The following is a 109,834-nucleotide window of genomic DNA, read 5'->3' as shown; positions in this document are numbered from 1 at the left end:
GCCATCGGCGGCGGCCGCCGCCTCGCGCCCGACCTGATCGGCATGGGCGAGTCGGGCAAGCCCGCCGTGGACTACACCTTCGCCGACCACGCCCGCTACCTGGACGCCTGGTTCGACGCCCTCGGCCTCGACGACGTGGTGCTCGTCGGCCACGACTGGGGCGGCGCGCTGGCCTTCGACTGGGCCGCCCGCCATCCGGAGCGGGTACGCGGGATCGCCTTCACCGAGGCCATCGTCAAGCCGATGACCTGGGAGGAGTTCCCCGAGGGCGGCCGGGACCTGTTCCGCGCGATCAAGACCGAGGGCGTGGGCGAGTCCATGATCCTCGACGACAACGCCTTCCTGCGGCAGACCTTCCCCGCCACCGTCGCCGCCCCGGTCTCCGACGAGGACCTGGCGGCGTACCTGCGGCCGTACCCGACCAGGGAGAGCCGGCTGCCGCTGCTGCGCTGGCCGCGCTCGATACCGCTGGGCGGGGAGCCCGCCGACGTCGTGGCCAGGATCGAGGCCTTCGGCCGGTGGGCGGCGGCCAGCGTGGAGGTGCCGAAGCTGCTGATCGGCTTCCGGCCCGGCCCGGGCACGATGTGGGTGCCCGAGACCGTCGCCTGGTGCGCCGACACGATGGCGGCCCTCGAGATCTCCGAGCACGAGGAGATCGCCGGCCACCACACCCCGGAGGACCAGCCCCTGGCCATCGCGTCCGCCGTGGAGGAGTGGCTGGCCAAGCATCACCCGGCCGGCTGACGGGTCAGCGGGAAGTGCCAGATGACCAGCGCCGGCGTCCCGCCGAAGGCCGCCCTCGCCGCCTCGGGCGCCAGGTCGCTCAAGCACCACGGCCACACATCCCACGGCCCCAGCGTTCCGGTCGAGGCGGGCGCGGGTCCTTCGGCGGCCGGGACGAGGGGCTCCTCGCGGCGGCGTACCTGGAGCCCGGCCGCCAGGGCGGAGCGGAGGTAGGTCCCGATGGGGTGGTGGCTGGCCACCCGCGCCGGTCGCCCGTCGTGCAGGCGTACGGTCGGGATTATGCCCCGCGCCACCCCTTCGGGATGCATGTCCGAGATGACCAGGTGCCCGCCGGGCCGAACACCACCCGGTGCCCGCGCCCGGCCAGGTACGCCGACAGCCGGCCGGTGCCGCAGGCGGCGTTGGGGCCGTCGTAGGTCGTGGACCAGATCCGGTAGCCCTCGACCGGGTCCACGCGCGTCACCTCCACGGCGGCGTTCGCGAGCGAGTCGTCGTCGAGGAGCGTGCGGATCTCGGCCAGGCGCGCGTGGACGAACTCCCGGTCGTACGCGCCGGTGAACGACCGCAGCAACGCCATGCCTCCCAGGCGCAGGACGTAGGCCAGAGGATGCTCGTAGATCACGGCGTCACGCCAACGGCAGGCGCCACGCCGGCGCGAGCCGATTAACCGGCCCGCCCGGGCGGGGATGACCTGCCGCAGGTGGCCGCGCTCAGGTGAAGCGGACCGGCATGTGCTTGATGCCGTTGATGAAGTCCGAGCGCATCCGCCTGACCGGCCCGGCGTGCTCGGCCGACGGGAAGCGCCGCAGCAGCTCCCTGATCATGCAGCGGATCTGCATCCTGGCCAGCCCGGCGCCCAGGCAGAAGTGCGGCCCGCCGCCGCCGAACGTCACGTGGTCGTTGGGGGTGCGCCGGATGTCGAGGGTGCGTGGGTCGGCGAAGACCTCCTCGTCGTGGTTGGCCGAGGCGTAGAAGGTGACCACCTTCTCCCCGGCCGCGATCGGCTGGCCGCGCAGCTCGGTGTCCATGGTCGCGGTGCGCCGGAAGTTGTGGATCGAGGAGCCCCAGCGCAGGAACTCCTCGGTGGCGGTCCGCCACAGGTCCTCGTCGTCGATGTTCGCGGCCAGCTCACGGTAGCTGCCGGGATGCGTGATCAGGGCGTTCATGGCGTGCGCGATGAGGTTGCGGGTGGTCTCGTTCCCGGCGACGAACAGGATCACGAAGAACAGCCCGATCTCGTCCCTGGTCAGCCGGTCGCCGTCGACCTCGGCCTGCACCAGCGCGGTGAGGATGTCGTCGCGCGGGTGCACCCGCCGCTCCTCGGCCAGCTCGTCGCAGTACGCGAGTGCCTCCGCCGAGGCGATCTCGCCGTCCTCCGGCGTGGTGCGGAAGTCCGGATCCTGGAAGCCGACCATGCGGTTGGACCAGTCGAAGATCCGGGCGTGGTCCTGCTCGGGCACGCCGACCAGATCGCAGATCATCTGCAGCGGCAGGTACTGGGCGACGTCCTCCACGAACTCGACCTCGCCGCCCTTGTCCGCCACGCCGTCGGCGATCTTCTCGGCCCGCCGCTGGATCTTCCCTTTGAGCTGAGCGATCATCCTGGGCGTGAATCCGGCGCTGACCAGCTTCCGGTAGCGGGTCTGCTTCGGCGGATCCATGTTCAGGAGGGTCAGGCTGGCGAGGGCGATGAACTCGGGCGTCTGGGTACGGATGAACGCGGTCCCGAGCTCCGTCGACCAGGTGTGCGCGTCCCGGCTGATGGCCTTCACGTCCTGATATTTCGTGATGGCCCAGAACCCGGTGTCGCCCGGCACGTCGTGCCAGTGGACGGGTGCGTTCTTGCGCAAGTAGGCGAACTGTTCGTGCGGAACCTCGCGTTCCCAGGTGTCTTCAAGCAGGTTGATCTGCATCAGCGCCTCCTTCGATGCGGGCTACGGCAGTCCCAGCAGGTCGCGTAGGTTCTCCACCACGGCCCGGGCCTCGACCGCCGGCGGGTCGAGCCGGTGCTGCACAGCGCAGCCGATGAGCAGGGCGAGCACTCCGGCGGCCGTCTGCTCGGGCGAGCGGCGCAGCGGCACCCCGGCCTCCCCGGCCCAGTCGGCCAGCCCTTCGGCGAGCCGGGCGCGGACGTCGGCGTACCGCCTGGCCAGGGGCTCGCCGATGACGGGGTCGCGGGCGCCGTGCAGCCACAACTCCATCTCCAGCAGGAGCCACGACGCGCTGCTGTCGCGGGTGAGCGCGCCGAACATGGCGGCCAGCCGCTCGTCCAGCCCGCTGACCTCCTCGAACCCGGCGAGCAGCTCGGCCGCGGCCTCTTCCTTCCACACCTCGAGCAGGGCCAGCAACAGCCCTTCCTTGCCGCCGAAGTGGTTGTAGAGCGCGCCCGTGGTGCGGTCGGCGGCGTCGGCCACCGCTTCGGCGGACACGGCGTGGAAACCCTTGCGGGCGAACAGGTCCGCCGCCGCGTCGATCAGCCGCGCCCGCGTCTCGGCTCGCCGCTGGTCCTGTGTACGCCCCATCCGGGCCTCCGCGGATATCGGCACGTCAACATATATCTGCTTCCCTATATATCCCTTGAACGAGCGCTTGGTCAATAACTTGAATATCGGAAACCTCCCGGAAACCTCCCCTTGACAAGCCACCATGCCCGCACGCACAGTGAGGGAAGTCTGACTACGTAGTCAGCACAAGGAGCTGGGATGTCGAAGCGCAGGCCGCCCGGCGGCACGGACGTGGCCCGGCTGGCGGGCGTGTCGCAGAAGACGGTCTCCCGCGTGATGAACGGGGAGCCGTACGTCAGCGAAGAGGTCCGCGAGCGGGTGCTCTCGGCGGCGCGCAAGCTCGGCTACCGGCGCAACACCGCGGCCCGGGCGCTCAACCTCGGCCGCTTCCACCGCATCGGGGTGGTCTCCCTCGGCAGCTCGCTCTTCGGCCCGTCTACTTCACTCGTCGCGCTGGAGCGGCGGGCCAGGGAGATCGGGTACGCGCTGAGCGTCGTCAACACCTTCGAAGGCGAGGAGGGCGGCATCATGAAGGCCGTCGAATCCCTGCTGGAACAGGGCGTGGACGGCATCGTGCTGTCCGAGCCGATCGACGAGGGCCAGGTGTTCAGGATCGACCCGGACGTCCCGGTGCTGAGCCTGGGCGAGCTGCCCGGTCTCGACGGGCCGCGGGTGGTGATCACCGGCGCGGCCGGCGTCGGTTCGGGCCTGCTGGCGACCGAGCACCTGCTCGGCCTCGGCCACGCCACCGTCTGGCACGTCGCCGGGCCGAGCCCGTGGTTCGCGGCCCGCGATCGCACGCGTGGCTGGCGGCAGGCGCTGGCCGCCGCGGGCGCCCCCGAGCCGCCGCCGCTGGAGGGCGACTGGACCCCGGCCTCCGGATACCGGGCGGGGCGGATCCTTGCGGCGAACCCGGAGGTCACGGCGGTGTTCGTGGCCAATGACGACATGGCGATCGGCGTGCTGCGCGCGCTGGCCGAGGCCGGCCGCGCGGTGCCCGAGCAGGTGAGCGTGGTCGGGATGGACGACATCCCGGCCGCAGGCTACCTGTCCCCGCCCTTGACCACCATCCGCCAGGACTTCGAGGCCATCGCGGCGCACGGGCTCGCCTTGCTCGTCGAGCAGATCGAGAGCGGCGCGGGCACGGCGATCCACGACGACCTGCCCCCGCACCTCGTGGTGCGCCGCTCAACCGCACCCCCCAAGGAGAGCACATGATCACGCCACGAACCCGCCGGCTGGCCACCGCGGCCGCCGCCGCACTCTTCCTCTCCGGCTGCGCCGGAGGGGGCGACGGAGGAACGCAGCAGCCGGCCGCCGGCAAGCCGCCGGGCGCCGTCAGCCAGGCCGAGATCGACAAGGCCATGCAGACGCCCACCGAGCTCACGTTCTGGACCTGGGTCCCGGACATCCAGAAGGAGGTGGCGCTGTTCGAGAAGAAGTACCCGGCCATCAAGGTCAAGGTCGTCAACGCCGGGCAGGGCGAGCCGCAGTACACCAAGCTGCGCACCGCGCTCAAGGCCGGCAGCGGGGCGCCGGACGTCGTGCAGATCGAGTTCCAGTACATCCCCACCTTCACGATCACCAACAACCTGCTCGACCTGCGGCCCTATGGCGCCGAGGCGTTGAAGGACAAGTTCGTCGACTGGACCTGGGGCCAGGTGACCGGCAAGAACGGCGAAGTGTGGGCGATCCCGCAGGACACCGGGCCGATGGGCATGCTCTACCGCAAGGACATCTTCGACGAGCACGGCATCCAGCCGCCGAAAACGTGGGACGAGTTCGCGGCCGCGGCCCGCAAGCTGCACGCCGCCGACCCGGGCGTCTACATCACCAACCTCGCCGGCAACCAGGCCGGCGCGTGGATGGGGCTGCTGTGGCAGGCCGGCGCCAAGCCGTTCCAGATGACGGCGCCCGATCAGATCACTGTTAACGCTAACGACGAGGTGTCCAAGAAGGTCGCGGGCTACTGGGGCGGCCTGGTCAAGGAAGGCGTCGTCTCGACCGACACCGACTTCACCGACCAGTGGTTCCAGGCGCTCAACAAGGGCAAGTACGCCACCTGGCTGACCGCCGCGTGGGGTCCGGTGTTCCTGGCCGGCAGCGCCAAGGACACCAGCGGCAAGTGGCGGGCCGCGCCGCTGCCGCAATGGGCGGCCGGCGAGAACAAGGCCGGCAACTGGGGCGGCTCCACCAGCGCCGTCATCAAGGGCACCAAGAACCCCATCGCCGCCGCCGAGTTCGCCGAGTTCCTCAACACCGACCCCGAGTCGACCAGGATGTTCGCCTCCGAGCAGTTCCTGTTCCCGCCGACGAAGGCGCTGCTGGAGGACAAGGCGTTCGTCGACGAGAAGCCGGAGTTCTACGGCGGGCAGGAGGTCAACAAGCTCTTCGCCGGCATCAGCGACACCGTCTCCAAGGACTTCACCTGGCCGCCGTTCCTGGACCAGACGGTCAGCGACTGGGACGAGACCGTGGGCAAGGCCCTCGCCGACAAGACCGACCCGGTCGCCGCGCTCGACCAGTGGCAGCAACGCATCACTTCCTACGCCGAGCAGCAGGGCTTCAAGGTCTCGAAGTGAATCGGCGGCAAAGGGCGACCGAGCCCGCCTCACGGAGTGAGGCCATGAGCACGCGAGGGAGTGCCGTCGCCCGGAGGAGCGGAGTGAGGCCATGAACAGGCGCAGGGCCAGGACCGGTTACCTGTTCGTGGCGCCGTTCCTGATCGTCTTCGTCGCCATGCTGGTGGTGCCGCTGGCGTACGCCGGCTACCTGAGCCTGTTCAGGGAGCAGCTGGTCGGCGGCACCACGTTCGTGGGCCTGGAGAACTACGGGCGGGCGCTGACCGACGAGCGGCTGCTCGGCGGCGTCTTGCGGGTGGCCGAGTTCTTCCTGATCCAGGTGCCGATCATGCTGCTGCTCGGGCTGTTCTTCGCGCTCGCGCTGGACAGCGGGGTGCTGTGGCTGTCGCGGTTCATCCGGCTGGGCGTCTTCGTCCCGTACGCGGTGCCCAGCGTGGTCGCGGCCCTGATGTGGGGCTACCTGTACGGTCCCGAGTTCGGCCTCATCGCCCAGCTCGCCGAGGGGCTCGGCCTGCCCGCGCCGAACCTGCTCGGCGAGGACCTCATGCTCGGCTCGCTGGCGAACATCGTCACGTGGGAGTTCACCGGCTACAACATGATCATCCTGTACGCCGCGCTCCGCGCCATCCCGTCCGAGCTGTACGAGGCCGCGGCCGTCGACGGCGCCGGCACCTGGCGGACGGCCTGGAGCGTGAAGATCCCCGCGCTCCGGCCGGCCCTGCTGCTGGCGCTGATCTTCTCGGTCATCGGCAGCTTCCAGCTGTTCAACGAGCCGCAGCTGATCCAGCGCCTGGCCCCGAACGTCATCGACAGCGCCTACACCCCCAACCTGTACGCGTACTCGCTGGCCTTCACCAGCCAGGACGTCAACTACGCCGCGGCTGTGTCGTTCCTTCTCGGCCTGGTCATCGTCGTGGTGTCGTACACCGTCCAGCTCGCCGCCAACCGCAGGAGGACGCCATGACGGCCGGCCGGATCAGGCGCCGCTCCCCCGTGCTGACGCTGGCGATGCTCGCGTTCCTCATCTACTTCCTGCTGCCGCTGTTCTGGCTGGCCGTGGCCTCGACGAAGACCACGGGCGACCTGTTCAACAGCTTCGGGCTGTGGTTCGGCCGCGAGTTCTCGCTGCCGGACAACCTGGGGCGGCTGTTCACCGCGCAGGACGGGGTGTACGGGCGGTGGCTGCTCAACACCGCGATCTACGCGGTGGTGAGCGCGGGCGGCGCGGCGCTGCTGGCCGCGCTCGGCGGCTACGGGTTCGCCAAGTTCCCCTTCCGCGGCAACAAGGCGCTGTTCGGGATAGTGCTGGGGGCCATCATGGTGCCGAGCACGGCGCTGGCCATCCCCACCTATCTGATCTTCGCCAAGGTCGGCCTGGTCAACACGCCCTGGGCGATCATCCTGCCGTCGCTGGTCAACCCGTTCGGCCTCTACCTCATGCGGGTCTACGCCGAGGACGCGGTGCCGGACAGCCTCCTGGAGGCGGCCCGCATCGACGGCGCGGGCGAGTTCCGGATCTTCCGGCAGGTGGTGATGCGCCTGCTCGCGCCCGGATTCGTCACGGTGCTGCTGTTCACGCTGGTCGCCACCTGGAACAACTACTTCCTGCCACTGATCATGCTCAACAACCCGTCGCTCTACCCGGTGACCGTCGGCCTGGCCAACTGGGCCGCGCAGGCGTCGGCCGGCGGCGGGGCGGCCGGTGACGTGCTCCCGCTGGTCGTCACCGGCTCACTGCTGTCGATCATCCCGCTGATCGCGGCGTTCCTGATGCTGCAGCGTTACTGGCAGAGCGGGCTCACCGCGGGCGGAGTCAAACAATGAAAGGATCACCTGTGCCGCGAGTGCTCTTCGGCGCCGCCTACTATCCCGAATACCATCCCGGTGACCTGCTGAAGACCGACCTGGAGTTGATGGCCGAGGCCCGGTTCTCGGTGATCAGGGTCGGCGAGTCGGTGTGGTCCACCTGGGAGCCGGAGAACGGACGGTTCGACCTGGACTGGCTGGAGCCGGCCCTGGACGGCGCGCACGAGCGTGGCATCGCCGTCATCCTGGGCACCCCGACGTACGCGGTGCCGCCCTGGCTCGCCCGGCAATATCCGGAAATAGCGGGTGAGCGGGGTACCGGGCAGCGCATCCCGTGGGGCGCCCGCCAGGAGATGGACTTCACCCATCCGGCGTTCCTCTTCCACGCCGAGCGGATCACCCGGCGCGTCGTCGAGCGGTACGCCGATCACCCGTCGGTCATCGGCTTCCAGGTCGACAACGAGCCCGGCCTGCACCTGCTCCACAACCACGGCGTCTTCCAGCGGTTCGTCGACCACCTGCGGGACAGGTACGGCGACGTGGAGACGCTCAACCGGGAGTGGGGCCTGGTGTACTGGTCGCACCGGCTGTCCACCTGGGCCGACCTGTGGACGCCCGACGGCAACGCCCAGCCGCAGTACACGCAGGCGTGGCGACGCTTCCAGGCGGATCTGGTCACCGAGTTCATCGCCTGGCAGGCCGGCATCGTGCGCGAGTACGCCCGGCCCGAGCAGTTCGTCACCACCTGCATCTCCTACGAGCGGCCCGGGATCGCCGACGACGACCTGACCCGCCGGCTCGACGTCACGGCCGGGAACCCGTACTACGCGATGCAGGACGGGCTCGTGCTGCCCGCCCCGGCGGACTCACCGCAGCACTGGACGACGCACGACACCTGGGCGCTCTACCTCAGCGCTGACCGGATGTTCTCCTCCCGGCAGGAGCCGTTCCTCGTCACCGAGACCAACGCGCAGGCCATCGGCGGGCCGTGGGCGAACCAACCCGCCTATGACGGGCAGTGGCGGCAGGCCGCGTGGGCGCTCGTCTCCCGGGGCGCCTCGATGATCGAGTACTGGCAGTGGCGGACGCTGGTCTTCGGGACCGAGACGTACTGGGGCGGCGTGCTGCCGCACAGCGGGCGACCCGGCCGCACGTACCGGGAGATCGCCCGGATCGGGACCGAGCTGGAGACGGCCGGAGAGCTGGTCGCCGGCCTCACGCCCGACGCCGACGTCGCGATGTTGTACTCCACGCCGAGCAAGTGGGCGCTGACCGCCCAGCCCGCGCTGGCGAAGCCGGACGGCGGTCCGGACGAGCGCTCCTACCGGGGCATCTTCGACCCGTTCTATCGCGGCGCGTTCGACGCGGGCTGCCAGGTGCGGGTGCTGCACGCCGGGCAGGCCGTGGCCGAGGAGCCGGGCACGCTGGCGGCGCGGCACCCCGTGCTCGTGGCCGCCGGGCTGTACGTGGCCGACGACGCCACGCTGGAGTGGCTGGAGGCGTACGCGGCGGCCGGCGGGCACCTGGTGCTCGGCCCGCGCACCGCGTACGCGGACCACGAGGCCCGGGCCCGCCGCCAGGTCCAGCCCGCCGGGCTCGCCGACGCCGCGGGCGCCTGGTACGACGAGTTCAGCAACCTGTCCGCCGGCCTGCCCGTCCGGGCGCCGTCGGGGTCGCCGCTGGCGCTGCCGGCGGACGCGGCGGGCACCCGGTGGGCGGACGGCCTGCAGGCGGAGGACGCCCAGGTGCTCGCCGGGTACGAGCACCCGCACTTCGGCCGGTGGGCGGCGATCACCACCCGGGCGCACGGGCAGGGCCGGGTCACCTACGTGGGCACCCTCCCCAACCCGGCGCTGGGCGAAGCCCTGTTCCGATGGCTCGTGCCGGACGCCGGGCCGTGGCGCTCGATGCCGGCAGGCGTCACCTCGTCCGGCGCCACGGCGACGGACGGGCGGCGGCTGCGCTTCCTGCACAACTGGACGTGGGAGCCGGCGACCGTGCAGGTCCCGGTCGCGGTGCGCGACGTGCTCGACGGCGCCGGCCACGAACCCGGCGCCGAGCTGCGGCTCGGGCCGTGGGACGTGCGGGTGCTGGTGGAGACGTAGCGGGGACCGCCGCGCCGCGCGGGCCGGCACCTCGGCGGGGACCGCGGCGCCACGTGGGCCGGCACCTCGGCGGGGGCTGATGCGACCCCGCGGGGCCCACGCCTCAGTGGGCGATGACGCGGTCGACACGGGCGACGAGCGCGTTGCCGCGATGCGGCTGCCAGGCGGCACGCAGGCGGCGCAGCTCGTCGCCGACCCGGGCCGACGCCACCAGCCTCACGTCGTCGCCGAGGTCCAGGACCGTGGCGGCGGCCCGCTCGACCTCGCCGGCGCGCAGGAACGCGTGCGCCGCCCGCAGGCCGATCAGGGTCCGGGTACGGCGCTCGACAGGCCGGCGTGCGGCCATGGACGCGGCGAAGTGCCGGGCGGCGGTGGCGTGGTCGCCCAGCTGGGTGAGGGTCAGCCCGATCTGATGCTCCAGTGATTCGCGCCGGTAGTTGCCGGTCCACTCCGACTCGGGCCGGGAGTCGGCGCGTTCCAGCTGGGTCTCGGTGCGGTGCAGCAGGCTCAACGCGTCCCAGCGGGTGCCGGCCGCCGCGTGCGCCTCGGCCCGCATGCCGGTGATCCAGGCCTGCGTACGCGGCGGCCCGTGCCCGCCGAGCGCGGAGGCGGCGGCCTCGGCCAGCGCCAGAGCCTCGCCGTCGTGGCCCAGCTCGGCCGCCTGGACCGCCATGCTGCGTAACGCCGTCGCGCGTAACACCAGGTCGCCGGCCTCGTCGGCCAGCCGCACCGTGCTGATGTAGTACCGCTGGGCCAGCGCGTTCGCCCCGGCGTCCATGGCCATGTACGCGGCAAGGTAGCTCAGCTCGGCCGCGGCGCCGAACAGGTCGGGCCGGCGCCGGCCGGTGGTGCCGTGCAGCAGGGGCGTGACCTCGCGGGCCAGGTACGCAGCGACCGCGGCGCGGGCGTGGCCGCCGCCGTACTGGTCGTCCAGGTCCGCGAAGCTGGAGGTCGCGGCGCGGATGCGGGCGACGTCGGCGGCGCCCGCCCGGGCGGCGGCCCCCCGCTCGCCGCTCATGCCCCCGCGCGCCGACAGGGCCGACAGGGCGGCCAGCGTGAACGTGCCGGCGGTCAGCACGGTCCGGCGGTTCAGCATGTCGTCCTCCCCCAGCGTGGCCAGCCGGGCCACCGGGTCGCCGCGCCAGGGGTCGTCGACCGGCGGCGCGCCGCCCGGATCCGGCCACCCGAGGTGCGCCGGCGCGAGCTCCGGCCGGTCGAGCCGGCGGCGGAACGCCTCCACCACCGCCGGGATCGCCTCCGGCCGAGGAACGGTCCCGGTCAGCCAGTGCCCGACGGCCGAGCGGTCGTAGTGCATGCGCTGCCCGTTCTCCGCGGCCACGGCGTTGACGTGGTGCGCGGTGGCGGCGTGCGTCCAGCCCGCCTGCTCGATCAACGCGGCCAGGGCACGGTTCGCGACGGGGTGGGTACGGCGAGGCGGCATCGCATTTTCACATCGCTTCACATCGCGGTGCTCTCGACGATGCGCCCTGCACAGAGCACCGTCAATAGTGCGGACCGTGACCCGTGGACGGGTACGAAGGAGGACGAATGATACGCATCCCGGCCACGCGTGAAGTGCCATGAACTCCGGCATGGACGCGCGCCACGCTGCGGCGGCCAACGCCGAGTTGCTGGCCGCGCTGGCAGGCCGCCCGCTGGTCTGCGTCGACCGGTTCAGCACCGTGCTGCGCACCGGCTACACCGGCCCGGCCCCCATCGAGGCGTTGCGTCCCGGCCTGGCCATCGGCTGCTACTCGGCGTGGGATCCCGCCCTGGCGGACATGGTCGTCGCCGCCGAGGACCGCACCCGCGTGCGCTCGGTGGCCGAGCGGCACGGCTGGCTGCGCCGGGTACGCCACGACGCCGCCCGGCACCTGGTCAAGCTGGACCGCCCGCCCGTCGTCTTCACCCGCCACGGGGGCGCCCAGCTTCGCGAGCTGGCCGGCCCCGGCGGCACCGTCGCGGCCATCGACGACGGCGTGCGGGCCACGATCGAGGCCGGGCACCTGTTCGACGACCTGCTGCGCGCGGCCGGCGTGCCCGCCGTGGCACGGATCCGCTGCGTGCACGTCGACCGGCTTCCGGGTCTCGCCGAGCTGCGCCGTGCGGTCGGCACCGAGCGGGTGGTGGTGCAGGCGGGCGGAGGCGGCACGGTGATCGTGTCGGGCGAGGGCGACATGGGCCGGGCGGCGCGGCTGCTCGGCCCGTACCGGGTGGCCGCGTACGTGGACGGCTGGCCGGCCGCCGTCACCGTGCTCAGCGTCCCGGACGGCGGGGACGGCGTGCGCGTGTACGCCGACCGCCCCTCGCACACCACGACCGGCGCCGCCGAGCCGGCCATCGGGCCGCTGAGCGCCGCCGGCACGGACTGGTCGCGGCCCTGGCCGGCGCCGGCGGCCGCGCTGCTCATCGAATGCGCCGAGCGCGTCGCGGTCTGGGCTTGGCGCAGATACGGGATCGCCGGGCTGTTCGGCATGGAGGCGATCCTGACGGCGAGTGAACGCGTCCACCTCAGCGCGATCAAGTGGCGGCACCAGGAGGGCGCCGAGGTGTCGGCGGTCAACCAGCAGGCCGTCGGCCTGCCCCCGTTCGTGCTGGCCCATCTGGCGGTGATGCTCGGCCACCCGGTGACGTGGCTGGGAGATCCCCAGGAGTTCAACCACGTCACGCTCCTGCGCGCCACCCAGCGGGGCGGGCCGTTCTCCGTCAGGATCCGCCTGTCAGAAGGGCAGCCGGTGCGCGTCGCGGCCGGTCAGGGCTCCGGTGTCTACCGGCTCGACAACGCCGACCGGCTGCGGTGGGTGCGCCGCGGTGCACACCCCTTCGACGCCGACACCGACCAGGGGGAGATCCTGCTGGCCGACCTGCCGGGCCCGGAGGTCGTCTGCCATCCGGGCGCCGACATCGCCACCTTCGAAGGCTTCACCGGGGGCGGCATGCAGCCCTTCCATGGACCAGGGAGCGTGTCGCCGTTCACGCGGCGCGTCCTCGCGGCCGTGCGGGACCTCTTCCTGCCCCATGAGCGACGATGATGGGGTCGCAGGGAGAGAAGGAGCGGAGACCATGCCACGTACCTGGCTGACCGACCGGTTCGGGCTCGACGTGCCGCTGGTCGGCGCGCCCATGGCGGGGGTGAGCGACGGGCGGCTGGCCGCGGCCGTGTCCGCGGCGGGCGGGCTCGGCATGTTCGGCGTGCCGCCCGCCGTCCCGGCCTCGTGGATCACCGAGCAGGCCGCCGTCGCCGCCGCGAGCGGCCGGCCGTACGGGATCGGGCTGATGGCCTGGGCGCTGCCGGACAGCTCCGGTCACCTGGACGCGGTGCTGGCCGCCCGCCCCGGACTGGTCTCCGTCAGCTTCGGCGACTACGCCCCGTACGTCGAGCCGCTGCGGCAGGCCGGGATCACGGTCGCGACCCAGGCGGGCACCACGGAGGAGGCGGTGGCGGCCGAACGGGCCGGCGTGGACGTGGTCGTGGCCCGGGGTGGCGAGGGTGGCGGTCACGGCCGCGATGACGTGGCCACGCTCCCGCTGCTGCAGGGCGTGCTGGACGCGGTCGGCGTGCCGGTGCTGGCGGCGGGCGGCATCGCGACCGCCCGCGGCCTGGCCGCCGTGCTGGCCGCGGGCGCCGAGGGCGCGTGGGCGGGCACGGCGTTCCTCGCCTGCGTCGAGACGACCGCTTCGGAGGCGGCCCGGCGGCGCGTTCTGGACGCCGGGGAGACCGGCACCGCCTACGGCCGCGTCTTCGACGTCGCCCAGCGGCTCCCCTGGCCACCCGAGTACGGCGGGCGCGCCCTCCGCAACGCCTTCTTCGACCGCTGGCAGGGCAGGGAGCCGGAGCTGGCCGTGGACGAGGCGGCAAGGGAGGAGCTGGACGCGGCCCGCCGCGCGGGCGACTTCGACACCGCCTACGTCTACGCCGGCCAGGCCGTCGGCCTGATCCGCCGGCAGCGCACGGCCGCGGACGTGGTCCGCGACTTCGCCGCCGCCGGCAAGCTGCTGCGCCGTTTCACCACGTGAAGCCGCTGACGATCACGTTCGTGAGCGACGACCTTCACGTCCTTCCCCCTCCGCAGGGTGAGGCCTCCGGCGGCGTCGTAGCGTGCGGGCAGGCGTGGGCGGCGAAGGACGCGGCGCAGGTCCAGACCCCGTGGTACGGCAGCTTGTGACTTACCACGGCCTGTAGGAGGCGAGCACTTGATCCACGAGGCCGTCGAGACCGGGCCAGGGGAACCCGGGCTTGCCGGTCCGCAGCACGACGTTGCCGTGCAGGAAGGTCCACACGGCCACGGCGCAGGCGTGCGGGTCCTCGCCTGGTGACAGACACGGCTCAAGCGCGCCCCGCATCCCCTCGAAGACGGCGGCACCCGGAGATCCCGCGTAGCCCGTCCCCATCTGGCCGGTTGCGGGGCTGTCGAAGAGCAGCCGGTAGTGGCCGGGGTTGGCCAGTCCCCAGGCGCAGTAGGCAAGACAGCGAGCCCGCAAGCGGTCGAACGGCGTTCCCGCTCCGCCGTCCGCCGCGTCGAGGACCCGGTCGAGTCGCTCGAAAAGGCGCTCGACCACCGCGTACACGAGCTCCTGCTTGTCGGCGAAGTGCAGGTAGACCGATTGGGGCGTGACGCCGACCGCGCGGGCCACCGCTCGCAGGGACAGCACCTCCTCCGGCGGTGAGGCCAACAGTCCGGTCGCCGCCTCGATCATCTCCGCGCGCAGCCGGGCGCCCTCACCGCGGCGGTTGCGTACCCGTGTCATGGTCTCGCTCCTTATGTTGACACACGTAACCTTACATGCGTCTACTTAGCGATATGTCGCTGACACTCATCCGGGTCGCGCATTCCTGCGTGCTGCTCGACTTCGCGGGCACGCGCGTGCTCACCGATCCGTGGTTCTCCGAGAGGCCGGGGTATTTCCCGGGCGAATCACTCGCCTTCACGCCCGCCACGCTGCCCCGCCTGTCCGCGGTGGTGGCCAGCCATGGGCACTACGACCACTACGACGTCGACGCGTTCTCCGCCTATCCCGACCGTGCGGTGCCGATGATCGTCAAGCGCGGCATCGGCGACCGCGCCATGCGGGCGGGCTTCACCGACGTCACCGAAGTCGACGCCTGGGAGCAGGTCTCGATCGGCGGACTGCGCATCACGGCCACGCCCGCCAAGCACGCGGTGCCTGAGGTCACCTTCGTCATCGAGGCCGCCGGGCTGACCGTGTTCTTCGGCGGCGACACCCTGCGCATCCAGGAACTGGACGAGGTCGGACGCCGCTTCCCTCGCATCGATCTGGCGTTGCTGCCCGTCAACGGGTTGATGGTCCGCCCCGCGTTCAACCGGCGTGTGGTGATGAACGCCGAGCAGGCGGCCGAGCTCGCCGCCGTGTTGCGGCCACGGGTCGCGGTGCCGATCCATTACGCCTACACCGCAGGTCACGTACGCGATCGGCTGCTGCTCAAGTACGACGGCACGCCGCAGCGCTTCGCGGCCGCCATGGCCGCCGTCGCGCCGGACACCGACGTCCACATCCTGGCCACCGGCCGGCCTCTGGAGGTGCGGCCCACCTAGTGACTCAAGAGCGGCAGACGCCAGGCCCGCGACCTGCGCGGCCTATACGCCGGCGCCGGGGTCGCGGGCGGGGTTCACCCCGGTGATCCCCTCGACCGCCTCGGCCGGCATGCCGTGACCCTCGCCCACGAACCCCACGTGCCGGTCGCAGGCCGCGTGACGCAATCTGACTCCTGGCCGGGACTGGACAGCGCGCCGTCCGGCATGATCACAATGAGGGCTGTTTTGCTCCATCTCCATGCGGAGGCGGTCCGTGAACGTCCGTGATCCCCTCACCGGGCAGGTCGAGCGGCCTGTGGCCCCCGTTCCGCCCGACCGGCTCGCCGCGATCGCGGCCATGCTGCGCGCGACGGCTCCCGCCTGGGCGGACGCCGATCGCGGCGCGGTGCTGTCGCGGTTCGGGGCCGCGCTCGCCGCCGACGACGAGCTGCTGGCCGCGCTGGTGGCCGACACCGGCCGGGTCGCGGAGTCGGTGCTGGAACGGCAGATCACCGCCGGCCTCGTCGAGCGATGGGTACGCCAGGCGCCCGCGCTGCTCGCGCCCCCGGCCGAGTTCCCCGCCGCGCTGCCGGGCATCGTCGTGGCCGGCGACGCGGTGCCGTACGAGCTGGTCGGGGCCATCACCCCGTGGAACTTCCCGCTCCTGCTCGGCCTCATCGACGCCGTGCCCGCGCTGGCCGCCGGCTGCACGGTGCTGGTCAAGCCGAGCGAGGTGACGCCCCGCTTCATCGAGCCGCTGATGCGGCTGGTCCCCGACGAGCTGCCGCTGCGGGTCGTGGAGGGCGACGGCACGACGGGCGCGGCGCTCGTGGACCTGGTGGACGCCGTGGTGTTCACCGGCAGCGTGCCAACGGGGCGGCTGGTCGCGCAGGCGGCGGCGCGCGCGTTCGTGCCCGCGTTCCTCGAGCTCGGCGGCAAGGACCCGGCGATCGTGCTGGCCGGCGCCGACCTCGACCGGACGGCCTCGGCGATCCTGTGGGGCGGCACCGCCAACGCCGGGCAGTCCTGCCAGTCCATCGAGCGCGTGTACGTGGCCCGCGAGGTCCACGACGAGTTCCTGGCGCTGCTGGCCGGCAAGGCCGCCCAGGTGGGGCTGACCTGCGAGGGCGGCCCGATCGGTCCGATCGTCGCGCCCGACCAAGCGGACGTGATCGCCGCGCACCTCGCCGACGCCGTGGCCAAGGGCGCCGTCGTGCACACCGGCGGGGCGATCGAGCGGCACGGCGGCGGTCACTGGTGCCGTCCCACCGTGCTGTCGGAAGTGGACCACTCGATGCTGGTGATGACCGAGGAGACGTTCGGGCCGCTGCTGCCCGTCATGGCCGTGGACGATGCGGACCAGGCGGTCGTGCTGGCCAACGACTCGGCGTACGGGCTGTCGGCCGCCGTCTTCGCCGCCACCGAGGATCAGGCGCGCGCCGTGGCGGCCCGGCTGCACGCCGGCGCGGTCAGCGTCAACGACGCCGCGCTGACCGCGCTCGTCCACGAGGGCGAGAAGCACTCCTTCCGCCTGTCCGGGCTCGGCGGCTCCCGCATGGGTCCCGCCTCCATCGCCCGCTTCCTGCGCCGCCGGGCCTTCCTGGTCAACCGATCCGCCGCCGCCGACCCCTGGTGGCACGCGACGAAGGAGTAGCGGGATGGGACTGCGTGCGGAGATGCCGTTGCTGGCCCGGCACGAGGGCGAGTGGGAGGGCGAGTACCGCCACCTCGACCGCGACGGCAAACTGCTCGACCGGCACCGCGTCGAGATGACCTGCCGCATCGTCGGCGACGCCGCCTACCACCAGACCAACCGCTACACCTGGGACGACGGGCGCACCGAGGTGCACGAGTTCCCCGGCACGTATCTCGGCGGCGGGCGGTGCGGCTTCGACACCGACCGGCTCGAGGGCCAGTTCTGGGAGGTGGACGACAGCACGATCTACCTCACGTGGCGGTTCAAGGGGCGGCCGCTGCGGCTGTACGAGATGATCGTGCTCAGTGCCGACGGCAGGTCGCGCAGCCGGGTCTGGCAGTGGCTGGAGGACGGCGTGTGCGTGCGGCGCACCCTGATCGACGAGCGGAGGACTGCCTGACATGCTCGCCTTCACCGCCCTGGCGCTGCAGGTGCGCACCACGGCCGTCAACGCGGCCGCCGACCCGCGGGCCGAGATGGCTGCGGCCATCGGGCGCATCGGCGCGCAGCTCGCCGGGTCCAAGGCGTGGCTCGGGCCCGACCTGCGGCTGGTGGTGCTGCCGGAGTACGTGCTGACCGGGTTCCCGATGCGCGAGAGCTTCGCCGAGTGGCGGGAGCGGGCCGCGCTCGACCCCACCGGCCCCGAGTACAAGGCGCTGGGCGAGGTCGCCGCCCGGAACGAGGTGTTCCTCTGCGTGAACGCCTACGAACGCGACGAGCACTTCCCCGAGCTGTACTTCCAGGCGTCGGTGATCCTCTCCCCGGCCGGGGAGACGGTGCTGCGGTATCGCCGGCTGCACTCGATGTTCACGCCGACTCCCTACGACGTGTGGGAGCGCTACCTGGAGCTCTACGGCCTGGACGGCGTGCTGCCGGTGGCCCGCACCGAGATCGGCAACCTGGCGGTGCTCGCCTCGGAGGAGATCCTGATGCCCGAGCTGGCCCGCGCGCTGGCGTTGCGCGGCGCCGAGGTGTTCTGCCACCCCACCTCCGAGGCGTCGTCCCCGGAGCTGACGCCGAAGGCGATCGCCCGCCGCGCCCGGGCGGTGGAGAACCTGGCGTACGTGGTCTCGGCCAACACCGGCGGCCTGGCCGGCATCGCCATCCCCGGCGACTCGACCAACGGCGGCTCGGAGCTGATCGATCACGAGGGGCGGGTGCTGGCGCGGGCGGGCGCGGGCGAGTCGCTGGTGGCCGCGGCGGAGCTGGACGTGGCGGCGGTGCGCCGGGCGCGGCGGCGGCCGGGCATGGGCAACCTGCTCAGCCGGGTCAAGACCGGGCTGTGGGCGGAGGAGTACGCCCGTCACGACGGTGAACGCCCCGGCGGGCTCGCGGCTGGCGCCCGCGACCGGGCCTGGTTCCGCGCCCGCCAGGCGGAGATCATCGAGCGCCTGCACGGCTTCGGCCAGTGACGCCCGGGAGCCCCGTCATATGACAGGCGGCGGCCGGGTGCGGTGTCTGTGACGCACATCACTCCCCCGTTTCCGGCTCCGGCGACGGTTTTTCCTCCTGCGGCTGGTCTTGATGCGGACGAACCCGACCACCACTTCGGAGTGTCCGATGTCAGATCTCTTCCAGACCGCCGTCGTCACCGGTGCCGGCCGCGGCTTCGGGCGCGCGATCGCCGCCGCGCGTGGGCGACGGCCGGTACGAGGCGCACGGCGTCCAGGTCCTGACCGTGATCGGGGCCCGGATCTCCCGCATCACGGCGTTCAACGATCCGAGCCTGGTGCCGACGTTCGGTCTCGCGCCCGCGCCCGCGCTCGCCCTCTGAACCGAGCGGTTACCGCCCTCCCGCCTACGGATGCCGCAGTCGGCTTGAGCCCTCCTACCTCGAACTGAGGCGGCCGCAGTGCGTCGTACACGTCCGTCGGGAGCGGGCCCTTCTGGGCGGCTGCGACATTGGCCTGCACATGCGCGAGCTGGGTTGAGCCGACGATCAGCGAGTGCAGATCTTGGTGACTGAGAATGAAGCGGAGCAGAAGCTCCATCGTCGAGGCGCCCTCTGCCAGATCGTCTAGGCCACAGCGGCGGCGAGCCGCGCGTGGCTGTCGGCGAGCGGCCGGCGCATCGGCTCCGGCATGGCCTCGGGCGGAGCCATGAGCGGGCGGGCGACTGAGCCACGAGCGATCGTCCCCGCGCCGGCTGCCGCGGCGGCGCTGATGAGTTCCTCATGGGAACGGTCGAGCGCCGAGTAGGGGAGGAGGAAAACGTCGAACGCCCCGATCGCGATGTGCTCCGGGAGGTGGGGCAGATTTCCTGACATGCCGGTGAAGCGGATCGCGCCTTCGTCCTGAAGGGCCAGCATCTCGGCGACGGTGTCCTCGGCCTGCATCACGGCGACGCTCGGGCTCATCAGAAATCTCCGTGGATACTCCGGCCTTCAGGTCAGAGAGGAAACGGACCCCTTCGGAGCAGGGCAGGAACAGGCGATACGCCGCCGGGCGAAACGCCGTCGAAACGGTCACAGTGGCGCATCGCCCCTGCTTTCTCCCTGATGGTGGTAGGCGTAGCCGTCGCCGCGTTGCAGCAGGCGGACGTGCCGATGGCTGACGCCCTGGACGGTGCCGCGGGCGGTGGTGATGTTGAAGCTGCCGGTGGCGCGGACCGCGACCCGGCCGGTGTGAACCCCGGCCCTTTTGCCGGCGGGCACGCTCGCGCGGACCAGGTCACCGGTAGCGAACCCGCGGACCTGTTTGACTCTGGGCAGCCGTAGCCGGGGGAAGCCATACCGGTCGGTGCGGGTGCGGGCGTAGCCGCCGCGCCCGGCGCAGGCGGCCACCAATACCGTGTCAGGCCAGCCGGTCACGACGGCGAGTTCGCCGACGTGCAGCGCGTCGAGTGTGTGGGACTTGGGAGCGCCGGTTCGCGACCGGTTCCACTTGGTCCGCCCGCCGGAGGCGGCGTGCACGGGCAGGCCGGTCGCGGTCAAGGCCCGCCACAGCGCCTGCCGGGTCGCGTTGACCGCTGCTGCGTCCCTGAGCGGCAGCTTGGCCTGAGCCAGCACGCGCGCCAAGACTTGGGGGCGTCCGGCCAGGAACTCTTCCACCGGGTGCGCGTTCTTGGCCTGGTTGCAGCCGATGCAGGCCACGGCCAGGTTCGAGATCCGGTCCGAGCCGCCGCGCGAGCGGGGATGAATGTGGTCGATGTTCAGCGGCACCTCCTGTTTGCCGCAGTAGGCGCAGGCGCGGCCCCACTTGTGCAGCAGGTATTCGCGCGCCTCGTACCCGCACAAGGTGCCCTGCTGGTACTCGGCCCCCTCCAGCGGGCGGCCCGCGGACATGGCGTGGGTGTCGAACGCCACCCGCTCCACGTGCAGGGCCCGCACCGGCGCCCACCGGGCCAGCCGGTCCACCCAGCTCATGGTGGTCTCCACCCGGTGCCGCAGCGACGGGGCCAGCCATCCCCGCGGCCGGGCTCGATTGGCGAAACGCGGCGCCCGGTAGCGCAGATTCTTGCTGCGGCGGCGCCGCCGGAAGGCGGCCCGCGCCGCCAGCCGGTCGCGGATGCGCCCGCCCCGGTGGTCGAGCTGCACCGCGAACAGCCCGGTTCGGGCGCCGTCGCCGTTGTCGTGGAAGAGGGCCAGGCCGGTGTGCTTGCTGCCGGGGTCTATGCCAGCCTCGACACCAGGCACCGCGCAGGAACCGGCGTCGCGGTCTTTCAGCCGGATGACCAGGGGGGTGTGCCGGTGGATGACCGCCCGGCCTGAGGCCAGCAGCTTGCGCGCCATCGCCGGGCGGGTGGGTTGAAGCGGCGTGCCGTGCTTGTCCAGCACGAACACGCGCGGTTGGTGTGGCTGGGGTGCGGCGGGAATGCCGCGGCCTCCCTCAGCGTCGCGTGACGCCTCGGGGTGACGCCCGCCGCGTGGTGCGGTGCGGCGGGTCTCCCCTCGCCCATGTCCCACGCCGGGTGCGCGGCCTGCCGCGCGCCTGTCCCCCGTTTCGTCCCTGCTCCCGGGGTTGTCTGCTGAGACAGGTTCCAGAGCGTGCCGCTGAGGAAGCACGGCACGGTGGGTCTTCTGTCCTGCGTGAGACGTAGCCATCTGGATGCACCTCCTTGTCGGTGATGGCTCGGGCTGGTCAAACAAGGCCCACCCGCCTGTGGCGCACAGCCGTTCACGGCGGGCAAGCCCCGGCCTTCAGGCCGGGGAGCGTTTGACCAGCTCGTCTTGGGTAAGGCCGTTGGTGAACGGCGAATACCAGACCTCCAGGCCCGCGTGGGCGGCGTGGTGTGCGGCGGTCTCGAGGCGGTCCGGGTCTCCTCCGGTGATGCGGACCGCGTCGCAGCGAAGTTCGTCCCGGATGATCTGCATTTCGCGGCGCACCGTGTCCGGGTTGAAGGGCTCGTGGGTGGTGGTTCCGGCAGACAGGAAACCGGTGTCGTAGGTGACACCGAAGGCACGCATCAGGGGCCTCCGTATGTGTTTGTGCGGGATGTGTTTGTGCGGGATGTGTTCGTGCGGGTTGACATGCGCCGCCAACCCGCGTCCGCAACGCACAGGACTAGAAGGGACTAGAAGTCCATGTCGCCGCCACCCGGCATGGCGGGCGCGGCGGGGGTCTTCTCGGGCTTCTCCGCGATGACGGCCTCGGTGGTGAGGAAGAGCGCCGCGATGGAGGCGGCGTTCCGCAGCGCGGAGCGCGTCACCTTGGCCGGGTCGATGATGCCCGACTCGAACATGTTGACGTACTCGCCCGTAGCGGCGTTCAGGCCCTCACCGGGGGTGAGGTTGCGCACGCGCTCCACCACGACGCCGCCCTCGAGACCGGCGTTGACCGCGATCTGCTTCAGCGGCTCCTCGAGCGCCTTCTTGACGATCGCGGCCCCCGTGGCCTCGTCGCCGCCCAGCTCGAGCTTGTCGAAGGCCTTGGCGCCGGCCTGCAGCAGCGCCACGCCACCGCCGGGGACGATGCCCTCCTCGACGGCCGCCTTGGCGTTGCGGACGGCGTCCTCGATGCGGTGCTTGCGCTCCTTGAGCTCGACCTCGGTGGCCGCGCCGGCCTTGATGACGGCCACGCCGCCGGCCAGCTTGGCGAGGCGCTCCTGGAGCTTCTCACGGTCGTAGTCGGAGTCGGTGCGCTCGATCTCGGCGCGGATCTCGTTGACCCGGCCGGAGATCTGCTCGGCGTCACCGGCGCCGTCGACGATCGTGGTCTCGTCCTTGGTGACGACGACCTTGCGGGCCCGGCCCAGCAGGTCGAGGGTGGCGCTCTCGAGCTTGAGACCGACCTCCTCGGCGATGACGGCGCCACCGGTCAGGATGGCGATGTCGTTGAGCATGGCCTTGCGGCGGTCGCCGAAGCCCGGGGCCTTGACGGCGACCGACCTGAAGACTCCCTTCATCTTGTTCACGATCAGGGTGGCCAGGGCCTCGCCCTCGACGTCCTCAGCGATGACCAGCAGCGGCCTGCCGGACTGCACGACCTTGTCGAGCAGGGGGAGCACGTCCCGGTTGGCGGACACCTTGCCGCTCACGATCAGGACGTGCGGGTCGTCCAGGACCGCTTCGAGCCGGTCGGAGTCGGTGATGAAGAGCGGGGCGATGTAGCCCTTGTCGAAGCGCATGCCCTCGGTGAGTTCCAGCTCCAGGCCGAAGGTGTTGCTCTCCTCGACGGTGATGACGCCTTCCTTGCCGACCTTGTCCATCGCCTCGGCGATGAGCGAGCCGATCTCGGGGTCGGCGGCGGAGATGGAGGCGGTGGAGGCGATCTGCTCCTTGGTCTCCACATCCTTGGCCAGCTTGGAGAGCTCCTCGCTGACGCGCTCGACGGCGGCCTCGATGCCCTTCTTCAGGGCCATCGGGTTGGCGCCGGCGGCTACGTTGCGCAGGCCCTCGCGTACCAGCGCCTGGGCGAGCACGGTGGCGGTGGTGGTGCCGTCACCCGCGACGTCGTCCGTCTTCTTGGCGACTTCCTTGACCAGCTCAGCGCCGATCTTCTCCCACGGGTCCTCGAGCTCGATCTCCTTGGCGATGGAGACGCCGTCGTTGGTGATCGTGGGAGCGCCCCACTTCTTCTCCAGCACGACGTTGCGGCCCTTGGGGCCCAGGGTCACCTTGACGGCGTCGGCGAGTTGGTTCATACCGCGCTCGAGACCGCGCCGGGCGTCCTCGTCGAACGCGATCATTTTCGAAGTCATGTCTGCTCCTAGTCTCGATGGGGGTGTCCGGGACGGCGCCCGCGACGGACGGTCCGCCGGCAGGTGAACGACCTGTCGGCAGACCTCGCCGCCCCGGCGCACGCCAGATGGTTGGCACTCTCCAAGGGCCAGTGCCAGGCGTCTCGTCGCACTCTACCCACAACTTGCGTGGCACGCACATAGTACGCGGCACGCAACATCGGGTAGAGTCGGCCCATGAACGACGACGCCATGGATCTCCGGGCGCGCAACAAGCAGGCCACCCGCGAGGCGATCAGCCACGCCGCACTGCGCCTGGCCATCGAGCAGGGCCCCAACGGGCTGGCCCTGGTGCGCGTCCATGACATCGCCACGGCCGCGGGAGTATCACCGCGCACCTACAACAACTACTTCTCCAGCAGGGAGGAGGCGATCTGTTCCTTCCAGGCCGACCAGTCCAGGCGCGCGGGGCAGGCGCTGCGCTCCCGGCCCGCCGGGGAGCCGCTGGCCCAGGCCGTCATCGCGGCCGTGATCGAGCTCTACACCAATCCCGAGCCCGACAGGGCCGGCCTGCGCATGATCATGTCGACGCCCGAGCTGGAGGGCGAGGCCCTGAAGGCGTTCTCCATGGCGGAGGGCCCGCTCGCCGAGGCGATCGCGGCGCGCACCGGCACCGACCCGGTACGCGACCTGTTCCCCACCGTCACGGCCGCCGCGGTCGCCGGCGCCATCCGCGTGGCAGGACGACACTGGCTCGAACGCGGCAACACCGCATCCTTCGCCACCATCCTGCGCCGCGCCCTGTCCTGCGTCCTTCCTGCCGCGCCGTCCGAAGGACCGCAGGACCAGTGACCAGCCCGCGCAGGCCCGGCGTCCGAGATATCGGCCTCCGGGTGCTTGACGGGATCCCGTCCCACGATGTCGCCCCACGGGGGCCGCCGCGCCATGCAGGCCGAGCCCGCGTCATGACGGATCGCGGTCACCGGCTGTCGTGTCCCACGCGGACTGCTTCGATGTCGTCGGCATGCTCCAGATCCAGTTCATCAACGGCCGCGTCGCCTCCAGCAGGGCCTGCACGGGCGCGGCACGGTTGTCCTGGTCCGCGAGCCGATCGGCTTTTGAGACGGCCGCCGCGCTCGTGTCCGGAGGATCCGACGATGACGCGGACCCAGACCATGCCGTGCACATCAGGCGGGACGGCTTCGAGTTTCCTAGCCACCGTTCCTGGCGCCGCGGTGCCAGGACAGCACCTGCCGCTCGACGCCCAGGAACGCCGCGTTGAGCGCGATGCCGAGCAGTCCGAGCAGCACGATCCCGGCCCACATGGCGGGGATGTCGAACTGGCTCTGCGCCTCCAGCATGCGGTGGCCGATGCCCTCGCTGCTGCCGACCAGCTCCGAGATCACCATCATGATCAGCGCCAGCGACACGCTCAGCCGCAGCCCGGCGAAGATCTTCGGGGACGCGGCGGGCAGCACGATCCTGGTCAGCCGCTGCCAGGCGCCGAGCCGGTAAACGGCGCCGGTCTCGATGTACTGGCGGTCCACGTGGCGGGCGCCGTCCATGGAGTTGATCAGCACCGGCCAGATGACGCCGTACACGATCGACGCCAGCTCCATCGGCGTGCCGATCTTGAACAGCACCAGGAAAACCGGCAGCAGCGTCGACGGCGGCACCGAGCGGCCGAAGTGCAGGAGCGGCTCGGCCAGCGCCGACAGCCGGCCCGAGCGGCCCAGCGCGACGCCGATCACCACACCGGCCGCGCACGCCATCGCCCAGCCCGCGAACAGCCTGGCCAGGCTCGGCAGCAGGTCGGCGACCGCCTCGTCGGTCAGGAACGCCCGCGACAGCGGGCCGGAGAACCACATCTCGTGCAGCCTGGCCACGATCCGCGACGGCGGCGGGAAGTACGCGGCCTGCGCCGAGCGTGTGGCCAGTTCCCAGGCGACGAACGCGACCGGCAGCAGCCAATACCAGACCAGCCGCCTCATACCGCGTCTCCTGTGCGCGCGTGGTGCCAGCGGAACACGCGCCGCTCGGCGGCCGTGAACAGCACGTTGGCCGCCAGCCCGATCAGCCCGGCCCACACGGTGGCCGCCAGCATACGATCGACCCGGTTCGCGCTGCCCGCCAGCGACAGGAACGCGCCGATCCCGCCCCCGCCCTGCGCCAGCAGCTCCACGCTCACCGCCACGATCAGCGTGACGGCGATGGCGATGCGCACGCCGGTCGCGATGAACGGCGCCGCGCTCGGCAGGCTCACCCGCAGCACCACGGCCAGCGGGCCGAAGCCGAAGCTCCGCAGCGTGTCCTTGGCCAGCGGGTCGACGTCGCTCAGGCCGTACATCGTGTTGATCAGCAGCGGCCACGAGCACGTGTAGACGATCAGCGCGGTCTTGGCGTCGTGGCTGACCGGGAACAGGAACATGGCCAGCGGGATCAGCGACACCGACGGGATCGGCCGCAGGAACTCCACCAGCGGCCGCGCCGACCGCTCGATGAACGGCACCGTCCCGAACAGCAGCCCCGCGGGCACGGCCACCGCGATCGCGATCGCCAGCCCGCTCAGGCAGGCCGCCAGCGTGGCCAGCACGTCGGCCCGGAACTGCGCCTCCAGCGGCAGCCGCGCCGCCGTGACCAGCACGTCCGAGACGTACGGCAGCACGTCCGTGACCAGGCCGAGCCGCCCCGCCAGCTCGGCCACGACGAGGAACCCCGCGACTCCGGCGACCCCCAGGAGCACCCGCTCCAGGCGCCGCCCGGTCATCCGCTCATCGGTGCGAACAGCTGCGCCGCGTCCACCTTCGCCTTGATGTAGCCGTAGCCGTGCAGCAGGTCGGCCAGCTTCTGCACGCCGGCCTTGTCGGCCTGCACGGAGAACGTGCCGAGCGTCATCGCCGCGGCCGCCTCGGCCGGGATCTGCGTGTACGTCGGCACGACCTCGTCGATCGCCTTGCGGTCGGTACTGGCGATCTGCTGCGCCTTGGACAGTGCGCGGTGCAGGGCGGCGGCCGTCTTCGGGTTCTTGGCCAGCCAGTCCTCGCTCACGCCCCACCCGTCGATGGGCACGCCGGCCGTCGCGCCGCTGGTGGTGTCGATGATCTGCGTCGCGCCGCTCTTCTTGGCGGCGGTCAGGAACGGCTCGACCAGCCAGGCCGCGTCGACCTGCCCGGAGGACAGCGCGCTGAGCTGGTCGGCGAACTGCACCTGGACGTACTTGACGTCCTCGGGCTTGAGCCCGGCCTCCTGCAGGTGGGCGTTGGTCAGTGTCTGGCCGAGGGCCTTGAGCACGTTGACCGCCACCGTCTTGCCCTTCAGCTCGGCGGCCGTCTTGATCGGCGAGCCCTTGGCCACCACGACGCCGGCCACGTTCGGCGCGGCCTCCTGGCTGTGCTGGAACAACTTCAGCTTGGCCGCGCCCGAGTCGTTGATCGCCATCAGCGACACGTAGCTGGTCAGGAAGGCGTCCATGCTGCCGTTGAGGATCTTCGGCATGACCGCCTGCGGGGCCTGGATGATCTCCGTCTTGACGGTCAGGCCCTCCGCCTTGAAGAAGCCCCGCTTCTCTGCGATGAACAAGGGCGCCGACGACGGCACCGGCACCACGCCGATGAGGAGCTGCGTCTTCTCCAGCCCGCCCGCCGAGGCTGTGCTTCCTCCTCCTCCTCCGCCGGCGTCGCCGCCTCCGCCGCACGCGCTGAGCGTCAGCGCGATCGCCGTACCCGCCATGATTCTGGCCAGCTTCATCGTGATCCTTCGTCCGGAGACTCCGTCTTTCGGGACGGAGAGAAAGCCTGCAGCGTGTGTCCGAGGGCCGGGGCCCAGCTCGGCCATGTCGGCGGCATGGGCGTACGGGGCGGGGTGTTTTCGCGCGGCCGGCTCACCGGGCCGGGCCGGCGGCGACCATGGAGGCCACGTCGACCTTGGACTTCAGGTAGCCGAACTCGAACATCAGATCCGCCACCCGCTGGATCCGCGTGGAGTTGAGCGAGGTGGGGAAGGTCCCCATCGCCATGGTCATCGCGGCTTCCTTGGGCGTCTGGGTGAAGCCGGCGACGGTCTCGGCCAGCAGGGCGCGGTCGGTCGCGGCCAGGGCCTGCGCCTTGGCCAGCGCGCGCTGGAAGGCCGCCGCGGTCCTGGGGTTCTTGCTCACCCAGGCCTCCGTCGTGGCCCAGCCGTCGATGGGCAGCTTGTCGGTGGGCCCGGTGTTGGTGTCGAGCAGCAGCTTCGCGCCGGCCCGCTGGGCGTCGGACAGGAACGGCTCCACCATCCAGGCCGCGTCCACCTGCTTGCCCTTCAGCGCGGTCAGCTGGTTCTGGAAGTCGATGGCGACGAACTTCACCTGCTGCGGGGTGACCTCGTACGGCTTCAGGTGCGCGCTCACCGACATCGTGCCCAGGTTGTTCAGGGAGTTGACGGCGATCGTCTTGTCCTTGAGATCCTGCGGCTTCTGCAGCGGCGAGTCCTTCGGCACCACGACGCCGGCGATGCCGGGCCCGGCCTGCAACGCGTCGTAGAGAATCTTCAGCCGGGCCGCGCCGCTTCCCTGAACGTTGATCAACGAGACATAGCTGCCTTTGAAAACGTCGATGCTGCCGTTGAGGATCCGCGGCATGACCGCCTGCGGGGCCTGAATGATCTCCGTTCTGACGGTCAGGCCCTCTTCCTTGAAGAATCCCTTGGCGTCGGCGATGTAGACGCCCGCGGAGGAGGGCGTGGGGCTGACGCCGATGAGCAACGAGGTCTTCTCCAGTCCGCCCGGCGAGCCGGAGCCGGCAGGCGATCCGGCGTCCACGGCGCTGCAGGCGGCGGTCACGACGATCGTGCTGAAGGCTGCGAACCACACGCGCATGGCATGCCCGCTTTCCATGAGCGGTGATCGTACAGCAGGGATGCGGCCATTGCCATGAAAGGAAGCTGATTGGCGACTCAGTCAATCGTCACTACTTGTCCGGTTTTATAGCCGTTTTTGGTTAAGTGATGCCGATTAGCGGTAAAACGGCGTTTCCGAAAAGTCAGATGATTTGTAAGACTGTCTCGTCTGGCCTATCCGGCCCGAGTATGCTCAAATTGCTCTTCGTTCACGAGGGCGCGCACCACATGCCTGCTGTCCCAGCATGCTTTTCGGTGAGAGGGAGCCAGCAAGGTGAATCAGGCGACTGCGGACACTCGCCGGCTCCACCCTCCTTCGCCGCCTCGTCCTGCACATATCCGGAAGAAGCGCATGCGTCGCCGCCGGTTGCGGTTACGCGACTTACGCGTGCGGTCACGGCTGATCGCACTGATCCTCATCCCGACCGTCGTGGGGATCCTGGTCGGCGGGCAGCAGGTCGTCACCTCCTGGAGCGCGGCCGGCCAGTACCAGCGCGTGCTGGACAAGGCCGAGCTCAGCGCCTCGATCATCGACGCCACCCATGAGCTCGCGCTCGAGCGGGACCTGGCGATGCACTTCGTGGCCGCCGGCCGTACGCCGGAGCGTGAGGAGCCGCTGCGTGCGCAGTTCGTCCGCGTCGACGCCGCCGTCGGGAAGGTCCGCACGAAAGCGGCGGCCATCACCCCCGAGCACGGCGAGAGCGCCTGGAGCCTCACCCGGCAGGTTCTCACCCGCCTGCCGGAGATCGGCGCCACCCGTACCACGGTCCAGCAGACCCAGCTGCTCGCCCTGCCCACTCTGACGAAGTACGCCCAGATCATCACCGCCCTCCAGCAGCTGCACGACCAGATCGGACAGGGCGGCCAGGACGAGGCGCTGGCCGCGAGCGTCCGCGCCCTGTCCGCGCTGGCCAAGGCACACGAGGCCGCCTCGCAGCAGCGCGGCCTGCTCGCGGCGGTGGCCGAGGCGGGCCGGTTCCAGAGCGGCGAGCTCGACCGGTTCATGGCCGCCCGCGCCCAGCAGGAAAGCGAGCTGGAGGTCTTCCGGACGGCGGCCACCCTGGAGCAGCGCCAGGCGTACGACGACACCGTGACCGGCACGCTGGTCGACCGGGCCGAGGTCGTCCGGCTGCGCGCCCTCGCGCAGGCCGACCAGAGCGGTCCGATCGACATCTTCCCCGGAACCGGTGACGACGCCGACCGCTGGTTCGAGGCGATCAGCGGCACCGTCGACGGCATGTGGACGGTCCAGCGGCGGCTCGGTGAAACGATCATCGTGCGGAGCCGGACCCTGGGGGACGCCGCCCGCCACGACGCCGTCGTGGCCGCCACCGTGATCGTCCTGCTGCTGCTGGCGGTGCTGCTGCTCACCGCCATCGTGGCCCAGTCCCTGGTCACCCCGCTGCGCAGGCTCCGCAGGGAGGCGCTGGAGATCGCCGGCTTCCGGCTGCCCGCCACCGTGCGCACCCTGCGCGAGACCGGCGACGGCTCCACCCCCGTCGTGGCCCCCATCGCCGTCGACTCCGGCGACGAGGTCGGCGAGGTCGCCCGCGCCTTCGACGAGGTGCACCGCGAGGCCATCCGGCTGGCCGGCGAGGAAGCCCGGGTACGCGCCAACATCAACGCGATGTTCGTCAACCTGTCCAGGCGCAGCCAGACCCTCGTCCAGCGGCTCATCCAGCACCTCGACGACCTCGAGCAGGGCGAGCGGGACGAACTGCGACTGGCAAGCCTGTTCAAGGCCGACCACCTGGCCACCCGCATGCGCCGCAACAACGAGAACCTGCTGGTCCTGGCCAACCAGGAGCCGCCCAGGCGGTGGAACCGGCCCATCCTGCTGGCCGACGTCGTACGCGCCTCCCTGCAGGAGGTCGAGCAGTACCAGCGCGTCGACGCCCGTGTCACCACCGCCCACGCCGCTGTCGCCGGACAGGCGGTCAACGACATCGTCCACCTGGTGGCCGAGCTGATCGAGAACGCCCTGTCCTTCTCGCCGCAGGACAGCCGCGTCACCGTCGGCACCGAGGCGGTCGACGGCGGCGTCATCCTGTCCATCACCGACGCCGGCATCGGCATGACGACCGACGAGCTCGCCCACGCCAACGAGCGCCTGACCCACGCGGTCGAGGTGGACGTGTCGGTCTCCCGCCGCATGGGCCTGTTCGTGGTGGCCCGGCTGGCCCGCCGCCACGGCATCCGCGTAGGGCTCCGGCCGCACGAGCGGGGCGGGCTGATCGCCATGGTGCTCGTGCCCGACGCGCTGCTGCGGCCCGCCCCCGGCCCGTATCCGGTCGCGGGGGCCGGGCAGACCTTCCCCACCCCGCAGCCGGACTCGTGGAACCCGCCCTCTCCCCCGGGTTCCAGGCACCCGGCCTCGCCCCCGGGTGCCTGGAACCCGCCCGCGCCGGCGAGCCCTTGGAACCGGCCCGCGCCGGCGGCCGACTGGCCTTCGTTCACCACGGACCCGGGCCCCGGCCTGTGGCCCTCCTTCGCCACCGATGCGGGCCCCGGCCCGGCAGTCGCCGATGCGGGCCCCGGCCCGGCAGGGGGCCGGCATCCTGGCCTCGCCCCCGTGCCGGACCCGCCCGCCGCCCCGTACTATGACGTGCCGCGCTCCGGCACCGGCCCGATCCCCGCCATCCGGCCCGTCCCGGCCGACGACTACCTGCCGATCTTCGCGGAGGTCGAGTCGGCCTGGTTCGACCGCAGCCACACCGACAGCTGGAGCTCGCCGCAGGCCGACGCGGGCTGGAGCGCCGCCCAGGCCGCGGCGAACCCGTCCAACGACGGCGCCACCACCTCTGGCCTGCCCAAACGCATACCGAAAGCCAACCTGGTGCCCGGCACGGCCGACACCTTGACGGCGCCCAAGGGCGTCGCCCCCATCCCCCACCTCTCCCCCGAACGGGCCCGCAGCCGCCTGACCAGCTTCCAGGAGGGCTTCCGTCAGGCCCGCACCCGCATCGGCGCCGGCGACCTCCCTCCCCTCAGCCTGGGCGGCGGGATCGGCGAGGAAGGCCCATGACCAGCGGCAGCCGGACCGGGTGAGCAGCATATGGACGATCTCGACTGGGACCTCCCGCCCGACCCCGGGGACCCGGAGGACTCGCTGGTGCGGCCCTATGCCGTCACCGGCGGCCGGACCACGCCCTGCATGAGGCTCGCGCTCGAAGCGCTGGTCTGCTCGGCCACGGCGCCACGGCGCGACTTCGCCCTCATCACCCCCGAGTACGCCGCCATCGACCAGGTGTGCCGGCAGGTCCGCTCGGTCGCCGAGGTCTCGGCCCTGCTCCGCCTGCCGCTCGGCGTGGTCCGCGTGCTGATCGCCGACATGGCCGCCGAAGGGCTCCTCGAACTGCGCCAACCTCGCCTGCGCGACGGCCGCCCGGACCCCGCCCTCCTGGAGCGGGTCCTCAGCGGCCTCCGCAATCTCTGATCCCGCGTCCGGCTGGTCCGCTGAACAGGCCGTTCACGTGCATAACAGCACCACTGACGCCGAGAACGGAGAAAATGTCGATTTCCCCATTGATCAAAGTATCGCGCCCGTTTACGATCATGTCCCATGGACCTCGCCGATCTTGCGGGGGCGGGCTGTGGCCTTCTTGCCGCTCTCTTCGTCGCCAGTGGCGTTCCCAAAATCAGACGGCCGTTCGGGCTCGCGCTCGCGCTGGTGCGCTTCGGCGTCGTCCGGCGCGTCCAGCCCGGCCTGGGCCGGCTCCTTGGAGCCTTGGAGGTCGCGACCGGCATCGCCATGGTGATCAGCCCGGCCCTGCTTCCGGCCGCGACCTGTGCCCTTGTGCTCCTGGTCGCCTTCACCGCGGTGGTCGTACGGTCGCTTCTGGCCGGGCAGAGCGTGGAATGCGCCTGCTTCGGCACGGGCGAGACGACCTCGTGGGTGACCGTGGCGAGGAACCTCGTGCTGATCGGCGTCGCGGCGTTCGTCGCCGCGACAACGGCGGTGCCGACTATGGACCAGCGCATTTCAGGATTGCTCATCGGCACGGTCATCGCCTGTGGATATCTGCTGATGTCCACATTGGCCGTGGTCAAGCCATTCAGCGTCCGGATCGACGGGTGAATGAGGCGTCATGGGCTATACCGCGCTATTAGTCGTGTCTTCTGTCTGGTTGCTTCTCCTCACGCTCGGGCTGCTGATCGTACGCCGCGAACTGTCGATTCTTCAGGACCGGGTCGCGGTGAGCGGGGCCGCGCCCGCCGACGGGCTCGCCGTCGGCGCGCTCGCCCCCCCGTTCCCCGGCCTGCGCTCCGACGACGTGGTCCTGTTCTTCTTCGGGGACTGCGAGCCCTGCCACGAGGTGGCGGCGGAGGTGGCGCGGTCCGCCGATCCGGGCGCGTTCGCCTGTGTGGTCAGCGACGGCACCATGGCCGAGTCGTCGGCCGGTTTCGCGCGCATTCTTCCCGATGACGCGCGCGTGCTCACGGGCGATGAGGCCGGCGCCGTGAGAGAGCGGTACAAGGTGCACTCCGGCCCCTTCGGCGTGGCGGTGTCCAACGGCCTGGTGGTGGCCAAGGGCGTCCTGCGGCACGCCGACGACCTGGAGCATCTCCATCGTGCCGCCTACGGCGCGGCCTCGGTCGGCACGTGAGGGAGACGATGGGCGACGTCCTCACCAGTTCCCGGATCAGGCCGGCGCTGGCGATACCCCTGGCCGCGGCCGGCGTGCTCGCCGGCCACCTCGCGGGTCTCCAGCCCTGGACGCTGCTCCTCATCGCTGCCCTGATCGTGGGGATCGCGCAGCAGACCCTCCCTTGAGGCCCCAACGTGATCATCATGATCACGCGCGCCCGCGTGTCCGGGTGCTTCGGTTCCTCGGTGGTGGCCGGTGCCGTCCTCATCCTGTCGGCCATGGGTGCGGCGGCGCTCACCGGGGCTTTCTCCGGACTCCTCGGTGCGGCCGTGGAGCCCCCGACGCGGGCTCTGCTCGCTGTCACAGCGGTGTCGGCCGTGCTCGCCGGAGCGGCGTTCAGGCCGGCCCCCTGGCAGCTGGACCGGGAGACCGACACGCGCTGGCTCGCCTACAACGACTGGCGCACCGCCGCGTACAACGGCTTCGCCCTCGGCCTCGGCTTCACCACGCGTATCGGTTTCTGGCTCTGGTACGTGGTCCCGCTGACGGCCTTCGTCGCCGCCGACCCGTTGCTCGGTGCGGCCGGCTACATGGTCTTCGCGTTGACGCGGGTGGGCCTGTCCGCGCTGCTCACCTCGGCGGACGTCTACGTCACCGGCGGGATCGCCCGAGCCCGCATGGTGACCGACCCGCTGGCTTTCGCCGCGCTGGGCGCCCTGTATCCCGTTCTGACGCCCTTGCTGTAACCAACAGAGAGGAAGTGATGATGAAGGAGAAAAGGACCAGACGTGGGCTGTTCGCCGGAATCCTCAAAGATCCGGCCGGCGACTCGCCCCTGCCCCCGTCCGACGCCCCCATCGGCGTCCTGGTGAGCGGTTCGGGTCAGGACGTGACCGTGCGCCACGCCGGCTCGGCCGGCCTCGCGGCCGCCGCACCCGTCACGGCCAAGGCCGAGGAACTGCCCTACGGCTGGACGCTCAGACCCGGCGACCTCGTCGTGATCGACGAGGTGGCCCCGGGTGAGCGCGTCGCGGTCACCCTGCACCGCAACGTTCACGGGACCGTGACGGAGGTCGCCGCCGACCGCCTCACGGTGAACGGTCAAGTGTGCCTGCTCGACCCCCGGACGGTGCACTACGAGGGCATGGCGGTCGAGCCGTCCGCCAAGCCGCTGGCCCAGCCGCTGAAGGCCGGGGACGCCGTCGTCCTGGAGTGCTTCGACAACCGCGTGGACGGCACCCTGACCGTCCACTTCATGCGGCGGCTGAAGCAGGCCGCCTGATGGAACGGGTTCTCGCGGTCGTGCTGGTGGTGGCGTGCGTCATCCTCACGGTGGCCTTCCTGGCCTGCCTGCGGGGAATCGCGGAACTCCGCCTGCGCCTCACCGGGCGCGGTGTGGATCCCAGCACCCAGCTGATCATCGGAAGGAGACTTCCGGACAGCCTGGTCCGGCTGATCCCTGACGCGACGCAGGAGGCGTTGCTGCTCTTCATGTCCAGCACCTGCGGCACCTGTCACGGCCTCGCGGCCGACCTGAACAGGTTCGCGGGCCGTCAAACGGTGGCGATCATCGCCGGCGACTCCTCCGCCGAGCTGTTCGCGATGCTCCCGCCGCACGTCAACGCCTTCGACGGCGAGCAGGCCAAGGCCGTCGACGCCGACCTTCCCGTGGCGATGTGGCCCACCGTCCTCCTGCAGCGGGACGGGTTCCTGATCGCCTTCGCGACAGGCAGCAACGCCGACAGCGCCGCGGACCTCGAAGTGCTGTGGGAACAGAGACTGGACGTACCAGAGGGGACGAAAGCATGATCGTCGAGCACGTGAAGAAGACGCGGCTGACGAGGAACAGGTTCCTCGCCGCCGCCGGGGCGACACTCGTCGGCGTGGCCACCCACGCGTGGTTCCCCGGACGAGCCGAGGCGGCCCCGGCGGGCTGCTCGGGCTATCCGACCTGTACCTGCTGCTCAGCCACGTCCTGCTGCTTCGCGAACTGCGCCAAGACCAACACCTGCGGCGGCAAGGCCTGCTGGACGTCGTGTGCCTACCTGGGCAGCACGCTGTACCGCTTCGACTGCTGCGACTACTACTCGCGCTCCGCCGGCACATGCATCTGCAGGGTGAATCACCGGCCCTGCACCTGAGCGAAGGCGTGGTGCGGTGGGCCTGGGCCCACCGCACCACGCTTTGTCGCGAGAGCATTGACCTGGAGTGCGCTCCAGCAGACAGGGTGGACCCATGCACAACGCCATGAGAACGCGCGCCATCGGAAACCGCCAGGTCGGGGCCATCGGGCTCGGCGCCATGCCCATGTCGGTGGCCGGGCACATGCCGGACGAGGATCAGTCGATCCGCACCCTTCTCGCGGCCCTGGACACCGGCATCACCCTGATCGACACGGCCGACGCCTACACGCCCACCCACACCGACGTCGGCCACAACGAACGTCTGGTAGCCCGCGCCCTGTCCCTGTGGGCGGGCGACACCGACGCCGTGCTCGTCGCCACCAAGGGCGGGCACACCCGCACGCCCGGCGGCGGCTGGTCGGCCGACGGCAGCCCGTCGTACCTCAAGCAGGCCTGCGACCGCTCGCTGAAGGCTCTCGGTGTGGAGAGCATCGGCCTCTACCAGCACCATCGGCCCGATCCGCGGGTGCCGTACGAGGAGACCATGGGAGCGTTGAAGGACCTGCACGACGCCGGCAAGATCCAGATGGCCGGCATCTCGAACGCCGATCCGGAGCAGATCAGGCTCGCCCACAGCGTCCTCGGAGACCGCCTGGTGAGCGTGCAGAACGAGTACTCCCCCCGCTTCCGCTCCAGCGAGCCCGAGATCGACGTGTGCGCCGAGCTCGGGCTGGCCTTCCTCCCCTGGTCGCCGCTGGGCGGCATCGGACGTACCGGGGAGCTGGGCCGGCGGAACGCCGCCTTCGGCGAGATCGCCGAGGAGCGCGGCGTCTCGCCGCAGCAGGTCTGCCTCGCCTGGGAGCTGGCCCGCAGCCCCGTGATCATCCCGATCCCCGGCGCCAGCCGCCCGGAGACCATCCTGAACTCGGCCGGCGCCGCCACGCTGGAGCTCACCAAGGAGGAGCTCGCCCGCCTCGGCTGACCCGGCGCCCGGCCGGCTCGCGCCCAGGGCCGGCCCGCGAGGCCTACGCCTGGTGACCGCCGAGCTCCACGACGCGGACGAAGGAGACGGGGTCGTCGTCAGCGGCCGCGTACGCGTACGGGCGATCACTGGTCAGCCGCGCGGAAGTCCCGGCGGGAAGGCGGGTTGGGCGTCCCTCGACGTCCAGGAGCAGGGTCCCGGCGGTGACCAGGAGGAGCTCCTCCGAGCCGCGGGGGTCGGGCTGCGCCTCGTAGCGGTCCCCGGAGCGCAGGGTCCACTCCCACAGCTCGGGGCCACCCCGGCGGGCGCTGGCCACGTGCAGGAGGGCACGGCCGCCCGCCGGGCCGCGCCAGATCACGACCGGCTCGGACACGTGGAGCGGCTCGGTTCCCGGCGGGACGGTCAGGGCCGCGAAGTCGACGCCGAGAGCGCGGGCGATCTTGTCCACGGTGACCAGGCTCGGATTGGCCGTGCCCTGCTCGATCTGGGTGAGCAGGCGGCGGCTGAGCCCGGCCCGATCGGCCAGCGCCTGCACGGTCAAATCCGCGGCCAGGCGACGGCGGCGCACCTCGCGGCCGAGCCGCCCGATGAACGGCGTGGTGGAATGTCTCATCTCGGGTGGTGTTGACCCGCCGACTCCCTTGATGTGCATTATGTTGCCCATAATGAGCACCAGAATACCGATAGTCGAAGGCCTGCCCGAGCTCCCCGCCACCGACGTTCTCGACGCGCTGCGTGCCGCGTTCAGCGAGCTCGCCGGGGACAAGGCGGCACAGCCGCCCCAGACCGTCACCCTGCTGCCGGGTGGCGGCGACGTCATCGCCTACCAAGCGGCGACCAGCGACGCCTACGGCGTCAAGGTCTCGCCGTACCTGCCGCAGGCCGACGGCAGGGCCGTCGTCACCGCGTGGACGCTGCTGGTGAGCACGCGGACCGGCCGGCCCCTGCTGCTGTGCGACGCCGGCGCCCTCACGGTGCAGCGCACCGCGGCCACCAGCGCCCTCGCCGTGGATGAGCTCGCCCGGCCCGGCGCCGCCGCGCTGGCCGTCATCGGGTCCGGCCCCCTCGCCCGCGCGCACCTGCGCTACGCCCGCGTGGTACGCGACTTCACCTCCGTACGCATGTACTCGCCCTCGCTCACCACGGCCGCCGCCCCCGAAGGCGTGAGCGTGACCGGCAGCGCCGAGGACGCCGTGGCGGGCGCGGACGTCGTGCTGCTGTGCACGTCGGCGGCCGAGCCCGTCATCGACGCCGCCGGTCTCCGGCCGGGCACGGTGGTGACCTCCATCAGCACCAACGCCCCACGCGCGCACGAGATCGCCCCCGCGGCACTGGCCTCCCTGGACGTCTACGGCGACTACCGGCCCACCGTCACCGCCACGGCCGGCGAGATGGTCATCGCCGCCGAGCGGGGGCTGTGGTCCGCCGGACATCTGCGCGGCGACCTCCCCGAACTGCTCGCCGGGACCTGCCCGCCGCCCGGCGGCGACCGGCCGGTCTTCTTCCGCTCGGTCGGGCTGGGGATCGAGGACCTCGCCGTCGCCCGGCTGCTCCTGGACAGGTCATGACCTCGTTCACCCTTTCGAGCTCGGCGAGTGGCAGTCACGCTACGAGCACACCGTGGCCGCGCCTGGAGGCGGTGCTGTCGAACAAGACCATCGACTGAGATCTGATCGCCCGCCACTACGACCAGATGATCAAGTACGCGACCGCGCTGCGGTTGCGCACCGCCGAATCGCACCAGATGTTGCGCCGCTTCACCCGCGGCGGCCCCCACCTACCAGGCGATCGAGGAGCTCGGCCGCGCCATCAGGACGATCTTCATCTGTGAGTATCTGGCGGATGAGGAACTCAGGAGGGAGATCAACGAGGGCCTGAACGTGGTGGAGAACTTCAATTCCGCCGGCAAGGACCTGCTCTACGGCAAGGCCGGCGACCTGACCGGCGACGACCGGGAGCACGCCGAGGTCTCCGCGCTGGCGCTGCACCTGGTCGCCGCGGCCATCACCTACCTCAACACGCACCTGATCCAGATCGTGCTGCGCGATCCGGCCTGGCGAAAACGGCTGAGCCCGGCCGACCGGCGCGGGCTGACGGCTCTGTTCTGGTCCCATCTGAACCTGTATGGCCGCTTCGAGCTCGACATGAGTTCACCTCAAGCCGGGCCGTGGTACCGGCTGTGGACGCAGACCGAGACTGTTATCACACAGCTACTTCGGGGCTGTCGCGCGGACCCGAGCGGGGGCCCTCGACCGCGCTCGGCAGAGTCGTCTCGAAGTCGATCAGCTTCGCCCACGTCGGGGTACGACGAGAGCGGACGCCCGGCCGATGCGCCAAGACGAGCAGCATCGCCAGGCGTCCGATTCTTCGGAAGTGCGGACTTCCGCTTATTTCTTGATCTCGTAGCGCAGAAGTACCACGCCGTTTTCGAAGCCGGTGGCCTCGATCAGTTTCAGGTCTTGCCGATCCTCGAAAACGCGCCTTCCCTTGCCGCGTGACACCGGGCAGACGAGCAGGGTGAGCTCGTCGACGACGCCGGCGTCCAGCAGGGAGCGCATGAGGGTCAAGCTGCCCCACAGCCAGATGTCCTTGCCGCTCTGCTCCTTCAGCTCCCGGATGGTGGCGGCCGGGTCGCGCGTCACGGTCGCGGCCGGGAAGTCGCCCCAGGGGGCGTCCTCCAGCTTCGAGGAGGCGACGAACTTGGTGAGGTTGTTGAGCTTCTCGCCGTACTCGCCCTGCTCAGTGGCGGTCGCCCAGCCCTGGGACTGGGCGTAGGTGTTCGCACCGAGAACCAGCGTGTCGACCGCGTCGATGAGCCCCATCAACCTTTCCTTGTACTCCTTGTTGGTCGTCTCGGAAAAGGGCTCCCCTGACACGAAGCTGAGCCCGCCGTCCTCCTCCGCGGCGATGTTGTCGACGGTAACCCACTGCTGAACGATGAGCTTGCGCATCACTGACTGTGCCCTTTCGAATATCTGTCGACTGAACAGGTCCGCCGGTACGGAGCCTTCGTGACGGATCCGACGCCGGAGGAACTGAAACGATTCTTCTTTTCGAGAACGAAACCGCGCGCGGTTCTCGACCCCTGCCTCGACATTTCGTGGCGGACTTCAACGAATCCGCGCTCCGAGGCGGCCACAAACGGCCACGGGCAAAAGCCACTTCGCGTCCCAGGCGCGCCAGGGACCCGGTGGTGCCCCAGATCAAGCCGCGCCGGATCGCCACTTCGCGATCGGCCCCCGGTGTGGCCGGCCGGAGCAGGCCTTGTCCACGCACCGCGGTGAGGTTGGAGAGGCGTGGGCGATCCACCCAAGCGGGCGGCGCTCAGGCGCGCTGACGCTCCTCCCGCTGCCGGATCAGCTCCTCGACCGGACTCGGCAGAGTCGTCTCGAAGTCGATCAGCTTCGCCCAGGTCGGGGTCACCACGATCCGGACCATGCCGTCGTGGTAGAGCGAACGCACCTCCGCCTCCCACACGACCCGCTGCTCGGGCGTCATCTCATAGGTGCTGGTCGCCTGGAGATACTCATCCGGGATGCCATCGACGAAGTCCAGCTCGGCCCGGCCACGAATGAGCAAGATCTTCGGCGGGTGCACCTCGGTGTCGATCGTCAGGGCCACCATCGGGTTCTCACTCAAGGCCTGAAGCTTCGGAGCGTTCTTCGGCGTGCTCATGACGATCTCCGAGCCGTTCCAGGCAAAGATGATCGGGATGTTGCGGGGGGTGCCGTCCTTGGCGACATAGGCCAAGCGGGTCACGTCGCGGGCCAGCAGTTCCCGGCTGAGCGGCCGGTTCAAAACCTCGGTGACCTCGTTCGGTTCCACGGTCATTTCTCCCATAGTCGTTTTCTTGATCCGCCCGGCTTTCCTCCGGGCATGCGTGATCGAGGGTGGTTGCTGATGGCGGGAAAGCACATGCGTCGTCTCCGGCTGGGGTAACCACGCGGCTGCTGCGGGCGCGAGCCGGATCGCCCTGGTCGGCCGCGACGGACCGTTAGCCGAGTTGCTGGGCCAGTCCGACGATGATGCCCTCGGGGCCGCGCACGTAGCAGAGCCGGTAGCTGTCCTCGTACTGCTCCAGCGTGCCGACCAGTTCGGCTCCGTGGGGGCGCAGGCGGGCGATGACGTCCTCGATGTCGTCGACGACGAACATGACGCGGCGAATGCCAGCGTGTTCACCGGCGCGTCCTGCGGCTCGGTGCTGATCGCCTTCGGCGTGTGGAACATCGCCAGCTCGATTCCGCCGACGCCGCCCGGGATCCGCAGCATCGCGACCTCCTGCCGAACCCCGTTGAGGCCGATGACACGCTCCGCCTGCTCCGCCCAACGCCCCTCGATCGGCGCTCTGCCCTCCAGTTCCATGCCGAGTTCGACGAAGAACGCGATGGCGGCGTCGAGGTCGTCGACGACGATGCCGACGTTGTCCATCCGCTGGAGCGTCATGGTGGCTCTCCTTCTTCGTCGCGCGGCCGGTTCGTGGCCGCTGGTGTCCCTGGGACGGAGCCGGCACCGCATTCTCGACATCCTCCACGGCTCGTGCCCCAGGTCTGGTCAGCGATCGTGCCGCTGCTCGTAGGTGCGGCGCACACTGGTGCCGTTGCTGAGGTCCGCGCCGTACACGTGCAGCGTGATCGCGATCGCGTCACCGGTGTTGCGGACCCGGTGGATGTCGTCGGGCGGGGCGACGCCGCTGACCGAGCCGGCGGGCCGGTGCCGCTTGCCGATCTCGACCAGGCGGTCGCCGTCGATGTCGTACAGGGTCTCGGTCTCGGCGCCCTGGAGCACCATGAACGAGCACCACACCAGGTGGTCGTGGATCTCCGTCACCTGGCCGGGCCGCCACACCACCGCGGACACCGAGAACGCCGCCTCGGTGTGCAGGGTGTGCCGGGTGTAGCCGTCGGGCGAGCCGGCCCGCTCGGCGACGGTCAGCAGGTCCACGTCCGGCTTCGTCTCCGCCAGGACGTCGGCCACCTGTTTGGCGATGGTCCGCGGGTCCGCCTGCCGGTGGGCGCGCGACCGGATGCGGGCGACCAGCTCGGCCAGGCCGGGCCTGGGCGGCGAGTCGACGGGGGCTGTCATCTGCTCGGCCATGACGACGATGCTGGCCTGCCAGCTGTCATGACGTCTAATGCCAAAAGTTTCCACATCCCATAGATAAACTTGATAAATGATGAACCTGACGCACCTGCGGGTGCTGGAGGCCGTCGCCCGCCACGGGTCGGTGACCGAGGCGGCCAAGGAGCTGCACTACTCCCAGCCCTCGATCAGCCACCACCTCGGGCGGCTGGAGGCCTCGATCGGGGCCCGGCTCATCCAGCGCGTGGGCCGCGGCATCCGGCTCACCCCGGAGGGCGAGCTCCTGGCCCAGCGGGCCAGGGAGATCGTCGGGCGGGTGGAGGCGGCCTCCGTCGAGATGGCCGCCCAGGTCGGGCTCCGGGCCGGGCGGGTGCGGGTCGCCGGTTTCCAGACGGTCCTCAGCACGATCGTCCCCAAGGCGGCGGCCGCGCTGTCGGCGTCGTACCCGGGCATCGAGCTGAACCTGGTCGACGTGCACCCGGTCGAGGGGCTGCGGATGCTGCGCGCCGGGCACGTCGACATCGCCCTGGTCTTCCGGCACGCCGACACCCCGGACGAGGAGGAGGGCTTCCGGCTGACCCACCTGCTGGACGACCCGGTCTACCTGATCAGCCAGGAGCCGGACCAGCGTCTGGAGGACCACCGCGACTCCGCCTGGGTCGGCGGGTGCGAGCGCTGCCGCGCGACGATGGTCACCGCCTGCCGGCGCGCCGGCTTCACCCCGCGGATCGCGTACAGCAGTGACGACATGGTCGTGGTCCAGACGCTCGTGGCGGCTGGCATGGGGGTCGCAACCCTGCCCGGGCTCGCCCTCCAGGCGCACCGCACGCCGGGGATCCACGCCACCGAGATCGCAGGCAACGCCCGGCACATCTTCGCCGTCACCTACGGCGAGCCGCCGGACCCGCCCGCGACCACCGCCCTGCTCAAGATCCTCAGGACGACCACATAAAGCATGATGACGACCTCACCTGGGCCGCACTCTTCGTCCGCGATCTGCGCCCACCTCAAGGCCCCAGCCCAACCAGGGGTCGGGCGGTGTCCCGGGCATCCCACCTTCGGGGTGGTGGCCGGGTCAGTGGTGCCGGCGGCCGGGGTCGTGCTCGGCGAGCGCCGCGGCGTAGGCTCCCTTTTTCATTAGTGACTCTTGATGATCGTAGGGTATCGTTCTGGTATCAGCACGCCTCGTGCCCAAGCGACGCGGGGCACCCTCCTCGGTCCTATAGCCGTGCACGCTGGACCGATAGCGTCCGGAGGGACGTGCCACGCGGGCCGGGGGCTTCGTCCACCGGCACCGGGGCATGAAGACGATCGGTGCATGCCCGGCATTTCGCCGTGCACTGTTCTGGGGATTCCTCAGGATCGCCAAGCCGATCAGAGACGCTTTCCTCTCAGTGGCCGACGCGCTGGCCCGCTTCCGAGCCTCCCGTCCCCACGCGGCGGAGGCAACGAGGACAAGGTCCCCCGGATCGCGCTGACGGGACTCCGCTCCGCTGTTGATCGCGACGACTCCTGGCGGGCTGGGCGTGGGCACCCTCGCCGAGAGGGCAGACCATGACCAAGAACAGCGCCCGCAAGAAGGAGATTCGCGAGCGCCAGGCGCGGACCGGCGAGGCGTACAACGCCGCCGCCCGCGCCCTCGACCACGAGCGTCAGGCCGACGCCGAGCCCGACGTGTTCGTCGCGGGCTTTACCCGGAACGGGCGTCCTTGGGTCTCCTCCTGGGACGGCAACGAGCTGCACGACGTCAACCCGGCGTGTGGCCATCACCTGGGCGCGTTGTGCGGCGGCTGCGGAGTCTGCACCACCTGTGACGCCTGCTACTGCGCCGAACTCGCGTACAAGAACGCCATGGACGCCGAGTATGAGCGGGAGATGAACGAGCACCTGGAGCACGACCAGCACCAGGCCGACTGCGAACTCTTGGTCAGTTGCCGTTGTGCTCCATGGTGATCAGGACGGAACCCTGCTTGCGACCGGAATCGACACGCCGGTGCGCCTCGGCGGCCTCTGCCAGCGGGTAGCGCCCGTCGATGGCCGGCCTCATCTGCCCGGCTTCGGTGATTTGAGTGAGGAAGCGCAGGTCTTCGGCCTTGTCGGTCGTGGGACGCAGGCCGGTGAAGGCGATGATCGCCCGCTTGTCGCCGAACTTCCGCGTCCACAACGACTGCAGGAGGATTCCAGGGGAGGGGGCTGTCGACAGGTAGACGCCGCCGCTGTTCAGCACGCGCCTGCTCCGCGAGAACGAGCTCTTGCCGGCGGCGTCGAAGACCACGTCATAGGTGCGGCCGGCGCGGGTGAAGTCCTCTTTGGTGTAGTCGATGACTTCGTCGGCGCCCAGCGATTTCACCAGCTCCAGCTTGGCGGTGCTGCACACTCCGGTGACCCGCGCCCCGAAGTGCTTGGCGATTTGCACCGCCGCCCTGCCCACGCCGCCGGCGGCGCCGTTGATGAGGATCTCCTGCCCCTCGTGCAGATGTGCGTTGTCCCGGAGGAACGGCAGGGCAGTCAGTACGCCGTCAAGGACGGCGACGACCTGAGCGTAGTCCAGGCCGGCCGGCATGACGGCCAGTGCTCCATCCTCGGGCACGCATACATACTCGGCGTGGGCGCCTAATGCCGGACCGGTGTCCGCGAAGACCTGATCGCCCACGGTGAAGCGGGTCACGTCCTTGCCGACCGCCACGACCTCACCGGCGAACTCGCCGCCCAGTGTCTTGGCTTTCGGCTTGATGGGACCGGTGAACATGCGCGCCACGAACGGGGTACCTGCGCGGAAGGTGGCGTCCGTCGCGGTCACCAGGACGGCGTGAATTCTCACCAGCACGTCCTTGTCGCCGGGGTCAGGGGTTTGGACCTCTTCGATGCGCAGAACGTCAGGGGCGCCGTACTTGTAGTAGGTCACTGCTCTCATGGGGTGTCCCTTCTCGACTGGGGTGGGCGTCTCGGGTGTCGCGTGACATCCCGCCACCGTGTAAAGAATGTTTAACACGCCCTAACGTAAAGCACAGCAGACACCATGTCAATGATTCTTAACATCGGACGCCATCGGGAAGGCGTCTCCGCCCGCCGTACAGCGGCCTTGAGACCGTCTGCCCGATGTGCGGATGGATCGGCGCGACCCTTCAATGGCGTCCGGCGCGCGGCCCGATCGCCCTGCCGTGGAACCCCGGGCTCGTGGACGTGGCCAGGCCGGAACGACTCGCCCGGCATTGCACATCGTGCGGCTATCACTGGGGACGAAGCACCTTTGGACGTGCCGCCCACCGCCCCGGCCACCGACGCCTACGGGGCCAGGCCGACGAAGAGGGGCGCTCCTGATGGCCGCCCCAGAACCCCCGACCGACGCCATAGCCGCCGCGCGGACCTGGCTGGAGGAGCTGGCCGAGAGCTTCGCGCACGGAGAAGCCGCCGAGCCGGCCCCCGCCCAAGTCCGCGGAGTTCGGGTCGGCCTCGCCCGCCCCCAGAAGAGGATGTGCCGGTCCGGCTGACCACACGGCCGATCATGCTGAGTCCGGAGCGGCCGCGCCTGATCTTCGAGACGACCCTGTACGACGGGCCCGGCCCGCAGACTGGAGAGTTCATCGTGTGGGACGAGACGGCGGGCGGCAGGGTCAGCCGGCCTCCGGCGTTCCAGGGCGGTGGCGGTGGGCTGGTCTCCACCGTCGACGACTGACAGTGATGATGTAGATGAGCGCCTCCCGTCAAGGTCTGACTCAACGCCTGACAACAAGTTCGCTGAGCTCGGCCTGGCCGGTCCGCATGCGCCGACGGCGGGCCGTACCGCGCCGGAGGCGAGGGTCAGCGAAGCTCTGTGACGGCTGATCCCTCAGTGTGTGATGAAACGATGACAATGCGGTTGACCACCGGACTCGTCTGATTGCCTACGGATCATGCAATCGACGAACCCCTCTCCTGACTCCCCGTTCGCCCAAGGATCCACTGCCCGCCGTCGTGCCGGAGTGATGGCTTGGTGCGCGGCCGGCCCCGCGGCCGGCTTGGTCGTCGGTGTGGCCTTGCAGCGGTGTGTCGTGCACCGCTTGGAGCTGCACACACTCCTGTACGGCCGGCTCGGCGGCGGTGGCCGGTGAGCCGGAAGCCGGCGCTGGCCGACCGCCAGATCGCGCGGACCGCGACCGCCCGTGTGCTGTTGCGTGGTGGGGTGGAGGAGAAGACCGGCGAGGTGCTGTCGGCCCGTGTGGTGGCCGAGCGGGTGGGCTGGGGCGCGGGCCTGGCCGCCGGGATGGCCGCCGGCCTGCTCGCCGAGCGTTGGAACCCGGGCGACGTGGCCGTGCTGGCCGATGGTCTGGACGGTGCGGGCCGCCGGTTGCCGTCGAAGGCGTGCGCACCACCACCGTGCACACGATCAGCTCAAGCACCCCCGCCACCCGACGCCGACATCGGCCGAGAGGGGCGGCACTGGGCGCGGGCTTCCACCTGCACGCCCACGCCACCCCGCCACGGTGGGAACACATCCCCAGGCCGGAACCACAACCGGACGCAGGACCGCTTAGCTGATCAGAGACGCTGAAGGAGGACCTCGCCTCCTTCAGGCCGACGGTGATCGCGTATCAGATCACCACCCACGACTGGGGCACGCCCAGCCAGCAGCTGGCGGCCGGATCGGGTGCCTTGGCCAGGCTACGGCCGCACCTGTAACGTGAGGGGGCCGAAGGCGTGCCCGGCCCACAACTCACGGGAGGTCTCCTCCGGATATGCCGTTATGCCCGGCTCGGTGTCGATGACCCAGGTATGCCTGTTTTGCGGCTCGTACGCCGGCCAGCCCGGATCCCCGGTCGTGGCGAAGGCGATCCATGCCGCGCGGACCCGGGCCGACAGCTCGGCCGCGGCCGGTGGCGGCTCCTGTCCGAGCAGCAGTCCTCCCGCTCCAGCGGTCAGGTTGCCGAACGTCAGCGGCAGGCCGAGCCCGTGACAGGCGCCGAGCGCATCGCCGCCCATGCCGGGGGCCGGCCAGGTCAGCTCGAACAGGTGGGCCCGGCCGCGCCTTTGGTGAGCCTCGGCCAGCCGGACGGAAGGCATCCGGAACAACCAGTCGGAGTGCACCAGCTCGTACAGCCGCTCGTCGCCGGCCCCCGAGTAGGCGGCCCGGTAGGCCTCCGGGTCCGGGGCGAGCTCCCGCAGCGCGGTGGCCGCCCGCTCGGCGGTGATCTGGCCGGTGTCGCCCCTGATGGCCATGAACAGCCGATACTCGTCGCGGGTGTGCCCCGCGATCAGCTCCACATCGCGCGCGGCTCCGTCCGCCGGTGACCGCCACGGCACCGCGGGCAGCACCTCGCCGTCCACGACCGGCGCGAACGGCGACTGGACGTACGCGGCCCGGCCCCACTGCGGGCAGCCGCCCATCTTGTCCGCCACCGCGTCCCCGGCGTCGATCAGCCGCTCCGGCGACAGGCGGGCGAGTTCGCCCGCGAGTGGGGGCAGGCCCAGCTCACCGGCTACGGCGGCGGCGATGTCGGCGGCCAGCTCAGCGGAGAAGAACAGGCCTGGCACGCTCTGCGCGATCGCCCTGCGGAACAGACCGGCGGCTTGGGGCATCACCATCAGCGCCGCGATGCTCCCTGCTCCGGAAGACTCCCCGAAGACGGTGACCCGGTCCGGATCTCCGCCGAAGGCCGCGATGTTGTCGCGCACCCAGCGCAGGGCGGCCACCTGGTCCAGCAACCCGCGGTTGGCCGGTGCCCCCTCGAAGTGCCCGAAGCCCTCGGCGGAGACCCGGTGGTTGAAGGTGACCACGATGACGCCGTCCCGGGCGAGCACGCGGCCGTCGAAGACCGGGTCGCCGGACCATCCGTACATGTAACCCCCGCCATGGATCCACACCATCACCGGCAGCCGGGCGGCGCCCAGGTCGGGGGACCAGACATTGACGGTCAACCAGTCGCCGTCCGCGCCGTCCGTGCCGGACGCACCCAGCAACCTGGACTGCGGTGGCGGCGGGCCGAACGCGCCGGCCTCGCGCACCCCGTCCCACGGCTCGGCCGGCACCGGTGCGGCCAGCCGCAGGGCGCCCACCGGCGGGCGCGCGAACGGCACGCCGCGGAAGACGGTCACACCATCCTCTGTCCGTCCGCGCAGCCTTCCCGTGGTCACCCGGACCTCTGTGCCCGCGGATCCGATGGCGCTCATGGCACACTCCTCCTCTGGGGTGCCCGGCTCCCCCAGCCAGGCGCGGCCATCTTCACCCGAACCGCAGGCTCGCCGCACCTCAATATCGAGCGGGCCGGAGTCAGGGACGCCGTCAAGAACTGTGCGATGAGCCGCCAAACCGCCTTGCGGCGGACGACGCAGTGCCAGAAGACATCCCATGTCTCACTTCCGGCCCGAGGAACGGTGACACCGTCCCGCCGGCCCGGCCAAGCCCTGGTACGGACCAACGGCTCCGGTCGTCGAATGCGCCCTTCGCCCCGCAACGTCGCTCCACCTCGGGCTACCACATTGCGCAGTCCGATCTACTTGCCGATTAAATTAGGAAAGCTTACTAAATAATGGAACGCTCCAGCTGTTGACGTCTGTAGCGGTTTGTGGGAACACGATGGAAAGCTCCAATCTCTTACACGCAGCATCACTCTCAGCCAGGAGCGCCCGATGAACTTCAGCAAGTCCCGGGCCTGCGCCATCGCCTGCCTGCTCGTCATGGGCACGGTGGCCGCCCCCGCCGACGCGGCGCCCACCCGGTACGAAGCCGAGAACGCGACGATCTCCCAGGGCGTCGTGGACTCCAACCACGCCGGTTATTCCGGCACCGGCTTCGTCAACGGGGACAACGTCGCCGGCGCCTACACCGAATGGACGATCAACGCGCCCAGTGCCGGCGCCGCCACGCTGGCCTTACGCTACGCCAACGGCACCACCGGCGACCGGCCCAGCGACATCTCGGTCAACGGCGTCACGGTCGCCGCGGCCCGTTCCTTCCCCGTCACCGGAGCCTGGAGCACCTGGGCCACGGTCACGCTGACCGCGCAGCTCACCGCGGGATCCAACACGGTCAGGGCCACCGCCGCGGGCTCCGGCGGCAACCCCAACTGGGACTACCTCGACGCCGAGGCCCAGTCTTCGAGTTTCACCGACTACCAGGCGGAGTCCGCGACGATCTCGCAGGGCGTCGTGGAGTCCAACCACGCCGGCTTCACCGGCTCCGGCTTCGTCAACTTCGACAACGTGGTGGGCTCCTCCGTCGAGTTCGCCGTCAGCGCCGCCACCGCGGGCACGCAGGGCCTGACCTTCCGGTACGCCAACGGCACCACCACCGACCGGCCGACGAGCATCACGGTCAACGGGACGGCCGTCACCACCGTGCCCTTCCCCAGCACCGGCGCCTGGACGACGTGGCAGGAGGTCACCGTCAACGCGCCGCTGGTCGCGGGCGGCAACACGGTGACGGCCACGGCCACCACCGCGGGCGGCGGCCCGAACCTCGACCGGCTGCGGGTCAGCGGCCCCGGCGACACCGAGAAACCCACCTCGCCAGGGCAGCCCACCTGCTCGGACATCGCGCACAACGCCCTGACCCTGACGTGGCCGCCGTCCACCGACAACATCGGCGTGGCCGCGTACGACATCTACCACCAGGGCCAGCAGATCGCGACCGCGACCGCCCCGCCGTACCGGCTGACCGGACTCACCCCCGACTTCGCCTACCAGCTGTCGGTGTTCGCCCGCGACGCCTCCGGCAACGTCTCGCTGAGCAGCCCCGAGGCGAACTGCCGCACCCTGCCCGCGCCCGCCGACGACCCGCCCTCGGCACCCGGACAGCCCACGGTCAGCGGCGTGCAGGCCACCTCCGCCACGGTGACCTGGGGAGCCTCCACCGACGACAACGGCGTGCGCGCCTACCTGGTCCGTGACCACGCCAACAACGCCGTGCTCGCCACCGTCACCGGCACCCCGCCCGCCACCACGGCCAGCGTGCCGCTGGAGTGCGCCCGCACCTACCGGGTGCACGTCGTGGCCCGTGACACGGCCAACCAGCTCTCGGCCCCGAGCTCGCCGTCCGCCCAGTTCACCACGGCGGCCTGCGGCAGCGTGCCGCAGACTCCCACGAGCGTCGCCGGCGGCTGGGACGTGCCGTGGGACATCTCCTGGGCGCCCGACGGGACGTACGCGCTGGTGACCGAGCGGGACACGTTCCGGGTCTTCAAGGTGACCCCGTCCGGCACCAAGACGCAGGTCGGGACCGTGCCCAACTCCCAGACCACCAACGGCGAGGGCGGCCTGATGGGCCTGGACTTCTCGCCCACCTGGAACGGCACGAGCGACCAGGAGGTGTTCTTCATGCACACCTCCTCCGAGGGCAACCGCGTCGCCAAGATGAACTTCAACGGCACCGCGCTCAGCGGCTACGCCAGCGTCCTGCAGGGCATCGACAAGAACCGCTACCACAACGGCGGGCGCATCAGGTTCGGCCCCGACGGCTACCTGTACGTCGCCACCGGCGACGCCCAGCAGTCGAGCAACGCGCCCGACCTGGACTCGCTCAACGGCAAGATCCTGCGTATCACCAAGACCGGCGCGGCCGCGCCCGGCAACCCGTTCAGCACCCGCGTCTACAGCTACGGCCACCGCAACCCGCAGGGCCTGGCCTGGGACTCGGCCGGCCGGCTGTGGTCGTCGGAGCTGGGCAACTCCTCGCGTGACGAGCTCAACCTCATCCTGCCGGGCCGCAACTACGGCTGGCCGACGTGCGAGGGCAACTGCAACACCTCCGGCATGACCAACCCCAAGCACACCTGGAGCGTCGCCGAGGCCTCGCCGAGCGGCATCGCCATCGTCGGCAACACCGTCTTCATGGCGGCGCTGCGCGGCCAGCGGCTGTGGCGCATCGTGCTGAACGGCGAGAACGTCTCGACGGTCAACTCCTACTTCAACGGCACGTACGGCCGGCTCCGCGCGGTCGAGAAGGTGCCCGGCGCCAACGCCATCTGGTTCGGCTCCACCAACTCCGACAACAACGGCAGCGGCTCCGCGGACACGATCCGGCGTTCGAACATCCAGTGATCGTTCCCTGATCGCCGGCGGCCGTTCCTGCGTGACGGCCGCCGGTCCAGCCCTCCCCTGGAGCACCCCCATGCAACCCTCCCGAAGGGCCGTCATCACCGGCGCCCTGCTCGCCCCCATACCGGCGGGCGTCGTGCTGCCACCGGCGCCCGCCCCGGCCCGCACCTTCGACTCGCCCTGGGACCAGGTGCCCGCGATCCTGGCCAGGATCGTGCCGCCGACCTTCCCCGACCACACCTTCCCGATCACCGACCACGGCGCCAGACCGGACAACACGACCGACTGCACACCTGCTTTCCGCGCCGCGATCGCCGCCTGCAACGCGGCGGGTGGCGGCACCGTGCTCGTGCCCGGCGGCGGCAGGTACCGGACCGGCCAGATCCACCTCCTGTCCGGCGTGCGGCTGCATGTCGAGGCCGGGGCCACGATCAGGTTCCGCTCCGACGCGGCCTCCTACCTGCCGGCCGTGTTCACCCGCTGGCAGGGGATCGAGTGCTACAACTACTCACCCTTCATCTACGCCCGGAACCAGACGAACCTGGCGCTCACCGGCACCGGCACGATCGACGGGAACGCGGCCGCCGGGCCCTGGTTCGGCTTCGACGACCAGCGCGGCCCCGACTGGGAGCGGTTGCAGGAGATGGCCGTGGACGGCGTGCCGGTCGAGCAGCGCCGGTTCGGCGACGGCCACTACCTCAAGCCGAACATGATCCAGTTCTACGGCTGCCGGAACATCCTCGTCGAGGACCTGGACATCAGGAACCCCGCGATGTGGACCATCCACCCCGTCTTATCCCGAAATATCACCATCAGGCGGGTCAAGATCTACAGCAGGGGCGCCATGGTGGACGGCGTCGACCCCGAGTGCTCGTCCGACGTGCTCATCGAGGGCTGCACGTTCGACACCGGCGACGACGGCACGGTCATCAAGTCCGGCCGCGACACCGACGGCCGCCGCGTGGGCGTGCCGTCCACCGACATCGTCATCCGCGGCAACACGTACCACGGCCGCTGGGGCGCGATCACGGTGGGCAGCGAGATGTCCGGCGGCGTCCGCAACGTCTTCGCCGAGAACAACCGCATCCTCGCAGGCTCGAGCTACCGCTCCTTCTACGCCCTCTACCTGAAGACCAACAACCGGCGCGGCGGCACGGTCGACGGCGTCCACGTCAGGAACCTGACCGGTGGCCCGTGCGACCGGGGCGCCTTCTACGTCGACATGAACTACAGCCTCACCGGCCCCGGCCACGGCCCGATCGTCAACCCGGTCATCCAGAACGTCACCGTGGACGGACTGAACATCGCCGACTCGCCGTTCGCGATCAAGCTGTCCGGCTCGCCGGCCGGCCACCTCAGGAACGTGACGATCGCCGACAGCACCTTCACCCAGATCGACACGCCCGCTCCGCAGCTGTCCAACGCCGACAACGTGGTGCTGCGCAACGTCCGGATCAACGGCGTCCTGTACGGCACGCCGCCCCTGGGCACGCGCTACGAGGCGGAGAACGCCACGATCTCGCGGGGCGTGGTCGAGTCCAACCACGCCGGCTTCTCCGGCACGGGCTTCGTCAACTACGACAACGTGGCGGGTTCGTCCGTGGAATTCGCGGTGAACGCCACCTCGGCGGGGACGGCGACGCTCACCTTCCGCTACGCCAACGGCACGACGGCGAGCCGTCCGATGGACATCGCCGTCAACGGCGCCGTGGTGGTCACGGCCAAGGCCTTCCCTGGAACCGGCTCCTGGGCGACCTGGCAGTCCACCAGCGTCTCGGCCCCGCTCACCGCCGGGCCCAACACGGTCAGAGCCACCGCGGCCACCGCCGGCGGCGGCCCCAACCTCGACTACTTGGAGGTCACGACATGAGGGAACCCATGGAGCTGTCGCGGCGCCGGCTCGGACTCCTCGTAGGCGGGGCCGCCTTGGCCCCCCTCCTGCCTGCCCGCCCGGCCTTCGCCGCTCCCACGCTGCTGCCGACCGGGATGACCTGGCAGCTGTTGTGGTCGCCGTCGGCGAGCGCCGACGGGATGCGAGCCTGGGAGACCCTTGAGGACGACCGCGCCGACTCCCACCCGGCGGGCGCGCCGCACATCTTCCCCGAGGGGAACAACTTCCGCTTCAACATGCACACGGTCGACCGCGACACCAGCACGGACCGGCAGCGCCACGAGGTCACCGGCAACCGGACCTCCTCCGGCTACCTGCGGTGGTTGCAGGGAGAGCTGTGGCGGGTGACGTACTCGATGTACATCCCGAGCACGCTCAAGGCCACCACGACGTTCACCCACATCTTCCAGACCAAGATGCCGGGCTCGGGAACGGCGCCGATCACGGTCACCTCGCTGCGCCGGGTGGACGGCCGGCAGACCATCGAGCACAAGATCTTCGAGCCGAACATCCTGGTCGGGCGGACGGATCTGGAGCCGCTGCACAACAAGTGGATCGACATCGACTACGAGATCAAGATCGGCGACGGCTCGTCCGGCGCGGTCAGGTGGGTGGTCAGGAACGGCGCCACCACGGTCGTCGACGCGACGAGGACGGGCGTGGACACCTTCCTCGGCGACCGGGTGCGGCCCAAGTGGGGCATCTACCGGTCTCTGGGCGACACGTCCGGCTCGCTGCAGAACTGCCACCTGCTGCTGACGAACCTCAAGTCCTACAAGGCCGTCCCGGGGAACGGCGGGGGCGCCACTCGCTACGAGGCGGAGAACGCCACGATCTCGCAGGGCGTGGTCGAGTCCAACCACGCCGGCTACTCCGGCACCGGCTTCGTCAACGGTGACAACGTGGCGGGGTCGTACGTGGAGTGGACCGTCAGCGGCAGCGCCGGAGCGGCCACCCTCAGGATCCGGTACGCGAACGGCACCACCACCGCCCGCCCGGCGACGATCACCGTCAACGGCGCGACGGTCGCCGCCGACCAAGCCTTCAACGGCACCGGCGCCTGGACCACGTGGGCGACGGCCACCGTGCCGGTCACCCTCGGCTCGGGCTCCAACACGGTGCGGATCACCGCCAACACCGCGGGCGGCAATCCCAACCTGGACTACATCGAGGTGGCGCAATGAACGAGCGGCCGCACGAGGACCCCGGCCCGTTATCGGCCGAGCCCGGGGCGCCACCGGAGAGCGGGGGAACGCGCAGGGAGTTCCTGCGGTCCGCCGCGCTCGTCACGGGAGTCGCGTTCGTGGCGGGTCCGCTCGGAGAAACGCTGGTCGCGGGCCGGGCCGCCGCCGTCGCCGCGGCGGAGGCCGGCGGCGGCATCCGGCCCGCGTCCAGTACGGCCGCCGCCTCGCCGTGGGACGAGGTGCCGTCGATCCTGGCCAGGATCGTCCCGCCCACGTTCCCCGACCGGACGTTCGACATCGTCGACTACGGCGCCGTCGGGAACAACAGCACCGACTGCACCGCCGCCTTCCGCGACGCGATCGCCGCCTGCAACGCCGCGGGCGGCGGCCGGGTCCTGGTGCCGCCCGGCACGTTCCGCACCGGCGCGATCCACCTGCTGTCGAACGTGAACCTGCACGTGACCGGCACCATCCGGTTCCGCACCGACCCGGGCGCGTACCTGCCGATCGTGTTCACCCGGTGGGAGGGCATCGAGTGCTACAACTACTCGCCCTTCATCTACGCCAACGGCAGGACCAACATCGCGATCACCGGCACGGGCGTCATCGACGGCAACGCGCCGGCGGGCGAATGGTCGTCCTGGGGCGGCGGGGGTGACGACCGGGACCAGCTGCGCGAGTGGGGCGCGAACGACCACCCGGTCGAGCAGCGCCGGTTCGGGGCCGGGCACCGCCTGCGGCCCAACATGATCGGCTTGTACGACTGCGCGAACGTCCTGGTCGAGGGCCTCGACCTGCGCAACCCGGCCATGTGGACCCTGCATCCGGTCTACTGCACGAACGTCACGGTCAGGAACGTCACCTTCTACAGCACCAACTCCCAGGGCGACGGCTGCAACCCCGACTCCTGCACCGACGTGCTCATCACCGGCTGCAGGTTCAACACCAACGACGACTGCATCCCCGTCAAGTCCGGCCGCGACCGCGACGGCAGGAGGGTGAACAAGCCGTCCCAGAACATCGTGGTGCGCGACTGCAAATTCTCCGGCCGCTGGGGCGGCATCACGGTCGGATCGGAGATGTCGGGCGGCGTCAGGAAGGTGTTCGCCGAGGACTGCGTCTGCAACGCGGCCGACTTCCCGGGCCGCTATCCGGTCAAGTACGCGCTCTACGTCAAGACCAGCTTCAACCGGGGCGGCTTCGTCGAGGACGTCCACCTGCGCCGCATCACGGGCCGCGACCTCGAACGCGACGCCCTCTACATCACGATGAACTACGAAACATCCGGAAACATCCCCCCGACCGTCAGGAACTTCACCGTCGACGGCATGACCATCGACGGCGGGCGCTCGGCATACAACATCGACGGCCGGAGCGCCAGGCACATCCAGAACGTGACGATCTCCAACAGCACCTTCACCGGGATGAGCAACTCCGGCAACACCGCCGACTACGTCGACGACCTCCAGCTGATCAACGTGTTCCACAACGGCCGGGACATCTCCACCCAGCCCTCCCCCGGCGCCCGCCACGAGGCGGAGAACGCGACGATCTCGCAGGGCGCGGTCGAGTCCAACCACGCAGGCTACTCGGGCACGGGGTTCGTCAACTCCGCCAACGTGGCAGGCGCCTCCGTCGGGTTCGCGGTGACCGCGGAGACGGCCGGCACCAAGACGCTCACGGTCCGCTACGCCAACGGCACCGCCACGAACCGTCCCTACTCGGTCACGGTCAACGGCACGGTCGTCGCGTCCGCCGTCGACGCTCCCGGCACGGGCGCGTGGAGCACCTGGGCGTCGAGCACGGTGGCCGTCTCCACCGTCGCCGGCGCCAACACCATCCGGCTGACCGCCACCACGGCGGGCGGCCTGCCCAACCTCGACTACGTGGAGATCCGGCCATGACCTCCCTCCGCCGGGCCCTGCTGGTGTGCGCCCTCGCCCTGCTCGGCCTGACTCCCCAGCCCGCGAGCGCCGCCGCCGAGTTCAACGTCCGCGACCACGGCGCCACCGGCAACGGCTCCACCAACGACGACGACGCGATCGACCGGGCCATCAACGCCGCCAGCGCGGCGAACGGCGGCATCGTCGTCTTCCCCGCGGGCACCTACCGTTCCCGCACCATCCACCTGAAGAGCAACGTCACGATCCGCCTCGACGCCGGCGCCACGGTACGGGCGGCCAGCAGCGGCATGGACGCCCCCGAGTCGAACCCGTACGACGACTACCAGGACTTCGGCCACAGCCACTTCAACAACTCGCTGTTCGTCGGCCGCGGCGTCACCAACGTGCACTTCACCGGCTCCGGCACCATCGACGGCGACGGCAACCTGTCGACCAGCAACTCGCCGCCCTCCGGCGCGGGCAACAAGGCCATCGCCCTCACCGAATGCGCGAACGTCAGCATCACCGGCATCTCGATCCGCCGCGGCGGCCACTTCATGGCCCTGCTCAACGGCTGCCACGACGTCCTGATCGACAACCTCAGGACGTACTACGCCGACGAGGGCGTCCGCGACGGGATCAACCTGATCAACAGCTGGAACGTCACCCTCCAGAACAGCCGCATCGAGTCCGGCGACGACGCCATCGCGCTGAAGAGCGACTACGCGCTCGGCCACACGTACACGAGCCAGAACATCCGCGTCCGGGACACCACGGTGTACTCCCACGAGAACAACGCCCTGCAGTTCGGCTCCGAGACCTGCGGGAACTTCCGCGACATCCGTTTCGACGACATCACCGTGCTGGGCGGCGGCAAGGCCGGGATCGGCATCGTCTCCATGGACGGCGCGATCATCGAGGACGTCCACTACACCGACATCTCGCTGACCAAGACGACGACCCCGATCTTCATGAAGATCGGCGAGCGCCGCCGCTGCCCCGGCTCGCCGCCCGCGGGCCGGATCAGGGACATCCACCTCACCAACGTCACCGGCGTCGACCTGACCGCGCCCGAACCGTCGGGCACCACCGGCGGGCCGGAGCTGACCAGCACCATCACCGGCACGCCCGCGGTCGACATCGGCCCGGACATCACACTCGACAACGTCCGGCTGACCGTCCCCGGCGGCCATCCCGCCTCCGACGCCAACCGGGTGCCGGGCGAGTTCCTCACCACGTATCCGCCGCGCGACTACGGCACCCGCCCGTCCTTCGGCCTCTGGGCCCGCCACGTCCGGGGCCTGGCCGTCGGCAACGGCTCGGCCGTGCGCTTCGAGGACAATGACAACCGGCCCGCGTTCATCGTGGACGACGGCTCGGACGTCCGCCTCGACGTCACCGCCCAGCGGGGCTCCGGCAGCGCGTACGACGTCGGTGTCAGCGGCATCACCGGCTACGCGGTGAGCGGCGCGAACACATCCGGCGGCACGTTGCGCGTGCGCGCGACCGACTCCACGCCGATCCCCGGCGACCCCGTCAGCCTGTACGGCGAAGCCGAGTCGGGCACGGTGACCGCGCCGATGCAGACCCTTCAGGACCCGGCCGCCTCCGGCGGCTCCTACGTCAGCGTCGCCCCCGGCTCCAACAGCAAGACGGCCGCGCCCGCCACCGGCCACGCCACCCTGTCCTTCGCCGTCCCCCGCGCCGGCACGTTCACGGTGTGGGCCAGGGTGATCGCCGCCACCGACGGCGACGACTCCTTCTGGGTCCGCTCCGACGGCGGCACGTGGAGCAACTGGAACGGCATCCCGCTCGGCACGAGCTGGCACTGGGCGCGGCTTCCCGTCACCTACGCCCTCAGCGCGGGCGACCACACCCTCACCTTCGCCTACCGCGAGGACGGCGCCCGCCTGGACCGGGTGGCCATCTCGAACGACCCGGCGTTCATTCCCTCCGACGGGACCTCTTAGAGGAGGCCGCACATGTCCCGTGCGCCCCGTACCGCCCTGCTCGCCGCACTCACCCTCGTCCTCGGCCTGCTCACCGCCACCCCGGCCAGGGCCGACCTGCAGCATCCGCGCCAGGCCTTCCTGCGGGCCTCCGTCGGAGGGCTGTTCCTGCACTGGGGCATGCGCACCTCGCCCGCGCACACCAGCTGCTCCGCCTGGGAGAACGCCGTCACCAGCGGCGGCTGGGATCCGGACTACTGGGTGGGCGAGGCCAGAAAGCTCCACGTCCAGTACATCGTGCTGGCCACCTTCCACAGCCGGCTCGGCTACGCGCGGCCGTATCCCTCGGCCATCCCCGGGTCCTGCCGTACCAGCAGGGACCTGCTCGGCGAGCTGATCGAGGCCGCCGACGCGCAGGGGCTGAAGGTCATCCACTACATGACCGACGACCCGCAGTGGTGGAACGAGGGGCTCGGCTCCGGCCAGTCGTGGCTGGACTCGGAGGCCTTCTCCGACCACGTCGGGCACGACGTCGACCTGCACACCCGTGACGGGTTCGGCGAGTTCAGCTACCTGCAGTTCTTCGAGCAGATGCAGCGCTACCCGAAGCTGGCCGGGTTCTGGATCGACAACGACAACGCCTACTGGGAGCGCAACGACCTCTACGAGAAGATCCACCAGCAGCGCCCCGACATGACGCTCAGCAACAACAACGAAGACACCCCCGAAATGGACATGATCAGCAATGAGCAGAAAACGGGGATGACGCCGGCCTACGACTATCCGCAGGCGGTCTACACGGCGGCGCCCCGGCTCATCGAGGCCGACTTCAAGCTCCCCACCAGCGGCCCCTGGTGGTACGGCGGCTCCGACCAGGCCGTCGACCACAAGCTGACGCTCGGCCGGCTGATCACCAACGCGGGCTCGTCGGTCAAGGCGCTGATGGCCGAGACCCCGATGAAGGCCGGGCGGATGCCGCCCGCGCAGGAGGCGTTCAACGATTTCGCCGAGGGCTACCTCGGCGCGATCCGGGAGTCGCTGCACGGCACCGAGGGCGGCGGCTACATGTACGGCGGCCTCGACCCGGGCTTCTGGAACAACGGCGCGCACGGCGTCACCACGATCAGCAAGACCGACCCGAACCTGCACTACGTCCACGTCCTGACCCGCCCGTCGGGCGGCACGCTGTCGCTGCGCGACAACGGCTACCGGATCAGCTCGGTGACGAACCTGCGTACCGGGGCGGCGGTGGCCTTCACCCAGGCGGGCGGCACCCTGACGCTGAGCGGGATCGCGTCGTGGGACCCGTACGACACCGTGTTCAAGGTCGTCTCCAGCGGCCGGGAAGGCATCCACGCCGGCGTCACCCTGTCCGCCTCGGCCTCCGCGAGCGGCCATCCGGCCGCGCACGCCGGTGACGGCGACTACCTGACCTACTGGGACGCCACGTCGGCGGGCACCGTGTCGCTCCGCTTCGACCTCGGCTCGGCCAAGCCGATCCGCTACCTCGGCATCAACCAGCGCGAGGACTCCACCACATACCCGGCGTCGAACTCGGCCCGCGTCAACGGCTACCGCGTCTACGTCAGCGCCGACGGCACCGACTGGGGCAGCCCGATCAAGACCGGGAACCTGCCCAACCACCGCGGCGTCCAGATCATCGACGTGCCCGCCACCACGGCCAGGCACGTGCGGCTGGAGAAGACGAGCAGCCACGGCATCGCCAGGTTGCGCGTGGACGAGGCGTGGATCGGCGGCCGGTACGCGGGCACCGCCGGCACCCGCCACGAAGCCGAGGACGCCACGATCGGCCAGGGCGCCGTCGAGTCCAACCACGCCGGCTACTCCGGATCCGGCTTCGTCAACGGCGACAACGCGGCGGGGTCGTACGTGGAGTGGACGATCCCCTCGCCCGCGGCGGGAAACGCGACGATCGCGCTGCGCTACGCCAACGGCACCACCGCGAACCGCCCGATGACGATCACGGTGAACGGCGCCACCACCCTGACCCGCGACTATCCCGGCACCGGCGCCTGGTCCACCTGGGCCACCGACACCTTCACCGTCCCGCTCACCGCCGGGACCAACACCCTGCGGATGACCGCCACGACCGCGGGCGGCAACCCCAACCTCGACTGCGTCGACGTCACGACAGGAGGCCTCTCATGAGAGCGACCCTCGCGGCCCTGCTGCTGGTCGCCACGGGCCTGGTCCTGCCCGCGGGACCGGCCGCCGCCGTCTCCGACAACGGGCTGTCGATCAGGCCCGCCATGGGCTGGAGCAGCTGGAGCTTCATCCGCCGCTGGCCCACCGAGGCCAAGATGAAGGCCCAGGCGGACGCGCTGGTCAGCAGCGGCCTGGCCGCCAAGGGCTACATCTACGTCAATCTCGACGACTTCTTCCAGAAGTGCGACGCCAACGGCTTCGTCGTCGACTCCTACGGCCGATGGGCCGTCGACACCGCCAAGTTCCCGTCCGGGATCAAGGCGCTGGCGGACTACGTGCACGACAAAGGGTTGAAGTTCGGCTTCTACGTCACCCCCGGCATCGCCAAGAACGCCGTCACCGCCAACACGCCGGTCGAGGGCACCTCGTACCGGGCACAGGACATCGCGGACACGACGCAGACGCACAAGAACTACAACTGCAAGAACATGTACCGGCTCAAGCACTCCCACCCCGGCGCCCAGGCGTTCATCAACTCCTGGGCGAACCAGATGGCCTCCTGGGGCGTGGACTACCTCAAGATCGACGGCGTGGACGCCACCACGATCGCCGACGTGGAGGCGTGGGACCGGGCGCTGCGCCAGACCGGCCGGCCCATCAACTTCGCCCTCTCCAACAACCTGCCCATCGCCCAGGCCACCACCTGGAAGCGGCTCGCGAACAGCTGGCGTACCCAGGGCGACGTCGAGTGCTACTGCGGGTCAGGACCGAACGGCAGCGGCTACCCGCTGACCGACTGGGCGCACGTGTCGAGCCGGTTCAACTCGGCGGCGTCCTGGCAGCCGTACGCGGGGCCCGGCGGCTGGAACGACTACGACTCGCTGCAGATCGGCAACGGCGACCAGGTCGGGCTCACCGCCGACCAGCGCCGCTCGCACTTCACGCACTGGGCGATGGCCGCCAGCCCGCTGCTGCTCGGCACCGACCTGACCGCGCTCACCTCGGTCGACCTGGCCATGCTGCGCAACGACCGGCTCATCGCGGTCAACCAGGACGGCGTCGCCGCGCAGCGCGTCGTCAACAGCGGCGTGAACCAGGTGTGGCGCAAGCGCGAGTCGAACGGCGACTACATCGTCGCCCTGTACAACACCGGCACATCGGGCAACTCCACGGTGAGCGTCACCTGGTCTCAGGTGGGCTTCACCGGGCCCGCCACGATCACGAACCTGTGGTCCGGCGCGTCGGAGGGCACCGCGGCCTCCTCCTACAGCGCCACGCTGCGCCCCGGCGAGACCCGCCTCATCCGCGCCAGGCCCCTCGCCGCCCAGCGCTACGAGGCCGAGGACGCGACGATCTCCCAGGGCGCCGCCGAATCCAACCACGCCGGCTTCTCCGGCACCGGCTTCGTGAACTACGTCAACGTGACCGGCTCGTACGTGGAGTTCACCGTGAACGCCGCCGCGCCCGGCACCGCGACGCTCACCCTGCGCTACGCCAACGGCACCACCGCGAACCGCCCGATGACCGTCACGGTCAACGGCGCCACCACCCTGACCCGCGACTATCCCGGCACCGGCGCCTGGTCCACCTGGGCCACCGACACCTTCACCGTCCCGCTCACCGCCGGGACCAACACTGTCCGGGCCACCGCCACCACCGCCAACGGCGGCCCCAACGTCGACTATCTGGAGGCCGCCTTCGAGGGGACGTAGCGCTTCAGAAACCGATGAACTCCGGCGCCTGGACGACGGCCCCCAGCCCGCCGTCCAGCGTGGGGGAACGCCCGCCCTCGCCGGTGCCGCGGAGGCCGTGACCCCCCACGTGGCGGGCGGCCATGGAGCCGGCATCACGCAGACGTTATCGTCTGCTCTGTGATCCGCGCCGTGGTGATAGATGTGGACGACACGCTCTGCCTCACCGAGGCCGCGTGTTTCGGGCTCGAGAACGACGTCCTGGCGCGCCTCGGCCGCGGGCCGATGTCCCGGGCCGTCCACCTGTCCACGTGGGGGCAGCCCTTGCTCGATGCGATGCCGCGGCGCTCCCCCGGTCTCGACCTCGAGGCGTTCGCCGCCGTCCATCAGATCGTGCTCCGGGAGTACGTGGCGGCCGGCCTGCTGGACGTCGTCGCGCGAGAGAACCTCCATGCACTCGACGAGCTCGCCGCCGCGGGTCGCAGCGTCATGCTGCTGACCTCACGCACCGAAGCCGAGGTGGAGCACCTTCTGGCACCGGACCATGCGCTCGCCGGTCGGGTCGCCGCCGTCTACCACGCGGGAAACATGCGCTTCCGCAAGCCCGACGGCCGCGCCTTCGACGAGCTTCTGGCCGCCACCGGCCTGGAGCCCCGCCAGTGCCTGTACGTGGGCGACTCCCCCGGCGACGCCCAGGCCGCCAACGGCGCCGGTCTGCGCTTCATCGCCTGCCTGCAAAGCGGCCTCAGACGACGCGCCGACTTCGGCTCCCACCAGGTCGACGCGTTCATCGGCACGTTTCCCGAGATCGTCGATGCCGTGACACGCCTGGAGGCTGTCGCGACGCCTCAACCGCTTCAGGTTGAACCGCGCTCCGGCGCGTAGGGTGCCGGCCGATGAGTTTCGCCGCTCGCGCTGGTCTCCATGATGAGCATCGAGAAGGAGCGACCCCATGACCCAGCCCAAGACCCACACCCTCGAAGTGCCCGGCGGCGTCCTGACCTATGACGTGCGAGAGGTGGAGGCGAGCACCGGTCCGATCCTGCTCATGATCGGATCGCCGATGGACGCCAGCGGGTTCACCAGCCTCGTCGGCCACTTCCAGGACCGTACGGTGGTGACCTACGACCCGCGCTGGACCGGGCGCAGCAGGCGGACCGACGCCCCCCGCGAGGCGACGCCCGACCTGCACGCCGACGACCTGCACCGGCTGATCGACGCGCTCGGCGGCGGGCCGGTGGACGTCTTCGCCAGCAGCGGCGGCGCCGTCAACGGGCTCGCGCTGGTGGCCCGGCATCCGGAGCAGGTGCGTACGCTCGTGGCGCACGAGCCCCCGGCCGCCCAGGCGCTGCCGGACCGCGAGCAGGCACTGGCCGCGGTGGTGGACATCCGCAAGACGTACGACCGGGAAGGTTTCGGACCGGCGATGGTGAAGTTCATCGCGGTCACCAGCCTGCGGGGCAACATTCCGCCCGATTTCGCCGATCAGCCCGTTCAGAGCCCGGCCTCTTTCGGGCTGCCGACGGAGGACGACGGTTCCCGCGACGACGTGATGTTCGGGCAGAACCTCATGACGTGTACGCACTACGAGCACGACTTCGAGGCACTACGCGCGGCGCCGACCCGCATCGTCGTCGGCGTCGGAGCCGAATCGGAGGGGGAAATGGCCCACCGCTGCGGCCTGGCGGTCGCCGAGCGCCTCGGCACCAAGCCGGTGACCTTTCCCAGCCACCACGGCGGCTTCCTCGGTGACGGGTTCGGCATGAAGGGCGACCCGGACGCCTTCGCCGTCACGCTGCGCCAGGTCCTGGCCGAGTAGGGCCGGCAGCGTTCCGGTCACGCTCGCGACGACTCCGCCCCGGGCGTGACCGGAACCGGACGGGTGCGAAGGCGCGGCGGTTTGACACCGCGGCGTAGCGCCGGAAATGATCTGTGCGCACAAGTGAATCGACGAAGTCAGCGCCGTGGTGGCAGGTGGGTGCGCTGTCGTGTTCGCGCATGTCGCGAACACGACCAACACCCACAGGAGGTTTCATGTCCCACCACCGTCCCGACGTTGACGTCATCGTGGTCGGCGCAGGTATGGCCGGGCTCGTGTGCGCGGACCGTCTCCGCCGCCGCGGGGTCGAAGTCCTTCTCGCCGAGGCCCGTGACCAGGTCGGTGGCCGTACGGCCGGAATCGAGGTCGACGGCGAGACCGTCGACCTCGGCGGGCAGTTCATAGGACCGGGCCAGGACCGGATGTACGCGCTGGCCGCTGAGCTCGGCGTGGCCACCTTCCCGACGCACACCGCGGGCGCGAACGTCCTCGAGACCGAGGCCGGACGGTCGCGCCGGTTCCGCGGCATGGTGCCGAAACTCGGTCCGCTGACGCTGCTGGACGTGGCCCGCGCCCAGTCCCGCCTCGACCGGCTCGCCCGTACCGTCGATGCCGAGGCTCCGTGGCGTGGCCCGGACGCGGCGGCGCTCGACGGGCGAACTCTGCAATCCTGGATCGACCGCACGCTCAAGACCCGGGGCGGGCGCCGGTTCCTGGTCCTTGCCTGCCGGGCGATCTGGGCCTGCGAACCGAGCGAGTTGTCGCTGTTGCACGCGCTGTTCTACGTGAAAGCCGCGGGCAGTCTGGCGGCGGTGACCGACGTCGAAGGAGGCGCGCAGCAGGACCGGCTGGACGGCGGGGCATACGGCCTGGCCGCCAGGCTCGCCGGGCGGCTGGGCACCGCGATCCGGCTGAACGCGCCGGTCCAGCGGATCGAGCAGGACGATTCCGGTGTCGTGGTCACCGCCGACGACGGGACCGCGTGGCGGGCCGGCCACGCGGTGGTCGCGGTCCCTCCCCCGCTCGCGGCCCGGATCACCTTCCGCCCGCCGCTGCCGGCCGCGCGCGACAACCTGCTGCAGCGACTCCCGATGGGCAGTGTGATCAAGTACGTCGCCGGCTACCCTGAACCGTTCTGGCGGCAGGCCGGCCTGAGCGGCACCGCCCTCAGCCTGCGCGGCCCGGTCGCGATGACCGTCGACAGCAGCCCGCGGTCCGGGCGACGCGGCGTACTGATCGCCTTCGTCACCGGCACCCCCGCCCGAGACCTCGCCACGCGCTCCCCCGCGGAACGCCGGGCGACCGTTCTCGACGCGCTCGGCCGCCTGTTCGGCCCGCAGGCCGCCACGCCGGTGAGCTTGGTCGAGCGAAACTGGAACGAGGAGACGTTCGCCCGCGGCGCCTACGCGGCGGTGTTCCCGCCGGGTGCGTGGACCCAGCTCGGTTCCGCGTTGCGTGCGCCCGTCGGCCGGATCCACTGGGCGGGCGCGGAGACCTCGCCGCGCTGGTACGGCTACATCGACGGCGCGGTGCGATCGGGAGAAGCGGCCGCGGACGCGGTGACGCGGGCCATCCGCACCGCGCCGGCACGCGGCCGGCCCTCCTGAGCCACGCGGGCCGCCGGGTCAGCGGTGGCCCGTGCGGCCCGCCTCCTCGGGCACCGGTACGCCTGCCGCTGCCGTGCGGCGCTCGCCGCGTGGACGCAGCCCGAACCAGATGAGGACCACGCTGGCGAGCGTCACCGCCACGTCCACGCTCAGCGCGAGATGGATACCGGCCAACTCCACGCTCTGCGTCGCGGCGAGCGCGCTCAGGATCGGGATGCCGACGGTGATGGCCACCTGCTGGGTCATCGAGGTCAGCCCCGTGGCCAGGCCCTGCTCCTCGTCGGCCAGCCCCGAGGTCCCCGTCACGGTGTACGCCACGATGCAGGTGACGTGCCCGAAGAACCCGACGAACAACGCCGGGATCAGGACCATGAGCGCCGCCCGGTCGGCACCGAGGAAGACCAGCGGGAGGGTCGCCAGGCCTTGGACGGCCAGGCCCACGGTCAGGACCGCGCGGTTGCCGAAGCGTCCGATGACGCGTCCGGCGATCACTCCGGCGGCCACGGCCGCCAGGCCGGGGACACCGAAGATCAGGCCGGTGACCAGCGGGGAGAGGCCCAGGATCTTCTGCAGGTAGAGCGTCGTCAGGAAGATCATGGCGGGCTCCATGATGAAGATCACGAACCCGGCGTAGTTGCCCCACTTCACCGTGGGCCGCCCGAGGATGCGTACCGGGGCGAGCGGCGCTGGAGAGCGCAGCTCGATCCTCCAGAACGCGGCCAGCAGCAGCACACCGACGACGGCTGAGGGGAGGTTCCTCTCGATGACCCCGTAGATCACGGCCAGCAGGCCGCCGGTCACGGTCACCGCTCCGGGCAGGTCGAGTCTCCCCCGGTCGGGGACTCTGCTCTCGCTGATCAGGTAGGGGGTGAGCACCAGAATGACGACGGCGACCGGAACGTTGATGAAGAACGCGGCGCGCCAGCTGAGCAGGCTGACCAGGGTGCCGCCGACCAGGGCGCCGACGGTGAAGCCGCCGGAGAGCAGCGCGCCGTTGAGCCCCAGGACGCGCTCACGCAGGGAACCTTCTGTGAAGGTGGTGGTGAGCAGGGACAATCCCGCGGGCAGGGCCATCGCGGTGGCCAGGCCCTGCAGCGCTCGGGCGGTCAGCAGCATCTCGGGGTTGGCGGCGAGGCCGCCGAGCAACGAGGCCCCGGTCAGCAGGACCATGCCGGACAGGAACAGCCGGCGGCGGCCGAACAGGTCCGCCATCCGGCCGAACAGCAGGGTGAAGCCGGCGGCGGGCAGCGCGTAGGCGGAGGTGATCCAGGGCAACCCGGTCACTCCCAGCCCGACGCCCGCGCCGACCTCCGGCAGCGCCACGTTCAGGATCGAGAAGTCGACGGACAGCATGAATCCCGAACCGATCAGAACGAACAGGGTCAACCACTGCCGGCCGCTGATGGGTGGGGGCGCGATGGTGCCGGTGGACATGCGTAGGGTTCCCTTCGTCAAGGATCTTCAAGAACCCGCTGTCGTCAACGATCAGCACGCAGCCCGGCCGCACCGCCCTGACGAGTCGTCAGCCCCTGACGTTCACAACGGGCACCCTGGCCAGGCGCGAACAGGCACCTGGCCAGGGGAATGAGAAAGTGCGGCTGGAGCCCGCTAGTGCGGATCCTGCTCCGCCGCCTCGGCGATGCGCTTGATGGCCGCCAATCGCCGATCCCAGTCGGCCGCGAGCGCGGCCATCCACTGCGCGGTCGCGTCCAGCGCCGCGGGCCGCACCGCGTACCGCACCTCGCGGCCGACCCGGCTGCCGGTAACCAGCCCGGCGGCGTCGAGGACGGTGAGGTGCTTGACCACCGCCTGCCGCGAGACGGGAAGTCGTTCGGCGAGCGTCGTCGCGGTGGCCTCGCCCTGCGCGGCGAGGAGATCGAGCAGCTGACGTCGCGTCGGGTCGGCCAGCGCGACGAGGACGCTGTCGACCGCCCCGGCGGCGTCGCGACGTTCGTCCGTCACACGGACGGCTGCTCGGCGCGCTTCTTGAACGCGTCGAGCACCTGAGGCCAGCCGCTGGTGTTGTCCTTCAGCGCCTGGCGGCGCAGGTCCTCGGACCCGGCCAGCGCGGCGAACCCGCTCTCGACGACGCGGAGCCGCGTCTGGCCGTCCTCCGTGGTCAACGTGATCTCCACGAGGGTGCTGTTGTCCTCGCGCAGCTCTTGCCCGGCGAACGCGCTGGCCCAGCGGTACGCCACGTACGTCGGCGGCTCGACCTTCTCCACGCGCACCGGGAAATCGCCGTACTCGGTATTCTTCGCCACGATCGACTCGCCTTCCTTGGCCACGGTGCCGGCCAGACTCCCCTCGTCGGCCACCCAGAACCCGGGTTCGGTCACCAGCGACCAGACCCGCTCCAGGGGTGCCGCTATCAGGATTTCGCGTTCGATCCGATCCTCGCTCATGAGGAGACTCCTTCACTACCGCCTTTTGTGTGCAACCTCAGAGTTGCACATCAGTCCCACAAAGCGCAACCCGAGGGTTGCGCTTCCGTTGTGCAGTCCGGCCACCCGGACGCCCTGGCCGGCGAGCTGCACGCACAGGGCGATGATGAGCGGCCACTGCGCGGACCTGGCGGCGCAGGGGACACCGATCCCCGGTGTGCACCGATCGCCGGGGAAGCCGGCCCACGACAGGCCGGACAGGATGACGAGGATCACCCCCGCCGCCGTCGGCCGCGACCTGAGGCGCGAAGGCGCGGACCACCGAGAGAGCGCCGAAGTAGTGGATGTCCGTCTCCAGGCGGATGTCGTTCAGGTCGCCTGCGAGCAGACGGGCGCCACCCAACCTCCGGCCAAGGCCCGCGTCTCGAAAGCAGGGTGCGACTCAGCCCCATCCGGGGTCCTGTGCCAGCTTCTCGGCGATCCGGTCGTGGAAGCTCTTGCGTGCGAGGGCCTGCTCGATATCGGCGACGACCCGCGAGAGCGGATAGGGGATCTCGCTCTCCAGGTCGGCGATGGCGGCCTCGGTGGCGCGCCACTCCGCCGCCAGGCGATCGACGATGTCGCGGGCTTTGCCGGTGAGCGTCACCTTTTTGCTGCGCGCGTCTTCGCCCGCGACAGTCTGGACCCAGCCGGCCGCGCGCATGGCGGCCACTTTCTGGCTGAGTGCCGAATGCGTCCGGTTGACCGACTCGGCCAGTTCGGTGATGGTCATCGGCCCGCAGGCGTGAAGCCGGAGCAACTCCATCACGAAGCTCGGCTTGAGCCCGTCGATCTGTCCATCGGAGTAGATCTGGGCGATGTCCGCATCCATTGATGCCTGGAGAAGTCGCAGAGGGCGCCAGAGGCTCTGCTGGGTGGGGTCGAGCGCATGGGAGTCCGCCATACGTGGATTATTACAGCGTTTATATAAGCACTGTTAGGTTGGGGCGCCGTCCCGGACTGCGAGGCGACGGCAAATGAGACGAGGCCCGCCGCAGAGTTACACGCGCGCCAAGCGCGAGCGCCGCGAACAGCGCGAGAACACCGCCCGGACATCGTCTTGCGAGCAGTCGATCGGGTCCGAACTGCTGTTCGTGGCGTGCGCGATCGGGCTGCGCCGGGTGCTGAGCCCGGCGGCGGGCCGGGGCGGCGCTTGGGGACCGCGGCTGGTAGGCGTCTTCGGAGCCGGGATGGTCGCCGCGGCCGTGTTCTCCGCCGACCCCGCCGACGGCTTCCCGCCGGGAACGCCGACCGGCCCGCCCACGAGCATCAGCTGGCAGGGAGGCGTGCACTTCCTCGTCGCGGGGGTCGCCTTCCTCTCGCTGGTCGCCGCGTGCTTCATCTTCGCCCGGCGGTTCGCCGCGGCCGGCCGTCGCGGCTGGGCGGCCTTCAGCACGGTGACCGGCGCGTTCTTCCTGGCAACCTGGATCTCGATCTTCGCGCTTCAGGGAGCGCGTGCGGCCAACATCGCCTTCGCCGTCGCGATCGCGCTCGCCCTGGCATGGACGTCGCTCCTGGCCGCGCACCGGCTGGGCCGGCCCGGCCGTGAGTGAGGGTGGTGATGGCCAGGCCGGCGGCGGCCAGGGGTGATGATCTCCCGGTTGCTAGTAGCGGCCGAGGGTGCCGCGGTGTCGGGCGAGGTGTTCGAGCCGGTTGAACAGGACCACCCCGGCGGCCGTGACGAGCAGCGGCTGGGCCAGCAGCCAGCCGAGACCCCAGCCGGTGGGGAGGGCCGCCAGGGAGTGCCCGCCGAGCAGGATGTCGCGCATCGCCTCGATTCCGGGCGCGATGGGAACGACCAGCCGGCTGAGGAAGGCGATCGGGTCGGGCATGGCGGCCAGGGGAACCAGGGTGCCTCCGGCGATGGCGTAGACGGCCACGGACAGCTGGGGGATGATCTCGATGCGTTTGAACACCAGGGTCAGCCCGCAAAGGATCAGGGCCAGCCCGCAGGTGCCCAGCACGATGGCGGCCAACGGCACGATCACCTGCGCGTCCAAGGGCAGGTGCCCGCCTTGCACGGTGATGGCGGTGGCGCCGGCGGCCAGGACGGCCAGCGCGGTGGGCACGGCCGAGATCGCGGCGGCGACCTGCCGGCCGAGAACGAGCGCGGCCGAGGGCAACGGGGTCAGGTAGGTCTGTTCCAGCACGCCGGACTGGATGTCGCCCAGGTAGCTCCAGAACACCCGGTTGACCTGCTCGTGGATGAAGGTCAGCGCCACCATGCCGAGCAGCACCGGCAGCAGCAGGTCCGCACGTAGCTGCCCGCGTCCCATGAACAGCACGATGAGCAGGTAGAACAGCGGAAAAGTGATCATCTGGATGAGGACTTCGCGCCATCCGGCGAGCAGGTTGAGCAGGCCCTTGCGGACTTCGGCGGCGAATCCGCGGGCGAAGGTCATGACGACTCCAGGGCTCGGCGGTGGTTGCGGACGAACAGCAGGCCGGCGACGGCGGTGAGCGCGAGGGTGTGGGCGAGCAGCCAGGGCAGGGTGCCGCCGGTCCAGAGCCGGGTCAGGGTCCGGCCCTCGAACAGCGTCTGGGCGAGCGCTTCGACGCCCAGCGTGGTGGGCAGCACTCTGGCCGCCGCGGCCAGCCAGTCCGGATACAGGGCCAGCGGCAGGAACGAACCGTTGAGCAGCAGCACCAGCGAGGTGAACAGCGACTGCAGGGCGCCGATCATCGGGGAGACCAGGGCGAGGGCGGCCAGCAGGAAAGTGAAGGCCAGCGTGTTGATCCCCAGGAGCACGGCGGGCAGGAGCGCCGCCCAGCGCAGGGGGATCGTGATCCCGGCCACCAGCATCGGGACGAGAGCGGCGACGACGGCCACGGCCAGCCCGAACACCGAGGCGGTGATCAGCCGGCCGAGCATCGGCAGCCATGGCGGCGCCGGTGTCATCTGAGCCTGGGCGAAGGTGCCGGCACGTTTCTCCTCGATGAGGTCGGCCACCATCACCAGGCCGGCGTACTGCAGGAACCAGTAGCCGCCGATCGCGACCAGGGTCTGCGGCAGCAGGTCGTGGCGCAGCTCGCCCTGGCCCAGGACGAGCTGCAGGCCGAGGTACATCATGGTGCTGATCAGCAGCGTGATCACATGCCCGGCGGGGTGGGCGAGCTGGACGCGCAGCCCCTTGCCGATCTCGGCGCGCAGGACGTCATGCATGGGACGGCTCGTTCACCAGGGCGAGGAACACGTCCTCCAGACCGGGCTGCACCTGCGTCAGCGACTCCAGGACGGCTCCCTGCGCGCGCAGCCGCTCGACCACCTCATAGACCTCGCTCGGCTCATTCACCCGCACGCTGATGGTGGTGACGCCCTCCCGGGTGACGGCGTCGAAGCCGGGCGGCACGGCGCCCTCGACGCGGATCTCGTACCGGTCGCGTTCTCGGAAGCGGGCCAGCAGCTCACGCGTGGGCAGGTCGGCCACGAGCCGCCCCTCACGCATGACGGCCACCCGGTCGCACAGTTCCTGGGCCACGTCGAGCTGGTGGGTGGTGAGCAGGATGGTGGTGCCGAGTTCGCGGGCCTGCTCGGCGATCCAGTTCTTGACGGTGCGGGTGGCCTCGACGTCGAGGCCGATGGTCGGCTCGTCCAGCAGGACGATCGGCGGGTCGGCGATCAGGGCGGCGGCGATCGCGACCTTCTGCTGCATACCGCGGGAGAAACCGCCGACCTTGTCGTGGCGCCGCTCCCACAGGCCCAGATCGGTCAGCAGATCCTGGGCACGCTCGGCGACCCGGGCCTTGCGCAGGCCCTTGAGCCGGCCGAAGTACAGCAGGTTCTGCCAGGCCGAAAGACTCCAGTAGACGTTGCGCGAGCCTTCCAGCACGGCACCGAACTGTGCCATGGCGGCCGAACGTTGCCGGGACACCTCGAAGCCGCCCAGCCGGACCCGGCCCGAGGTCGGGGTCAGCAGCCCGGCCAGCATCTTGATGGTGGTGGTCTTGCTCAACCCTCGATTCCGACGCTTCTCCCGCATACGCTGTGACCAGCGGTCAAGCACAAGGGAGCACGGGACATGGCGAAGCGAGCGGCAATCCTGGCAAGGATCTCCGATGCCGAGATCGATGAGACGGCCGGTGTCGATGATCAGGTGGCGGACATGCGGAAGTACGTCGCTTCCCGTGGCTGGACTCTCGACGAAGCACACATCTTGATCGAGAACGACACGAGCGCGTACAAGGTCGATAAGCGCACCGGCCGAACCAACCGGCCGAAGTTCCACAAGGCGAACGACCTCCTTCGGACGCGCGCCGTTGACGTGCTCGTGGTGCTCGACATTGACCGGCTCGCCCGTCAGCCCCGAGACCTCGAAGACACGATCGACATCGTGACCGGCTCGGGGTTCGCGGTGACGTGCGAGAGCCTGACGGGGTCATGTCAGCTCACCGACGATTCCGGGATCATGGTCGCTCGGATCATGTGTGCCGCCGCGAACAAGTCGAGCCGGGACACCGCGCGCCGCGTGAGCCGTGCTCGGCAGCGTCAGGCCGAAGAAGGCACGTTCGGGGGCGGCCGACGTCCCTACGGCTTCGCCGACGACGGCGTGAGCCCGATCGAGTTCGAGACGGCCGTGATCCGGCGCATGGCGGACGTGGTCCTTCTCCCGACGTTCGGCATGCCGAAGGGTCCGAGCGTCGCGGGCATCGCCCGTGACCTTCGCTCGGACGGCATCCCGGCGGCCGATGGTGGCCAGTGGACCGCGCCGACCGTCCGTGACGTGCTCATGCGCCCCCGGAACGCCGCGCTCATGGTCCACAAGAAAGGCACCGGCCGGAAGACGTACGGCCCTGGTGACGTGGTCGGCACCGCGCCATGGGACGCGATCGTGACCCCTGACGAGTTTTGGGTGATCATGGGCAAGCTGACCGACCCGAACCGGCGGACGAACCCCGGTGTCGCGCCCCGTCACCTTCTGTCCGGCATCGCGACGTGCCCGTGTGGCGCTGTGGTCCGCGTCTCGGGGTCGAGCGGCAAGCGCGACCGGCCGATCTACGCATGCCAGGGCGGTACGGGACGCGCCCCCGGACCGCACGCCACCGCGCCGCAAGCCGACCTTGACGCGCTCGTTGAAGGGCTCGCCGTGGTCATCCTGGCTCGGGACGCGGCCGACCTGATCAAGCCGTCTCAGGGCACCGTGGACGCGGGCAAGCTTCGCGGTCAGGTGGCCGTCCTTCGCGAGAGCAAGGCTCAGCTTGGCGAAGATCGAGACATGGGGTTGGTCGATCGTCCCGAGTACCTTCGCCGGGCGAAGAAGCTTCAGGTCCGGATCGAGGACCTCGAACGTCAGCTTGCCGACGTCGCCGACGTCTCGCCCCTGGCAGCGTTCGCCGGGGTCGAGTCCGAAGACGCGGCTCGCGCCGTCTGGGAAGGGCTCGGGGTCGGCACCCGCCGGGAGATCGTTCGGGCCATCATGACGATCACGCTCAAGCCCGCCGGGAAGGGCTTCCGGCCGTCGATCGACCAGCGCGTGACGATCGAGCCGATCAAGCCTCAGGCTTGAATCTGGCGGAATACAAAAGGGCCGGTGACCTGGAAGAACAGGCACCGGCCTTTGACTTGCGTTCCTGAAAACGACCCCCTACCGTGTAGGTAGATCGCTGGTCACGAACCAGCGCCGGGGCTCGGCAAAGAGGTTGACGACCTCGCCCCGGAAACGCCTTGATCGCTGTACCAGCGGACCCCCGTGAAGTCGCCGGGGGATGGCACCGCAAGATCACTCCGAATCGGAGATCTTGCTATGGCTGAGATGCCGACCCCCGGTCAGGTAGCGGCGAAGATCGCTCGCACGAAGCGACACGCCCCCAGCACGGACACGACCGAGATGTACCGCGAGCTTCACGCCGCGCACATTGCGAAGGTCGTCCGCGAGATGGCCGCGAAGTTCCCGCCCCTGAACGATGACCAGCGCGCCACGATCGGGCTGCTCCTGAAGGGCGGGCAGCACTGATGATCGAAAACAAGAAAGGCCGCCCTGGCGGGGGCGACCTCTCAACGAAGATCGGCGCTGGACACGAAGCTCTTCCCCTTCAGGGTACGTCTGACCAGCCGTCACAGGCAACCGCACCGGTCGGGGGGCTTCGCTACCCCGCCCCCGGTGGTGACTACGTCGCCAAGTACGCGGACGGCGAGACGTGGCCCGTGGTCGGCTTCGACCTCAGGGGCAATCCGTTGATCAACGTCGCCGGTGAGATCCTCCGTGCCGACGCCTTCCCGCTCTACGAAGCTCAGGGGTTCGCCGGGCTTCTCGCCGGGACCTACAAGACCGGAAGCACCGTGGAAGCGCTGGGGGTGGCGGCATGAACGAGATCAAGTGGTGTCCGAAGTGTGAGGCCAACCCCGACGCGGACCCGTGCGCCGAGTGCGCCGACCGACTCGCCGCGAGCCTTCACGGCATCCGGTACGAGACGATCACCGGCGCAACGACGAAGGTCAAGATCGCGACCCCCGACCCGAAGACCGGTCTCACGAGAATCAAGGTCGGTAGCAAGAGCGACGCGAACGACTGGCTTCGTGAAGAGCTGGGTCGTGGTCCGCTCTCGGGGCTCTTCCGGCGCGGCGGCGAGATGGTGTTCACGCCCCGAGTCGGCGAAGAGGGATACGTCCCGCCCCGTGCCGAGAACGAGGAAGACGGTCCCGCTCAGGTACGCGCCATGACGGCGCTCGACCTGAAGACGGCCGTCGAGATCCGGTACTCGCTCGGGGTCGTCCGGCGGAAGGAGATCAAGGGAGAGGAAGGGAGCGAGGAAGGGGGCAGGGACGAAGACGAGACCCCGACCAAGACCCGGATGTGGTGGGAGCGGAAGACGCTGCCGACCGAGTGCGCGAACCACGCGCATTCTGCGGCTCGCTCAGGTGACGGGGTCCCGAACCTTCGGGTTCTCCGTGGCGTCACGCACACACCGATCGTGCGGCCGGACGGGGGCATTCTCGACCGACCCGGATACGACGCGGCGACCGGTCTCCTTTTCCTGCCGGAAGCCGGGCTTGTCGTCCCGCCGGTCAGCGTTATCCCGACCCCCGAAGAGATCAAGGACGCCGTCCGGCTGGTCTCTTCGATCGTCGCTGAGTTCCCGTTCGTCGAAGAGCACCACCGCGCCAACTGGTTCGGGATGCTCTTCACGCCGATCATGCGGGCGATGCTGCCGGGTCCGTACCCCGCGTTCGTCATCAACGCGCCGTCGCCGGGGGCGGGGAAGAGCTTCCTCGCGAGCATCCCCCGGACCGTTCACGGGGGCATCCTCCGTGCGGGCTTCCCCGAGACGGACGCTGAGCTGACGAAGGGCGTACTCGGCATCCTCACGGAGACGACCGCGCCCGTGGTCACCCTCGACAACGTCCGGGGGAAGATCAAGAGCGCGGCCTTCGAGGGGTTGCTGACGACGGCGACGTTCTCGGATCGGCTACTCGGCAAGAACAGTGAGCGGACCGCGCCGAATGATCGCGTGTGGACGATCACGGCGAACAATGCCGAGATCGGGGGCGACCTCGCCCGGCGCTGCTACTGGGTCGTGATCGACCCGAAGATGCCCCGACCTCACGAACGGAGCGGCTTCACGCTCGATCTCCGGACGTGGGTCCCCGAGCACCGGGGGGAGATCATCGCGGCTCTCCTGACGATCGTCAGGGGGTGGCTCGCGGCCGGTCGGCCGACCGCGCCACGCAAGCGCAGCGACGACTACGCGACGTGGGACGCGGCCATGGCCGGAATGCTCTCGTGGGCGGGCTTCGCCGGTGAGTTCGGCCGGAAGGACGAAGATCACCTTGAGAGCGACGACGACAAGGAATGGCGCGAGTTCCTGACCGAGGTCGCTCGGGTCATGGGGGTCAACCGGCCGTTCAAGGTCGTCGAGCTGGTCGAGACGATCGCAGATTCAAGCCTCGACCTGACCCCGTTCGCGGACGGCGAGCCCCCGAGCGACACCTTCGACCCGACCAAGCTCCCCGGCGACCTCGCGGACAAGTGGAGTCGGGCGACCGGCAAGGCGGGCTTCGTGAGGTCACTCGGGAAGTGGGTCGCCAACCGGAAGGGACGGTACGTGGGAGACCTCGCGATCGACTTCCGGCCCGACCCGAAGAAGGGCGGCACGTACCGAGTCGTCAGGTTCGGCACGGAGAGTTAGCACCCGATCGGCTTACCGGCGGGGCTCGGAAAGGGGGTGTAGGGGGTGTAGAGGGTCACTTTCAGTGGTTCGTCGGGAAACACAGGGCTGAAGGTACATAGGTGCCCCGGATCTACAGGCAGACCGTTGGAAATGACCCTCTACACCCCCTACACCCCCCACCTGAGCCCGGCACGAAGCCTCTCGGGGATGTCACACAGAGTCACAGAGATAAGGAGAACGGATCATGAGTGACCTCGACAGTTGGATGCCAAGAGCCGTCAACGCGGCGGATCTCCTCAGAGGGTTCGAGGCGGAAGCCCGTGCCCGGCGACGCTGGCACCGTGGCGCGATCTCTGACACCCGGTGGAACGGGTGGCGGCTCAAGCCCAGTACGTACGTGCTCGAACTCGTTCGTGACGGGAATTTCGTCTACGAAGTGGACCTAGATCGCTGCCTCGACAGTGCCGAGACGCTCGATTGGATCATGCAGGTCTCAGGCAAGGAGTTCTACCGGCTCGACATGGGGGCGGTGATCTCGGGTCTGATCTACGCGATCGATGACGTGATCGATCCGCAACGGCGCATGTGCAGCTTCGGCAGCTCGACGCGGCTCACACAGAAGGAGGTGCGCGCGGCCGTCCGCGAGTACGTCAAGAACTTCGGAAAGAGAAAGGAGTCATGACCATGACCACGACGACCAGCCGGGGGCGGGACCTAACCGCCCCCGACCGGCCGACCTCATTCTGTCCGATGTGCCTACCGGCCGTCGTGATCGACATGGGGCGGTCTGAGATCGCTCACGAAGCCCGGTGTCCTGCCGGGCTACTGCCTGCCGGGGCACCCATCACGGGCGCTCACGGGGGCTCTCAGAGCCAGGGAGGGGCACGATGAAGGGGCAGCTCGAACGACGGGCGGCAGTGCAAGACCAGGCGCTCATAGGCGCACCGACCACGTTCGACGGAATGCCCGTGGTGATCCACGAGCGGCCGACGTGGTCCGAGATCGTTCCTCGCGAAGACGTGGCGTTCGGTCGTTCGCTGCAACGCGCGTGGTCGATCGTGATCCGCATACCTCGCGCGCTCGCCGTGTGGTTCTTGATCGCGACCGAGACTTGGTACACGTTCGCGGTCGTGATGCTCACGCTCGCCTCGATCGTGATCATCTACGCGACGCGCTGACCAGCGATGCGTACCGATGGTTCCGTAACCACGTACCACAGTCGTACCAAATGGTACGGACGGTACCGAAGTACGTACCACGGTCGTACCGGTACACGCGGTACCAGTTGGTACGCGCGGTACCGCGAGTGCCCTTCCTTGGCGGGGTTCGGCGCGACCAGCTCGACGACGACCGGATACCGGGGGGTGGGGGTCGGGATCACTGCAAGATCGCTCAGAAGGAGGACCCCGCCCTCTTTCTTTTCTCTCCCCGTGCCCCAACCCCACCGATCGACCCCGCAAGAGAGGAACCCTGAGATGACCAGCTCGACCAACCAGACCCCCGAGATCAAGCCCGACCCCGTCAAGACGGCGTTCAGTCAGTACGTCGCCGGTCTCCTGATCGAACTCTTCGAGCGGCCGGACGCGGCCGACGTGATCAGCCGGTGGGAGCGTGGCGAGATCCTGTTCATGGTCTCCCCGCGCGGGCTCGCGGCCGTCGCGAACGACGACGGCGCGACCGAGAGCCCGACCGAACCCGAGCCCGACGACAGGCCGGTGCCGGGGCTCTATCTCTGACCGTCGCGAGCGCTCGACGTGCCTTCCCTGGCGGGGTTCAGCACGTGACAACTAGTCAGCCAGATACGAACGCTAAGCGCCAACGCTAAGCACGCACCCCCGATCCCGTACGCGCGGGCGAAGACCGCTTAGCGCTAAGCCCCTGGTCAGAGCCTTGATCGGCTAGCGCTCGCCGGTGACGACCTGACTCCACAGTTCGAGCGTCTCGCGGTGCGTCAGCGACCGGCCGACCTCGCTCACGACCTCGCGCTTCCCGGTGCGGTCGGTCCGGCGGATCACGTCTTGCCCGCCTTCACAGCACAGCTCGAACTCGACCTTGCCCCGCGTGACGATCTCCCGAACGCGGGACGTCGTTCCCCGCGAGTCGTACGGACGCCAGTCAAGATCCGGCACGGCCGTCGAGCACCTCCCGGACGTTCGTGATCGAGATCAGAATGCGGACTTCGTACGCGCGCCACACGAGAAGTTCCCAGTTCTCAGCGCTGACCGTCCGGCCGCTCTCCCGGTGCCGACCGCGCCACATGTCCGCTTCGGAGTCGTCCCGCCACACGTCGAAGCCGGGAATCGCGTCGGGGATGTATTCGGGCTCGCTCATGCTCTTGCCTTCGCCCTAGATGACTACTCGTCATGGGCAAGATATAGCGAGATATAGCCCGGTGTCTCGCGCTCGACCTCGCCCACGCTGACTAGCCGTCACTACGGTGAGCGAGTGATGATCGAACTCGACCGAAGCCGTCCGCTCTGGCCACAGGTGGCCGCGATCATTCGCGAGCGGATCGAGTCCGGCGAGTACCCCGCCGGTGAACGGGTCCCGTCCGTGCTGGCACTGGTGACCGAGTTCGGTGTGACTCAGGTGACGATCAGGAAGGCCGTCGCGGCTCTCCGGGATGATCACTACATCCGGACCGAGACGGGCATGGGCTCGTACGTGCTGACGGCGAAGGAACGCGAAGCCGCTCAACGGGGCGAGTGACGTACGCTGATCACAGACCCCGCGCTGATCGCGCCGGTCGGGAACGTCGGGCACTGACCCACCTTCCCGAGACCGGCCGACGATCGAGCGCAGACGGAACCGCCGGGCGTTCGCCCACTTCCTGACGGGTTGATCCATAAGTGATCGACTTCAGGAGATCAGCCATGTCCCGACGTACCCCCGTCCAGATCCGTTCGGAGATCGACGAACTTCGCACCGTGCTTACCGAGATCGACGCGGCGGCCGGTGACGACGCGATCAGCGGTGACGAACTCACCCGCTGGAACGAGACTCAGGACAAGATCGACGCGCTCGTTCGCGAGTACCGGACCGAGATCCGGCGCGACGAACTCGCCCGTGACGCGACGCGTACCGGCCGGATCGACCGTCCGCAGTCAGCCCCCGTCCGGGGGACGGCGAGCCGGGCGCGTGACCTCGCGCTGTGGCGGCTCGACGACCTCGTGAGCGGCAACCGGCTTCCGGCTCGCGCGGCCGAAGTGGCTCAGGGTCTTCTCGACGTCGGCCCGAAGCCGGAACGCGACCTCGCTACCCGGTGGATCATGGCGGCCGGTGACGACGCGTACGTTCGCGCCTTCGCCAAGCTCGCGGCCGACCCGATCCGGGGTCACATGACGTGGACGGCTGAGGAGAGCGCCGCGTACCGCGCCGCGAACGAGGTCCGGACCGCGCTCAACCTGACCGGCGGCGCGGCCATGGTCCCGCTCGTGATCGACCCCGCGATCATGCTCACGAGCGACGGCAGCAACAACCCGCTTCGGGAGATCTCGCGGGTCGTGACCACCGTCAGCGACTCGTGGAACGGGGTCACGTCCGCCGGTGCAACGGCCGAATGGAAGACCGAGGGGTCTCAGGCGGCCGATGGAACCCCGGCTCTCGCGGCGGCACCGATCCCCGTCTACATGGGCGATGTGGACGTGATCTATTCCTACGAACTCGGGATGGATGCGCTCGACTTCACCAACCAGCTTCGCCGGGCGAGTCAGGACGCGGCCGATCAGCTCATGGCGACGGCGTACACGACCGGTGCGGGCTCGACCGAGCCGACCGGCATCGTGACGGCGCTCGCGGGCACGGCGAGCGAGATCAACGGCACCGGTTCGGAAGCGCTCGACGACTCCGACCCGTTCGCACTCCAGAACGCTCTACCGGCGCGGTTCTCGGCGAACGCGCGGTTCATGTCGCACATCGCGATTGCGAACGCGTACCGGCAGATGGAGACCACGAACGGCGCTCTCCAGTTCCCCGAGCTTCGGGAGAACCCGCCCCGGCTTCTCGGGAAGCCCTGGCACGAGAACTCGAACATGGACGGCGCGATCAACGCGGCGGCCACGGCGAACAACTACGTCGTGGTTTACGGCGACTTCGCGAACTTCGTGATCGTGGACCGGATCGGAACGACGGTCGAGTTCCTCCCGGACTACGGCGCGAACGGTCGGCCGACCGGTCAGCGCCACATGTTCATGACCTTCCGGACGGGTTCGGACGTGGTCGTGAACCAGGCGTTCCGTCTGCTGGACATCCCGACGACGGCGTAACCTGACGGCGAGTGCAGGGAATCACTCGTAGGCGAAGCCCCCGCCGGTGGAACGGTGGGGGCTTCGTCGCGTCCGGGGGTAGCCTGATCGCGTGTTGGGAACGGGTTCCCCTCGAAGCCCCCGCCCGTGGAACGGTGGGGGCTTCGTCATGTCCGGGGGTAGCCTGATCGCGTCACATCGTGCCGATGCCTCCCTGTCACAGGTGACGACGGGACCCCCGGTCAAGTTTGACGGCGCGATCGGGGGTTTCGTGCTGTACGGCCCTGAGAGCCACGCTGAGCGACTTGGCCCCTTTCCGGGGGTCGTCTATCCGGGGAGTACGTGAGAGCCCGTGAGCGTGCGCTACAGCAAGCCGCATCGGGCAGGATCGCGCCCCATCTCGCCATAGCTCGCCGAGAGCGCGAATCCCATGATCGAAGTTGTGTGAGAGCGATCCTAAGCAAGATCGCTCGTAGACCCCTAGGTCAGTGAGGGTCCGGCGACGGCTTCGAGGCTCGATCGTGTATCCGGCGGGATTCAAGGGGCACAGTTACGTCACAATCCCTCGTTCGGCTTGCCGGCGCCGTTGGGGCCCAGGAAGCCGAAGACCGATCCGGCGGGGACGTGCAGGGACACCTCGTCGACCGCCCGGACCTGCGCCGCGCCGTACACCTTGGTCAACGCCTCGATCTCGATCATGTCATCTCCTCGATTCGGGGAACCCCCGGCCCCGGGTTCCGGGGCCGGGGCGGGCGGTCAGAGCTCGTCGAGAACCTCGATGTCCTCCGCTGTGACCTCGCGGACCACCGCGAACGCCGCGGCGCCCGCGTCCGTGCCGCGCAGTGTCTGGCGGGCCGCCTGCAGGCCGGCGGCCGAATCCCAACGCCAGACGCCGACCCAGGTCTCGTCGTCGAGCCGGCCGAGGCGTGCCTCGGTGAGGCCGGACAGCCTGGCCCTGGCGGCAGAGACCAGAGCTGCGTGCCGGGCCCGGACCTGGTCGGCGTCGGCGGGATCGGCCTGGAAGCGGGTGACGCTGATGATCGGCATAACTGGAGCCTCTCTCTAGAGTTGACTTCTAGCGACTGAATCTAGAGATAGACTCTAGGCATGAGCGATGTCAAGCGGCCGAACAAACGGGCGCAGAAGGCGAAGGAGACGCGCAAGCGCATCCTCGCGGCGGCGCTGGAGCTGTTCGTGCGGGACGGATACGGCGCGACGAATCTTCAGGACGTCGCCGACAAAGCCGGGGTCGCGGTGCAGACGATCTACTTTGTCTTCGGCAACAAGCGCGCCCTGCTGAAAGAACTGGTCGATGTCACGATCGCGGGTGATGACGAGCCGGTGGCCACGATGGACCGGCCGTGGTACGTCGCGGCGCTGGCCGCCGACACCGCCCAGGACCTGGTGAGCGCCTACGTCGCGGGCACGACCTCGGTCCTGGAGCGGGTCGCGCCGATCGGCAGGGTCTTGGAGGCGGCGGTCGCGAGCGACCCCGAGGTCGCCGCCCTGTGGCCGCACGACGTCGATCCGCGTCACGTCGTGCAACAAGGGGCGGCCAAGGCGCTGGTCGGCAAGCCGGGCGCACGGGCAGAGATGCCGGTGGAGGAGGCCGCCGACCTGCTGTACTGCCTGCTCAGCCCCGAGCTGTACCTGCTGTTCGTGCACGAGCGCGGCTGGACGCGCGAGCGCTGGGAGCGGTGGGCCTGCCAGACCCTGAGCGCTCAACTCTGCTCAGATCAGGGGTCGGCCACCCAGGGCTGAAGCCCTGGGCTTGCGTCTCGCGGCGAGCGGAGGAGCGTGCATCCGAGCCATCCATGACCATCTGAAAGCTGGCATCCTCTACGGATGCGACAGATAACCGTTCTCGGCAGTTGTGGTGCGTTTCCCGAGCCGGGCCGTGCCTGCAGCGGATTCGCGGTGGACTGGGACGGTTACCGCCTGCTGCTCGACCTGGGCTACGCCACGCTGCCGCGGCTGCTCGCGCACTGGCCGGACGGCGCGGTGGACGCCGTCGTCGTCACCCACGAGCACCCCGACCACTGCATCGACCTGCACGGGTTGTTCCGCATGCGGTTCTACGGCGACCCCGGTGGGCCGCGGCTGCCGTTGTACTGCCCGCCGGGCGTGGTCGACCGGATCAGCGGCCTGGAGCCCGATGTCGACCTCCACGCGGTCTTCGACGTGCATCCGCTGCCCGGCAGTTATCGGGTGGGGCCATTCGCCCTCACCGGATTGCCGCTGCCGCACCATGTGCTCAACACCGGCATCCGCGTAGAGGCCGACGGGGTCGCGCTGGCCTACACCGGGGACACCGGCCCGGCCCCCGCGCTCGCCGAACTCGGCCGCGACGCCGATCTGTTCATCGTCGAGGCCACCGATCGCGACGGCGAGATCGACCGCCCCACCCGCAATCTGCTGGCCTCCACGGAGGCCGGTCAGTGGGCCGGCCGCGCAGGCGCCCGCCGGCTGATGCTCACCCATTTCTGGCCGGGAAACGACCGGGCCGCCTCCGTGGCCGCCGCGCGGAAGGAGTTCGGCGGTGAGGTGCTGGCGGCCGAGGAAGGACTCACCGTCACGCTCGGGCCGAACCAGCGCGGCGGCCACCGCATTGACCGGGTTTGATCACGCGGCTCTGTGGTGAGGGCGGCCCCAACGCTGCCGGCGTTCGCCGCGAATGCGGGCTCCATCGGCTCGTTGTGACCGACGTCATAGCGAAGCCGGGCTGACCAGCGGGTTTCTCATTCGCGGTTAATGATCGCCCAAGAGAGCTCCCATGCCGGTCTTCGATCCTCGATGTCATGAGCGTCCTGACCGTCACCCCCCATGCTCCCGCCACCGCCCCGGGTTCCGCCCCTACGGCAGTCGCTCGCCGGCTGCCGTCCTACGCGGTCGTCGGCTCCATGTGCACGGTGGCCTATCTCGTGCTGTTCTGGGCGCTCTCCATGATCCTGCCGTCGATGGCCGCCAACACCGCCGCCATGCTCATCACGGCGATCGCCAACACCGCCGCCAACCGGCGGTTCACGTTCGGGGTGACCGGCAGGGCGGGAGCCGTGCGCGATCATGTCGGCGGGCTCATCGCCTTCCTCATCGGCCTGGGGATCTCCACCCTGAGCCTGGCCGTCCTGCCCTCGGACTCGTCGCAGGCGGCGGAGCTGATCGCGGTGATCGTGGCCAACGGGCTGTCCTCGACGGTCCGGTTCGTACTGCTGCAGGGATGGGTCTTCAACCCGAGACTGCGTACGAGAGCCCATGATTGAACAGCTGGCACCGTCCACGCGGTCGTGACGCCATCGAAGCCGAGCCGGGCGGGGTGACGAGGTAACGCGGTCCGGAGGAGGCGCGGTGGTCGAGCGCCCTCTCCGAGATCACCGGCTCGGAGTTCCGATCAGATCGGTCAAGGCCTGGTGAAGCCGGGCGGCGTCCGCGCCCGCCCAGCCCACGTATCCGTCCGGGCGGACGAGCACCAGAGGGCCGCCGGGGGTGGCGGGTGCCGCCACCCGGACCTGGTCCTCCCAGCCGGTGACGTCGGCGTCGCCGATGAGGACGAAGTGCCGGCCGCGTAGCGCCTCGTACAGACGGCTGCCGTCGGCGAGTGGCACGTCGGCGGCGCGGGTGCCGACCAGTTCGTGCGCACCGGCGGGCGCGGGGTAGGTGTAGCCGATGCCACTGAGCTGTCCGGTGACCTTCGTGAAGATCTTGGGGATGGACAGCGCGCGCCGTGCGGCGAAGCCGCGGATCGCCTGGCCGGCGGACGACTCGATCATGGCGGCGCGGATGATGGCGCCGCTGCTGCGCAGCACCGAGCGGCCGACCGGGTGACGCTCGGCATGGTAGGTGTCGAGCAGGCTGTCGGGCGCGCCACGCAGCGCCGCGGCGAGCTTCCAGCCCAGGTTGGCCGCGTCCTGGAGGCCGGTGTTCATTCCCTGGCCGCCGGCCGGCGAGTGGACGTGTGCCGCGTCCCCGGCCAGGAAGACCCGGCCCACCCGGTACTCCGGCACCTGCCGCTCGTCGCTGTGGAACCGCGACAGCCAGCGGGCGTCGTACATGCCGAAGTCGGTGCCCAGAGCTCGCTTGGCGACCTCACGGACCTCCTCCAGGGTGAGGGGCTCGTCGTCGGGTACGGCATGACGGCGGTCCCACGCGAAGACTCGGTGGTAGCCGTCGCCGAAGGGCGCGATGAAGGCGAACGCGTCGCCGACCCCGTTGACGGTCAGCATCTCGGCCGGCCGCTCGGCGACCTTCACGTCGGCGAGCATGATGGACTTCAGCACCGACTTGCCGGGGAAGGGCTGGCCGAGGGCCCGCCGTACCGCGCTGTGATAGCCGTCGGTGCCGACGACGTAAGCGGCGCGGTAAGCGTTGTCCTTGGTGGTGACCGTGACCCCGGTGGCGTCCTGGCTCAGGTCCACGACCTCGGCGTTGTGGACGACCTCGGCGCCCGACTTCAGCGCCCGCTCCAGGAGGAGATTCTCCAGGTTGTACTGCGGGGTGATCAGCAGGTAGGGGAAACGGCTGGGCAGCTCCCCCAGGTCGACCTCCACCCGCTCGAACAGCCTCAGCCGGCCGAGGGCGGTGCCCGTGGCTACGAGCTCGTCGGCCAGGCCGCGTGCGTCCAGCTGCTCCAGGGTGCGGGCGTGGACGCCGAACGCACGTGAGAGATTGGAGATCTTGCCGTCACGGCGCTCCAGGACGGTGACCGCGATCCCCGCCTCCGCCAGATCTCCCGCGAGCAGGAGCCCTGTGGGTCCCGCGCCTACGACGATCACCTGGGACATGACGCCTCCTTCTAGGTCATCCCCTGCCGGTCAACACCCGTTGGCATAACTCAAGCACCTTCCTCAATAAAGTGTCAACACTTGTTGGCCTACAGTTGTTGACATTTCGCCGGCCCCGCCGAGGCGGCACGCCGGTGGATCTCCCGGCCGCCCGGGTGGACGCGAGGACCGGTGCTGAAGCACCTCACCGACAACTCACACGCCTTTGAACGGCAAGCGCGGTTCGCCCGCCCGAACCCCACCAGGCACCCCACACCCTGGGAACGGGCGCGATAATCCGGCAGATTGACGACCGAGCCATCCGGCCGGCGCGCCGCGGTCGTGGCTCGTGAGTACGACATCCCGCGATCACTCCGGCGATCCGCCGGCCTTCCTGCGCTCGCCCCTACGCCCGCCGGCGGTAGTGGTAGGCGTGCGACCTCGTGAAGCCCAGGCCGTCGTAGAGTGCGCGCGCCGGGATGTTGTCCTCTTCGACCTGGAGGTAGAGCCGGGACGCGCCCTGCTCTTCCGACCAGCGGGCGGCGGCCGCCAAGATGGCCTTCGCAACGCCCTTGCGCCGATGACCGGGGTGGGTGGCCATGCAGAAGACGCCCGTCCAGCCGTCCTCTGTGACCGCCAGCCCCAGGCCGGTGGCGTCCTTGGCCAGCAGCACCGCCTTGGAGGCGATGCGGTTCATGACATCCATGTCGTCGGCATGGCCGCATACCGCCTCGAACAGCGCGGGCCAGCGGGCGCGGTCGTCCACTCGCTCGATCCCGCCGTCGTCTTCGGCCGCGGCCAGAACGGTCTCGGTGCCGGCGGTCATGACGAGTGTTCTGGCCGCCAAGGTGTAACCGCGCTCCGACAGGAGCAGGTCGAGTTCCCGGTGATGTTCCGTGGGACTGACCTGGACGGTCACGGGGATCGCTCGTTCCGAGTAGAAGGCCTCCAGCGCCGGGATGGACGGGGTCGCGCCGAAAAGGGGGAGCGCCGAGTTGGAACGCTTGCGGTTCATGTCCGGAGTGTGGCGGAGCAACCAGCCATCGCGTTCCTCGAGGTGCCGGGCAGGCCAGGCGTTGACGGCGCGCCGTTCGATCTGCCACGGACGGGACGCGCCGCACAGCCGGACGAGTTCGGGGACCAGGTGCCTGAGCATCTCCTCGTCCTGCGGGTCTGAGGGCGCGTACTCGGTGATGCCCAGGCCGGCGATCTCGTGCCGGGCGGCCAGATCGGCGATGGCCTCGGTCAGGGCCGCCGCGGACAGGCCGCCGGGTTCCGGGTAGCCGACCGACGTGATGCCGTCCAGGACGTCGAGATCCACGTGGATGTAGAGGACCGCGCCTTCGTCGATCGTGGACAGTCCCCCGATGCCCGTCCGCCGGATGTAGTCGGCCTCCGCGGGATCCAGCGAGCGCGTACCGGCCAGGGCTATCTGGTCCGGGCGCAGCGCGGGCGAGGGCACCAGGTCGGACGGGCCGTCGCCCTGGAGCGTACGAAGGATCATGCCGTGGAAGGCGCCCGACGGGGACGTGGCGGGGGAATTCATGTCGCCGTGGGCGTCGAACCATACGAGGTTCAGGCGGTCGCCGTACCGGCGCAGCGCGGCCGCGACCGGTTCGAGCTCGACGCCGCAGTCCCCGCCGACCGTGACGACGAAGCCGTCCTGAGGAAGTGCCTGGCGGACCCGATCGGCGGTCTCGGCGAGGGTGCCGCCGGTGTCCACGCGTACGTGCCGGGCCTCCGGAATCATTGCGGCCAGCCGGGCGGCGCCTTCGACGAGCCGGGGCGCTGTGGGCGACAGCGACCCCTGCCACTGGGGGACCTCAACGACGGTCAGCATCCAGCCTCCTTGCGATGTTGTGTGGGCTGAGCGACAGTTTGCGTGGTCCCAATTGGCAACGTCCACTTAGTATTCCTGAGTCGATCTATAAGGTTTACTTGATGCTGGATCCCACCAGGCTCCGCCTCCTGCGCGAGTTCGCCGAGCATGGCACGATGACCGCCGTGGGTGAGGTCTGCGGCATGACCTCTTCCGCCGTCTCGCAGCAGCTCGCCACCTTGGAACGCGAGGCCAAGGTCCCGTTGTTCGAACGTGCCGGACGCCGTGTCCGCCTCACCGCCGAAGGGCGGCGCCTGGTCCGGCACGCGCACATCGTCCTGAACGCGCTGGACGCCGCGGAGGAAGACCTCCGCTCGGCCTCCACCCCGAGAGGACCCCTCCGCGTGGCCTGTTTCGCCACGGCCGCGGTCCATCGCGTGCTGCCCGCGATAGCCGCCGCAAGGACCCGCCATCCGGCCCTCCACGTGATCCTCTACGAACTCGAACCCCGCGAGGCGGTCGAGGCGCTCCGCGACGGCACCTGCGATCTGGCGATCACTTTCACCTACAACCTGATCCCCGAGGACCCTCCGCTCGGAGTCACCCGGCGACTCCTGGGCGTCGAGCCCATCCTGATCGCACTCCCCGCCGGCCACCCGGCCGCGACCGGCGAGGTGGACCTGCGCTTCCTGCGCGAGGAGCAATGGATCGCCGGCTCCCAAGGCACCACCGACCACGAGATGCTCGACCGCGCCTGCGCCTTGGCCGGCTTCCACCCGAATGTCATCCACACGGCCGACGACTACGCGCTCGTCGTCCGCATGGTCCGCGAAGGTCTGGGTGCCAGCCTGGTCCCCGAACTGGTCGCCACGGTGGTCGGCGTCCCGGACGGCGTCGTGCTCCGCCCGATCTCCACGATCGAGATCACCCGGACCACCCACGCGATGGTCCGCACCGCGACCCCGGCCGTCAACGCCGTGCTCGAACTGCTCGGCGGGTGATGCGGCCCGGGCGGTCCCCTCCGGCGCGGGCCGCCACCGCACTGGCTGAACGCCACTGAGCAGCGCGAGGTGGTGATCGCCGGTACGGGGCCGTCGGTGAAGATCGGATAGCAGTGGATGCGGAAAGAGCGTCAGGAATTTCGCCGTCAGCGTTTCCACCGCTCCGGCTTCACACCCATTTCACCTCAACGAGCGGACACCCAGGAAGCGACGGGTTGTCAGGCACCGGCGTTCGCCGCTGCGGACCCCCGAGGGTGCGTCCTGCGACTGATTCCCACCACGTCCTCGAGAGCGAGGAAGGACCGGCCGCGCGGACCGCCGCGTTCACCGGCTGCGCAGCCGGTCTACCGGCTGCGCACCGGATCGGCGCACCGGATCGGCGCCTCGGCTGCCGGGCCCGACGAGCGCGTACCAGAGGTCTCCTCTAGCCTGCGATGAGGGCGTTGGCCTCCGTGATGAGCTTCTGAGCGGCCTCGTCAGAGGTCATCCGGCCGAACAAAACCTCATTCGTATACCGTGTGAGGACGTCCTCTATGGCGCTGGCGTGCTTCGGCGGGGCGGCGGGCGGGTCCGTGAGCTCGCCCTTGATCTCGTCGAGGAAGGCCAGCGTCTTCTTGTCAGTCTCCGGAAGCTTGTCCCTGACCGCCGCCAGCACCTTGGAACTGGCCGGCAGGCCGCGGTCACTGAGGATGATCGCGCCCGCCTCCGGATCGTTGATCATGAAATCGATGAACTTGGCCGCCTCGGCCTGACGCTCAGACTTCGCCGAGGCGGTGTAGAACATCGCGGGCTGCAGGAACATGCCGCCCGCGGAGGCGCCCTGTGCCTTCGGCATCCGCAGCAGGTCCACCCCCTTGCCGCCTGACGCCTTGTTGATCGAGCCGAGCTGGTTGCTCCACCACATCCCCATCGCGCCGTTGCCGGTGGCGAACAGCGACCGGTCCTCGCCCTGGGCCCCGAGCTCAACGCTCTTGGCGGCGTCAGGAGAACCCTTGGTCTTGATCAGCTTCCGATGGATGGCCCACCACGCCTTGAGCGTGTCGGGCGAGACGCCGATCTTGTTGCCCTTGTAGAAGGACTCACCCCGCTGAGCGGCGAAGATCTGCAGGAAAGCCGGGTTGAAAGCCTGCTGCGTGCCGTAGACCTTGCCGCCGGTCCTTGCGGTGATCTTCGCCGCCAAATCGACGTACTCGTCCCAGGTCCACATGGTGTCGTCGGGTAGGTTCTCCCCCGCGTCCTCGATCGCCTTCGGGTCCACGACCAGGGACCAGGCGTTGACGCCAGTGGGGATGGCGAACTGCTTCCCGTCGATGGCTCCGGTGGCCAGCACCTTGCCGTCGATGTCGGCGGTGTCGACCCTGCTGGACAGGTCGGCGAGCGTGCCGCGCTCGGCGTATTCCCGCAGGCCGCGGATCTCGATCGTGATGACGTCAGGCGCTTCGTCGCCCGCGACCTTCGTGGCCAGCTTCTCGTAGTAGCTGCCGAAGTCGGAGAACTCTTCCTCGACGTCGATGTTGGGGTTCTGCGCCTCGAACCTTTTGATCGCCTCTTGCGTCATCTTCTGCCGTGCGTCACTGCCCCAGTAGGAGAAACGTAACTTGATCTCACCGTCGGCGCCTTCGCTGCCGCAGGCCGTAGTGATCACCAGCACAGCAGTGGCCAGCGACACTGCCGTCCACATCTTCTTGCCAGAGCCCACAGCTCTACCTCCTGGGGGTCGGGGGTGCAGGACCTGCTCCGGTCCTGGGTGGCCACACCACGGATCAGTTACTTCCGTCCGGCCAGGAAGAAGTCGAAGCTCAGCCCGAGCACGCTGATCGGCATGGCGAACATCGGGGCCTCACGACGACTCTCCACCGGAGTCAAAGAATCCCGCAAGGCTACCGGTGTGGTGAAGTTGTCGGAAACCTATTGAGGTAGAGGAACTGGCTGAGGAAGCCGTTCCAGGCGGCGGCGGTGAAGAAAGCGCCGGGCTAACGTCGGGCTACGGAACCAAGCGGCCCTTTCCTGCGCTCGCATCTACTCGCCCAGCCGCCAGGGGCCGGTGGGGGGGCGGTGGTGCCTTCGCCCGAGTGGCACTAGTCTGCCGATCATGCGCATGCTGCACCTCGGGCTACGGGTCACCGACCTGGAACGCTCGCTCGCCTTCTACACCGCGCTCGGGTACGCCGAGCTCGGCCGTGTCCCCGACACGGCGTTCGGCAGCCTGACCATGCTCCAGCTGCCCGACGATCCGTTCGTCAGTCTCGAACTCGTGCACGACCCCGCGAGACCGGTCAAGGACGTCGGCGCCGTCAACCACCTCGTCGTCCAGGTGGACGATCTCGATGCCACGATCGCCGATCTCACGGCCAAGGGTGTCACGGCCGAGCCGCCGACGGAGCCGGGGCCGGGGCTCCGGACGTCATGGCTGACCGACCCCGACGGCTACAGGATCGAGCTCGTGCAGTGGCCACCCGGCCATCCAGCGGGCATGACGGCGGCCGATTTCGCCTGACGGGTTGGCGGAGCAGGAATCGAGGCCGGCTCCGATGGCGGGAGGGCGTCGATCGCGCCTTTCATGATGTGCTGTGGCAGGCCGAACTGCACCATCGCACCACCGAGCGGCAAGAGCGGGACACCGGCGGGCCGGCGCGGGCAGCGCCGCCGATCGCGAGCAGGCGCTCATCGAGCGCGAGCAGTCTGTTGCCGGTAACCGGCTGGAGAGCTCTCCTGGCGTAGCGGAGACGGTGCGGCCCCGGGCTCAACATCCCCCGCCGCTCGTGGCGCACTTAAAAGCAAATCTCAATGCCCTCGGCGGATCCATTCGTGCACGTGAGGCTGCTCGGTACCGATCGTGGTGTCGGGCCCGTGGCCGGTGTGCACGGTCGTCCCGGGCGGCAGGACGAGCAGTCTGTCGCGGATGGAGGCGATGATCGTCTCGAACGACGAGTGCGAGCGCCCGGTGGCGCCCGGCCCTCCCTGAAAGAGGGTGTCTCCGGTGAAGACAGCACTGAGGTCGGGTACGTGGAAGCAGCAGGCGCCCGGAGCGTGACCCGGTGTGTGCAGCACCCGCACTCCCATGCCCGCCACCTCGATGATCCGCTCGTCGACCAGTTCGCCGTCGGGCTCGCGTCCGGGGTGGGTGAGTCGCCACAGGGGCAGGTCGGCGGGATGGAGGAGGATCGGTGCGCCGGTCAGGTCGGCGAGTTCGGGGGCGTGCCGGATATGGTCGTCGTGGGCGTGGGTGGCCAGCACGGCCAGCACCCGCCGGTCCGCGACCAGCTTCATGATGGCCGCGGTGTCGTGCGGGGCGTCGAACACCACGCATTCGGTGTCGTCGCCGAGCACCCAGACGTTGTTGTCGACGTCGAACGTCTGACCGTCCAAGGTGAAGGTGCCGGAGGTGACGGTGTGGTCGATCATCTAGAGAGTCACCACCGAGCGGAGCACCTCGCCGTGGTGCATCTTGGCGAACGCCTCCTCGACCTGGTCCAGCGCGATGGTCTCCGTGACGAACTTGTCCAGCGGCAGGCGGTGCTGCAGGAACAGGTCGATCAGCATGGGGAAGTCGCGGCTGGGCAGGCAGTCGCCGTACCAGGACGATTTCAGCGAACCGCCGCGGCCGAACATGTCCAGCAGAGGCAGCTCGATCCGCATCCCGGGCGTCGGCACCCCTACCAGGACGACGGTCCCGGCCAGGTCGCGGGCGTAGAACGCCTGCTCGTACGTCTCCGGGCGGCCGACCGCCTCGATGACCACGTCAGCACCGTGGCCGCCGGTGAGATCGCGGATCGCCTCGACGGGATCGGCCGTGCGGGAGTTGACGATATGGGTGGCGCCGAAGTCTCGAGCCCAGGCGAGCTTGCGATCGTCCACGTCCACCGCGACGATCTTCGCGGCTCCGGCCAGCGACGCGCCCAGAATCGCGGCGTCGCCGACGCCACCGCAGCCGATCACGGCCACGCTGTCGCCCCGGGTCACCCCGCCGGTGTTGACGGCCGCGCCGATCCCGGCCATCACGCCGCAACCCAGCAGGCCCGCCACCTGGGCGGGTGCCTCGGCCGACACTTTGGTGCATTGCCCGGCCGCCACCAGCGTCTTCTCCGCGAACGCGCCTATACCCAGCGCGGGTGACAACACGGTGCCGTCCTTGAGCGTCATCTTCTGCTTGGCGTTGTGGGTGTTGAAGCAGTACCAGGGCCGGCCGCGCCGGCAGGCGCGGCACTGGCCGCACACCGCGCGCCAGTTCAGGATCACGAAGTCACCGGGACGCACGTCGGTGACGCCCTCACCGACCGCCTCGACGACGCCCGCCGCCTCGTGGCCGAGCAGGAAGGGGAAGTCGTCGGTGATTCCGCCTTCCCGGTAGTGCAGGTCGGTGTGGCAGACTCCGCACGCCTGGACGTTCACCACCGCTTCGCCCGGTCCCGGGTCGGGCACCAGGATGGTCTCCAGGGACACCGGCTCGCCCTTGGCGCGGGCGACGACGGCTTGTACTTCATAGGTCATGGGATCGATCTCCTTCTCATCGGTGTACGCGGATGGGAAGCGAATCCCAGGCGCGACAAGGTGTTCTTGTGATGGCGATCAGATCTCGACGAGGTAGCTGGTGAAGCCGCCGTCGCCGCCGGCGACACCGGAGATCGCCTCGTTGATCTCGGCGAGTGGCCAGCTCTTGGGTTGCAGCACCGAGATGTCCAGCGCTCCGTGACGGATCATCTCGGCCAGCTCGATCCCTTCGGCGGTCGTGAACCAGACCGAGCCGATCAGCTCCATCTGCTCGTCCATCCACCACTTCACGTCGACGCCGAGCTCACCGGCAGTCCCCCCGATGTTGACGATCCGGCCCCCGCGCTTCACGCCGTGCATCGCGTCCTTGAACGAGTCGAGTGAGGCGACGGCGCCGAGCGTATCGACCATGAGGTCCGCGCCCCGGCCGGCGGTCGACGACTTCACCCAGGCCGCGGTGCTGCCTTCGACGTTGGAGAACGTCTCGATCCGGTCGGGGGCGAGTGCCTTGAGTCGCTCCAGCAACCGGGTCCCGCGCGCCACGGCGTAGATACGTGAGACGCCGAGCGCCAGGGCCACGAGGGCGACGCCGACCCCGAGCGTTCCGGTCGCACCGTTGATGATCAACGACTTACCTGCAAGGGATCCCAGCTTCTTGACCGCGGCAAAGGACGTTCCGAGGTAACCCATCCGGGTCGCCTGCCGGAACTCGACGGTGTCCGGGAGCTTGACGAGGGCGCTCTGCGGGGCGCGCATGTATTCGCAGAAGCCCCCGTACGGATAGCGTCTGAACATCTCGAGGCTGTTGTCGTTGTAGCCGAAGTAACCGTTCAATGTCCAGAAGTCGCATTTCTGCGGGGCGCCGGACGCGCAGGCGTGGCAGGCGCCGCACGAGCGTCCCGGGTTCACGTAGACCCGGTCCCCGGGCTTGACGTTGACGACGAGCTCCCCGACCTCGTGCACGATGCCCACGGGATCGAGCCCGAAGATCGCCGGACGTGGCGGGAGCGGCATCTGGGGGTACCACGACTCCCAGTTCGCGAGCACGTTGGCCAGGTTGGGGACCATGCCGCAGCCCTTCACCGCCACGACGACGTCCGTGCCGATGGCGGTCGGACGTTCCACGTCCTCGATCACCATCTTGTCGCCGACCGCGTGCAGCCGCGCGGCGCGCATCAGTTGCACCATCATGCCCTTCTTCAATCAGAATGTGCCGAAGCGTTCGTCAGTCCTCGGGCGCGATCGTCACGCGCACGCTTTCGAGCTGGGGACCGAATATCAACTGGCAGGACAGGCGGGAGCTGTCCTCGAAATAGTCGGACGCATCGAGGAGATCCCCTTCGTCCCGCGACGTAGGCGGGAGCTCGGCGCCGTCGGGCAGAGCGTCGACGTAGACGTGGCAGGTCGCGCACGAGAGGCTTCCCCCGCAGATCGCCTGCAACTCCTCGATCCCGGCGTTGCGAATGTTCTGCATCAGCGACATGCCCTCGCGGCCTTCCACCGTGTGGGCCACACCGTCCCGTGTCGTGACAGTGAAGTGCATGGTCGGTTCCTCCTCCTGGCAAAGAGAGACTGTGATGGCGTGGCGGATCAGGCCGCCGCCGCAGCGATTTCCTTCAACGGCGTCCGCACATCGGTCAAAAGTGCAGGATCGATGCGCGCGCCGGCTTCCACGAGCTTGCGTCCCTGCACGTAGTCCCGGGTCGCGTTGACGCAGTCCAGCGCGAGGACCGCGCCGTTCTTCAAATAGAAGAGTGAAAAGCTTCGCCCCCCGGGGTGACTGCGGAGGACGGTCTGATCGTGGCCGAGGCTCAGGCCGATGGTCTGGAGTCGCAGGTCGTACTGGTGCGACCAGAACCACGGGACAAGCCGCAACGGCTGGGGGTTCCCGCTGATCGCCTTGCCTGCCGTGTGAGCCTGTTCCGAGGCGTTCTGCCGCGACTCGATGCGGACACCGGGCCCGTTCCTCATCACCGCGCAGTCGCCGACGCAGTACACGTCCGCGAGCGTCGTGCGGCAGATGCCGTCGACCAGGACGCCGGTCTCGCCCGACGCCGCCTCCGCTCCCGCACGCAGGAGCGGCTCGATCGCCGGCTCGATGCCGATTCCGACGATGACCTGATCGGCCCGGATCACCGTGCCGTCCGTGAGGCGTACGCCGCTCACCGCACCGTCGCGGCCCAGGATCCCGGCGACGCCGGTGCCGAGGCGCAGGTCCACCCCGCGGGATCGATGCTCGGCCTCGAAGAAGCGGGACACCGGTTCCGCGGCGACGCGGGCGAGGACCCGGTCCAGCGTTTCGATGATCGTGACCTCCTTGCCGAGTTCGCGGAGCACCGCCGCGGCTTCGAGGCCGATGTAGCCGCCGCCGATCACCGCGACGTGATGGCTCTGCGGCAGGGCGGCGATGAGCCGGTCGCAGTCCGCCTTGTTGCGCAGCGTGCGGACGCCGTGCAGGTCGTTGCCGGGGCACGTCACCGCGCGCGGCCGGCCTCCCGCGGCCCACACCAGCACGCCGTAGCCGATCGTGGTGTGATCGTCACACGTGACCGTGTGGGCCTCGGGGTCGACCGCTTCGACCTTCCGGCCGAGGCGCAGCGTCACCGGGTGCTCCGTCCAGAACTCTGACGGGCGCAGGAGCAGGTGCGCGAAGTCCTTCTTGCCTGCCAGGTACTCCTTCGACAGGGCAGGACGCTCATAGGGCGGCACGGGCTCGTCCCCGAGCAGGCCGATACGTCCTTCGAACCCCGCCTGCCGAAGAGCGATCACGGTCTCCGCGCCCGCGTGCCCGCCGCCGACGACGAGGCAGTCGAAGTGCTCAATGGTGGAGTGTGCCGGTGTCATCGTGGCGTGGCGCCGATCAGGACGAAGCACATCGTCGCGGTCCGGTCTGTTTTGTTCCGCCACGCGTGCCGAGTGCCGCACTGGACTGCCACGTCGCCGGTCCGCAGACGCGTCGTGGCCCCGTCGTCCAGTTCCAGCCAGATCTCCCCGTCGAGAACGACGTCGTAGTCGACCGTCTCCGTGCGGTGCATGCCCGGTGCGTCCGCCTCGAACCGCTCGGCCAGACCGGGGATGAACTCCCGCTGCTCCGCGTCCGCGGCGGCCGGGTCGAACTCCGGGCTCGCCATCGACGAGTCCGGCGGAAAGGTGACGATCATGAGGCGGGTCTCGCCGGGTGCCGGCGGCACCGCGAGTCCCGCGGGCGCGCACTCGCCGTCGTCCTGCGGCAACGGCGGAGTCGCCGCGGTCGCGTAGACGACCGAGGTCATCATGCCGGGGATCGAGGTGTAGTGATGCGCGTTCGGGACGGGACCGTCGCTGACGACGACGGACTTTCCGTCTCTGGTGCCGGTGACCACACGCCGCGGGACGTCCGGCGGCGCGAACCTACTCATAAGTCAGTCCTTTCTCCTGCAACCGGGTCCGCATCGCGTTGACGTCGAGGCTGAGCCGGCCGGACGCGTAGAGCCGGCGTTTGCCCTCCTCCGCCGCGGCGCGACGGCGGGCTGTCTCGAGCACCGCGGCCGCGGTGCCTCGCGGCACCACGCAGACGCCGTCGTCATCGGCCACGATCACGTCGCCCGGCGTGATCGAGGCGCCGGCGCACACGATCGGGACCTGGACGTCGGCGAGTGTCTCCTTGACGGTCCCCTGGGCGCTGACGGTCTTGCTCCAGACGGGGAAACCCATCGCCCGCAACTGCGTGACGTCGCGCACCCCGCCGTCGATCACCAGCCCGCGGATGCCTCTGGCTTTCGCCGACGTGGCGAGGAGATCACCGAAGTAGCCGTCGTCGCACGGCGAGGTCGGGGTCACGACCAGGATGTCACCCGGTTGCGCCTGTTCGAGCGCGACATGGATCATCCAGTTGTCCCCCGGCGGCACCTCGCAGGTCAGAGCCGTCCCGGCGACGGTCGTCCCGGATTGGCGAGGGCGCAGCCGAGCGCCGAGGAGCCCGGTCCGGCCCTGCGCCTCGTGAACGGTCGCCACGCCGAGTGCGGCGAGCCCATCACAGGTCGCCGCATCGGTGCGCGCGATCGTCGTCACCACGCGTGCCATGCTCAACCCACCGGTACGAAGCTCGGGTCGAGGACGCTGATCGCCTCGGCACGTTGTTCCGGCGTGAGCAGCCCGGCACGGATCATGGCGTCCACGGTGGCTTCCAGGGCCGTCGGGGGGACCTCGAGATTCTTCGGCCACATGCCCATGTCCCGCGTGTAGGCCAGACCCCTCGCGGCCAGTGCCGGCTCGTCGGGCGTCGTGATCCGCTGGTAGATCGGCAGCGTGACGGCGTCGCAGGCCGGGTCGTTCACGATGTCGTGGGCCTCGGCCAGCGCCGCCACCAGCTTCCTGACGGTGTCCCTGTTCCGCGACGTCCAGCCGTCATCGGCGATGACCGCGGCGAAGATGATCTCCGGGAGCACGTCGTTCACCTCGCCGATGAGGCGGTAGCCCTGCCGTTCGGCCAGGAAGTTCCACGGTGCCGGCTGGGGAGCGCAGTCGATCTCGCCCTTCTGCAGCGCGTCCCACCGGGCGGTGTGCACACCGGCGAGGACGAACTCGTAGTCACCGGGGTACGACAGGCCCTCCGGCTGGAGCATCATCTGTGTGTAGATGGCCGTCCCCTCCGTGAGGGATGACGTGCCGATCCGTTTTCCGCGCAGCTCGGTGATGCCGCTGATGTCGGGCCGGGCGACGAGCGACATCGGAAGGCGGAGCGCGTTGGCCGCGATGATGCGCAGATCACCGCCGGAGACGACGTCGGAGACCGCGCCCTCGGGCGGCGTGATCGCCAGGTCGGCCGTGCCGTCCCGCACGGCCGAGGTGGCCTTGTCGACCGAGCCCAGCCGCAGATAGTCGATCGCCAGGGCGTGCTTCGCGAACAGGCCCTGGTCCTCCGCGACGAAGACGGGGAGCCAGTTGAATCCTTGGGCGCCGCCGGCGAGACGTACTCGTGTCAGGTCAGCAGTCATCGATGGAACCTCCGATGGGGGAAGAGGAGCGCTGGGTCAGCGCCCTTGTGCCGTGAGAAGCGCGTCGAGCCTCGGGTAGACGCGTCGGGCGTTGCCCTCGAAGACGGCGTGGCGTGTCTCGTCGTCCAGGCCGAGTGCGTCGATGTAGCGCTTGGTGTCGTCGAACGGGTGCCCCGTCTCCGGGTCCACGGCGCGCACCGCGCCGAGGAGCTCGGACCCGAAGATCAGGTTCTTGGGGTCGATCACCGTGAAGAGGGCATCGATGCCCGCTTGGTGGTAGACACAGGTGTCGAAGAACAGGTTGTGCATGAGGTGCTCGGACAGCGGAGGCTTTCCCAGCATGATCGACAGGCCCCGGTAGCGCCCCCAGTGGTACGGAGCCGCCCCGCCGCCGTGCGGGATGATCAGCCGCAGCGCGGGATGCCGCTCGAAGAGGTCACCCTCGATCAACTGCATGAAGACGGCGGTGTCGGCGGCGATGTAGTGTGCCCCCGTCGTGTGCAGGGCGCGTTCGCAGGAGCCGGAGACGTGGATCATGGCCGGCACGTCCAGCCGGGTCATGGTCTCCCACAGCGGATCCCACCAGCGGTCGTAGAGCGGCGGTGCCGACCAGTGCCCGCCTGAGGGGTCCGGGTTGAGGTTGCACCCGATGAAGCCGTGGCCCACGCAGCGCTCCAGCTCGGCGAGCACAGGCTCCAGGTCACCGTCGATCAGCTGGGGCAACTGGCACACGGCGGCGAATTTCCGCGGGAAGAGCTCGCAGATGCGCCGGACCGTGTCGTTCGACAGCCGCGCCCATTCCGTGGCGATGTCCTGCCCCGGGACGTGATGGCCCATGGCCGACGCGCGCGGGGACAGGATCGTCAGGTCCGAGCCTCGTTCCTGCTGCATCCGGAGCTGGTTCTGCGCGACGATCCGCCGGAGTTCGTCGTCGTCGATCCCGGAGTAGGCGGGTCGTTCCTGCGATCGCCCTTCGGCGAAGGCGATCTGGGCCTTGCGGAAGGCGTGGAACTCCGGGGGTTCGGTGGTGAAGTGGCCATGGCAGTCGATGGCCAGGCTTCTTACGCGTCCCATGTCGCCGGAACATCCGTGACGCCGCGGAAACGCCAACCCTTGGCCCGCATCTGGCCGCTGTCGTCCAGCCGCAGGTTCGGTAGCTGACGGAAGACCTCCTCGAGCGCGATCTGACCCATCGCCCGGGAGAGGGCGTGGCCCGAGCAGAAATGCGGCCGGAAGCCGAAGGACAGGTGCGGCCGCTTCTTGCGGAACATGTCGAACCGGTCGGGATTCTCGAAGCGGTTCTCGTCCCGGTTCGCCGAGGCCATGACGATGGCGACCGAGGCTCCGGCCGGGATGGTCGTGCCGGCCACGACGACGTCCTCGGCGGCGATCCGTGGTGTGACCCCGATCGGGGAGATCCAGCGCAGGCCCTCGTCGAACGCGCGGAGCGCGTGCTCCGCCGGGTCTGCGGCGACCATCTTCGCCTGGTCGGGGTTCAGGAGCAGGCCAGCGCAAGCGTTCGCGGCGGCGTGGCCGGGCTCCTGGAGGCCACCTAGGATGATCACCTTCATCGTGGGCAGGATCTCGTCGAGGCTGCGTACCTGCCCCTCGGGCATGCCGCCGCGCATCACATGGCTCATCAGGGTGTGGTCGGGCCTGGCGAGCGCCCGTTCGTAGAGCGCGCCGAGCTGCGTCTCGATCTCGGTCAGGGCTCGGTCGAGCCGATCCCATACGGCCTGGTCGTCGCTCACGTTCTGCAGGCCCGCAGCCATCGCGTGGAACCACTCGACCAGGGTTTCGTTCGGGGTGTCCGTGAGGCCGATGACGTTCCCGATGCAGCGGACCGAGATCGGTTCGAAGAGGTCGGCGGTGAGATTCGCGGTGCCCCGGGGCTTCAACCGGGCGAGGTAGTCCTCCACGACCGGGCGCGTGAGCATTTCCACGTAACCCCGGACCGCCTCCTGGGTCAGGTTGTCGTCGATGCCCGCACGCAGCAGACGGTGCTCCTCACCGCTCATGCTCAGCACATTCGGCATGCCCATGACGCGCGCCTCCGGCCGGTCGGGGCTGCCAGACGGGCCGAAAACCCGATCATTCGAGCCCACCGCGCGACAGTCCTCGAAACGCGTGACGAGGAATTCCTTGGTGCCCTCGAAGAACGCCACCGGCGATTCCTCGCGCAGCCGGGCGTATACCGGATAGGGGTCCCGGTACAGGTTCTCGCCCGTCAGTTCCGACACAGACATGTCATCTTCCTCGATTCAGGCTTGACGGGAAGGTCGGATTCAGCCGCCGGATGCGATCCGTCGGTGGGAGCCGCACGGCTATCCACTGAGAAACCGCTTGGACTTTGAATACTGCACGGTATGTAACACGCCTTCCAGTGTCAATACCCCATCGCACCCCACCCCGAGCCCTGTGCTGCCAGGAGTCGAGGGCGGTCGGACCTGCGGCGACGCACCGCGACGAGCCCGCAGCCGACAGGACCTCCATGGACATCCCCGGCGGCGGGTCGCATGGCAGACGTGTTTCACCGGGATGAACTGGTTGTTGACAGCCGCCACCAGCGACAGATACCGTCCGGAATCCAGATCCTGAACAGGATGTTACGACGACGTGAGCACAGCTGCCCTGTGCCACGGCCCTCGTCAACCCGGACTCGTCCCGGACCGTCCCGTCTCACGCAGAAGTGAGATGACAGTGAACGACACCGCCCTCGATGTTCGCGCCCTCGGACCCGATGATCCGTGAGGTCGCGGCGATCGAGGACGCCGTCCACGTCGAGGACGCGAAGGTCGACGAGCCGATGGACAGCGGGCACCACCGGTGCTCACTCTGATCGGCGGCCTCACGCAGACAAGGACGGTGCCGACGATGACCGACCCACCACCTGACATCGCGTTGCGCGTCGGCGCCCTGGGAGTCAGTTTCCGGGGTGTCCGAGCACTCCAGGACGTCTCTTTCTCGATCCCCGCGGGCGGGGTCTCCGCGGTGATCGGACCGAACGGAGCGGGCAAGACCACGCTGCTGAACTGCATCAGCGGGGTCGTCCGCCATGAGGGCACGGTCGAGCTCGAAGGTCGTGACCTGAGCCGGCTGCGCGCCGACCGGCGAGCGGCGCTCGGCATCGCACGCACCTTCCAGACGCCGCTGCTCGTGCCGGACTTCACCGCGCTCGACAACGTCTTGCTGGGGGCGTACCCGAAGGTGCGCGGAGGGCTGATCGGTTCGATCCTGCGGCTGCCCAAGGTGAGGTCGGATGAGACCTCGATGCGTGCGCGGGCCGCCGAACTGCTGTCGCACCTCGGTGTCGCCCGAGCGGACGCGCGCAACGTCGGCAGCCTGGCGCACGGGGACCGGCGACGGGTCGAGGTCGCCAGGGCCCTGATCGCCGAGCCCCGGCTGCTGCTGCTCGACGAACCGGCCGCGGGACTCGGCGCGGACGAGGCTTCCGACCTGCTCGGCGACGTCGAGGAGTTCGCGGCGGCTGTCGGGATGACGTGCGTCCTCGTCGAGCACGACGTGGGCCTCGTGATGCGGGTGTCGCGCCATGTGGTCGTCCTCGACGCGGGACGTCTTCTGGTCGCCGGGTCCCCCGCGGAGGTGGCGGCCGATCCGCAGGTCGTCGCCGCCTACCTCGGCGACGACTGGTCGGAGGTGGAGACGTGAACGAGCGAACCGGCACAGCAGCGTTCTCGCTCACGGTGCCTGCGAAGGAGGCGCCGTGAGCACGGGGCTGCTCGAGACCCGGCGGCTCGTCGCGCGGTACGGGTCGGTCGAGGTCCTTCACGGGATCGACTTCCGCATCTCCCCAGGAGAGATCGTCGTGCTCCTGGGGCCGAACGGAGCCGGCAAGACGACGCTGCTGCGGGCCATCTCCCGGGTGGTGGCGACGCGTGGTGAGATCACTCTCGCCGGGGTGAGCATCGCCGGCTGGAGCGGAGCACGTACCGCCCGCGCCGGCGTCGGACACGTGCCCGAAGGCCGGGGCACCTTCGCCGACCTCACCGTGGAGGAGAATCTGCGACTCGGCGGCCTGGCCCGTCCGAAAGGACGGCGCTCGACCGCGCGCGTGGACCTCGCCCAGGTCTATGCGACGTTCCCGGTGCTGGCGGACATGCGGCGGCGTGCCGCGGGGCTCCTGTCGGGCGGGCAGCAGCAGATGCTCGCGATCGGACGTGCGCTGATGGCGCGCCCGCGGTTGCTGCTCATCGACGAGCCGTCACTGGGCCTGGCGCCCATGGTGACCCAGCAGCTTTTCGAGGCCCTGGCCGGGATCAGGGGCGAGTGGTCCACATCGCTGCTGATCGCCGAGCAGAACGCACGACTTTCCCTGCGCATCGCCGACCGCGCCGTCGTCCTGGCGGGTGGCCGTGTCGCCGCCGCCGGTCCCACGGCGGATTTCCACGACGGCGACGTGATCAGGCGCGCTTACCTGGGAGAAGCGGCCGACGGCCCGGAAGGGGACGAGAAATGACCGAACTGCTCCAACAGGTGCTGGACGGACTGAGCACAGGGCTCGTGTACGGCATGCTCGCACTCGCGCTGAGCGTCATCTTCCAGGGCACAGGGATGCTCAACTTCTCCCAGGGGGAGATGGCCACCCTGTCGGCCTACGTGACGTTGGTCCTGACCCAATCAGGCGTGGGCTTCTGGGTGGCCCTTCCCCTCACCGTGGTTCTGTCCGCGGGCGGTGGGGCGCTCATCGAGAGAGTGCTGGTCCGGCGTCTGGAGGGCGCCGGCGAACTCCCGCTGCTCACGCTCAGCGTCGCCCTGCTCCTCGGTCTGAACGCACTCATGTCGATCATCTGGTCGACCGACCCGCGAACCTTCCCCAGCCCGTTCGGGAAAGGGCTGATCGAGTTCGCGGGCCTGCACATGACGGTGCAGCAGGCCGGGTCACTGATCACGCTGCTCGCCGTCATGGCCGCGACGGCGCTGCTGTTCAACCGGACCAGTGTCGGATTGCGGCTTCGCGCGGTGGCGCAGAATCCCGCCTCGGCCACACTCCTCGGCCAGCACCAGGGCCTGTGGCTCATGGTGGGGTGGGCCGTCGCCGCCGCCGTCGGCGCGTTCGCCGCCGTCGTGGCCGCACCGGTCCTCACGCTCTCACCGGGGATGATGACCTTCCCCCTCCTCCTGGCGCTGGCCGCCGGCACGCTCGGCGGGCTGTCCAGCCGCGTGGGGGCGGTTGCCGGGGGCGTCCTGATCGGCATCGCCGACAACCTGGCCAGCCGGTACGTGCCCGGGCTGGGCAGGGATCTCGCGATCGTCGCTCCCTTCGCCCTCACCGCCCTCGTCGTCATGCTCCGGCCGGCGGGACTCTTCGGCAGGACCAGGACGGTGAGGGTGTGAACACGAACCTGCGCCGCGCCGTCCCCATCGGCTGGGCCGCCGCATTCATGATCGGTGTCGTCGTCCCCTTCGTCGTCTCCGACTACGACCTGCTGGACCTCACGCGCATGCTCGCCATCGCGATGGCGGTCGCCGGGCTGAACCTCCTGCTGGGGCATTCCGGCCAGATCAGCGTCGGTCACGGCGCCATATTCGGGCTGGGCGGTTACGCGGCCATCATCCTCGTGGCCACGTACGGATGGCCGTGGTGGTCCGCGGTCCTCGTCGGCGGCGCCGTGTGCCTGGCCCTCGGCCTGCTGCTCGGCGTGCTCGGCCTCACCATGGGCGGGGCCAACCTCGGGCTGCTCACGATCGCCGTGGCGGCGATCTTCCCGCTGCTCCTCATCCGGCTCAAGCCGATCACGGGCGGGACCTTCGGCATCTTCATGGCGCACTCCCCGATCGAGCCCCCGGACTGGAGCGGGCTCACCGAGGCGCAGTTCGGTTTCCTCGTGTGCCTCGTCGTGCTGGCCCTGACCCTCCTCCTGCTGCGCAACCTGGTCGCTGGCCGGCTCGGCCGAGCCTTCGCGGCCGTCCGGACGAGCGCACTCCTGGCAGCCGCGAACGGGGTCGACGTCAACCGCACGAAGCTCCTGGCCTTCGCTGTCAGCGCGGCGGTCGCCGGGACGGGGGGCGCGTTCTACGCGCTCGTCGCGGCGATCGCCGTGCCGGACAGCTATCTCGTGCCTTTCTCGATCGTCCTGCTCGCTGCGAGCGTCGTCGGCGGCAGCAGGACCTGGGCGGGCGCCCTCCTCGGCGCGGCGATCGTGATCTACCTCCCCAAGCTGGCCGAGAACGCCGCCGGCGCCGAGTCCGCGGGCAACTGGTCCCAGCTCGTCTACGCCTGCGGCCTCATCCTGACCCTCATCATCGCGCCATCCGGCCTCGTCGGCGATCTCTCGCGCCTGGCACGTCGCGCCATCGGGATCGTTCCCACCATGCGCGACCAGGCGGACGCACCTCCGGGGCGCGGATCCCGTGCAGGCCGTGCCGACGAGGCAGCGCTCAACAAGCAGATATCCGACCTCCCGTAAGCCCCCCACCCGAGAGGATTCCTGGTGAGCTACAGAAGTAAGAAGGTCATGGCCATGGCGGCCATGACAGCGTTGGCGGTCGTTCTGGCGGGATGCTCCGGCCGCGCTGCGTCCTCTCCGGGCGCCGCGGACGGCAGCGGCGACATCGTCATCCGGGCCAGCTACCCGCTCAGCGGCCCTATGGTGTCCGCGGGCGCCTCGGCGTCCGGGGCCAAGGCGTACTTCGATGCCGTGAACGCCGCAGGAGGCGTCGACGGGCGAAAGATCGACTTCAAGGTGGCCGACGACGCCTTCGACCCCGCCCGCATGGTGTCCAACAACAGGCAGTTCGCCGAGCGCGACAAGGCGACGATCGTCATCAACTTCGGCGGGATCTCCGTCGCCGCGCGGCCGCCGCTCAACGCGGCACACGTCGCCCAGATCGTGCAGGGAGGCGAGAAGGAGCTGAGCGACGTCCAGAACTTCCCCTACACGCGTGCGTTCGTGCCGGACATCGCCTGGGAGGGTGAGCTCCAGGGGCGGTACATCGCGAAGAACATTCCCAAGGCCGTCGTCGGTTTCCTGGGTTTCAACAACGCTTTCGCCGACAGCCAGCTCGCCGGGCTCGCCGCGGCCGGCATCACACCTGTGAAGGCCATCCGGGTCCCGCCGGGCCAGGGGGACCTGTCGTCCCAGGTGACGGAGCTCAAGGCCGCAGGCGTCAACGTGCTGGTCGTGACCCACGGCCCGCCGACCATCGGCGCGCTGCTGTCCCACATGGGCCAGATCAAGTACAAGCCGACGATCTTCATCGGCAGCCCGTACGCCGACTTCGCCAGCACGGTCAAACCCGCCGGTGCGGAGAACGTCGCCGGAGCTCTCTCCTACCACTGGTTCAAGGATCCCCAGAACCCCGCCCTGAGCGACGACAAGGCGCTGGCCCAGTACCGGGCCGACATGGCCAAGTACGCTCCGTCCGCGGACGCCGGCCAGACTTTCACCTTCACCGGTTACGGGCTGGCGGCGGCCATCGTTTCGGCCCTCCGTTCGGCCAAGGAGATCAGCAGCGACGGCTTCCTCTCCGCATGGGGCTCGCTCTCGCAGGAGGAGAATCCCTTGCTGATCGACAAGGCCTCGCTCACCGGCGAAAAGGACGGCCGGCTGGTTCACCAGTACCAGCTGCACGAGTTCGACGGCAAGAGCTGGGTGGCGCGCGGCTCCGTCATCGATGTCTCCGAGGCCGGTATCGCCGGCTGAATCGAGCTGCACGGACGGGCTTACGCTGTGAGCCCGGACGGGCGGCAGGAGCGGTCGCCGCAATAGTCTGCCTCCGGTGAAGGAGGAGCGGTACACCCGCGCGCAACGCAAGAACAAACGAACGGATGTGGAGTATCAATGGCTCGGCTGACGCGAGAGCAGAAGCAGGCACTCACGCGGGAGAAGCTTCTTCTCTCGGCGCTGGATGTCGTCGCGCGCGACGGCTATGACGGCGCCTCGGTCGAACGCATCGCCGAGGAGGCCGGCTTCTCCAAGGGAGCCTTCTATTCCAACTTCTCTTCGAAAGAGGAGATTCTGCTGGAGTTGCTCGAAGGAAATGCCGGCCACGACGTCGACGAGCTCTCCGATCTGCTTCGCGAGGTCACGGATCCTGACGAGGTGATCGAGATCGTCGCCCGGTGGTGTGACTCCCGTGCAAGCGAGCAGAAGTGGGGCATCATCGCCATCGAGTTCCTGCGACGTGCGCAGCGCGACGGCACCCTGAGCGATCGGCACCGTCAGCTCTTCGTGAGTCAATGGGAACAGGCCGGCGCGCTCCTGCAGAGCAAGCTCCTCCCCGGCCGCGAGCCGGGCATCAGCGCACTCGACCTCGGCGGGATCGTCCTCGAACTCACCTACGGCGGTATCTCGACCTTCCTCAAGGCCAACACTCCGGGCCAGATGATCCGGCACGTGCTCAAAACGCTCCGGAACTCGGCCCAGGTGACGCACACCGGGTGAGGACCATGGCCGCATACGCATGCGGCCGCCGATCCCGGCCGCCGGTCCTCGTCGCGGTGCCGTCCGGACACCCGCCACATCCTTTCTCCTGACATCCAGGCGACCACCGCCTGCGGTAATACCTGTTCCCTTCACCCCTTCAGGAGTTCAGCCATGGACATTGCCTTTCGGCTTGCCTGCATCGCAATCGGCCTGCCGTTCATCTGGCTCGGCTACGAGGCCGTCGCCGCCCCCGGCGCGCGTGTCGCGATGGCGGCCAAGCTCCGCATCCCTCGCCCGGAGATCGCCGTGCGGCTCAATGGGGTCGCGATGGTCGCGGGCGGCATCGGCGTCGCCAGCGGCCTGCTGTGGCAGGCCGCGGCAGTCGGCCTGGTGATCTCACTGATCCCGACGACGCTCGCCGGTCATGCGTTCTGGGCCGACACCGATCCTCAGACACGCAAGACCAACCGCATCCAGTTCCTCAAGAACCTCGGGCTCATGGGTGGCCTCCTCGCCGTGGCACTCGCCCCGTACGTCAACGGCTGAGCGCTCGGCGAGGGGAACCTGCCGGTGCCGAGTAATCATCCAGCCAGGTCAAGCCGCATGCCGATACTCCCTCAGAATGCCCCAAGTCGATCACGTCGATGGATGTCGGGCGCCGTGATCCGGGCTGGGCCAGCGTTGGGATCGGGAAGCGGTCGGAGCGGAGCCGCCTGGCGGAGAGCGAATCTGGTTGCATGATCAAGCATCTCCTGGGGGTGGTTCGTCGCAACGCAGATCAGCGAGGCGCCATGGGCATTACTCGCCCCGTTCGAGCGTGAGCAGCGGCTCAGAAAACACAGGCGCTGGTGCGCCGGGATCTGCGGCAACAGCCTGCTCCAGGCGGCGGAAGCCGGCCTCCAACTCGTCGGGACTGAGCTGAGCGAAGAACGAAAGGGTACGCAGGCGCAGCCGTTCGAGCATGTCACCGAGGGTGCCGGAGGACGGCTCGGTAACCGTGCCGAAGCTGGCAACGCGCCAGCCGTCCGACGTGAACATCGCGATGACCTCGTGCAGCGGCTGAAACAGCGAGGCGTCCACCTCAAACCCGCGGGGGAAGTGCTCCAGCCACCACGGCCGGGGATGGTGGTCGCTGAAATTGGCGCGCAGTAGCAGCCGCCCTCCTGGTCTGAGCACCCTGGCCAGTTCCCGGGCCGCCCGCGGCTTGTCCTGGACGTGGTGCCAGGACAAGAACATGAGAGCGTAGTCGGCGCTGCCGGACGGCACTGGCATGTCCTCGGCGGAGCCTGCCAGATACCGCACACCGGGATGCAGGGACTGCGCCTGCGCTGTCTCGCGCATGCGGACCGACGGCTCGACGCCAGTGACCGGCCCGAACGCTCGCGCCAGCGCGGGGGTGAACCTGCCGGTCCCCGAGCCGACGTCCAGCCCCGCCAGCGGACGCCGCTCGGGCAGCACCGCTCCGAAGGCGCCGGTCCAGGCCTGCAGCTGCGGCTCGGTGAGCGCACGGCCACGCGCGTAGTCCTGGTACTGGTCCGTGTCGTAGTCGATCCGCCTCATCACAGCTCCCGCGTCCACTCGGGCTATCGGCAAACCATCGGCCCGATATATCGGGTCGATACATCGGTACGATAGGCAGTGTCACGTCATGTCGCAAGGGGGCATTGCGGTCGGGCGTGCCTGCACCGCGGCGAGGAACGCCGCATCCGGCACGCCCCGCGCTCCTCCGAGATGCCCCGCCACAACATGGTGACGTCTTTCGCGTGATAACTAAGATCGGCACATGTCCCGTTTTGAGGTGGCGACCTTGGTTCTCGCGCCGCCGCCGGTCGTCTTCGATGCGTCCTTGTCGGTCGAGCTGCACGCCTCCTCCATGCGCGGCTCGCGCGAGCAAGCAGTCGCAGGAGTCACTTCCGGACAGCTCTCCCTCGGCGATCAAGTCACGTGGCGAGCGCGGCACTTCGGCTTCACCTGGCACCTGACCTCGACGATCAGCGCCTGCATACGCCCCTCGTACTTCGTCGACGAACAAGTAGACGGCCCATTCCGGCACTGGCGCCACGCGCATACCTTCGAATCGACACACGACGGCGACAGCGGCGTCGAAGCGACCCTTATGAAAGACATCATCGACTTTGCCGCGCCCGCTGGCCCATTGGGCACCGTCGCAGACGCCCTTGTGCTGCGCCGTTACATGACCAAGCTCATCCTGCTGCGTAACGCGCACATCAGAGAGGCGACCGAAACCGCCGAGCGGTGACAACGCCATTGCAGACGATGCTCAGCTTCACCTCCGAGGCCGGTGGCTACGGCACGCCCACCCCGACTGCTCCCCTGCCTGCCCAGCAGTTTGCCGGCGAGCCCATCGGTCTCGGTGAACACCATGTCGACGGCGAGCCGGCAGCGGCCCGCGTGGACTGTCCAGGCCGTTCCCTGGCTGGGATGATGGGGCCACGCCTCCAGTTCCTGGTCGCGGCGCGGGGGCTCTTCGCCCGAGCCAGATCGAGCGCTTCCGCTATCGAGGACCCGGGCATATGCTTTCGGAAATCTGCCGATGAGCAGCGCCGAAGCTCCCAGGGGGACATGGTGCCACGGCGATCTGGGGTTCTGCGCTGGTCAGCGGGCATCGTGGCGGTGGCGCTCGCGACGTCGGGACAGTCGGCGCCGGCCGCAGGCGCCACCGGAAGCCCGTCCAGGGCGGGGGACTTCGTCGTGTACGGGTTCAGCCAGTCGGACGTGCACGAGGAGGACCCGCAGGTCTACGAGCTCGACCCGGACACCACCATCCGCGCGATCGGGAAGTGGTCCACGGCGGGGGACGAAGCAGCTGACTACAACTTCGCGCAGATCGACCGCTACCACGCCAAGGGCATCAACTTCATGGGCAGCGGCACGGCCAGCGTGATCTTCCCGAAGGACTTCGCCACCGCCGAGGTCTTCGACGACATGTCGACGCGCGACGCGGACGGCGATCCGGTGCCCCATGACGAATTCGGTTTCCCGGAGCCGGCGCGGCGGGGCAACATCTTCAACCCCAAGTACCGCGAGTACCTCCTCTCCTGGGCACGCATCCAGGTCGACGGCGGAGTCGACGGGCTCAACTTCGACGAGATCAACGCCGGATTCAGCGGCGGGTTGAAGTATGGCTTCAACGGCAACGAGGGCTTCGACGACTACGCGATCGCCGACTTCAACCGGTACCTCCTGGCGAAGTATCCGACCTTCACCGCCGCGGACTGGAAGTCGCGCTTCGGCATGACCGACGGCAACATCCTCCGTCGCGACGTGCCGGCCGGCGACCTGGCGGCCAACTTCAACTACCGCGATTACCTGCGGGCCGGCGGCTGGAACCTCGACCCCCTGAACGCAGCGAACCCGCTCGCTCCCGAGTGGGGCCGGGTGGTCGCCAACCGCATGTACGCCGAGGACACGTCGTTCACCGCCACGTACATCCGCCGGTACTGGAAAGAGATCGCCGACGAGATGCGAGCGTACGCCTGGCGCACCCAGCACCGCAGCATTCTCATCTCCTCGAACGGGCTGTGGCCCCATGTGGACTTCAACAGCGTCGGCATGTACCCGTGGAACCCGGACGAGCAGACGCCCGACTTCCGCGGCGCCGACTACGTGCCGGTGACCGACGGCCACCTCAACGGCGCCAAGTCGCTCCAGTCGCAGTACCGCTACCTGAAGGAGCAGAGCGCCCGGATCGCGGGCCACGTGCCGGTCGTCGTGTTCATCGACTGGCCGAACGACATGATGACCAACTACCTCAACCTGCCGCTGCAGGAGAAAAAGGACTACTGGCAGATCTTCGGCGCCGAGGCGTACGCGAACGGCATCTTCCCCGCCTTCCACCTGAAGGACACGGTCGGCAGCCCCACCGCGACGGACCTCGGAATGATGGACTTCTTCACGACGTACACCCACTTCTACAAGGACCATCGCGCGATCTTCAAGGACAACGCGATCGGCGCCCAGGTGGTGCGGGCTGGTGTGGCCAACGTCGCGGCGAGCCTGCTCGTGCAGCGCGGTACCGGCAAGCGCTCCATCCACCTCGTCAACCACAACTACGACCAGGGCATCGCGCCCCTGTCGAGGTTCACGGTGGAGGCTGACCTGGGCTCCTGCCCGCGCCGCGTCTCGATGGTCTCGCCAGATTTCCCGCAGTCGAAGTCGCCGGCATTCTCCTGCCGGCACGGCAAACTGAAGCTGACCGTCGACCGCCTCGACTACTACAACATCATCCAGCTGTAGCCGGATCCAGGCGAACCGCATGATGCCGCCCCGGCCGCCGGCAGTAGTCACGCAGCACCACCGCCTGCTCCTCGGGCTCATGTGACGGCAAGCGTGCCCACACCGTCTGCAACGCTGGCACGGTTCAATCGGGCTGCCGGACCGGCAGGATCACCATCGGCGTAGGGCAGGCTGGAGCGGACAAAGATCTCGGCGCTGACCTCGCCGATCACTTCCATGGCCTGTTTCAGCACGCCGGTGCTGCAGGTCAGCACGTCGGGCCGGGCTTCCAGCTCGGCCCGTTGCGGCCGGACAGGAAGATCTCGTACCAGCCGCCTACCAGACTCGCCGGCACCGTGATGCCCGGCGCTCCGGTGCGGTGGTCGGCGGATACCCAGAACGGGTCGTCGCTGCCACGGGCGAGAATTTCCTGGATGTAGTCGGAGCGGTGGTCGGGGCTGAAGCGGGCAGCGGCGTCCAGGCTGACGCGGTGGCGACCGTTGTGACTGTGGAGCAGGCCGCTGTCCTTGAGCGCTTGTTCGGCCTCAAGGTGGTCCCAGCGCGCCAGATCTCATAGTCGCCTTGGCCGTCGAAGACGTAGGCGGCCAGCGGCATGTTGGCTTCCACGCCGTTTTGCCGCGAAGGCAACGGCTACGGCCCGCACATGCGATAAGCGGCTCCGGGTACGGCGCATCGCATGAAACTCGAACTGGGACCTGTAGGCGTCACCACGGCCTTCGGCGACTGGGAGAGCGTGGTGTCGGCGGCGCCCGAACTGGAAGGCATCGGATACTCAACGATCTGGCTCGGCGGCGACCTGCTGCGGGATCTCGACCGGCCGGCCGAGATCCTGCGCGTGACCCGATCCATCCCCGTGGCCACCTGCGTCCTGCCCGTGGTGCGATATTCGGCCGACGACGTCGCCGGGCTCTACACCCGGCTCGAGGCCGCCCATCCCGGCAGGTTCGTCGCCGGGATGGGGGGCGCGCACGGGCCGCGGCCGCTGACAACGCTGCGGGAGTACTTCGACCGGATGGAGGCCATCCCGGTAGGGCGGCGGATGCTGGCGGCGATGGGGCCGCGGATGCTGAAGCTCGCGGGCGAGCGTACGGCAGGTGCCATGCCCATGTTCGCCACACCTGCCTACACCGCGCAGGCCCGTGCCCGCCTTGGCCCCAGCCGCACACTCGTCGTGCACCAGTGCGTGTGCCTCGAGAGCGACCCCGCGAGGGCCCGGGGCGTCGCGCGGGGGCTCGTCGAGGAGATGCGCGTAGTGGCAGGGTACCCAGCGCAGTTCCGGCGACTGGGGTTCACCGATCAGGAGGTCGACGAGCTCGCCGACCGCCTGGTTGACGGCCTGGTCTACTGGGGCGCGCCGGACTCCGTCGCCGCGCGGATGCGCGAGCACCTGGCGGCCGGGGCCGACCAGGTGTCGGTGACGGCGCTGTCCGGGGACGGG

113 protein-coding genes and 3 pseudogenes (2 of these 116 cut by a window edge) are annotated in these 109,834 nt (G+C 69.7%); 66 read left to right on the top strand and 50 right to left on the bottom strand.

What is annotated here, in order from left to right; translation table 11 throughout:
- Positions 1–744, top strand: partial view of a haloalkane dehalogenase gene (locus ACIBX3_RS40135; RefSeq protein WP_397125800.1) — the 3' portion only. The gene continues 120 nt to the left of window position 1, outside the view; only the last 744 of its 864 coding nucleotides appear in the window; the start codon falls outside the window, past its left edge; the stop codon is at positions 742–744.
- Here the strand turns inward: ACIBX3_RS40135 and ACIBX3_RS40130 are convergent.
- From ACIBX3_RS40130 to ACIBX3_RS40115, 4 genes are all read right to left on the bottom strand, one after another.
- Positions 729–1,037 carry a hypothetical protein gene (locus ACIBX3_RS40130; protein WP_397125799.1) on the bottom strand — a complete coding sequence of 103 codons (309 nt, stop codon included), beginning with the start codon at positions 1,035–1,037 and terminating at the stop codon, positions 729–731. The genes ACIBX3_RS40135 and ACIBX3_RS40130 overlap by 16 nt on opposite strands.
- Positions 1,022–1,366, bottom strand: coding sequence for a hypothetical protein (locus ACIBX3_RS40125; RefSeq protein WP_397125798.1), 345 nt, complete (start codon positions 1,364–1,366; stop codon positions 1,022–1,024). The genes ACIBX3_RS40130 and ACIBX3_RS40125 overlap by 16 nt, the downstream gene beginning before the upstream one ends.
- Before the next feature lie 88 nt (positions 1,367–1,454).
- Complete coding sequence (locus ACIBX3_RS40120) at positions 1,455–2,657, bottom strand: cytochrome P450 (protein ID WP_397125797.1); 1,203 nt, start codon at positions 2,655–2,657, stop codon at positions 1,455–1,457.
- 21 nt (positions 2,658–2,678) lie between these two features.
- Complete coding sequence (locus ACIBX3_RS40115) at positions 2,679–3,266, bottom strand: TetR/AcrR family transcriptional regulator (protein ID WP_397125796.1); 588 nt, start codon at positions 3,264–3,266, stop codon at positions 2,679–2,681.
- 180 nt (positions 3,267–3,446) lie between these two features.
- Here ACIBX3_RS40115 and ACIBX3_RS40110 point away from each other — a divergent pair, with 180 nt between their 5' ends.
- From ACIBX3_RS40110 to ACIBX3_RS40090, 5 genes are all read left to right on the top strand, one after another.
- On the top strand, positions 3,447–4,466 hold the full coding sequence (locus ACIBX3_RS40110) for a LacI family DNA-binding transcriptional regulator (protein WP_397125795.1): 1,020 nt from the start codon (positions 3,447–3,449) through the stop codon (positions 4,464–4,466).
- The gene (locus tag ACIBX3_RS40105; protein ID WP_397125794.1) at positions 4,463–5,830 is read left to right on the top strand and encodes an ABC transporter substrate-binding protein; all 1,368 of its coding nucleotides are present in this window, start codon (positions 4,463–4,465) and stop codon (positions 5,828–5,830) included. Before ACIBX3_RS40110 ends, ACIBX3_RS40105 begins: the two co-directional genes overlap by 4 nt.
- A 91-nt stretch (positions 5,831–5,921) precedes the next feature.
- Positions 5,922–6,794 (top strand): carbohydrate ABC transporter permease, encoded by an 873-nt coding sequence (locus ACIBX3_RS40100; protein WP_397125793.1) that lies wholly within the window; start codon positions 5,922–5,924, stop codon positions 6,792–6,794.
- Positions 6,791–7,654 carry a carbohydrate ABC transporter permease gene (locus ACIBX3_RS40095; RefSeq protein ID WP_397125792.1) on the top strand — a complete coding sequence of 288 codons (864 nt, stop codon included), beginning with the start codon at positions 6,791–6,793 and terminating at the stop codon, positions 7,652–7,654. The genes ACIBX3_RS40100 and ACIBX3_RS40095 overlap by 4 nt, the downstream gene beginning before the upstream one ends.
- Before the next feature lie 11 nt (positions 7,655–7,665).
- Complete coding sequence (locus ACIBX3_RS40090; protein WP_397125791.1) at positions 7,666–9,741, top strand: beta-galactosidase; 2,076 nt, start codon at positions 7,666–7,668, stop codon at positions 9,739–9,741.
- 103 nt (positions 9,742–9,844) lie between these two features.
- On the opposite strand, the gene ACIBX3_RS40085 is transcribed toward ACIBX3_RS40090, so the two are convergent.
- On the bottom strand, positions 9,845–11,182 hold the full coding sequence (locus tag ACIBX3_RS40085; protein ID WP_397125790.1) for a hypothetical protein: 1,338 nt from the start codon (positions 11,180–11,182) through the stop codon (positions 9,845–9,847).
- 151 nt (positions 11,183–11,333) lie between these two features.
- Between ACIBX3_RS40085 and ACIBX3_RS40080 the strand changes: the two genes are divergently transcribed.
- The 3 genes from ACIBX3_RS40080 to ACIBX3_RS40070 are packed head-to-tail and all read left to right on the top strand — an operon-like array spanning position 11,334 to position 13,907.
- Positions 11,334–12,773: a hypothetical protein gene (locus ACIBX3_RS40080; RefSeq protein WP_397125789.1), complete on the top strand. Its 1,440-nt coding sequence runs from the start codon at positions 11,334–11,336 to the stop codon at positions 12,771–12,773.
- Positions 12,774–12,804: 31 nt separating this feature from the next.
- Positions 12,805–13,758: an NAD(P)H-dependent flavin oxidoreductase gene (locus ACIBX3_RS40075; RefSeq protein ID WP_397125788.1), complete on the top strand. Its 954-nt coding sequence runs from the start codon at positions 12,805–12,807 to the stop codon at positions 13,756–13,758.
- 20 nt (positions 13,759–13,778) lie between these two features.
- On the top strand, positions 13,779–13,907 hold the full coding sequence (locus tag ACIBX3_RS40070) for a hypothetical protein (protein WP_397125787.1): 129 nt from the start codon (positions 13,779–13,781) through the stop codon (positions 13,905–13,907).
- A 1-nt stretch (position 13,908) separates the two neighbouring features.
- On the opposite strand, the gene ACIBX3_RS40065 is transcribed toward ACIBX3_RS40070, so the two are convergent.
- Positions 13,909–14,490, bottom strand: coding sequence for a TetR/AcrR family transcriptional regulator (locus ACIBX3_RS40065; RefSeq protein ID WP_397125786.1), 582 nt, complete (start codon positions 14,488–14,490; stop codon positions 13,909–13,911).
- Between the two features lie 53 nt (positions 14,491–14,543).
- Here ACIBX3_RS40065 and ACIBX3_RS40060 point away from each other — a divergent pair, with 53 nt between their 5' ends.
- Positions 14,544–15,296: an MBL fold metallo-hydrolase gene (locus tag ACIBX3_RS40060; protein WP_397125785.1), complete on the top strand. Its 753-nt coding sequence runs from the start codon at positions 14,544–14,546 to the stop codon at positions 15,294–15,296.
- Between the two features lie 42 nt (positions 15,297–15,338).
- On the opposite strand, the gene ACIBX3_RS40055 is transcribed toward ACIBX3_RS40060, so the two are convergent.
- On the bottom strand, positions 15,339–15,461 hold the full coding sequence (locus ACIBX3_RS40055) for a hypothetical protein (RefSeq protein WP_397125784.1): 123 nt from the start codon (positions 15,459–15,461) through the stop codon (positions 15,339–15,341).
- 88 nt (positions 15,462–15,549) lie between these two features.
- On the opposite strand from ACIBX3_RS40055, the gene ACIBX3_RS40050 reads away from it, so the two are divergent.
- From ACIBX3_RS40050 to ACIBX3_RS40040, 3 genes are read left to right on the top strand one after another with little or no spacing between them, the layout of a single operon-like run.
- Positions 15,550–16,929 carry an aldehyde dehydrogenase family protein gene (locus tag ACIBX3_RS40050; protein WP_397125783.1) on the top strand — a complete coding sequence of 460 codons (1,380 nt, stop codon included), beginning with the start codon at positions 15,550–15,552 and terminating at the stop codon, positions 16,927–16,929.
- 4 nt (positions 16,930–16,933) lie between these two features.
- Positions 16,934–17,371: a hypothetical protein gene (locus tag ACIBX3_RS40045; protein WP_397125782.1), complete on the top strand. Its 438-nt coding sequence runs from the start codon at positions 16,934–16,936 to the stop codon at positions 17,369–17,371.
- 1 nt (position 17,372) lies between these two features.
- Positions 17,373–18,383, top strand: a complete 1,011-nt coding sequence (locus ACIBX3_RS40040) for a nitrilase-related carbon-nitrogen hydrolase (protein ID WP_397125781.1) — start codon at positions 17,373–17,375, stop codon at positions 18,381–18,383.
- A 151-nt stretch (positions 18,384–18,534) separates the two neighbouring features.
- Here the strand turns inward: ACIBX3_RS40040 and ACIBX3_RS40035 are convergent, their stop codons facing one another.
- The 6 genes from ACIBX3_RS40035 to groL all read right to left on the bottom strand — a co-directional run bounded on the left by ACIBX3_RS40035 (position 18,535) and on the right by groL (position 23,109).
- Positions 18,535–18,687 carry a hypothetical protein gene (locus tag ACIBX3_RS40035; RefSeq protein WP_397125780.1) on the bottom strand — a complete coding sequence of 51 codons (153 nt, stop codon included), beginning with the start codon at positions 18,685–18,687 and terminating at the stop codon, positions 18,535–18,537.
- On the bottom strand, positions 18,684–18,962 hold the full coding sequence (locus ACIBX3_RS40030) for a hypothetical protein (RefSeq protein WP_397125779.1): 279 nt from the start codon (positions 18,960–18,962) through the stop codon (positions 18,684–18,686). Before ACIBX3_RS40030 ends, ACIBX3_RS40035 begins: the two co-directional genes overlap by 4 nt.
- Positions 18,963–18,988: 26 nt before the next feature.
- Complete coding sequence (locus ACIBX3_RS40025) at positions 18,989–19,327, bottom strand: hypothetical protein (RefSeq protein ID WP_397125778.1); 339 nt, start codon at positions 19,325–19,327, stop codon at positions 18,989–18,991.
- A 108-nt stretch (positions 19,328–19,435) separates the two neighbouring features.
- A complete protein-coding gene (gene iscB, locus ACIBX3_RS40020; protein ID WP_397125777.1) occupies positions 19,436–20,752 on the bottom strand; it encodes an RNA-guided endonuclease IscB in 1,317 nt (438 codons plus the stop codon).
- 357 nt (positions 20,753–21,109) lie between these two features.
- Positions 21,110–21,376: a hypothetical protein gene (locus ACIBX3_RS40015; protein WP_397125776.1), complete on the bottom strand. Its 267-nt coding sequence runs from the start codon at positions 21,374–21,376 to the stop codon at positions 21,110–21,112.
- Between the two features lie 107 nt (positions 21,377–21,483).
- Positions 21,484–23,109, bottom strand: a complete 1,626-nt coding sequence (groL, locus tag ACIBX3_RS40010; protein ID WP_397125775.1) for a chaperonin GroEL — start codon at positions 23,107–23,109, stop codon at positions 21,484–21,486.
- A gap of 216 nt (positions 23,110–23,325) precedes the next feature.
- On the opposite strand from groL, the gene ACIBX3_RS40005 reads away from it, so the two are divergent.
- On the top strand, positions 23,326–23,940 hold the full coding sequence (locus ACIBX3_RS40005) for a TetR/AcrR family transcriptional regulator (protein ID WP_397125774.1): 615 nt from the start codon (positions 23,326–23,328) through the stop codon (positions 23,938–23,940).
- A gap of 359 nt (positions 23,941–24,299) precedes the next feature.
- Here ACIBX3_RS40005 and ACIBX3_RS40000 read toward each other — a convergent pair whose 3' ends face one another.
- The 4 genes from ACIBX3_RS40000 to ACIBX3_RS39985 form a co-directional block, all read right to left on the bottom strand.
- On the bottom strand, positions 24,300–25,079 hold the full coding sequence (locus ACIBX3_RS40000) for an ABC transporter permease (protein ID WP_397125773.1): 780 nt from the start codon (positions 25,077–25,079) through the stop codon (positions 24,300–24,302).
- On the bottom strand, positions 25,076–25,855 hold the full coding sequence (locus ACIBX3_RS39995) for an ABC transporter permease (RefSeq protein ID WP_397125772.1): 780 nt from the start codon (positions 25,853–25,855) through the stop codon (positions 25,076–25,078). The genes ACIBX3_RS40000 and ACIBX3_RS39995 overlap by 4 nt, the downstream gene beginning before the upstream one ends.
- Positions 25,852–26,835, bottom strand: a complete 984-nt coding sequence (locus tag ACIBX3_RS39990; RefSeq protein WP_397125771.1) for an ABC transporter substrate-binding protein — start codon at positions 26,833–26,835, stop codon at positions 25,852–25,854. Before ACIBX3_RS39990 ends, ACIBX3_RS39995 begins: the two co-directional genes overlap by 4 nt.
- A gap of 133 nt (positions 26,836–26,968) precedes the next feature.
- Positions 26,969–27,958, bottom strand: a complete 990-nt coding sequence (locus ACIBX3_RS39985; protein WP_397125770.1) for an ABC transporter substrate-binding protein — start codon at positions 27,956–27,958, stop codon at positions 26,969–26,971.
- Between the two features lie 390 nt (positions 27,959–28,348).
- Here ACIBX3_RS39985 and ACIBX3_RS39980 point away from each other — a divergent pair, with 390 nt between their 5' ends.
- The 10 genes from ACIBX3_RS39980 (at position 28,349) to ACIBX3_RS39935 (ending at position 35,654) form a co-directional block, all read left to right on the top strand.
- Complete coding sequence (locus ACIBX3_RS39980; RefSeq protein ID WP_397125769.1) at positions 28,349–30,985, top strand: nitrate- and nitrite sensing domain-containing protein; 2,637 nt, start codon at positions 28,349–28,351, stop codon at positions 30,983–30,985.
- 30 nt (positions 30,986–31,015) lie between these two features.
- Positions 31,016–31,396 carry a DUF742 domain-containing protein gene (locus tag ACIBX3_RS39975; RefSeq protein WP_397125768.1) on the top strand — a complete coding sequence of 127 codons (381 nt, stop codon included), beginning with the start codon at positions 31,016–31,018 and terminating at the stop codon, positions 31,394–31,396.
- A gap of 126 nt (positions 31,397–31,522) precedes the next feature.
- Positions 31,523–32,038 carry a MauE/DoxX family redox-associated membrane protein gene (locus ACIBX3_RS39970; RefSeq protein ID WP_397125767.1) on the top strand — a complete coding sequence of 172 codons (516 nt, stop codon included), beginning with the start codon at positions 31,523–31,525 and terminating at the stop codon, positions 32,036–32,038.
- 34 nt (positions 32,039–32,072) lie between these two features.
- Positions 32,073–32,567 carry a hypothetical protein gene (locus ACIBX3_RS39965; RefSeq protein WP_397125766.1) on the top strand — a complete coding sequence of 165 codons (495 nt, stop codon included), beginning with the start codon at positions 32,073–32,075 and terminating at the stop codon, positions 32,565–32,567.
- The gene (locus tag ACIBX3_RS39960) at positions 32,564–32,734 is read left to right on the top strand and encodes a hypothetical protein (protein ID WP_397125765.1); all 171 of its coding nucleotides are present in this window, start codon (positions 32,564–32,566) and stop codon (positions 32,732–32,734) included. Before ACIBX3_RS39965 ends, ACIBX3_RS39960 begins: the two co-directional genes overlap by 4 nt.
- A gap of 18 nt (positions 32,735–32,752) precedes the next feature.
- Positions 32,753–33,295, top strand: coding sequence for a hypothetical protein (locus ACIBX3_RS39955; protein WP_397125764.1), 543 nt, complete (start codon positions 32,753–32,755; stop codon positions 33,293–33,295).
- 17 nt (positions 33,296–33,312) lie between these two features.
- Positions 33,313–33,831 carry a DUF5666 domain-containing protein gene (locus ACIBX3_RS39950; protein ID WP_397125763.1) on the top strand — a complete coding sequence of 173 codons (519 nt, stop codon included), beginning with the start codon at positions 33,313–33,315 and terminating at the stop codon, positions 33,829–33,831.
- Positions 33,831–34,358 (top strand): hypothetical protein, encoded by a 528-nt coding sequence (locus ACIBX3_RS39945; RefSeq protein WP_397125762.1) that lies wholly within the window; start codon positions 33,831–33,833, stop codon positions 34,356–34,358. Before ACIBX3_RS39950 ends, ACIBX3_RS39945 begins: the two co-directional genes overlap by 1 nt.
- A complete protein-coding gene (locus tag ACIBX3_RS39940) occupies positions 34,355–34,690 on the top strand; it encodes a hypothetical protein (protein ID WP_397125761.1) in 336 nt (111 codons plus the stop codon). Before ACIBX3_RS39945 ends, ACIBX3_RS39940 begins: the two co-directional genes overlap by 4 nt.
- Before the next feature lie 94 nt (positions 34,691–34,784).
- Positions 34,785–35,654 carry an aldo/keto reductase gene (locus ACIBX3_RS39935; RefSeq protein WP_397125760.1) on the top strand — a complete coding sequence of 290 codons (870 nt, stop codon included), beginning with the start codon at positions 34,785–34,787 and terminating at the stop codon, positions 35,652–35,654.
- A 43-nt stretch (positions 35,655–35,697) separates the two neighbouring features.
- Here the strand turns inward: ACIBX3_RS39935 and ACIBX3_RS39930 are convergent, their stop codons facing one another.
- The gene (locus ACIBX3_RS39930; RefSeq protein WP_397125758.1) at positions 35,698–36,267 is read right to left on the bottom strand and encodes a helix-turn-helix domain-containing protein; all 570 of its coding nucleotides are present in this window, start codon (positions 36,265–36,267) and stop codon (positions 35,698–35,700) included.
- Positions 36,268–36,319: 52 nt separating this feature from the next.
- On the opposite strand from ACIBX3_RS39930, the gene ACIBX3_RS39925 reads away from it, so the two are divergent.
- Together ACIBX3_RS39925 and ACIBX3_RS39920 are read left to right on the top strand one after the other, a co-directional pair.
- Positions 36,320–37,222: an ornithine cyclodeaminase family protein gene (locus tag ACIBX3_RS39925; RefSeq protein ID WP_397125757.1), complete on the top strand. Its 903-nt coding sequence runs from the start codon at positions 36,320–36,322 to the stop codon at positions 37,220–37,222.
- Positions 37,223–37,347: 125 nt separating this feature from the next.
- Positions 37,348–38,152 (top strand): annotated as a pseudogene (locus tag ACIBX3_RS39920) (Tn3 family transposase).
- Here ACIBX3_RS39920 and ACIBX3_RS39915 read toward each other — a convergent pair.
- The 4 genes and pseudogenes from ACIBX3_RS39915 to ACIBX3_RS39900 form a co-directional block, all read right to left on the bottom strand.
- Positions 38,042–38,605, bottom strand: coding sequence for a dihydrofolate reductase family protein (locus ACIBX3_RS39915; RefSeq protein ID WP_397125756.1), 564 nt, complete (start codon positions 38,603–38,605; stop codon positions 38,042–38,044). The pseudogene ACIBX3_RS39920 and the gene ACIBX3_RS39915 overlap by 111 nt on opposite strands.
- A gap of 373 nt (positions 38,606–38,978) precedes the next feature.
- Positions 38,979–39,416: pseudogene (locus ACIBX3_RS39910) on the bottom strand (pyridoxamine 5'-phosphate oxidase family protein); the annotation flags it as partial.
- A 232-nt stretch (positions 39,417–39,648) separates the two neighbouring features.
- A pseudogene (locus ACIBX3_RS39905) lies at positions 39,649–40,082 on the bottom strand (VOC family protein).
- Between the two features lie 123 nt (positions 40,083–40,205).
- Entirely contained in the window at positions 40,206–40,748 is a 543-nt protein-coding gene (locus tag ACIBX3_RS39900) for a cysteine dioxygenase (RefSeq protein WP_397125755.1), read from the bottom strand.
- Between the two features lie 76 nt (positions 40,749–40,824).
- Between ACIBX3_RS39900 and ACIBX3_RS39895 the strand changes: the two genes are divergently transcribed.
- Together ACIBX3_RS39895 and ACIBX3_RS39890 are read left to right on the top strand one after the other, a co-directional pair.
- Positions 40,825–41,685, top strand: a complete 861-nt coding sequence (locus ACIBX3_RS39895) for a LysR family transcriptional regulator (RefSeq protein ID WP_397125754.1) — start codon at positions 40,825–40,827, stop codon at positions 41,683–41,685.
- A gap of 602 nt (positions 41,686–42,287) precedes the next feature.
- The gene (locus ACIBX3_RS39890; RefSeq protein ID WP_397125753.1) at positions 42,288–42,686 is read left to right on the top strand and encodes a hypothetical protein; all 399 of its coding nucleotides are present in this window, start codon (positions 42,288–42,290) and stop codon (positions 42,684–42,686) included.
- Here ACIBX3_RS39890 and ACIBX3_RS39885 read toward each other — a convergent pair.
- Positions 42,661–43,647, bottom strand: a complete 987-nt coding sequence (locus ACIBX3_RS39885) for an NAD(P)-dependent alcohol dehydrogenase (RefSeq protein WP_397125752.1) — start codon at positions 43,645–43,647, stop codon at positions 42,661–42,663. The genes ACIBX3_RS39890 and ACIBX3_RS39885 overlap by 26 nt on opposite strands.
- A gap of 406 nt (positions 43,648–44,053) precedes the next feature.
- On the opposite strand from ACIBX3_RS39885, the gene ACIBX3_RS39880 reads away from it, so the two are divergent.
- From ACIBX3_RS39880 to ACIBX3_RS39870, 3 genes are all read left to right on the top strand, one after another.
- The gene (locus tag ACIBX3_RS39880; RefSeq protein WP_397125751.1) at positions 44,054–44,224 is read left to right on the top strand and encodes a hypothetical protein; all 171 of its coding nucleotides are present in this window, start codon (positions 44,054–44,056) and stop codon (positions 44,222–44,224) included.
- A 14-nt stretch (positions 44,225–44,238) separates the two neighbouring features.
- Positions 44,239–44,409: a hypothetical protein gene (locus ACIBX3_RS39875; protein ID WP_397125750.1), complete on the top strand. Its 171-nt coding sequence runs from the start codon at positions 44,239–44,241 to the stop codon at positions 44,407–44,409.
- Positions 44,410–44,820: 411 nt separating this feature from the next.
- Complete coding sequence (locus ACIBX3_RS39870) at positions 44,821–45,264, top strand: hypothetical protein (protein WP_397125749.1); 444 nt, start codon at positions 44,821–44,823, stop codon at positions 45,262–45,264.
- Positions 45,265–45,374: 110 nt separating this feature from the next.
- Here ACIBX3_RS39870 and ACIBX3_RS39865 read toward each other — a convergent pair whose 3' ends face one another.
- On the bottom strand, positions 45,375–46,880 hold the full coding sequence (locus ACIBX3_RS39865; protein ID WP_397125748.1) for a carboxylesterase/lipase family protein: 1,506 nt from the start codon (positions 46,878–46,880) through the stop codon (positions 45,375–45,377).
- 459 nt (positions 46,881–47,339) lie between these two features.
- Between ACIBX3_RS39865 and ACIBX3_RS39860 the strand changes: the two genes are divergently transcribed.
- The 10 genes from ACIBX3_RS39860 to ACIBX3_RS39815 all read left to right on the top strand — a co-directional run bounded on the left by ACIBX3_RS39860 (position 47,340) and on the right by ACIBX3_RS39815 (position 63,935).
- Positions 47,340–49,748, top strand: coding sequence for a PQQ-dependent sugar dehydrogenase (locus ACIBX3_RS39860; RefSeq protein WP_397125747.1), 2,409 nt, complete (start codon positions 47,340–47,342; stop codon positions 49,746–49,748).
- A 70-nt stretch (positions 49,749–49,818) separates the two neighbouring features.
- Complete coding sequence (locus tag ACIBX3_RS39855; protein ID WP_397125746.1) at positions 49,819–51,615, top strand: glycosyl hydrolase family 28 protein; 1,797 nt, start codon at positions 49,819–49,821, stop codon at positions 51,613–51,615.
- Complete coding sequence (locus ACIBX3_RS39850) at positions 51,612–52,820, top strand: carbohydrate-binding protein (RefSeq protein ID WP_397125745.1); 1,209 nt, start codon at positions 51,612–51,614, stop codon at positions 52,818–52,820. The genes ACIBX3_RS39855 and ACIBX3_RS39850 overlap by 4 nt, the downstream gene beginning before the upstream one ends.
- Entirely contained in the window at positions 52,817–54,724 is a 1,908-nt protein-coding gene (locus ACIBX3_RS39845) for a glycosyl hydrolase family 28 protein (RefSeq protein WP_397125744.1), read from the top strand. Before ACIBX3_RS39850 ends, ACIBX3_RS39845 begins: the two co-directional genes overlap by 4 nt.
- Positions 54,721–56,673, top strand: coding sequence for a glycosyl hydrolase family 28 protein (locus ACIBX3_RS39840; RefSeq protein ID WP_397125743.1), 1,953 nt, complete (start codon positions 54,721–54,723; stop codon positions 56,671–56,673). The genes ACIBX3_RS39845 and ACIBX3_RS39840 overlap by 4 nt, the downstream gene beginning before the upstream one ends.
- 12 nt (positions 56,674–56,685) lie before the next feature.
- Positions 56,686–58,821: a discoidin domain-containing protein gene (locus ACIBX3_RS39835; protein ID WP_397125742.1), complete on the top strand. Its 2,136-nt coding sequence runs from the start codon at positions 56,686–56,688 to the stop codon at positions 58,819–58,821.
- Positions 58,818–60,530 (top strand): carbohydrate-binding protein, encoded by a 1,713-nt coding sequence (locus tag ACIBX3_RS39830; RefSeq protein WP_397125741.1) that lies wholly within the window; start codon positions 58,818–58,820, stop codon positions 60,528–60,530. The genes ACIBX3_RS39835 and ACIBX3_RS39830 overlap by 4 nt, the downstream gene beginning before the upstream one ends.
- Positions 60,531–60,689: 159 nt before the next feature.
- Positions 60,690–61,394 (top strand): HAD family hydrolase, encoded by a 705-nt coding sequence (locus ACIBX3_RS39825; RefSeq protein ID WP_397125740.1) that lies wholly within the window; start codon positions 60,690–60,692, stop codon positions 61,392–61,394.
- A 67-nt stretch (positions 61,395–61,461) separates the two neighbouring features.
- Entirely contained in the window at positions 61,462–62,328 is an 867-nt protein-coding gene (locus tag ACIBX3_RS39820) for an alpha/beta fold hydrolase (RefSeq protein ID WP_397125739.1), read from the top strand.
- A 215-nt stretch (positions 62,329–62,543) separates the two neighbouring features.
- Complete coding sequence (locus ACIBX3_RS39815; RefSeq protein ID WP_397125738.1) at positions 62,544–63,935, top strand: flavin monoamine oxidase family protein; 1,392 nt, start codon at positions 62,544–62,546, stop codon at positions 63,933–63,935.
- Between the two features lie 18 nt (positions 63,936–63,953).
- Here ACIBX3_RS39815 and ACIBX3_RS39810 read toward each other — a convergent pair whose 3' ends face one another.
- The 4 genes from ACIBX3_RS39810 to ACIBX3_RS39795 form a co-directional block, all read right to left on the bottom strand.
- Positions 63,954–65,369 (bottom strand): MFS transporter, encoded by a 1,416-nt coding sequence (locus tag ACIBX3_RS39810; protein WP_397125737.1) that lies wholly within the window; start codon positions 65,367–65,369, stop codon positions 63,954–63,956.
- 174 nt (positions 65,370–65,543) lie between these two features.
- Positions 65,544–65,897, bottom strand: coding sequence for an ArsR/SmtB family transcription factor (locus ACIBX3_RS39805; protein WP_397125736.1), 354 nt, complete (start codon positions 65,895–65,897; stop codon positions 65,544–65,546).
- Positions 65,894–66,340 (bottom strand): SRPBCC domain-containing protein, encoded by a 447-nt coding sequence (locus tag ACIBX3_RS39800; RefSeq protein WP_397125734.1) that lies wholly within the window; start codon positions 66,338–66,340, stop codon positions 65,894–65,896. Before ACIBX3_RS39800 ends, ACIBX3_RS39805 begins: the two co-directional genes overlap by 4 nt.
- Before the next feature lie 421 nt (positions 66,341–66,761).
- The gene (locus tag ACIBX3_RS39795) at positions 66,762–67,262 is read right to left on the bottom strand and encodes a MarR family winged helix-turn-helix transcriptional regulator (protein ID WP_397125733.1); all 501 of its coding nucleotides are present in this window, start codon (positions 67,260–67,262) and stop codon (positions 66,762–66,764) included.
- A 73-nt stretch (positions 67,263–67,335) separates the two neighbouring features.
- Between ACIBX3_RS39795 and ACIBX3_RS39790 the strand changes: the two genes are divergently transcribed.
- Complete coding sequence (locus tag ACIBX3_RS39790) at positions 67,336–67,911, top strand: DUF998 domain-containing protein (RefSeq protein ID WP_397125732.1); 576 nt, start codon at positions 67,336–67,338, stop codon at positions 67,909–67,911.
- A 51-nt stretch (positions 67,912–67,962) separates the two neighbouring features.
- Here the strand turns inward: ACIBX3_RS39790 and ACIBX3_RS39785 are convergent, their stop codons facing one another.
- Genes ACIBX3_RS39785 through ACIBX3_RS39775 form a run of 3 tightly spaced genes read right to left on the bottom strand, consistent with a single transcriptional unit; the run spans position 67,963 to position 70,311 of the window.
- A complete protein-coding gene (locus ACIBX3_RS39785; RefSeq protein ID WP_397125731.1) occupies positions 67,963–68,760 on the bottom strand; it encodes an ABC transporter permease in 798 nt (265 codons plus the stop codon).
- Positions 68,757–69,521, bottom strand: a complete 765-nt coding sequence (locus ACIBX3_RS39780; RefSeq protein ID WP_397125730.1) for an ABC transporter permease — start codon at positions 69,519–69,521, stop codon at positions 68,757–68,759. Before ACIBX3_RS39780 ends, ACIBX3_RS39785 begins: the two co-directional genes overlap by 4 nt.
- Positions 69,514–70,311: an ATP-binding cassette domain-containing protein gene (locus ACIBX3_RS39775; protein WP_397125729.1), complete on the bottom strand. Its 798-nt coding sequence runs from the start codon at positions 70,309–70,311 to the stop codon at positions 69,514–69,516. The genes ACIBX3_RS39780 and ACIBX3_RS39775 overlap by 8 nt, the downstream gene beginning before the upstream one ends.
- 66 nt (positions 70,312–70,377) lie before the next feature.
- Between ACIBX3_RS39775 and ACIBX3_RS39770 the strand changes: the two genes are divergently transcribed.
- The 7 genes from ACIBX3_RS39770 (at position 70,378) to ACIBX3_RS39740 (ending at position 76,200) form a co-directional block, all read left to right on the top strand.
- Complete coding sequence (locus ACIBX3_RS39770) at positions 70,378–71,862, top strand: recombinase family protein (protein ID WP_397125728.1); 1,485 nt, start codon at positions 70,378–70,380, stop codon at positions 71,860–71,862.
- Positions 71,863–72,099: 237 nt separating this feature from the next.
- The gene (locus tag ACIBX3_RS39765) at positions 72,100–72,309 is read left to right on the top strand and encodes a hypothetical protein (protein ID WP_397125727.1); all 210 of its coding nucleotides are present in this window, start codon (positions 72,100–72,102) and stop codon (positions 72,307–72,309) included.
- Positions 72,309–72,662, top strand: coding sequence for a hypothetical protein (locus ACIBX3_RS39760; protein ID WP_397125726.1), 354 nt, complete (start codon positions 72,309–72,311; stop codon positions 72,660–72,662). The genes ACIBX3_RS39765 and ACIBX3_RS39760 overlap by 1 nt, the downstream gene beginning before the upstream one ends.
- Positions 72,659–74,482 (top strand): hypothetical protein, encoded by a 1,824-nt coding sequence (locus ACIBX3_RS39755; protein WP_397125725.1) that lies wholly within the window; start codon positions 72,659–72,661, stop codon positions 74,480–74,482. Before ACIBX3_RS39760 ends, ACIBX3_RS39755 begins: the two co-directional genes overlap by 4 nt.
- A 226-nt stretch (positions 74,483–74,708) precedes the next feature.
- Positions 74,709–75,146, top strand: coding sequence for a hypothetical protein (locus ACIBX3_RS39750; protein ID WP_397125724.1), 438 nt, complete (start codon positions 74,709–74,711; stop codon positions 75,144–75,146).
- 205 nt (positions 75,147–75,351) lie between these two features.
- Positions 75,352–75,642, top strand: coding sequence for a hypothetical protein (locus ACIBX3_RS39745; protein ID WP_397125723.1), 291 nt, complete (start codon positions 75,352–75,354; stop codon positions 75,640–75,642).
- Positions 75,643–75,939: 297 nt separating this feature from the next.
- Positions 75,940–76,200, top strand: coding sequence for a hypothetical protein (locus ACIBX3_RS39740; protein WP_397125722.1), 261 nt, complete (start codon positions 75,940–75,942; stop codon positions 76,198–76,200).
- Between the two features lie 162 nt (positions 76,201–76,362).
- Here ACIBX3_RS39740 and ACIBX3_RS39735 read toward each other — a convergent pair whose 3' ends face one another.
- On the bottom strand, positions 76,363–76,593 hold the full coding sequence (locus ACIBX3_RS39735; RefSeq protein WP_397125721.1) for a hypothetical protein: 231 nt from the start codon (positions 76,591–76,593) through the stop codon (positions 76,363–76,365).
- Positions 76,580–76,795: a hypothetical protein gene (locus ACIBX3_RS39730; RefSeq protein ID WP_397125720.1), complete on the bottom strand. Its 216-nt coding sequence runs from the start codon at positions 76,793–76,795 to the stop codon at positions 76,580–76,582. The genes ACIBX3_RS39735 and ACIBX3_RS39730 overlap by 14 nt, the downstream gene beginning before the upstream one ends.
- A gap of 117 nt (positions 76,796–76,912) precedes the next feature.
- Here ACIBX3_RS39730 and ACIBX3_RS39725 point away from each other — a divergent pair, with 117 nt between their 5' ends.
- Together ACIBX3_RS39725 and ACIBX3_RS39720 are read left to right on the top strand one after the other, a co-directional pair.
- A complete protein-coding gene (locus tag ACIBX3_RS39725) occupies positions 76,913–77,173 on the top strand; it encodes a GntR family transcriptional regulator (RefSeq protein ID WP_397125719.1) in 261 nt (86 codons plus the stop codon).
- A gap of 164 nt (positions 77,174–77,337) precedes the next feature.
- Positions 77,338–78,729 carry a phage major capsid protein gene (locus tag ACIBX3_RS39720; RefSeq protein WP_397125718.1) on the top strand — a complete coding sequence of 464 codons (1,392 nt, stop codon included), beginning with the start codon at positions 77,338–77,340 and terminating at the stop codon, positions 78,727–78,729.
- A gap of 534 nt (positions 78,730–79,263) precedes the next feature.
- Here ACIBX3_RS39720 and ACIBX3_RS39715 read toward each other — a convergent pair.
- Both ACIBX3_RS39715 and ACIBX3_RS39710 read right to left on the bottom strand, forming a co-directional pair.
- Positions 79,264–79,407, bottom strand: a complete 144-nt coding sequence (locus ACIBX3_RS39715) for a hypothetical protein (protein ID WP_397125717.1) — start codon at positions 79,405–79,407, stop codon at positions 79,264–79,266.
- Between the two features lie 57 nt (positions 79,408–79,464).
- Positions 79,465–79,755 (bottom strand): antibiotic biosynthesis monooxygenase, encoded by a 291-nt coding sequence (locus ACIBX3_RS39710; RefSeq protein ID WP_397125716.1) that lies wholly within the window; start codon positions 79,753–79,755, stop codon positions 79,465–79,467.
- A gap of 60 nt (positions 79,756–79,815) precedes the next feature.
- Here ACIBX3_RS39710 and ACIBX3_RS39705 point away from each other — a divergent pair, with 60 nt between their 5' ends.
- The 3 genes from ACIBX3_RS39705 (at position 79,816) to ACIBX3_RS39695 (ending at position 81,968) form a co-directional block, all read left to right on the top strand.
- On the top strand, positions 79,816–80,469 hold the full coding sequence (locus tag ACIBX3_RS39705; RefSeq protein WP_397125715.1) for a TetR/AcrR family transcriptional regulator: 654 nt from the start codon (positions 79,816–79,818) through the stop codon (positions 80,467–80,469).
- Positions 80,470–80,553: 84 nt separating this feature from the next.
- Positions 80,554–81,330, top strand: a complete 777-nt coding sequence (locus tag ACIBX3_RS39700) for an MBL fold metallo-hydrolase (protein WP_397125714.1) — start codon at positions 80,554–80,556, stop codon at positions 81,328–81,330.
- Between the two features lie 176 nt (positions 81,331–81,506).
- The gene (locus ACIBX3_RS39695) at positions 81,507–81,968 is read left to right on the top strand and encodes a GtrA family protein (RefSeq protein ID WP_397125713.1); all 462 of its coding nucleotides are present in this window, start codon (positions 81,507–81,509) and stop codon (positions 81,966–81,968) included.
- Positions 81,969–82,076: 108 nt separating this feature from the next.
- Here ACIBX3_RS39695 and ACIBX3_RS39690 read toward each other — a convergent pair whose 3' ends face one another.
- Both ACIBX3_RS39690 and ACIBX3_RS39685 read right to left on the bottom strand, forming a co-directional pair.
- Positions 82,077–83,486 (bottom strand): FAD-dependent monooxygenase, encoded by a 1,410-nt coding sequence (locus ACIBX3_RS39690; RefSeq protein WP_397125712.1) that lies wholly within the window; start codon positions 83,484–83,486, stop codon positions 82,077–82,079.
- A 385-nt stretch (positions 83,487–83,871) separates the two neighbouring features.
- Positions 83,872–85,305: a GNAT family N-acetyltransferase gene (locus tag ACIBX3_RS39685; protein WP_397125711.1), complete on the bottom strand. Its 1,434-nt coding sequence runs from the start codon at positions 85,303–85,305 to the stop codon at positions 83,872–83,874.
- 101 nt (positions 85,306–85,406) lie between these two features.
- Here ACIBX3_RS39685 and ACIBX3_RS39680 point away from each other — a divergent pair, with 101 nt between their 5' ends.
- The gene (locus ACIBX3_RS39680; protein WP_397125710.1) at positions 85,407–86,285 is read left to right on the top strand and encodes a LysR family transcriptional regulator; all 879 of its coding nucleotides are present in this window, start codon (positions 85,407–85,409) and stop codon (positions 86,283–86,285) included.
- Between the two features lie 424 nt (positions 86,286–86,709).
- On the opposite strand, the gene ACIBX3_RS39675 is transcribed toward ACIBX3_RS39680, so the two are convergent.
- Positions 86,710–87,984, bottom strand: coding sequence for an ABC transporter substrate-binding protein (locus tag ACIBX3_RS39675; protein WP_397125709.1), 1,275 nt, complete (start codon positions 87,982–87,984; stop codon positions 86,710–86,712).
- A 393-nt stretch (positions 87,985–88,377) separates the two neighbouring features.
- Between ACIBX3_RS39675 and ACIBX3_RS39670 the strand changes: the two genes are divergently transcribed.
- Positions 88,378–88,782 carry a VOC family protein gene (locus ACIBX3_RS39670; protein WP_397125708.1) on the top strand — a complete coding sequence of 135 codons (405 nt, stop codon included), beginning with the start codon at positions 88,378–88,380 and terminating at the stop codon, positions 88,780–88,782.
- A 287-nt stretch (positions 88,783–89,069) separates the two neighbouring features.
- On the opposite strand, the gene ACIBX3_RS39665 is transcribed toward ACIBX3_RS39670, so the two are convergent.
- From ACIBX3_RS39665 to ACIBX3_RS39620, 10 genes are all read right to left on the bottom strand, one after another.
- Positions 89,070–89,690: an MBL fold metallo-hydrolase gene (locus ACIBX3_RS39665; RefSeq protein WP_397125707.1), complete on the bottom strand. Its 621-nt coding sequence runs from the start codon at positions 89,688–89,690 to the stop codon at positions 89,070–89,072.
- Positions 89,691–90,776, bottom strand: a complete 1,086-nt coding sequence (locus ACIBX3_RS39660) for an S-(hydroxymethyl)mycothiol dehydrogenase (RefSeq protein ID WP_397125706.1) — start codon at positions 90,774–90,776, stop codon at positions 89,691–89,693.
- Positions 90,777–90,854: 78 nt separating this feature from the next.
- On the bottom strand, positions 90,855–91,967 hold the full coding sequence (locus ACIBX3_RS39655; protein WP_397125705.1) for an alcohol dehydrogenase catalytic domain-containing protein: 1,113 nt from the start codon (positions 91,965–91,967) through the stop codon (positions 90,855–90,857).
- 34 nt (positions 91,968–92,001) lie between these two features.
- Complete coding sequence (locus tag ACIBX3_RS39650) at positions 92,002–92,319, bottom strand: 2Fe-2S iron-sulfur cluster-binding protein (RefSeq protein ID WP_397125704.1); 318 nt, start codon at positions 92,317–92,319, stop codon at positions 92,002–92,004.
- Positions 92,320–92,366: 47 nt separating this feature from the next.
- A complete protein-coding gene (locus ACIBX3_RS39645; protein ID WP_397125703.1) occupies positions 92,367–93,620 on the bottom strand; it encodes an NAD(P)/FAD-dependent oxidoreductase in 1,254 nt (417 codons plus the stop codon).
- Positions 93,617–94,174 (bottom strand): cupin domain-containing protein, encoded by a 558-nt coding sequence (locus ACIBX3_RS39640; RefSeq protein ID WP_397125702.1) that lies wholly within the window; start codon positions 94,172–94,174, stop codon positions 93,617–93,619. Before ACIBX3_RS39640 ends, ACIBX3_RS39645 begins: the two co-directional genes overlap by 4 nt.
- The gene (locus ACIBX3_RS39635; RefSeq protein WP_397125701.1) at positions 94,167–94,829 is read right to left on the bottom strand and encodes a 4-carboxy-4-hydroxy-2-oxoadipate aldolase/oxaloacetate decarboxylase; all 663 of its coding nucleotides are present in this window, start codon (positions 94,827–94,829) and stop codon (positions 94,167–94,169) included. Before ACIBX3_RS39635 ends, ACIBX3_RS39640 begins: the two co-directional genes overlap by 8 nt.
- Before the next feature lie 11 nt (positions 94,830–94,840).
- Positions 94,841–95,752 carry an ABC transporter substrate-binding protein gene (locus tag ACIBX3_RS39630; protein WP_397125700.1) on the bottom strand — a complete coding sequence of 304 codons (912 nt, stop codon included), beginning with the start codon at positions 95,750–95,752 and terminating at the stop codon, positions 94,841–94,843.
- 36 nt (positions 95,753–95,788) lie between these two features.
- On the bottom strand, positions 95,789–96,826 hold the full coding sequence (locus ACIBX3_RS39625; protein WP_397125699.1) for an amidohydrolase family protein: 1,038 nt from the start codon (positions 96,824–96,826) through the stop codon (positions 95,789–95,791).
- A complete protein-coding gene (locus ACIBX3_RS39620) occupies positions 96,814–97,998 on the bottom strand; it encodes a cytochrome P450 (protein ID WP_397125698.1) in 1,185 nt (394 codons plus the stop codon). Before ACIBX3_RS39620 ends, ACIBX3_RS39625 begins: the two co-directional genes overlap by 13 nt.
- 628 nt (positions 97,999–98,626) lie before the next feature.
- Here ACIBX3_RS39620 and ACIBX3_RS39615 point away from each other — a divergent pair.
- The 7 genes from ACIBX3_RS39615 (at position 98,627) to ACIBX3_RS39585 (ending at position 104,685) form a co-directional block, all read left to right on the top strand.
- Positions 98,627–99,421, top strand: a complete 795-nt coding sequence (locus ACIBX3_RS39615) for an ABC transporter ATP-binding protein (RefSeq protein WP_397125697.1) — start codon at positions 98,627–98,629, stop codon at positions 99,419–99,421.
- 55 nt (positions 99,422–99,476) lie between these two features.
- Positions 99,477–100,229: an ABC transporter ATP-binding protein gene (locus ACIBX3_RS39610; protein WP_397125696.1), complete on the top strand. Its 753-nt coding sequence runs from the start codon at positions 99,477–99,479 to the stop codon at positions 100,227–100,229.
- Positions 100,226–101,107 (top strand): branched-chain amino acid ABC transporter permease, encoded by an 882-nt coding sequence (locus tag ACIBX3_RS39605; protein WP_397125695.1) that lies wholly within the window; start codon positions 100,226–100,228, stop codon positions 101,105–101,107. The genes ACIBX3_RS39610 and ACIBX3_RS39605 overlap by 4 nt, the downstream gene beginning before the upstream one ends.
- Positions 101,104–102,180, top strand: coding sequence for a branched-chain amino acid ABC transporter permease (locus tag ACIBX3_RS39600; RefSeq protein ID WP_397125694.1), 1,077 nt, complete (start codon positions 101,104–101,106; stop codon positions 102,178–102,180). The genes ACIBX3_RS39605 and ACIBX3_RS39600 overlap by 4 nt, the downstream gene beginning before the upstream one ends.
- Before the next feature lie 24 nt (positions 102,181–102,204).
- Positions 102,205–103,416: an ABC transporter substrate-binding protein gene (locus ACIBX3_RS39595; protein WP_397125693.1), complete on the top strand. Its 1,212-nt coding sequence runs from the start codon at positions 102,205–102,207 to the stop codon at positions 103,414–103,416.
- Positions 103,417–103,554: 138 nt separating this feature from the next.
- Positions 103,555–104,157: a TetR/AcrR family transcriptional regulator gene (locus ACIBX3_RS39590; RefSeq protein WP_397125692.1), complete on the top strand. Its 603-nt coding sequence runs from the start codon at positions 103,555–103,557 to the stop codon at positions 104,155–104,157.
- 153 nt (positions 104,158–104,310) lie between these two features.
- Positions 104,311–104,685 (top strand): DoxX family protein, encoded by a 375-nt coding sequence (locus ACIBX3_RS39585; protein ID WP_397125691.1) that lies wholly within the window; start codon positions 104,311–104,313, stop codon positions 104,683–104,685.
- A 252-nt stretch (positions 104,686–104,937) separates the two neighbouring features.
- On the opposite strand, the gene ACIBX3_RS39580 is transcribed toward ACIBX3_RS39585, so the two are convergent.
- A complete protein-coding gene (locus tag ACIBX3_RS39580) occupies positions 104,938–105,699 on the bottom strand; it encodes a class I SAM-dependent methyltransferase (RefSeq protein WP_397125690.1) in 762 nt (253 codons plus the stop codon).
- 223 nt (positions 105,700–105,922) lie between these two features.
- On the opposite strand from ACIBX3_RS39580, the gene ACIBX3_RS39575 reads away from it, so the two are divergent.
- Both ACIBX3_RS39575 and ACIBX3_RS39570 read left to right on the top strand, forming a co-directional pair.
- Positions 105,923–106,399, top strand: coding sequence for a cyclase (locus ACIBX3_RS39575; protein ID WP_397125689.1), 477 nt, complete (start codon positions 105,923–105,925; stop codon positions 106,397–106,399).
- Positions 106,400–106,725: 326 nt separating this feature from the next.
- Entirely contained in the window at positions 106,726–108,396 is a 1,671-nt protein-coding gene (locus tag ACIBX3_RS39570; RefSeq protein WP_397125687.1) for a hypothetical protein, read from the top strand.
- A 77-nt stretch (positions 108,397–108,473) separates the two neighbouring features.
- Here ACIBX3_RS39570 and ACIBX3_RS39565 read toward each other — a convergent pair whose 3' ends face one another.
- On the bottom strand, positions 108,474–108,650 hold the full coding sequence (locus tag ACIBX3_RS39565; protein WP_397125686.1) for a hypothetical protein: 177 nt from the start codon (positions 108,648–108,650) through the stop codon (positions 108,474–108,476).
- 422 nt (positions 108,651–109,072) lie between these two features.
- On the opposite strand from ACIBX3_RS39565, the gene ACIBX3_RS39560 reads away from it, so the two are divergent.
- Positions 109,073–109,834, top strand: partial view of a TIGR03620 family F420-dependent LLM class oxidoreductase gene (locus ACIBX3_RS39560; protein WP_397125685.1) — the 5' portion only. It continues 54 nt past the right edge of the window; only the first 762 of its 816 coding nucleotides appear in the window; it begins with the start codon at positions 109,073–109,075; the stop codon falls past the right edge of the window.

Source organism: Nonomuraea sp. NPDC049480, from assembly GCF_044465905.1.
Classification (GTDB): domain Bacteria; phylum Actinomycetota; class Actinomycetes; order Streptosporangiales; family Streptosporangiaceae; genus Nonomuraea.
Note: the sequence above shows the minus strand (reverse complement) of the source record. Positions and strands in the feature narration are given on the sequence as shown.

Excerpts from the sequence above, each read along its gene's own strand:
- ACIBX3_RS40120 (WP_397125797.1), bottom strand. The coding sequence starts at position 2,657 with ATGCAGATCAACCTGCTTGAAGACACCTGGGAACGCGAGGTTCCGCAC.
- ACIBX3_RS40115 (WP_397125796.1), bottom strand. The coding sequence starts at position 3,266 with ATGGGGCGTACACAGGACCAGCGGCGAGCCGAGACGCGGGCGCGGCTG.
- ACIBX3_RS40110 (WP_397125795.1), top strand. The coding sequence starts at position 3,447 with ATGTCGAAGCGCAGGCCGCCCGGCGGCACGGACGTGGCCCGGCTGGCG.
- ACIBX3_RS40105 (WP_397125794.1), top strand. The coding sequence starts at position 4,463 with ATGATCACGCCACGAACCCGCCGGCTGGCCACCGCGGCCGCCGCCGCA.
- ACIBX3_RS40100 (WP_397125793.1), top strand. The coding sequence starts at position 5,922 with ATGAACAGGCGCAGGGCCAGGACCGGTTACCTGTTCGTGGCGCCGTTC.
- ACIBX3_RS40095 (WP_397125792.1), top strand. The coding sequence starts at position 6,791 with ATGACGGCCGGCCGGATCAGGCGCCGCTCCCCCGTGCTGACGCTGGCG.
- ACIBX3_RS40085 (WP_397125790.1), bottom strand. The coding sequence starts at position 11,182 with ATGCCGCCTCGCCGTACCCACCCCGTCGCGAACCGTGCCCTGGCCGCG.
- ACIBX3_RS40080 (WP_397125789.1), top strand. The coding sequence starts at position 11,334 with ATGGACGCGCGCCACGCTGCGGCGGCCAACGCCGAGTTGCTGGCCGCG.
- ACIBX3_RS40075 (WP_397125788.1), top strand. The coding sequence starts at position 12,805 with ATGCCACGTACCTGGCTGACCGACCGGTTCGGGCTCGACGTGCCGCTG.
- ACIBX3_RS40065 (WP_397125786.1), bottom strand. The coding sequence starts at position 14,490 with ATGACACGGGTACGCAACCGCCGCGGTGAGGGCGCCCGGCTGCGCGCG.
- ACIBX3_RS40060 (WP_397125785.1), top strand. The coding sequence starts at position 14,544 with ATGTCGCTGACACTCATCCGGGTCGCGCATTCCTGCGTGCTGCTCGAC.
- ACIBX3_RS40045 (WP_397125782.1), top strand. The coding sequence starts at position 16,934 with ATGGGACTGCGTGCGGAGATGCCGTTGCTGGCCCGGCACGAGGGCGAG.
- ACIBX3_RS40040 (WP_397125781.1), top strand. The coding sequence starts at position 17,373 with ATGCTCGCCTTCACCGCCCTGGCGCTGCAGGTGCGCACCACGGCCGTC.
- ACIBX3_RS40030 (WP_397125779.1), bottom strand. The coding sequence starts at position 18,962 with ATGGAGCTTCTGCTCCGCTTCATTCTCAGTCACCAAGATCTGCACTCG.
- ACIBX3_RS40025 (WP_397125778.1), bottom strand. The coding sequence starts at position 19,327 with ATGAGCCCGAGCGTCGCCGTGATGCAGGCCGAGGACACCGTCGCCGAG.
- ACIBX3_RS40015 (WP_397125776.1), bottom strand. The coding sequence starts at position 21,376 with ATGCGTGCCTTCGGTGTCACCTACGACACCGGTTTCCTGTCTGCCGGA.
- groL (WP_397125775.1), bottom strand. The coding sequence starts at position 23,109 with ATGACTTCGAAAATGATCGCGTTCGACGAGGACGCCCGGCGCGGTCTC.
- ACIBX3_RS40005 (WP_397125774.1), top strand. The coding sequence starts at position 23,326 with ATGAACGACGACGCCATGGATCTCCGGGCGCGCAACAAGCAGGCCACC.
- ACIBX3_RS40000 (WP_397125773.1), bottom strand. The coding sequence starts at position 25,079 with ATGAGGCGGCTGGTCTGGTATTGGCTGCTGCCGGTCGCGTTCGTCGCC.
- ACIBX3_RS39995 (WP_397125772.1), bottom strand. The coding sequence starts at position 25,855 with ATGACCGGGCGGCGCCTGGAGCGGGTGCTCCTGGGGGTCGCCGGAGTC.
- ACIBX3_RS39990 (WP_397125771.1), bottom strand. The coding sequence starts at position 26,835 with ATGAAGCTGGCCAGAATCATGGCGGGTACGGCGATCGCGCTGACGCTC.
- ACIBX3_RS39985 (WP_397125770.1), bottom strand. The coding sequence starts at position 27,958 with ATGGAAAGCGGGCATGCCATGCGCGTGTGGTTCGCAGCCTTCAGCACG.
- ACIBX3_RS39975 (WP_397125768.1), top strand. The coding sequence starts at position 31,016 with ATGGACGATCTCGACTGGGACCTCCCGCCCGACCCCGGGGACCCGGAG.
- ACIBX3_RS39970 (WP_397125767.1), top strand. The coding sequence starts at position 31,523 with ATGGACCTCGCCGATCTTGCGGGGGCGGGCTGTGGCCTTCTTGCCGCT.
- ACIBX3_RS39955 (WP_397125764.1), top strand. The coding sequence starts at position 32,753 with ATGATCACGCGCGCCCGCGTGTCCGGGTGCTTCGGTTCCTCGGTGGTG.
- ACIBX3_RS39950 (WP_397125763.1), top strand. The coding sequence starts at position 33,313 with ATGATGAAGGAGAAAAGGACCAGACGTGGGCTGTTCGCCGGAATCCTC.
- ACIBX3_RS39945 (WP_397125762.1), top strand. The coding sequence starts at position 33,831 with ATGGAACGGGTTCTCGCGGTCGTGCTGGTGGTGGCGTGCGTCATCCTC.
- ACIBX3_RS39940 (WP_397125761.1), top strand. The coding sequence starts at position 34,355 with ATGATCGTCGAGCACGTGAAGAAGACGCGGCTGACGAGGAACAGGTTC.
- ACIBX3_RS39935 (WP_397125760.1), top strand. The coding sequence starts at position 34,785 with ATGCACAACGCCATGAGAACGCGCGCCATCGGAAACCGCCAGGTCGGG.
- ACIBX3_RS39930 (WP_397125758.1), bottom strand. The coding sequence starts at position 36,267 with ATGAGACATTCCACCACGCCGTTCATCGGGCGGCTCGGCCGCGAGGTG.
- ACIBX3_RS39925 (WP_397125757.1), top strand. The coding sequence starts at position 36,320 with ATGAGCACCAGAATACCGATAGTCGAAGGCCTGCCCGAGCTCCCCGCC.
- ACIBX3_RS39915 (WP_397125756.1), bottom strand. The coding sequence starts at position 38,605 with ATGCGCAAGCTCATCGTTCAGCAGTGGGTTACCGTCGACAACATCGCC.
- ACIBX3_RS39900 (WP_397125755.1), bottom strand. The coding sequence starts at position 40,748 with ATGGCCGAGCAGATGACAGCCCCCGTCGACTCGCCGCCCAGGCCCGGC.
- ACIBX3_RS39895 (WP_397125754.1), top strand. The coding sequence starts at position 40,825 with ATGATGAACCTGACGCACCTGCGGGTGCTGGAGGCCGTCGCCCGCCAC.
- ACIBX3_RS39890 (WP_397125753.1), top strand. The coding sequence starts at position 42,288 with ATGACCAAGAACAGCGCCCGCAAGAAGGAGATTCGCGAGCGCCAGGCG.
- ACIBX3_RS39885 (WP_397125752.1), bottom strand. The coding sequence starts at position 43,647 with ATGAGAGCAGTGACCTACTACAAGTACGGCGCCCCTGACGTTCTGCGC.
- ACIBX3_RS39880 (WP_397125751.1), top strand. The coding sequence starts at position 44,054 with ATGGCCGCCCCAGAACCCCCGACCGACGCCATAGCCGCCGCGCGGACC.
- ACIBX3_RS39875 (WP_397125750.1), top strand. The coding sequence starts at position 44,239 with ATGCTGAGTCCGGAGCGGCCGCGCCTGATCTTCGAGACGACCCTGTAC.
- ACIBX3_RS39865 (WP_397125748.1), bottom strand. The coding sequence starts at position 46,880 with ATGAGCGCCATCGGATCCGCGGGCACAGAGGTCCGGGTGACCACGGGA.
- ACIBX3_RS39860 (WP_397125747.1), top strand. The coding sequence starts at position 47,340 with ATGAACTTCAGCAAGTCCCGGGCCTGCGCCATCGCCTGCCTGCTCGTC.
- ACIBX3_RS39855 (WP_397125746.1), top strand. The coding sequence starts at position 49,819 with ATGCAACCCTCCCGAAGGGCCGTCATCACCGGCGCCCTGCTCGCCCCC.
- ACIBX3_RS39850 (WP_397125745.1), top strand. The coding sequence starts at position 51,612 with ATGAGGGAACCCATGGAGCTGTCGCGGCGCCGGCTCGGACTCCTCGTA.
- ACIBX3_RS39845 (WP_397125744.1), top strand. The coding sequence starts at position 52,817 with ATGAACGAGCGGCCGCACGAGGACCCCGGCCCGTTATCGGCCGAGCCC.
- ACIBX3_RS39840 (WP_397125743.1), top strand. The coding sequence starts at position 54,721 with ATGACCTCCCTCCGCCGGGCCCTGCTGGTGTGCGCCCTCGCCCTGCTC.
- ACIBX3_RS39835 (WP_397125742.1), top strand. The coding sequence starts at position 56,686 with ATGTCCCGTGCGCCCCGTACCGCCCTGCTCGCCGCACTCACCCTCGTC.
- ACIBX3_RS39830 (WP_397125741.1), top strand. The coding sequence starts at position 58,818 with ATGAGAGCGACCCTCGCGGCCCTGCTGCTGGTCGCCACGGGCCTGGTC.
- ACIBX3_RS39820 (WP_397125739.1), top strand. The coding sequence starts at position 61,462 with ATGACCCAGCCCAAGACCCACACCCTCGAAGTGCCCGGCGGCGTCCTG.
- ACIBX3_RS39815 (WP_397125738.1), top strand. The coding sequence starts at position 62,544 with ATGTCCCACCACCGTCCCGACGTTGACGTCATCGTGGTCGGCGCAGGT.
- ACIBX3_RS39810 (WP_397125737.1), bottom strand. The coding sequence starts at position 65,369 with ATGTCCACCGGCACCATCGCGCCCCCACCCATCAGCGGCCGGCAGTGG.
- ACIBX3_RS39800 (WP_397125734.1), bottom strand. The coding sequence starts at position 66,340 with ATGAGCGAGGATCGGATCGAACGCGAAATCCTGATAGCGGCACCCCTG.
- ACIBX3_RS39795 (WP_397125733.1), bottom strand. The coding sequence starts at position 67,262 with ATGGCGGACTCCCATGCGCTCGACCCCACCCAGCAGAGCCTCTGGCGC.
- ACIBX3_RS39790 (WP_397125732.1), top strand. The coding sequence starts at position 67,336 with ATGAGACGAGGCCCGCCGCAGAGTTACACGCGCGCCAAGCGCGAGCGC.
- ACIBX3_RS39785 (WP_397125731.1), bottom strand. The coding sequence starts at position 68,760 with ATGACCTTCGCCCGCGGATTCGCCGCCGAAGTCCGCAAGGGCCTGCTC.
- ACIBX3_RS39780 (WP_397125730.1), bottom strand. The coding sequence starts at position 69,521 with ATGCATGACGTCCTGCGCGCCGAGATCGGCAAGGGGCTGCGCGTCCAG.
- ACIBX3_RS39770 (WP_397125728.1), top strand. The coding sequence starts at position 70,378 with ATGGCGAAGCGAGCGGCAATCCTGGCAAGGATCTCCGATGCCGAGATC.
- ACIBX3_RS39765 (WP_397125727.1), top strand. The coding sequence starts at position 72,100 with ATGGCTGAGATGCCGACCCCCGGTCAGGTAGCGGCGAAGATCGCTCGC.
- ACIBX3_RS39760 (WP_397125726.1), top strand. The coding sequence starts at position 72,309 with ATGATCGAAAACAAGAAAGGCCGCCCTGGCGGGGGCGACCTCTCAACG.
- ACIBX3_RS39755 (WP_397125725.1), top strand. The coding sequence starts at position 72,659 with ATGAACGAGATCAAGTGGTGTCCGAAGTGTGAGGCCAACCCCGACGCG.
- ACIBX3_RS39750 (WP_397125724.1), top strand. The coding sequence starts at position 74,709 with ATGAGTGACCTCGACAGTTGGATGCCAAGAGCCGTCAACGCGGCGGAT.
- ACIBX3_RS39745 (WP_397125723.1), top strand. The coding sequence starts at position 75,352 with ATGAAGGGGCAGCTCGAACGACGGGCGGCAGTGCAAGACCAGGCGCTC.
- ACIBX3_RS39740 (WP_397125722.1), top strand. The coding sequence starts at position 75,940 with ATGACCAGCTCGACCAACCAGACCCCCGAGATCAAGCCCGACCCCGTC.
- ACIBX3_RS39730 (WP_397125720.1), bottom strand. The coding sequence starts at position 76,795 with ATGAGCGAGCCCGAATACATCCCCGACGCGATTCCCGGCTTCGACGTG.
- ACIBX3_RS39725 (WP_397125719.1), top strand. The coding sequence starts at position 76,913 with ATGATCGAACTCGACCGAAGCCGTCCGCTCTGGCCACAGGTGGCCGCG.
- ACIBX3_RS39720 (WP_397125718.1), top strand. The coding sequence starts at position 77,338 with ATGTCCCGACGTACCCCCGTCCAGATCCGTTCGGAGATCGACGAACTT.
- ACIBX3_RS39715 (WP_397125717.1), bottom strand. The coding sequence starts at position 79,407 with ATGATCGAGATCGAGGCGTTGACCAAGGTGTACGGCGCGGCGCAGGTC.
- ACIBX3_RS39710 (WP_397125716.1), bottom strand. The coding sequence starts at position 79,755 with ATGCCGATCATCAGCGTCACCCGCTTCCAGGCCGATCCCGCCGACGCC.
- ACIBX3_RS39705 (WP_397125715.1), top strand. The coding sequence starts at position 79,816 with ATGAGCGATGTCAAGCGGCCGAACAAACGGGCGCAGAAGGCGAAGGAG.
- ACIBX3_RS39700 (WP_397125714.1), top strand. The coding sequence starts at position 80,554 with ATGCGACAGATAACCGTTCTCGGCAGTTGTGGTGCGTTTCCCGAGCCG.
- ACIBX3_RS39695 (WP_397125713.1), top strand. The coding sequence starts at position 81,507 with ATGAGCGTCCTGACCGTCACCCCCCATGCTCCCGCCACCGCCCCGGGT.
- ACIBX3_RS39690 (WP_397125712.1), bottom strand. The coding sequence starts at position 83,486 with ATGTCCCAGGTGATCGTCGTAGGCGCGGGACCCACAGGGCTCCTGCTC.
- ACIBX3_RS39685 (WP_397125711.1), bottom strand. The coding sequence starts at position 85,305 with ATGCTGACCGTCGTTGAGGTCCCCCAGTGGCAGGGGTCGCTGTCGCCC.
- ACIBX3_RS39680 (WP_397125710.1), top strand. The coding sequence starts at position 85,407 with ATGCTGGATCCCACCAGGCTCCGCCTCCTGCGCGAGTTCGCCGAGCAT.
- ACIBX3_RS39670 (WP_397125708.1), top strand. The coding sequence starts at position 88,378 with ATGCGCATGCTGCACCTCGGGCTACGGGTCACCGACCTGGAACGCTCG.
- ACIBX3_RS39665 (WP_397125707.1), bottom strand. The coding sequence starts at position 89,690 with ATGATCGACCACACCGTCACCTCCGGCACCTTCACCTTGGACGGTCAG.
- ACIBX3_RS39660 (WP_397125706.1), bottom strand. The coding sequence starts at position 90,776 with ATGACCTATGAAGTACAAGCCGTCGTCGCCCGCGCCAAGGGCGAGCCG.
- ACIBX3_RS39655 (WP_397125705.1), bottom strand. The coding sequence starts at position 91,967 with ATGATGGTGCAACTGATGCGCGCCGCGCGGCTGCACGCGGTCGGCGAC.
- ACIBX3_RS39650 (WP_397125704.1), bottom strand. The coding sequence starts at position 92,319 with ATGCACTTCACTGTCACGACACGGGACGGTGTGGCCCACACGGTGGAA.
- ACIBX3_RS39645 (WP_397125703.1), bottom strand. The coding sequence starts at position 93,620 with ATGACACCGGCACACTCCACCATTGAGCACTTCGACTGCCTCGTCGTC.
- ACIBX3_RS39640 (WP_397125702.1), bottom strand. The coding sequence starts at position 94,174 with ATGAGTAGGTTCGCGCCGCCGGACGTCCCGCGGCGTGTGGTCACCGGC.
- ACIBX3_RS39630 (WP_397125700.1), bottom strand. The coding sequence starts at position 95,752 with ATGACTGCTGACCTGACACGAGTACGTCTCGCCGGCGGCGCCCAAGGA.
- ACIBX3_RS39625 (WP_397125699.1), bottom strand. The coding sequence starts at position 96,826 with ATGGGACGCGTAAGAAGCCTGGCCATCGACTGCCATGGCCACTTCACC.
- ACIBX3_RS39620 (WP_397125698.1), bottom strand. The coding sequence starts at position 97,998 with ATGTCTGTGTCGGAACTGACGGGCGAGAACCTGTACCGGGACCCCTAT.
- ACIBX3_RS39615 (WP_397125697.1), top strand. The coding sequence starts at position 98,627 with ATGACCGACCCACCACCTGACATCGCGTTGCGCGTCGGCGCCCTGGGA.
- ACIBX3_RS39605 (WP_397125695.1), top strand. The coding sequence starts at position 100,226 with ATGACCGAACTGCTCCAACAGGTGCTGGACGGACTGAGCACAGGGCTC.
- ACIBX3_RS39590 (WP_397125692.1), top strand. The coding sequence starts at position 103,555 with ATGGCTCGGCTGACGCGAGAGCAGAAGCAGGCACTCACGCGGGAGAAG.
- ACIBX3_RS39585 (WP_397125691.1), top strand. The coding sequence starts at position 104,311 with ATGGACATTGCCTTTCGGCTTGCCTGCATCGCAATCGGCCTGCCGTTC.
- ACIBX3_RS39580 (WP_397125690.1), bottom strand. The coding sequence starts at position 105,699 with ATGAGGCGGATCGACTACGACACGGACCAGTACCAGGACTACGCGCGT.
- ACIBX3_RS39575 (WP_397125689.1), top strand. The coding sequence starts at position 105,923 with ATGTCCCGTTTTGAGGTGGCGACCTTGGTTCTCGCGCCGCCGCCGGTC.